Consider the following 105,484-nt stretch of genomic DNA (forward strand, 5'->3'; position numbering starts at 1 on the left):
TACTAAAGGTATTCCAATTGCTCAAAGTGTTGCCAGCTTTTTGAATATTCCTTTTGTTATTGTTAGACGTGATTCTAAAATAACGGAAGGTTCAACTATTAGTGTTAATTATGCTTCTGGTTCTTCAGATAGAATCGAGAAAATGGAATTATCAAAACGTAGTCTTGATGAAGGGTCGAGAGTTTTAGTTGTTGATGATTTTATGAAGGGTGGCGGTACTATTAATGGTATGCGCAGTCTTATTTCGGAATTTAATGCTATTTTTGTTGGAGCGACTGTTTTTGCAGAAAATATAAAAATGGATCAAGAACTTCGAGATAAAAATGTAACTTCAATTTTTAAAGTTGAAAATATTGATACAAATAACAAAATAATTAGGATCGATCCAGGGGATTACTTAACTAAAACCGATTTCAGTTATTTTGAGTAAAACCTAATTGAGCATAATGGAATAATAATGCTATTATATATAAGGATATTTGAATGACTGAAAAGGAGTTTCCGATGTCAAATCGTTATGTAATAATTCTTGCTGCCGGTAAAGGTACAAGAATGAAGTCTAAGCTTTATAAAGTTTTGCAACCAGTTGCCGGAAAAGCAATGGTCGATCATGTTTTGACGCAAGTTGAACAACTTAAGCCAGATATGATCGAAACCGTTATTGGTACTGGTGCTGAAAAAGTTGAAGATCTTTTAAAAGATCGTACTAAGTATGTTTTGCAAGAAGAACAATTAGGAACAGCTCATGCAGTTTTGCAAACTGAAAAAGATTTAGGTAATAAAAAAGGAATGACGTTAGTAGTTAGTGGTGATACACCATTATTTACAGCTGAAACTTTTGAAAACCTATTTAACTATCACGAAAAAGAAAATGCTGCAGTTACTGTTTTAACGGCTCACACTGATACACCATTTAGTTATGGAAGAATCGTTCGTGAAGCTGACGGCAGTGTTTCTAAAATCGTTGAAGAAAAAGATGCCACAGAATCAGAAAGAGAAATACAAGAAGTTAATACTGGGATTTATTGCTTTGATAACGAATTATTATTTAAGAGCTTGCACGCTGTTAAAAATAATAATGCTCAAGGTGAATATTATTTACCAGATGTAGCCTCCATCCTCAAAGAACAAGGTAAAAAAGTTGTTGCTTACCAAATGAAAGACTTTAGCGAGTCGATTGGTGTTAATGACCGTATTGCTTTGTCCCAAGCTGAAAAGCTGATGCAAAAGAGGATCAATGAAGCACACATGCGTGATGGTGTAACTTTAGTTGATCCTGATAATACCTACATTGATTATGGTGTAGAAATTGGTAATGACACAGTCGTTGAACCAAATGTAAAAATATTTGGTCAAACTAAAATCGGTTCAGATTGTTTGATCGGTTCAGGTTCTAGACTGGAAAATGCTACAATTGAAGATAACGTTAAGATCATAAGTTCAACTGTTGAAAGTGCAACTATGCATGAAGGCAGTGACATAGGTCCTAATTCTCACTTACGTCCAAAAGCTGAAATCGGAAAAGATGTTCATATTGGTAACTTTTGTGAAGTGAAGAACGCCGTGATCGGTGATCGTACTAAAGTTGGTCATCTAAGTTATGTTGGTGATGCAACATTAGGAACTGATATTAACGTAGGTTGTGGTGTTGTCTTTGTTAACTATGATGGTGTTAAGAAATGGCACAGTAATATTGGCGACCATTCATTTATTGGAAGTAATTCTAATATTGTTGCTCCAGTAGAGATGGCCGATCATTCATTTATTGCTGCTGGCTCAACTATTACTAGTGATATTCCAAAGCATGCAATGGCAATAGCAAGACAGCGTCAAACTAATAAAGAAGATTTTTGGAACAGATTACCACTATCAAATAGTGAAGAATGGAAATAAGGGTGGAAGATTAATGTCATATCAAATGAGTGATAGACCGATTAAAATTTTTGCATTGAATTCAAATAAACCGCTAGCAGAAAAAATTGCCGAGGAAGTAGGACTTCCTTTAGGTAAATCATCAGTTACACGTTTTAGTGATGGTGAAATTCAAATTAACATTGAAGAAAGTATTCGTGGTGCCGAAGTATTCTTAGTTCAATCTACTTCAGCTCCAGTAAATGATAATTTGATGGAATTACTGATCATGATCGATGCTTTGAAGCGTGCTTCAGCTCATGTTATCAATGTTGTTATTCCATATTATGGTTATGCAAGACAAGATAGAAAGTCTCGTTCACGTGAACCTATTACTGCTAAATTAGTAGCTAATATGTTGCAACGTGCCGGTGCTACAAGAGTTTTAGCACTTGATCTTCATGCTGCACAAATTCAAGGATTCTTTGATATTCCAGTTGATCATCTGATGGGTGCTCCTTTGTTGGCTGATTATTTCTTATCAAATCATCTTGAAGAAGATGCCGTAGTTGTATCACCTGACCACGGTGGTGTTACACGTGCTAGAAAACTTGCTGAATTTTTAAAGACACCAATTGCTATTATTGATAAAAGAAGACCTCGTGCCAATGTTGCTGAAGTTATGAATATTATTGGTAATGTTAAAGGCAAACGTGCCATTATTATCGACGATATGATCGATACTGCCGGTACAATTTCTCTAGCATCACAAGCTTTAATTGACGCTGGTGCTACTGAAGTTTATGCATGTTGTACACATCCGATCCTTTCAGGTCCAGCTATTGAAAGAATTGAAGCTTCACCAATCAAACAATTGATCGTTACAGATTCAATTAATCTACCAAAAGAAAAAATAATCGATAAAATGGTACAAGTTTCAGTTGGACCATTGATCGGTGATGCAATTCGTCGTATTCACGAAAATGAACCAGTTAGTCCATTATTTGATACACGTTTCAAACGTAACTAAAAAAAGAACGGATAAATTCCGTTCTTTTTTGATAAATAAAAATAAGTGAGGGAAAATGTATGGAAGAAGTTAATACTTATATTGATGATTTAAAAAATACTATCGAACAAAGAGATCCAGATCAAACTGAATTTAAAGAAGCTGCTTTTGAAGTTTTGGATGATCTTAAGCCAGTTTTAAAACGTCATCCTGAATATATTAAAAGAAATATTTTAGGTTCTTTGATCGAACCAGAGCGAATCTTTCAATTTAGAATTCCCTGGATGGCTGATGATGGTACTTTTAAAATAAATCGTGGTTTTCGTGTTCAATACAATTCGGCGATCGGACCTTATAAAGGTGGTTTAAGATTACATCCCAGTGTTAATTTAAGTATTGTAAAATTCTTAGGCTTTGAACAAATTTTTAAAAATAGTTTAACTGGACTTCCAATTGGCGGTGGCAAAGGTGGTAGTGACTTTGATCCCAAAGGGAAATCTGATGCTGAAGTTATGCGTTTTTGCCAAAGCTTTATGACAGAATTACAAAAACACATTGGACCAGATCTTGATGTTCCAGCTGGTGATATTGGTGTTGGCGGTCGTGAAATCGGCTTTCTTTATGGTCAATACAAGCGACTAAATGGATCGAAACCAGGGATATTAACTGGTAAAGGCTTGACTTACGGAGGTAGTTTAGCCAGAACCGAAGCGACTGGATTTGGGTTGATATATTATCTTAATGCTTTGTTAGAAGATCATAATGATCATTTATCAGGTAAGAGGATCAAAATCTCTGGTTCAGGAAATGTGGCAATTTATGCTTTACAACGCGCAACTGATTTTGGGGCTAAAGTTGTTACAATGTCAGATTCTGATGGATGTATTTATGATCCAAACGGAATCGACCTCAATGTCATTAAACAAATTAAAGAAGTAGAACGCGGACGTATTAGTGAATATGTAAAACGTGTAGAAACAGCAACTTATTCAATGGATTCAGTTTGGGATCTAGATGTTGATTACGATATTGCACTACCTTGCGCAACTCAAAATGAGATTAATGAAAAACAAGCTGAATTGATGAATGTAAATGGCGTTAAATATGTTGCTGAAGGTGCTAATATGCCTAGTACACCAGAAGCAATCATTGCGTATAAGAAGAGTAATATTATCTATGTTCCAGGTAAGGCTTCTAATGCCGGTGGTGTCGCTGTTTCGGCCTTAGAAATGAGTCAAAATAGTGAACGTCTATCGTGGAGCTTTGAAGAAGTAGACAATCAATTAAAAAATATCATGGAAGATATTTATGTTAAATCTTCTAAAGCAGCTAAAGATTATGATTTAGGTGATGACTATCAAGCTGGAGCTAATATTGCCGGTTTTGAAAAAGTTGCCCAGGCAATGTACCAACAAGGATTAGTTTAAAAAAGAGCGTGCCATAAGGCGGTCAGAGACTGAGCATATTCGTAGATAAGTTGAGGTCTCTGCCTTATGGCACGCGTTTCAATTTTAAAAAAATAGGTCCAGTAATCTAAAAAATCAGATTACTGGACCTATTTATTTTAATATCTTCGATTATGGTCATTTTGTTGTTGATATCTTAATAAATCACGGATCTGTTGCAAGTATTCTAGTTGAGGATCTGTTTCTTCAACATTTTCGTCAAATTTACTTCTAGAGCCATCGCGACGCATTTTGTTCATAAGTTTAACGATCATAAAGATGACAAACATAATGATCAAAAAGTTGATGATGGCATTAATGAAATCACCAATTAGAAAAGTTGCACCTAAAACTTGGAATTTCATATCAGTTAAATCAATTTGACCAATAAATAGACCGATCAATGGGTTAAGAATATAGGTAGTCAACGCTGATACTAAACTATTGAAAGCAGCACCAACGATAACACCAACAGCAAGGTCAACAACACTACCACGAGAAATGAATTCTTGAAATTCCTTAAACATGTCGCGTAATCTCCTTCATTGTTGAATAAGTACAACAACAACTTTACTATATTTTGAGGTTTTTAAAAGGGGATGTAATGATATTTTTATTTAAATGTATTTAATCGGTAATCTTTGCGATATGTTCTTTGTATGCTTTTTTAACATCTTTTAATTCGGTTAATGCCAATTTTTGATCAACTTCATCAGTCATAGCTTTTTTAGTCTCGTCATCCCAATGATAAAAGTTACTCATATATTCGATCACTGGAGCTTGGATTTCTTTTTCGTGATTTATTGCAAAAAGCATTTGACTGCTTCGACGTAATAAATAATCGATTGGATGTTCGACCATTTCTGATTTTAGTCCATATTGCAACATCGCCCAGTCAATTCTAGGCAAATTGTCTTTTTTATTTTCAACAGGCAGTAAGTTATATACTTCTTCAACATTAGAGCCGTATCTTTGAACTAATTTTTCGGCATCTTCGCGGTCTAAATCGTAATTGATAACACCTTCTTGTGCCATATTGTCATAATATGACAACCAGCCTTCGTCACCGCCAACATCACCGCCGGATAAAGTGAGATTCTTAGTTTGTTCAGGTCTATATTCATAATCGCCTTCTTGAGCTAGTTGATTAGCTACTAAGTTAACGATTTTTTCAGCCATTTTACGGTAACCAGTTAATTTTCCACCTGCAATTGAAAGTAGACCGGAGTTTGATTGGAAAATTTCATCTTTTCGAGAAATTTCAGATGGAGATTTTCCTTCTTCTTGAATCAAAGGACGAACTCCCGACCAGCCAGATTCAACATCTTCTGGTGTGAGTGTTTGTGGGAGATCAAACATTTGATTGGCAGCGGCTAAAATATAAGTTACATCTTTGACTGTGATACTTGGTTCTTTAGGATCGTCATTCCAAGTTGTATCAGTTGTACCAATATAAGTTTTACCTTCACGAGGGATGGCAAACATCATTCTATTGTCATGGAATGGTGTGTCAAAATAAATTGAGTTAGAAATAGGGAATTTTTCATGATCGAGCACTAGATGGACACCCTTAGTTAAATGAAGATGTTTACCTACGTTAGAACCATCCATTTCTCTTATTTCGTCGACCCATGGTCCACAGGAGTTAACAACTTTCTTAGCGAATATCTCACCAGTAGTTCCGGATATTAGATCTTTAAAAATAACACCACAAACTTTCTTTTGGCTATCATAAAGTAATCCAGTTACTTTAGTATAATTTGCAATTAAAGATCCTTCTTCGTTGGCTTTTTTAATGACTTCAAGAGTTAAACGGGCATCGTCTGTTCGATATTCCACGTAGACACCAGAACCCTTTAAATTCTCGCCTTTGATGAATGGTTCTCTTTGGAGCGTTTTTTTAGGGTCAAGCATATATTTACGTTCGGATGATTTAACTTGTGCTAAACGATCGTAAACATCTAATCCGATCGAAGTAGTAAACGGTCCAAATGTTCCGCCATAATAAAAGGGGAGCATCATTTTTAGTGGAGTTGTAATTTGTGGAGCATTATTATAAACAATTGCACGTTCGCTACCGACTTCATGAACTTCATTGATGGCAGCTTGTTTCAAATAACGTAGACCTCCGTGAACTAACTTGGTCGAGCGACTGGAGGTACCAGAAGCAAAATCACGCATTTCTAATAGTCCGGTACTAAGCCCGCGAGTTTGAGCATCTAAGGCTATCCCGCTACCAGTAATACCACCGCCGATTACTAATAAATCGAGTTCTTGATCTTGCATTGATTTCAAATTATCGATTCTAGTCGTGTTTGAAAATTCCTTCATAAAAAAGCTCCTCCTTAAAAATTATAATTATATTCTATTAAAATAAGCCAAAAGTTGAAAGCGTTTGAAACTGAAATTGAAATTAAACGATCATATCGTTGTGGATATGGCTTTGGAACGCATCGTAAAATCCACTGAAGATATCGTTTGAATGTTCAACAATCATTGTTTTAGGGAAATAAAAACGTTCATCGCCGGTTATTTTACCGGTTAAGGCATTTACCAAACGGCTAATAGTAGAAAGTTCGATCAGTGAGCCGTCGTCTTGCATGATTTCGATTTGGGTTTTACGTTTATTTTGACGCGGGTTATAAATATCGTAAGGTAAATCGAAACTGGTGTTTATAGCCGTATAATAATTCTTATCAAATCCGGTATTTTCAACCAATTCAGCTAATTCTGGTAATTTAGCTTTAGTTTCATGATTGTATTGTGCTGACTTGAAAGGTTTTCTACTCAAAAAACGATATGCTAAGTCTTTGAGTATTTCATCAGGATAGCTTTGCCAAAGGGTAAAGTAAGTATTCAAAATTCCATCGTCAAGTGACAAATAATCGTCGATACTAACATTTTCCGTAAAGAAGGGTACTAATAAACTTGGCATTTCAAAGCCATTCATTTGATTATGTTTATATAGATCTTTAGCGCGTTGCAATAATTTGGTTAGAACTACTTCCATACCTCTAGAGACTGGATGGAAATAAATTTGCTGATACATTTGGAAGCGGCAGAGAACGTAGTCTTCAACCGCATGCATACCGTCATTGTCAAAGGCGATACCTTTATCATAAGGACGCATAACACGAAGGATCCTTGTTAGATCAAACATCCCATACTTAGTACCAGTAAAGTAGGCGTCACGTAATAAATAGTCCATCCTGTCAGCATCAATTTGACTTGAGATCATTTGAACTACTTGCGGATTAGGGTAAGTATGATCAATAACGCTAGCTACTTTTTCGGGGAAGTCATCTGAAACTTGTCTTAGGACGTGATTGATTTCAGTTTCCTTTGAAGTGATTATTTTTTGCGTCCACATTTCATGATCGGTATTAAAAATATGCTCAAAAGTGTGGGAATAAGGTCCATGACCTAAATCATGCAGTAACGCTGCACATAGTGCCACGATACGTTCATCATCATTCCAAAGACCATCTCCAGGTTCTTTAGTAGGATAGTTTCTTTGAAAATTATCACAGATCTGGCGAGTTATTTCGTATACCCCCATGCAATGTGTGAAACGAGAATGTTCCGCCCCTTGAAAGGTAAACGATGATGTTCCTAACTGTTTAATTCGACGTAATCTTTGAAACTCTTTAGTGTTGATCAAATCTAAAATAACTTTATGCTGGACATGAATGTAGTTATGAATCGGGTCGCGAAAGACCTTTTCCCTTGGTAGCATTTGAATTTTCATTCACTTACCTCCGCTAACTTATCGTTTTTGTAAATTAAATCTTCCATGGTTTGTTGATAGGCATCAAGATATGGAGCTGACTTTTGAATTATATTGAATTGTTTTTTGTCGACAGTATATTTTTCTTCAATAGTTTTCAGAATACGTAACTTGGCATCTTCAATTGTTAGTTCTTGGTTTAATAAGGTATCTAGATTTTCCATACAATGGATATCGATTTTTGGAAAGCCGATTTTCTTATTAACCGGATAATCGCTTATTTCATAAAAATCTTTCATTAGCTGGGAACGTTTCTTTTGATCGCCGTTAATACTGATGTAGGCCATAATTGCTACACCATCACCTGAACGACGTTGAGAGATCCCGGCAATTTTTTTACCGTCTATACTTAAATCATATGTACCAGGGCAGTACGAATGTTCGATCGTACCAGTAGCAATATCTTTTGAAAAAGTCTTTTGCATTATTTGATGCATTTCTTCATAAGCTTGATCGATTGTGATATTGTTTTTATCAGGTAAAAATAACGTGAAATTTAGAATCCCATCGTCAGTTACGACACCAAGGCCCCCTGAATTACGTACATAGTAAATATAATTTTTTTCGGCTAAGCTGTTAAGTCCACCTGGAAGGTTGCTTAATCGCTGATCTTGTAATCCTAGAATTACGGTTTTGGGTGTTGTCCAAAAATGAGCGACAGGTATTTTGCTTTCGGAAACGAATCGCAAAATAGCCCCAGTATCCGCAAAAGGATTGAGCATTTCTTCATCTTTTTTGATTTGTTGGTCGTATAATAAAATTGTATTGTTCATTGACTGGATCACTTCTTCTAAATATAATTGTTATTTTAATTTTATCATGTAGAGGCGCTATATATTGGAAAATAATAGTTTAGATGTAAATGTAGAGTTAAATATGGAAATATCCCAAGCTGGAGAATTAACTCATACAAAAATTTTTGAGCCTGGGATGCTGACACGAGTGGGAAATTCAACTTATTTGCGATTCAATGAAAAACTCGATAATGACGAGCAGGCTAAAATTTTATTGAAGATCGCCGATAATGGTGAAATTCATTTAAAGCGTGTGGCAGAAAGTACCAATTTAGCTTCATTACTGTATTTTACAAACCAAGATCATAATAGCGGACACATAGAAACTGAATATGGAATTATGCCATTACAGACTTTTACGAGAGATTCTCAAGTAGAAATTCTTGATAGACCGCTTTCAGGAAAAATAAATATTGATTATGACTTGATTTACGATAATAATATAGTAGGAAATTATAAGTTTAGATTGATTTTTAAGGCGTAGCTAGATATGATTATTAGTAAGACGCTGCGAAAGGACGTGTACCGTTTGGAACTTGAAAAATTCAAGAATCAAAACAAAGAGGAACTTTCTCTAATCGAGGTAGCCTACGAAATCCTTGATAATAATAACAAAGAAGCTATGAACTTCTCTAACATTGTTAATAAAATACAAGATTACTTAGGCAAGACTGATGAACAAATTAAAGAAGGTCTTCCACAATTTTATACCGATTTGAATAATGACGGCAGTTTTCTCTCGCTTGGGGAAAATGTTTGGGGATTGCGTGAATGGTATCCATTTGACTCTGTTGATGAGGAAGTAAATCATCCTGAGGATAACGGAACTGAAAATACTCATAAGGCAGCACAAAAAGTTAATGCCTTCATGAGTGATGATGTCGAAGATGATGATGTAATTGATTACGATGATGATGGTGATCTAGAGGTAAATGATATGGATGATGACGATGACGATAGTAGCGACTCATCAAATGGTCCTGATTTATCTAAATTCACTAACTCTGACTTGTCTGTCGATGATGACAGTGATGATGAAAAAGATACTGGTCTTGATGATGGTATTGAAGGTCAATTAACAGAATTTGATAGTGACGACGCTGACGCAGATATCGACCTTGATGAGGAAGATGATGACGACGACGAAGATGATGACGATGAAAACGATGACATCTAAATTTATAGATTAAAAGTTTGACGAGTGAGTTATATAACAGTATTATATTGTTTGGGCTCTATTAGATTGTCTAATTACAAGTTCCCTGTTCAGTGTGAATAGGGGACTTTTTTATTTTTATTTAAGAAATCCCTTTCAAAAATAGCAATAGTATGTGGAGGAAAATATGACAAAATATATTTTTATTACAGGTGGAGTTGTTTCATCTCTTGGTAAAGGAATCGTTGCTGCATCCCTTGGTAGATTATTAAAGAATCGTGGACTTAAAGTAACAATGCAAAAGTTTGATCCATACATCAACGTGGATCCTGGAACTATGAGTCCATACCAACACGGTGAAGTTTATGTAACAAATGATGGTACAGAAACTGATCTTGATCTTGGACACTATGAAAGATTCATTGATAATGATCTTAATAAGTATTCAAACGTTACAACCGGAAAAATCTATTCCGAAGTAATCCGTCGCGAACGTCGTGGTGATTACAATGGTGCAACTGTACAAGTTATTCCACATATTACAGACATGATCAAACAAAAAATTATGCGTGCCGCTACTACTACTGATTCAGATGTAATTATTACTGAGGTCGGTGGTACTGTTGGTGATATTGAATCACTTCCATATCTTGAGGCATTGCGTCAAATGAAGTCAGAAGTTGGTTCAGAGAACGTCGTTTACATCCATACTTCTTTAGTTCCATATTTAAGAGCTGCTGGTGAAATGAAGACAAAGCCAACACAACATAGTGTTAAGGAATTACGTGGAATCGGAATCCAACCTAATATTTTGGTTGTTCGTACGGAACAAGAAATGCCACAAAGCATGAAAGATAAAATTGCATCATTCTGTGATGTTGATTCAGAGGCCGTTATCGAATCTCGTGATGCTGAGTCACTTTATGACATTCCTTTAAATCTTCAAGCACAAAACTTTGATGATATTGTATGCCGTTATTTGCATTTGAATACTAAAGAAGCTGACATGACAAACTGGAATAAACTAGTAAATCGTGTCCATAACTTGAAACATACTACAAAAATTACTTTGGTCGGAAAGTATACAAAGTTACAAGATGCTTATATTTCTGTTACAGAAGCACTTCGTTCGGCTGGATATGTATATAATACTGATATAGAATTAAAGAAGATTTCAGCAGATGAAATTACGGAAGATAACGTTGCTGAACTTCTAAAGGATGCTGATGGTATTTTAGTTCCCGGTGGCTTTGGTAGTCGAGGACTAGAAGGTATGATCACAACTATTAAGTATGCCCGTGAAAATGATGTTCCTTATTTTGGAATTTGTTTAGGTATGCAAATGGCAAGTATTGAATTTGCTAGAAATGTTGCCGGAATTTCTGATGCGACAACTGGTGAAGTTGATGACAATGCTGCTAATAAGATCATTGATATTATGGCTGATAAAAAAGATCTTGAAGATCGTGGCGGTACATTACGTTTGGGTGCATATCCATGTAAGTTAAAACCAGGTTCAAAGACTGCAGCAGCTTATGGTAATCAATCAGTTATCCAAGAAAGACATAGACACAGATATGAATTTAATAATGATTATCGCAAACAATTTGAAGAACTTGGACTTAGTTTCTCAGGAGTTTCACCAGACAACCGTTTGGTAGAAATTATTGAAGTTCCAGAAAACAAGTTCCATATTGCTGTGCAATATCATCCTGAATTTTTATCCAGACCAACGAAGCCAGAGGGATTATTCAAGGCATTTATTGGTGCTGCATCTGGTCTTGATGAAGAAAATATGTAGTATTAGTTTAAAATAGTTAGGGAAAAGCTTATGCAAAAACTTGTAATAAATGGTGGAAAAAAGTTATCAGGTGAAGTTACTATTGGAGGTGCTAAAAATAGTACCGTAGCACTTATTCCGGCGGCAATTTTATCAGATACTCCTGTGGTGTTGGATTCAGTACCACAAATTAGAGATGTTAAAAACTTACGTTCAATTCTCCAAGATATGAACGTTTCTTCTTCAATGGAAGATGATGTATTAAAGATTGATCCGACACAGATTCAATTTGCCGAATTGCCTAGTGGTAAGGTAAGTAGTTTGCGTGCATCATATTATTTCATGGGTGCTATGCTAGGAAGATTTGGTAAGGCGGTAGTAGGTTTTCCCGGTGGGGATGACATTGGACCTCGTCCCATTGATCAACATATCAAAGGCTTTGAAGCACTAGGGGCACATGTTGAAAATAAGCATGGTCAAATCATTATTACGAGTCCAGAAGAGGGCTTAAAGGGAGCTAAAATTTTCTTAGATATGGTTTCGGTAGGCGCAACTATTAATGTAATTCTGGCAGCTGTTAAAGCTAAAGGAACTACTGTGATAGAAAATGCAGCTAAAGAACCAGAGATTATTGATCTAGCAACCTTTTTGAATAATATGGGAGCAGTGATTCGTGGTGTTGGTACTGAAACTATCCGTATTGAGGGAGTGGATACACTACGTTCAAATAATGCTCATACAATTATTCCTGATCGAATCGAAGCAGGAACTTATTTAAGTTTGGCTGCTGCCAATGGCGGTGGTATCTTAGTTAAGAATATTATTAGTGAACATTTGGATGCTTTTATTGCTAAACTCGATGAAATGGGCGTTAATTTAGATATTGGTGAAGATAGTATCTACGTTAACGAATCACCTAATCTTAAAGCGGTCAATATTAAAACGATGCCATATCCAGGCTTTGCCACTGATTTACAACAGCCTATAACGCCGTTATTAATGCAGGCGCAAGGAGAAGCAATGGTGATCGATACCATTTATCCAAAGCGTGTTAAACATATTTCAGAATTAAATAAGATGGGCGCTAACATTACTAGTGAAGATGACTTGATCTTAGTTAGAGGCGGTGCACATTTGCAAGGTGCTGAAGTTTCAGCTGAAGAAATTCGTGCCGGTGCCTGTTTAATGATTGCTGGATTAATGGCTGAAGGAGAGACTGTTATTGACAACGCCGAAAATATCTTAAGAGGATATGATCAAGTTGTTAATAAGTTGCGAGCTTTGTCAGCTGATGTTGCATTAGTTGGGACAGATGATTTAATTTAATATTGACAAACTAATATTAAGCTGTTAAATTAATTTTTAGATTAAAACAAGAGAGGGAGTGCAGCCGTTGAGAAATTAAGTTGAAATTTTAAATTATACAAAATAAGTGTGTAATTTGACTTCGACTTTATTTCTACAACTGCGCCTTCCTGTAAGTAAGAATGGGAGAACGCTGTTTAATTAGCGTTCTTTTTTGTTGGAATGAAACTGGTCAAATGCACAAAGGGGTGCATGCAGTATGGGAACTATTCAAATAGAAAATATGAGTTATAAATATGATCAAATGGTCGACAATCTTTTTGATTCATTGAATTTACAAATAGATGAGAGTTGGAAATTAGGCCTGATCGGTCGTAACGGACGTGGTAAAACCACTTTGATGAAAATATTATTAGGTCAATTACCATATCAAGGTAAAATCGTTTCTAATTTGAACTTTTATTATTATCCACAAAAAGTTGTTAATAAAAATAAATCGACGACTGAAGTGATCAAAGAGTTAACGGATCTAGAAGAGTATGATTTTTGGAAGATCGAAGTAGAACTTGAAAAGTTAAAAGTCAAAAATGATATTTTGAGTCAAACTTTTTCAACACTTAGTCCAGGTGAGCAGACAAAAATATTATTAGCAATTTTGTTTATTGATGATTATGGCTTTCAATTGATAGATGAACCGACTAATCATTTGGATATTGATGGCAGGCAAGTAGTAGCGGATTATTTGAAAAGTAAACAAGGATTTATCGTCATCAGTCACGATAAGACTTTTTTGAATGAAGTTATTGACCACGTGATTTCCATAAATCGTCAAAACGTTGATATTTATAAGGGAAACTTTGATGTTTGGGAGCGTGAGAAAAATTTACAAGATCAATCGCAATTTGATGAAAAAAGACAGCTAAAAAAAGATATTTCCCGATTGCATGAAACAGCTGTTAAAAGGGAAAACTGGTCTAATCAATCAGAGAAACAAAAGAATAAGACAGGATTACAAAAGGTTAATCTTGATAAAGGTTTTATCACCCATAAAGCTGCTAAAATGATGAAAAAAGCCAAAACTGTTTCTAAACGTGTCGATGAAGAAATTGAAAAGAAACAATCACTGTTAAAAAATATCGAAATCGAAGAACCGATCCAGTTGAATTATCATGAATTGAATCATCCTAAAACGCTTATCAAAGTTGATAATTTGGAATTAATTCATGAAGATGTTAGAACGCCTAAAACGAGTTTCAAAGTACCAGTTGATCAAGTGGTATCTTTGATTGGTAAGAATGGTATCGGCAAGACGACGATCTTTAAACAATTATTAGGTATTGAGCAGCCATTTGAACAAACCGGTGATATTTTGATTGCTAAGGGAATCAAGATTTCTTATTTGGCACAAGAAGATCAATTAGTAGGCAATATTAGGCAGCTAGCACAGGATAAAAAAATCGATCCGGAGATGGTTTTTTCTAACTTGCGTAAATTAGGTTTTGAAAGAAATCTTTTTGAGCAGAATATTGAAAGTATGAGCCAAGGTCAGAAAAGAAAAGTCGCTTTGGCGATCAGTCTATCGCAAGAGGCCAATTTGTATTTTTGGGATGAGCCATTAAATTATTTAGATGTAATTACTCGTCAGCAAATCATTGAAGCAATAAAAAAACAGCATCCAACTATGCTGTTGATCGATCATGATAAAGACTTGATCGATGAAATATCTGATCAAAAAATAATCTTGGAAAACTAGAATTATATTGAATATTATTGCTATCCATGATAACATTAAACACCGTTAGTAAATTTAATCTCTATTTCTGCAAAAGATTTAGGGCAAAGGAGCGACATAGAATGAAAACAGGAATTCATCCAGAGTACCATCAAGTTGTCTTCATGGACTCATCAACAGGTAAGAAGTTTTTAGCTGGTTCAACTGTTAACTCAAGTGAAACAACAGATTATGAAGGTACAGAATATCCATTAATTCGTGTTGAAATTTCATCTGACTCACATCCTTTCTACACAGGTAAACAAAAGTTTGCTCAAGCAGATGGACGTATCGACCGTTTCAACAAGAAATATGGTTTGCAAAACAAATAAAAAGCCATCCTTTCTCGGGAAGGCTTTTATTTTTTAGCTTTTTTTGACTTCATATGTGAAAATACCCATCCAAAATTGATTAAAGCTAGAATACTTGTACTTATGAATACAGCCGAGTAACTTAAGATGCTGGAGATATAAGACCCTAATAAAGGTCCGCAAACATTTCCGACTGATTGAAATGATTGGTTATATCCAAAGATTCTACCTGTATATTTTGCATCGGCGTTTTTGGCTAAGATGGTCTGGACCTGTGGGAACAAACAGGCATCAGAGATACCAACTAGGAATCTTAAGATACCTAGTTGCCAAACGTTTGTAACAAACGCCTGTGGTATATAGACAATAACGGCAAAGATCAGACCACCGATCAAAATCTTGCCTGTACCTATTTTATCTCCTAAAGCACCAAACCTTGGTGCGGCGATAACATTAGCAATACCTGGCATAGCCGCGATCACCCCAGAAATAAGGGTAACTTTGTCGGAACCATTCATTAATTGCTTAACGTACAGACTGATGATCGGATTGATCGAGTTGTTTGATGTTTGGATGATCATTGTCGTAACAAACATTGCCAAAATTAAATTGGGATTCTTTAATTTATGAAAAATCTCAGTTGTACTCGCTTCTTCTTCCTTTGTAACTGGTTTAAAATCTTCTTTTATAAAGATGACTACTAGAATGAATGCTGTAAATAGTAAAGTTCCGGTAACCATAAAAGGAATTCTAAAGCCGAGATATTGTGCGATCACACCACCAGCTAACGGTCCTAACAGCGTACCGGAAATAACACCAGTATTTAAGGTTCCAAGTGCTTTTCCACTTTCGGATCTTGGTGCGGTTGAGGCAATTAAAGTGCTGGCATTACTAACGAAACCAGAGAAAACACCTTGCAGCAGTCTTAAAGCAACTAATTGCCAAGGAGCTGTTACAAAAGCTTGTAAATAAATGACGATCGACATTCCGAGCGCGGCACGGATAAGCATTAACTTACGACCTTTTCGGTCAGCAATTTTCCCCCAAATAGGAGAAGCAATTGCCATGACTAAAAAGGTAGATGAAAATGCAATTCCGTTCCAAATTACAAGTTGACTTTTTGTGAAATTGCCTAGCTGATTAATGTATAATGGCATAAAGGGTGTAATCATACTGAAGCCAATTCCTGTCATAAAAGTGCTGAACCAAAGAACCTTTAGGTTCCTTTTCCAATAGTTATTACTCTGGGGTTCATCTTTTGTTTGGGGAGTCATAATACATCAAGTCCTTTCTAAGTAATTTAGTATACTCTTTTTATATAAACAGTATTAAATATTTGTTAGAATTGGGGAATTTTTTTTCATGAAAATGAAGTTAAAAGAAGTTTATTCTGCTTTAAAATTAGACGTTGACGATATTGTTGATATTGACGTTACCGGAGTCTGCTTTGATAGTCGAGAGGCTAAAGCAGGCGACTTGTTCTTTCCATTAAAAGGTGAACGAGATGGACACGATTTTATCAACAATGCGATCGAAAATGGTGTACATGCTACAGTATGGCAAAGTGACCATGAAATTCCAAATCGTGACATCCCATATGTTGTAGTTAAGGATGTTGCTAAGGCTTTCGATACTTTAGCTAAGTATTATCTTGCTAAGGTTAACCCTAAGGTTGTAGCAGTGACTGGTAGCAATGGAAAGACGACTACTAAAGATATGATTGCTAGTGTCTTAGAGACAAGTAACAATGTTGCCAGGACCCAAAAGAGTTTTAACAATGAAATAGGTGTTCCTTATACGATTTTAAACATGCCTATCAATACGGAAGTCTTAGTAGTAGAAATGGGCATGGATCGTACTGGTCAAATTGAACATCTAAGTAGTCTTGCTAATCCTGATATTTCGGTTATCACTATGATTGGTGAAGCACATATCGAGTTCTTTGGAACTAGAGATAAAATTGCTGATGCCAAAATGGAGATAGTTTCACATTTGCAAGAAGACGGCAGATTCATATATGACGGGGATGAACCTTTACTTAGAGATCGGGCTAAGAATGTTGAACAGCGAAAGTATACTTTTGGACGTAAAGATGATGACACTCTTTATGCTACTGAAATCAATGCTGGTAAAACTTCTACAACTTTTAAAACTAATCTTTGGCCAGAGATTGAATTTACAATTCCAATGATGGGCGATTATAACGTTAATAACGCACTTGCAGCATTATTGGTTGGACTAGAATCACATATCAAACCAGAAGCAATGCAAAAGGCTCTTAAGAACCTTTATGTAACAGAAAATAGAACTGAGTGGTTGAAAGCAAGTAACGGCGCCGATATTTTGAGCGACGTTTATAATTCTAATCCAACCGCTGTGATCGAAGTTTTGAGCAACCTCAAGAATATTCCAACAAAGGGAAGAAGAATCCTTGTGCTGGGCGATATTTTGGAATTAGGCGATGCTTCTAGGGAACTACACGAATCATTGGCAGACTATATTAATTCAGACGATTTTGCCAAAGTATATTTAGTCGGCGATTATATGAAATATTTAGCCGCTAAGCTGACTGATAAATACAGTTCAGATAATTTAAAGTGGTATCAAAAAGATCAGTTAGACAAATTAACTGATGATATTAAGAAAGATTTAAACTCAAGTGACACATTATTATTGAAAGCAAGTCATGGAATCCATTTAGAAAACGTTTTACATGCGTTAATTTAAGTTTGCCATTTGAGAATGATAGAAAAACGTGATAAAGTAAACGTCTGTGATTTTATCGTGTTTTAACTTGGAGGATTTTTGTGAAATTTAACGAATTAAATTTAGATTCAAAACTATTAAGTGCTGTTGATGAAGCCGGGTTCGAAGAAACAACCCCCATCCAAGCACAAACTATTCCGCTAGTATTAGCTGGCGATGACGTGATTGGACAAGCCCAAACAGGTACCGGAAAAACTGCTGCCTTTGGACTTCCTATCTTAGATGCAGTAGATATGGCTTCAAACGACATTCAAGCCTTAATTATTTCACCTACAAGAGAATTGGCCATTCAAACTCAAGAAGAGTTATATAAATTAGGCCGTAAGAAAAAAGTTAGAGTTCAATCAGTTTATGGTGGCTCTGACATTAGAAGACAGATTCGTGCTTTAAAGAACCATCCTAACGTTCTTGTTGGAACACCAGGACGTTTACTTGATCATATTAACCGTCACACGGTTAAATTAGCTAATGTAAAAACAGTTGTGCTAGATGAAGCCGACGAAATGCTAGACATGGGATTTGTTGAAGATATTGAAAGCATTTTATCTAATGTTCCTCATGAACATCAAACACTACTATTTTCAGCTACAATGCCTAAACCTATCATGAAGATCGCTGATAAGTTCATGACTGATCCTAAAGTTGTTAAGATCAAGTCAAAGGAACTAACAGCAGATAATATCGATCAATATTTTGTTAAGTCACGTGACTTTGAAAAATTTGATTTGATGACACGTATCTTTGATGTACAAGCACCAGAACTTGCTTTGATCTTTGGTCGTACAAAACGTCGTGTTGACGAATTGACAAGAGGTTTACAAGCTCGTGGATACAATGCAGAAGGTATTCATGGTGATTTATCTCAAGATAAGAGAACTAGCGTCTTACGTAAATTTAAGGCTGGAAAATTAGACTACTTAGTAGCTACTGATGTTGCTGCTCGTGGACTTGATATTTCAGGTGTATCACATGTGTATAACTATGATATTCCTCAAGATCCAGACAGTTATGTTCACCGTATTGGACGTACTGGACGTGCCGGACATTCTGGTGTTTCTGTAACTTTTGTTACACCAAACGAAATGAGTTACTTACGTACGATCGAGAATCTTACTAAGAAACGTATGACACCACTAGCTCCACCTTCAGATACAGAAGTTCTTAAAGGTCAAATGGAGTCTGTTAAAGATGAAATTAAAGATACTTTGACAAACAACAACTTAGATCGTTTTGACGATGTTGTTAAAGAACTTCTTGGCGAGTATTCACCAGAAGATCTTGTCAAAGTGTTATTAAATGACATGATCAAGGATGCTGAAAGTGTACCAGTTAAGATTGCTCCTGAAAGACCACTTCCATCAAGAAAAGTTAGCCGTAACAAGTCAGGTCATGGCAGACGTCATCGTGGAAATGGAAACTATCGTGGTGGACGTAACGAACATCGTTCAAGAAATCGTGACGATCATCGTGGCGGCCACTCAAACCATTCAAACGGCGATAAACGTCGTAGTGGCAATGGTGGAAACAAGAAGAAACAAGGTCAATCAAAGAAATCATTTAAGATTAGAACAACAATCTAAGCTTGAAGATTTAGAATTATCATAAAATGTTTTATAATAAGTGACATGAGGGGACAAGGTAATTAATTTTACTTTGTCTTTTTTTGAGAAAAAATGATGGAGAATGATAGATGATAAAAGGATTGGGAGTAGACATTGCCGAAATTGAGCGAGTAAGAAATATTTACAGACGTTTGCCAAAATTTGCAGATAAAATTCTTACATCTGAAGAACTTGAAGCATTTAATGCCAAAAAAACTGAAAAAGCTAAAATGACCTATTTAACTGGTAGATTTTCTGCCAAGGAAGCTTTTACTAAGGCTATGGGTACAGGACTTGGTAAAATAGGATTTCATGATTTAAGCATTTTAAATTACGAATCTGGTCAGCCTTATATCAAAACAGAAATTTTTTATGGTAAAATATTCATTTCCATTTCAGATACGGACGAATTAGTGATTACGGAAGTAATTCTAGAGGAGGATAATTAATGTTACCATCAACACATAGACCTGCCTACGTTGAAGTGAGCCTAGATAATTTGAAACATAATTTACAAAGTGAGATCAAAAGTGTTCCTGAAGGGACCGCTGTATTTGCCGTTGTGAAGGCGAATGCCTATGGTCATGGCTTAGTTAGAGTGGCGAAGGCAGAAGTTGAGTATGGGGCCTCTGGGCTCTGTGTAACAACGCTAGATGAAGCTCTAGAGATACGTAACGCTGGAGTTAAAGTGCCAATTTTAGTTTTAAGTATCACACCGGTAGAACATGCCATTTTAGCTGTTAATAATGATATATCATTAACGATCGGCTCTTTAGATTGGTTAAAACAAGCAGTTAATGAAGATATTTCGAAGTTAAAGATCCATATTGGAATCGACAGTGGTATGGGCCGGATCGGATTCCGTGAGAAAGCAGACTTAGTTGAGGCTTGCAATTTTATTAAGGACAATCCGGATAGTTTTATTCCAGAAGGATTATTCACTCATTTTGCCACAGCTGATAATCCTGATGAAACATATTTCTTAAAACAGGTGAAACGATTTAAGGAAATGAAAGCAGACTTACCAATCGATTTTAAGTATGTCCACTGTGCTAACACCGCAACGGCTTTGTGGCATAAAGATCTCGCTATAAATATGGTACGTTTTGGAATCGGCTTGTATGGATTAAATCCATCAGGAACGGATATTCCAGAAGTTCCTTTTGAATTAAAGCCAGCACTAAGTTTGCATTCACAATTAGTCTTTGTTAAAAAGATCGATAAAGGTGAAAAGGTTGGCTATGGTGCTACATACACCAGTGAAAAACCAGAATGGATCGGAACAGTACCGATTGGGTATGCAGATGGTTGGCTGAGAAGGATGCAAGGCTATGATATTTTGATAAATGGTCAAAAGTGTCCAATCGTTGGCCGAATCTGTATGGATCAATTTATGGTTAAACTACCTGAAGAACTACCTGTGGGTACGAAAGTTACTTTGATAGGTAAAGATGGCGATAAAGAAATTACTGCCACAGACGCTGCTCAATATGCAGGAACGATCAATTATGAGATACTCTGCTGTTTGACAGATCGGCTACCTAGAATTTACAAATAAGAAATAAAACAAAAAGGATGAAGTCTTAGACTTCATCCTTTTTGTTTTATGAGAAAAATTCCCATAAAAATTTTTTTAGTTTGAATTGTTAACAATCCAATTTATATTCTCTGGCGGGAATGTGTGGGAATCGAACCCACCCAAGAAGCTACTAACCCCTCATACTAGTTTTGAAGACTAGAAGGAACACCAGAACCTATCCACTCCCAGAAATAATGATAGCATAAAAATATCAATATTCAACTTAGGTTTTAGAAAAAGATGTCAAGGAATAAAAAATATTCCATATGTATATAAAAATATTACATTGTGATTGATTGTGTTAACAATTGTAACCGCACATTATACTACAAAGAATTCAATTATGGTAGTGTGTCAAGTGTTTTTATTTTTTTAATAAATATACAAATTGCTATTAAAATTATGAATATTTTGTGATACTATGAACTTGCGAATGAAAACGTCAACATTTCGCTATTACATTTGGAGGGAGGTGAAATGATGGAAAAAGTCACATATTTACTAAAGCAACACGTTGGTGCACCCGATAAACCAATTGTCGAAGTTGGCCAACATGTTCTAAGAGGGGAACTTATTGCAGAGCCTAATGGCTTAGGTGCTAATATCCATAGTAGTCTAACTGGAACAGTCACAGCTATTGAAGATGACAGAATTATCTTGGATCCAGATGAGGAACAAGATATGGAAGACTACGTCAAACTTCCTGAAACTGATAATTATCTAGAAGCAATTGAAAACGCAGGTGTTGTAGGTGCTGGTGGTGCTGGATTCCCAACAGCAGTTAAACTTTCAAATAAGATTCCTGGTGGTTATTTAATCGTAAATGCCGCTGAATGCGAACCTTTATTTTGTCATAATACCGAAGTTGAAGAACGCTACCCAGAACAAATCGTCCGTGGTGTTAAATACTTACTAGAAATTACAGGTGCTAAAGTTGGTTACATTGCAATTAAGAAGATTCACCATGATGCAGTTATTGCACTTGGTAAAGCATGCAAGAATGAACCTAACATTCAAGTTAAATTCTTAACTAATATGTACCCAGCCGGTGATGAAAGAGTTATTGTTAGACAACTACTCGATATAGTTCTTAAACCAGGTGAACTACCTATTAAAGCTAATGCAATTATTCAAAACGTTGAGACAGTAAAAAGAATTGTCGAAGCTATAGAATTGAGAAAACCTGTTATTGATAAAGATATTACTGTTGACGGAAGAGTTAAGGAACATTCGACTGTATACGAAAATATTCCGATCGGATTATCAGCAAAACACTTTATCGATGCATCTGGTGGTTACATTAATCCACACGGTGATATTACTGTCGGTGGTCCATTTACTGGACACACTGGTACAGAAGAAACACCTGTTACAAAGACAACAAGTGGATTCTTAGTAGCAATGCCATACCCCGATACTCATGGCAAGAAGTTCGGTATTCTTGAGTGTGAGTGCGGTGGACAGGAACCTCGTCTTCGTGAAATAGTTGATAAAATGGGTGGAAAAGTAGTTTCGTTCCGTCGTTGTAAGAGAATGGTTTTAGTAAATGGAAGATATCGTTGTAGTCTTCCAGGAATTTGTCCTGGACAGGCTGATGCAGTCCTTGGAATGAAGAAAGAAGGAGCTGAATCAATTTTGACGGGAACATGTCAAGATTGAACAAACACCGTAACCGGTGTAGCTCCTCGTGTAGGAGTTTCAGTTTATCATTCTACAGATCACGTTTTAAGAGCAGCAGGTCATAGACTATATCGTAAACTTCCAGATGATTTTCAATCTAAGTAATTTTCAAGGGAGGTAGACAGGATATGTCTATAACTAAAGAAACAGCAATGGATCATATTAATGACCCAGCTGTCCTATGCTGTAGAGCAGAGGGCGGAATTACTATCGAAGCACCAAATTTGGAAGATCCATCATTATTTGATGATTACGTAGATTCCGGACTTCTCGAATTACCAGACGATGTATTAAAAATCGGACAAGTACTAGGCGCAACATTGAGCAAAACAACAGATGCACTTATTCCATTAACAGCTGCAAATGTTGATAATATTCAAACAATGGACGACGATTCTAGTGATGACGATGATTCATCATCTGATGATGATAGTGCAGATGCATCAGCACCTGTAGCTACTGAAAACGTAGAAACTGCAAATACAACAGTTGCACCAGCTTCTGTAGCAAGCACTTCTAATGGAACAATTAAAATTGATATCGCTGAAGGTAAAGGAATTCATCTAGAAGTTCCTATGGCATCAGCAGTATCAGCTGCACCAGCAGCTCAAAGTGAAGCTAAGTTAGCTGCCGACAGTAATGCCGCTGCAGCACCAGCTTCAGATGACTCAGCCGCATCAGACGATGATGTTGAAGCTAAAGTCGTTAGAGAGTTGGAACGTGATCATGTTAAGATCGACAAAGTAGACTTTGGCGACAAGACAGAGATCAATGGTACAACATTGACTATTAGAACACCTAAAGAATTGTGTGAAGAAGCTGTTGAAACTCAAGATATCGTTAAAGATATGACTTTAGACATCATTACACCTGACGATTATGACAAATATAGTGAAACAATCATGGATGTTCAACCTATTGCTACAAAGACTGAAGGAGAAATCGGTACAGGTGTTACACGTGTTATCGATGGAGCTGTCTTTGTATTAACAGGAACAGATGAAAACGGAGTTCAAATTGGTGAATTCGGTTCATCTGAAGGTGAAATGAGCAAGAATATTATGTGGGGTCGTCCTGGTTCACCAGATAAAGGCGATATCCTCATTAAAGCTCAAGTAACAATTGAAGCAGGACGTAACATGGAACGTGTAGGTCCTCTAGCTTCCCACAAAGCCGCTGATGTTATTACTCAAGAAATCAGAGAAGCCCTTAAGAAGGCTGATGCTAGTCTTGTAACTGACAAAGAAGAAATCAAACAAGTACGTCATCCAAGTCAAAAACGTGTTGTTATTGTTAAGGAAATCATGGGACAAGGTGCTATGCATGATAACTTGATCATGCCTATAGAACCTGTTGGTACATTAGGTGCTAAACCTAACGTTGACCTTGGTAACTTACCAATTATGCTATCACCACTTGAAGTATTAGATGGTGGTATCCACGCATTGACATGTATTGGACCTGCTTCTAAGGAAATGTCTCGTCACTACTGGCGTGAACCTATGGTTAAAGCAGCCATGGAAGACGAAGATATTGACTTAGTTGGTATTTTATTTGTTGGTTCACCACAAGCAAATACTGAGAAATTCTATGTTTCTAAGAGACTTGGAATGACTGTTGAAGCAATGAACCTTGATGGTGCTATTGTTACAACTGAAGGATTTGGTAACAACCATATTGACTTCGCATCACATATCGAACAAATCGGTCAAAGAGGCGTTCCTGTTGTTGGTATGTCATACTGTGCCGTTCAAGGTGCTCTTGTTGTTGGTAACAAGTACATGGACGCAATGGTTGATAATAACAAATCTGCTCAAGGTATTGAAAACGAAATTCTTGAGAACAACACATTATGTCAAGAAGATGCAATCAGAGCTCTAGCTATGTTGGAAACAAAGATGGCTGGCGGTAAGATTGAAAAAGCTGAACGTAAGTGGAATCCAAATGTTAAAGAAAATAACCTTAAGGTTATCGAAGAACATGACGATATCAAGATCGACAGAGCTCCAAATGAGCAATCATTGCCAAAGAGCAAGAAGAGACTTGAAATCTACGAAAAAGAATAATGAATGAAGGGTAACCGGTATGGATAATTACGATTTATTAAATTACGCATCTACAGAAAAACTTTTTGAAGGTATTATTTCTGAAGTTACAGATGCAGGTGTCATGATTGAATTGAAGGGAAGATTAGGTACTCTGAAAATACCTAAGAGAATGTTGATCTCTGAACATGAACCACAAGTTGGACATGAAGTAGGATTTTTAATGTCCTATCCCGAAGTCCTATCCGAAACCCCGAATGCAGATTACGTTAAAGCTATTGATGATTATAAAAAACATCAAATTGAGATAAAACAGCGTACTAAGGAAAGGAAGGAAGAATAATGTCCTTAAAGAAGTATGATGGCTTACAGTCAGAAATTTATGTTCCTATCACACCTCAGCCTGTTTGGGCACCTGTTACAAAAGAGCTGAAAGATATGAAGATCGGAATTGCTACGGCTGCTGGTGTTCATCTAAAGAGTGATAAAAGATTTAATCTAGCCGGTGATACAAGTTACCGTGAGATCCCTTGGGATACAAAATCAGATGACTTGATGGTATCACATGGTGGTTATGATAATAGTGATGTTAATAAAGATATTAACTGTATGTTCCCAATCGATAGATTGCGTGAACTAGCAAAAGCAGGTTTCATTAAAGGTTTAGCCCCCGTTGAATACGGATTCATGGGTGGTGGTGGTGACATCGAAGCCTTTACAGATAAAACTGGTCCAGAAATTGCTCAAAAATTAAAGGCTGAAGATGTTGACGCCGTAATTATGACTGCCGGTTGAGGAACTTGTCATAGATCTGCCGTGATCGTGCAGAGAGCAATCGAATCCGTTGGGATTCCTACAATTTTAATTGCCGCATTACCTCCAGTTGTACGTCAAAATGGTTCACCTAGAGCAACTGCTCCTCGTGTACCAATGGGTGCTAATGCCGGTGAGCCTCACAATGTTGAAATGCAAACAGGCATTGTTAAGGACACTTTGAAGCAACTTGAAATTCTTGATTCACCAGGAAAAATTGTGCCTTTACCATATGAATATATAGCTAAGGTCTAGTTTGACCATAAAAGGAGGGTATATATATTCCCTCCTTTTATTGTTAGTAAGGGGATTTTCAAATGAATAAAAATACTCTAACTATAAATGCATTTTCGATGCAAGATGTCACAATTGGACCCAAATATCATTTAACAGAGAATAGTATGCAAATACCAGACCATCCGTTATTTGACATTGATGATCGTTTGAAATCAGTGAATGTAAAACTCGTTGATCCAAAAGATTGTCATTTTAAAATCAATACGATTATGGATGTTATTCCAATTTCAACAAAAGTATTGGGTAATATTGGCTATGGTATGTCGAATACTTTAACTGGTGTCAGTGTAATTTTGACCGGTGCCGATGAAACCGGTGTGCAATTACATGAATTTGGTTCTTCAGATGGCTATCTTGATGAGAAAATTAAGTTTGACACAGATGGAACTCCTAGTTCTGATGATGTAATTATTCTTATTGATGTTATTTTAAAATCAGACTTTGAGTTCAATCGGGAAACCTGTGAAATGGTGTTTAATACTTCTGATCAATTTCTCCAACCAATTAGAGAAATTTTAAAAGTTATGAATGGCCGTGATGCCGCTGAGAGTTTTGAATATGAAGATATTAAACATCCTGGCAAACCTAAAGTTGCTATCGTTAAAGAAGTAGCTGGGCAAGGTGCCATGTACGACAATATGGTTTTTGCAAAAGAGCCGGGCGGTATTGAAAAAGGTATTTCCATTATTGATATGGATAATATGCCCATTCTACTTTCTGCGAATGAATACCGTGATGGCGCTATTCATGCCTTAGTTTAGGAGGTAATGAAATGGGTATTGGACCTTCAACAAAAGAAACAACTATGCATCATTTTCATGATCCGCTAGTTAGGGTCGTAGCAAGTGATCCTGACGTAGATTTTCAAGGCGTTATTCTGGTGGGAACACCGCAAGATAATTATTTGAAAAATCTAGTTGGTAGAAGGACTGCATTTTGGCTTGAGGCTATGCGTACTAATGGAGCTATTATTTCAGCAGATGGCTGGGGAAATTCCGATGTGGATTTCATGAATACCATGACTGAAATTGGTGACAAAGGTATTAGTATAGTTGGGCTGAAATTTATTGGTACACAAGCGGGATTTGTGGTGGAAAACGAACACACAAAATTCGTCTTAGATATTAATAAATCAAAGAGCGGAACTGAAACCGAAGTCGTTGGTGAGAATAATCTTAGTGAAAAAGACGCTCATAAGGCGTTAGGACTATTAAAGTTAAAAATGAGAAAAGATGGACAAGTTACAAAATAGGAGGGAAATATAATGCAATTTAGTAGAAGCATGACTGCAATCGACTCACATACTGCTGGAGAGGCAGCTAGAATTGTTACTGGTGGTATTCCAAAGCTTGTTGGTAACACAATCGCTGAAAAGAAACAGTATTTGATCGACAATTATGATGATATTAGAACATCACTCATGTTAGAACCTCGTGGTCATCATGAAATGTTCGGTGCTTTCTTACTTGAACCATGTAATCCAGAAGCAGACTTTGGTATCGTCTTCATGGATACTGGTGGGTACTTAAACATGTGTGGTCACAACACAATTGCTGCTGTTACAGCTATCGTTGAAACAGGAATGGTTGATGTTGAACCAGGCGCAACTGAAAAGAAGGTCGTCTTAGACACACCTGCTGGATTAGTTCATGCCGTTGCACATCTAAAAGAAGGACTACAAGTAGAGAGCGTTTCATTCCAAAACGTACCATCATTCCTATATAAGAAAGACGTTAAAGTAAATGTTCCTGATGTTGGGGAAGTTACTTTGGACATCTCATTTGGTGGAAGTTTCTTCGCAATTTTACCAGTTTCAGAAATTAACGAAAAAATCGAACCAAGTAATTCACAAAAATTAGCAGATGTAGGTATGAAGATCTTGCATGCTGTTAATGATCAAGTAGAAATTCAACATCCAACACTAGACCATATTAAGACTGTTGATTTAGTTGAAATGTATGGCGAACCAAAAGATGAAGAATCAACACTTCAAAATGTTGTTGTCTTTGGTGATGGTCAAGTTGACCGCTCACCTTGTGGTACTGGTACAAGTGCTAAGATGGCTACATTACATGCTAGAGGAAAACTTGATATTGACGAAAAATTCGTTTATGAAAGTATCCTAGAAACAAAATTCTACGGCCGTGTTGTTAAGGAAGTAGAAGAAGGCGGATTACCAGCAGTTATACCAGAAGTTACTGGTTCAGCCTGGATCACAGGATTTAATAATTTCATGTTCGACCCAACAGACCCATTATCTAAAGGTTTCGAACTGAAGTAGAGGAGGAAACGCCGTGGTTTTAGTTGTACAAATTATTTTAGCAGTAGTTTTGATCTACTTCGCTATCATCTTTTTCGCCGATTACTACAAGCACAGACATGAAAATGACGGAAATATGGTTGTGGCAGGGGTTATTGGTTTTATCACGAACTTCTTAGATACATTGGGTATCGGAAGTTATGCACCAACTACTTTGCTATTAAAAGTTACTAAATATTTGAAATCAGATAAATTAATTCCAGGTACATTGACAGTTGCCTGTACCATTCCAGTTATCACAGAGGCATTCCTATTTATTGATGCTATCAAGATGGAAGGTGCAACCTTACTTTCAATGGTTGCCGCAGCTGCTATTGGATCATTTACTGGTTCCAAGATTATGACGAAATTTAACGAAAAAATTATTAGAATTATTATGGGTATTGCATTGTTCTTAACAGCTGTTTTAATGCTTCTATCACAATTAGGCGTTATTAGTGCTTTGGGTGCTGGTAATACAGCCCTAGGTCTACACGGTGGCAAACTTGTTATTGCTGTTGTTGTTAACTTTATCTTGGGTGCACTTATGACAGCCGGTGTTGGTTTGTACGCACCATGTATGGCTTTAGTTTACATGTTAGGTATGAATCCAGCCGTTGCATTCCCAATCATGATGGCTTCATGTGCTGTGCTTATGCCAGTTGCAAGTAGAGAATTTGTTAAATCAGGAGACTACAACAGACGTGGTAGTTTAGGTATCACAATTGGCGGTATTATCGGTGTTGTAATTGCTGTAACATTCGTTAAGAGTCTTGACCTAACAGTTTTAACATGGCTTATTATTGTTGTTGTTACATATACTGGTCTATCAATGCTTTATCAAGGTATCAAACAAAAAGACGCAGCTTAGTTTTAAATTGAGGTTTTTTTTAAAATAAACGGAGGGATTTATTATGGATACAGCTGATAGATTAATTGTCTGTGGTGGATGTAATGCTAAACTTGGTCCTGGAAAATTAGAGAATATTTTACAAGATCTTCATCAAGACAAAAAACCAAATGTAATGGTTGATTTCGAAACGACAGACGATGCTGCTATTTTGAAAATAAATGATGACACTGCAATTATTCAAACAATTGATTTCTTCCCTTCAATGGTAAGTGATCCGTATTTATTCGGTCAAATTGCTGCTACTAATGCTCTTAGTGATGTTTGGGCAATGGGTGGTTCTGTAATTTCGGCCTTAAATATAGTTGGTTTCCCAGAGGAAATGAATCAATCAATTTTACACAAAATCTTAAAAGGCGGACTTGAAAAAGTAACTGAAGCTGGTGGCTTTTTAGCCGGTGGTCATTCCATCCAAGATCATCGTCCAAAGTACGGTTTATCAGTTAACGGGATCGTTTCACCTAAAAAGATTTTGAGAAATGATACTTGTAAATTAAATGATGATTTGATTTTAACTAAACCTTTGGGTGTAGGTATTATTACAACTGCATACGGAGCTGAACAAATTGGCGAAGAGGAGTTTAATGAAGCCATTAAGAGTATGACTACATTAAATAAATATGCTGCAGAAATTATTAAAGATTATCCTGTTACAGCATGTACAGATATAACAGGATTTGGATTATTAGGTCACTTAAATGAATTCTTACATGATGAATTCACAGCAGAACTAGATTCAACTAATATTCCAATTATCCCTTCCGCATATGATTGTGCCGAAGAGTTATTAGTAACTGGCGGTGGACAACGTAACCGCAACTTCTTAGATGGCAAGATAGATTTCACCTTTGATGATCCAGCACTAGAAGAGATCCTGTATGATCCCCAGACATCAGGCGGGCTCATGTTTAGTGTTGATCCTAAATATACCGATGAGATATTGGACAAATTGAACCAGTTGGAGCTTCCCAGTGCAAAAATTGGTAAGATTGTACCGAAGGGTGATTCAGAAATCGTAGTTAAATAAGGAGAGTGTAATTTTGGAAAAAATTAATGCGTTAGATAAGGTTTGTCCAGCACCAATTATTATGGCTAAGAAGGCTCTAAAAGAAACTGATGAAGTTGAAATTTTAGTAGACGATGACATGGCACCACAAAACCTTAAAAAATTGGCGGACCAAAAGAACTATGACTATGACGTTAAAAATGGTGAGAATAATCAGTTCACTGTCACATTGAAGAGAACTGCAGAATCACACGATCAAGCCGAAAGTTCTTCCCTCAATGACCAAGGCAATGCATATATTGTTGTGATCAATACAGATACAATGGGGCATGGAGACGAAACCCTCGGTAGGAATCTCCTACATGGGTTCGTATCTTCATTAACTGAACAAGATGTTCTACCAGAAAAGATCCTTTGTTATAACGGTGGTGTAAAACTACTTGTTGAAGGATCAGATTATTTAACTGACTTGAAGGCACTTGAAGAAGCCGGCGTACAAGTTATGGGTTGTGGAGCATGTCTCGATTACTTCAACTTAAAAGATAAATTAGCTGTTGGTACTGTAACCAATATGTTTAGTATTGTTGAAATGATGAGACAACAGAATCGTATTGTAAGACCAGATTAGAGGCTAAAATAAAATGGATACAAAATTTGGATTACTGACATTTTCGACTACACATCAGGCGATATCTACTAATGAACTTTTAAAGAGTAAACAAGAGTTTGAAACCAGCATAATTTCGACACCTGGTAAGATCTCGGCAGGATGTGGTATGAGCGTAAGATTCAATTATTCAGATAAAGATGCTATTTTGAAACTTTTAGCTGATGAAGATCTGCAGTTTCAAAACATCTATGTAGGAACACGTGTAGGTGTGAGAATCACTTATGAATTAGACGATTAAAAGGAGTTATCATGGAAACAATAGGTCAAGATCAAATAATTATAGCGACTGCAGGACATGTTGATCACGGTAAAACTACTTTAATCAAAGCTTTGACAGGAATTGATACTGATTCCACAGAAGCAGAAAAAAAGCGAGGCCTAACCATTAACTTGGGCTTCGCTTTTTTCGATTTACCGAATCATGAACAAGTAGGTATCGTTGATGTTCCCGGTCATGAAAGATTTTTAAAAAATATGATTGCAGGACTTAGTGGAATCGACTTAGTCCTCTTAGTTGTTGATGCTGCAGAAGGCATCATGCCGCAAACTATTGAGCATGTGGATATTATGTCTTTACTTGGAATTGATAATTATATCGTTGTTTTGAGTAAGATCAATACAGTCGATGATGAGATGAAAGAACTTGTTACCGAAGATGTAAAAGATTTCTTAGACAAGCATAATATCAAAGCTCCAATTCTTGGAGTTGATGCTATTAGTGGAACAGGAATGAAAGAATTAGTAAAGGTTATGGACGAAAAGGTCGAAAATATCAAGAAGCCAAAGATCAATGGTATTCCTAGGATCAATGTCGATCGTTCATTCTCCATTAAAGGCTTTGGTACGATTATCACTGGGACTTTACTCGAAGGTGAACTGACTAGTGATATGACTTTAGAAGCATTTCCTAGTGGCAAACAAACTAAAATAAGAAATATTCAAGTTCACGATAAAAATGTTAAAAAAGCTGAACCGGGTACTAGAACAGCCATTAATTTAACAAATCTTAAAACATCTGAGATCAGACGTGGGGATGTTTTGACATTACCTGATAACGTTAAGAAAACTTGGATGCTTGATGTGGATTATAAGATGTTGCCGGATAAGGATGCATCTATGCTTGGATTGTGGACTCGTGTTCGTGTTTATTTAGGTGCACGTGAAATAATTGCTCGTGTGGTTCCTTTAGGAATCGATCAAATAAACGCTGATACAGATAATTATCTACAACTTCGTTTGGAAGAACCGGTCGCCGTTAAAAAGGGTGACAGATACATATTAAGAACCTACTCGCCAATGGTTTTAATTGGTGGCGGAAGTGTGCTTGACCCTAATCCAGTTAAGCACCGTCGTTTCAATGAAAAAATATTGAAGCAATTATCAGTTAAGGCTTCCGGTAATCAGGAACAAATTATTTTAGATTTCCTTGATAATCAGAGTGCTTTAGGATCAAAAATTCCAGGATTAGCTGACTATTTGAATTTATCAAATGATGATGTTCAAAAAATGATCAGCACTTTGGTAGAAGAAAAAGAAGTTATCAAAATTTCTAATTTGATCGTTAAAAAATCTAAATTAGAAGAATTTGATAAAGAGATACTCGATACGCTTTGGAACTACCATAAGAAAAATCGTTTGCAAAAAGGTATGCCTAAAGAGGAATTGATCGTTAAGTTTAAGAGTACAGTCGATAACAGTAAGATCATGGAAAAAATCTTAAACAAAATGGCTGAACGAAACGAGATCAATTTATTAGGTTCATTAATTTCTGCTGGTGACTTTGAGGTTAAATATAACAAGTATCAAAAGAAAGCTCATGATGAAATTATCCAAGAGTTGGAAAAATCACCACTGATGCCGCCTAATTTTGAAGATCTAATTGGATCTGATGAGACTAAGGCCGAGGTACTAAAATCTATTGAAGGTGAAGAAGTCATTCGTTTAGGTGAGAAAAACGTTATGTTAAAATCCGCCTTTGACGCAGTTTCAAAACAAGTTGTTGATTACTTGAAAGAAAATGAAACGATGACTTTAGCTGAATTTAGAGATTTAACTGGTGCCAGTCGTAAGTACGGCATGATGATACTTGAGTATATGGATAAACTTGGTTTTACTCGCAGAAAAGAAAATATGAGAATCTTAGCAAAGAAGGGATTGTAATGATCTATTTTGATAATGGTGCAACAACTGCAATTAAACCTAAAGAAGTTGGGGAGAGTGTTTCTAAAGTTTTAACAAGCGGTCTTTATGGTAACCCTGGACGCGACTCATCTGAGTATAGTGTCAATAGCGGGGTTATCGTTAATCAAACAAGAGACAAGCTAGTTAAGCTGTTTAATGTACCTTCAAATGATCTAGTCACATTTACAACTAATGTTACAGAGAGCCTTAATACGGTCTTAAAGGGAATCCTTCGCGAAGGTGATCATGTTATTACAACTGATTATGAGCACAACTCTGTTTTGAGACCATTGGCACAATTGAAAAAGAATCGTAATGTTGACGTTGACTATGTAACTTTTGATAAAAAAACAGGACTATTGTGTGTTGAAGACTTTGAGAAATATTTGAAACCGAATACTAAAGCGGTCGTCTGCAATAATGCATCCAACGTAACTGGTTATGTCTTACCTATCAAAGAAATCAGTGCTTTTTGTCAAAGACATAATTTATTATTGATCGTTGATGCAGCCCAAACGGCTGGAGTGGAAGATATCGATATTCAGCGAGACAAGATCGATGTTCTTTGCTTTACTGGTCATAAATCATTGTATGGACCACAAGGTATTGGTGGAATTTGTTTCAGAAAGCCGATTAAAGTTGAACCGCTAAAGAGTGGTGGTACGGGAATCGACTCATTTAATACAAGTATGCCTGAATTTTTCCCAACGCGTCTTGAAGCAGGAACTATGAATGTGCCTGGAATCGCTGGACTTTCAGCGGGAATTGATTATCTTAATAAAAAAGGTATCAAAAATATTAAAAATTATATTAATGGCCTAGTTTCAAGAATTATGGAAGCCTTACAAGAATATTCAGAAATAAGAATTTATACACCAACTAATGCTGAAATTACAGGAACTGTTGGTTTTAATATCGCCGATATTGATTCTGCTGAAGTTGGTCAGTGGCTTTGGGATAATTATCAAATTGCCACAAGACCAGGCGCTCACTGTGCACCACGAGTTCATGAAAGATATGGAACAGTGGAACAAGGTATCGTGAGAATTTCTTTATCAAGTTTTAATACTGATGAAGAAGTTGACACTTTCTTAAAGGCAATCAAAGAATTTATGGATATTTATAGAAGGGGATTGTAATGGATCAAAAAAAATTATTCAGAAGCTTACCATCAGTTAATGATTTGTTGAATTCGGATAAAATTATGAGTTTGGAAGCAGCCGTCGGTGCTAATGAATTAAAAAATCTAGTTCAAGAAGTAATTGAAGATGCTCGTCAATTGATTTTGAGCGGAGATATTACTAATGCTGGCGAAGTATCTGTTGATTGTATGTATCAAGAGTTACTGGATAAATTAGATAATGATCGAGTTTTAGAATTACAGCCAGTTATTAATGCTACTGGAGTGATTTTACATACAAACCTTGGACGTGCTAAATTAGCCGAATCAGCTCGCAAGGCTATTGATGCCATTGCTAGTAATGCAACTAATTTGGAATATGATATTACCTTAGGAGAGCGTGGCGACCGTTATAAGGCAATCGGTAAGTTAGTCAGTGAATTAACTGGTGCTGATGATGCGATTGTTGTTAATAATAATGCTGCTGCGGTTATGCTTGTTTTAAGTACCTTCTTTAGCAACAAAGAAATAATCACATCTCGTGGTCAATTAGTCGAAATTGGTGGATCATTTAGAGTTCCTGATATTATAACTTCAACTGGTGGAATTTTACGCGAAGTGGGTACAACTAATAAAACTCACTTACGTGATTATGAAAATGCCATCAATGAAAATACAGGTGGATTTTTAATCGTTCATACAAGTAACTATAAAGTTATTGGTTTTACTGAAACACCTGACTCTAAAGATTTGAAGAAGTTGTCAGAAGAGTATGATCTACCGTTGATGAATGATTTAGGTAGTGGTTTGATGCTTGATTTGTCTAAGTACGGATTAGGCAAAGAACCTACTATCAGCCAAGAGTTGAAAAATTGTGATTTAGTAATGTTTTCAGGTGATAAATTACTTGGTGGACCACAGGCAGGTATAATTGCTGGCAAACAAGAATATATTGATAAATTGAAACACAATCAGCTTTTGCGGGCTTTACGTGTTGATAAAATGACTTTATCTGCTTTGACAGCTACTTTAAAGATTTATCGAGATCCAGATAAGGCCATGAAAGAGATACCTGTTTTGAACGCTTTAACAGTCAGTGAAGACAAGTTAAAAGAGCGTGCAGAAGAGTTATTGAGTTTGATCAAAGATAAAACACAATTTAATGCTGAAATAATAGCTGGCGACACGGTTGTCGGTGGCGGATCATTTCCAGATGTTAAATTGCCAACTTACTTGATCAGTCTTGAATCTGACATTCCTGTTGTTAAATTAGATAAATTATTGAAATATGCTAAGTATCCGCTTATTTCCAGAGTTCATGACGAAAGTATTTTATTTGATATTCGGACTATCGATGATCCAGAATTTGAAAAGATAATTATTGATTTAAATAGTATCAAAGCATAAAAAAAGAAGCTGATCAGTGAAAACTGGTCAGCTTCTTTTCATGTTACAATGTGTGTTTATCCAGAATTTTTCCTGAATTTAAATCGTCAATTTCTGAAACTATAAAGCTCTTTTTCTCTAAACGTGTAATAATATTTTTCAAGTCGTCGATAGTTGTTTCAGCAGGTAGTGTGAAGAGATTTCGTCTTACTACCTCATTTGTTTTAGCATCAAGGGTAATACAACCTGAAATTGAAACATATTTTGCAATGATCTTGAGCATTTTAGCTAAATCACCACGTTCACCAGTTGAACTTACAGTAAGAACATAACTGCTGACCTCAAGGTTCCAAGCATCAGATAACATGCTTAACAGGCTAGCGTGGGTTAAAATACCGTAGAATAAATTAGATTCATCTAAAACGGCGATGTAAGGTAGATCTTTGATGTTGAAAAATACTTTGAAGAATGGTGAGTCAACATTAATTGTCTTGGTGGCATTCTTCATCAGAGTTGTGACGGGAAGGGACATATCTCCTCCACGTGATTTATGACGATAGATGTGCATTTTGTAAATATTTCCCCTGAATATTTGACCACTTTCATCCAAAATAGGAACACATCTGAAACCTGATTCTTCAAGAACTTTTAAAGCCTCTTCAAGTGTTACAGTTTCTTTTACTGTAACTAACTTATCTTTTTTTAGAACTAATGACTTAACTAACATATATTCCACATCCTATCTAACTATATGAAATCAATGATACCGTATAATTTCACAAAAAAAAAGAATGCCTCAGCATTCTTTTATCAATATTAAGGATTATTGACGACCTTTAATTCCTGTTGCTTCAAAACCATCTTTAAGAATCTTTGTAAGTTCTGCAGCTGACTTCTTCATTTGTTCTGATTCTTTGTCAGTTAATGGAACTTCGATGATTTGTTTTAGACCTTTACGGTTGATGACAGCAGGTGAACCGATATAAATATCAGAAACGCCATATTGGCCAGTCATCATATTTGATAATGGAAGAACTGTGTTTTCATCACTTAGCAAGGCTTTTGAAATTCTTGCAAGTGCAGTACCAATACCGTAGAATGTAGCACCCTTAGTATTGATAATGTCATAAGCTGCGTTAACAACCTTCTTGTCAATAGCATCAAGAGTATCTTGTGTTATTTCTGGATGTTTTTCCATCCATTCAGCCATTGTTACGCCACCGATTGAAAGATGTGACCATGCAGTAAATTCTGAGTCACCATGTTCACCCATGATATATCCGTTAACTGAACGAGGGTCAATTCCTAATTCTTCACCAACGAATTTTTGTAATCTAGCAGTATCTAGTGATGTACCAGAACCAATTACACGTTCCTTAGGGAAGCCTGAAAGTTTCCAAGTAGCGTATGTCAAGATATCAACTGGGTTTGCGGCAACCAAGAAGATACCATTGAATCCAGATTCAACGATTGGGTCAACAATAGTCTTTAAGATGTTAAGATTCTTGTTAACAAGGTCAAGTCTTGTTTCACCTGGTCTTTGTGGTGCACCAGCAGTGATAACAACAAGATCGGCATCTTTAGCATCTGAGTATTCACCAGCGTGAATATTCTTAGGATATGAGAATGGAAGTGCATCGGCAAGATCCAATGCGTCACCCTTAATCTTATCTTTAGCGATATCACAGATAACTAATTCTTGTGCAATACCTTGTAGTGTCATAGCATAAGCGTATGTTGAACCTACAGCGCCGTCACCGACTAGAAGTACTTTTTGATGATTCTTTTCGTTTGTTGGAGTCGTCATATTAAATATCATCCCTTCAAAATAAATATGTTCCGCATATAATTATACAAATAAAGCATGAAAATAAACAGGGGCTTTGTAAAAAAAGTAAAAATTAACTAGTTTTAAAATGATATAATTGAAGTTCGAAATGAGGTATTAATATGAAATTAATCGTTGGTTTAGGAAATCCCGGAAAAAAATATGATCGCACAAAACACAACATGGGTTTTATGACGATTGATAAATTAATGGACGAGTATGGTCAAACTCAAACTAAAAAGGATTTTGAAGCAGAATATTGTAAATTCAAAGTTGAAGGTGAAACAGTTTTTCTAGTTAAACCATTAACATTTATGAATGAGTCTGGAAGAGCCGTTAGATTTTTAATGGGCTATTATCAAATTCAACCAGATGAAATTATGGTGATCCATGACGACCTCGATATGCCAATTGGTAAAGTACGATTACGTGCCAAGGGTTCAGCAGGCGGTCATAATGGAATTAAGAGTATAATTTCGTCCGTAGGTACAAAAGATTTTAAGCGGATCAAAATAGGAATACAGCATCCCCAAAAACAAACTGTTGTAAATTGGGTATTAACGCCTTTTTCAAAGGATAACGAACCAATAGCATTAGCAGGAATAGATAAAGCAGCTGATGCTGTTAAAGATTGGGTATCTGGGGATAGTTTTGATCAGCTGATGAATAAGTATAATTAAAGGGCAGGCAATTGTGTCTAACCCGTGTAAAAAAAAAAGACTGCTTGTAGCAGTTCACAAAAAAGGGGCCAAAATTGAACTTAATAGATTTTATTGCTAAAAAGTTAGATTTAGGGAAATTCATAAGCCAAGTTAAACCAGCAACTAAAAATATGCTGACCGGTTTGACTGGTTCTACGATTTCCCTTTTTGTGCTTGAATCATTAAAACAAACTAATAAAAAAATATTGGTTGTCGAAAATACCAATTTTCATGCTAATAAAACATATGACGATTTAAATTTACTTGCTGGAGATCAAGTTCATATTTTTCCAGTTGAAGAAGCTATTTCAACCGAAATAGCAACCAGTTCACCGGATGAATTAAGCCAGCGTTTAGATACCTTGAATTTTTTGATCAGTGATGATCCCGGAATAATCGTCACATCAGTGGCAGGTTTAGAATATGCTCTATCGGATAAAAAGTTATTTGAGGCTGCGCAATTAAAGATCGTCAAGGATCAAGAATATGATCTAGAGAATCTAAACAGCACTTTGGTTCAGATGGGTTATAACAAAGATAAATTAGTTGCCAAACCAGGCGATTTTGCCATTCGTGGTGATATTGTCGATATATATCCGTTAAATGTTGATGATCCAGTAAGAATTGATTTTTTTGGAAATCAAGTTGAGAAGATCAAGTTTTTTGATGCTGAAACTCAGCGTAGTTTAAAAGAATTTGATCAAATCCTTTTATCTCCGGCAAATGATCGAGTGATAACTGATGAACAGATTGCTGCTGGTTTGAAGAAGCTGAATAAGAGTTACGAAAAGCAATTAGAGGCCGCTGACAAAGATACTAAGGATAACTTAGAGGTAGCTTTTGGACAGATTATTGAAGAATTGTCTGAAAACATGCGTCCTGATAATTTGGGAAGCATTATTAATTATTTGATCGCCAAACCAAGTGGTTTAGTTGATTACTTAGGTGACGATGATTTAATCATTTTTAATGAATACAATCGTTTGGTCGAACAGTCTAAAGATAATTTAGCTGATAATCAATCATGGTTAGCTAGTCAATTAGAGTTTGGCAAAAGCCTGCCTGAACAGACGATTCGTCAAGAATTTATTGATGTTTTAAAAGATAACAAAAATCCACAAGTTTATTTATCGGCTTTCCAACAAGGGATGGGGCATATTCGCCTGAATCAATTGGAGAATGTTCCAGTTAGAAGTATGCAGCAATTCTTTAGCCAGATGCCGTTGCTTAAATCAGAAGTAGAGCGTTGGCAAAAACAAGATTACACGGTTTTGTTATTGATCAGTAATGAAAAAAGGATCGCAGCGATAAATAATACTTTGATCGACTTTGGAATTAAGGCTACTTTAACTGACGGAAAAGTGATCGAACATCAGACACAAATTATGAATGCTAGTTTAGGTCTAGGATTTGAGATCCCCGAAGAAAAAGTAGCAATCGTTACTGAAAAAGAATTGTTTAATAAACAACCTAAACGCAGACGCCATCAAACACTAGCAAATGCAGAAAGATTAAAGAGTTACAACGAGTTAAAACCCGGTGATTATGTTGTACACGTTAACCACGGTATTGGTAAGTTTATTGGCATGCAGACGATGGAAGTCGATGGCAAGCATCAAGACTATATTACGATCGAATATCGTGATGACGGTCGGCTGTTTATTCCAGTATCACAACTTGATATGGTTCAAAAATACGTATCGGCTGAAGGTAAATCACCGCGGGTAAATAAACTGGGCGGTAATGAGTGGCAAAAAACCAAACGAAAAGTTCAATCCAGCATTGAAGATATTGCTGATGATCTGATCGATCTATATGCCCAGCGTGAAGCTGCCAAAGGATTCGCTTTTCCAAAGGATGATGAAATGCAACATGACTTTGACAATGCTTTTCCGTATCCAGAAACGCCTGATCAATTGCGTTCTACTGATGAAATAAAGCGTGATATGGAAAAAAATCACCCTATGGATCGTTTATTAGTTGGTGATGTTGGCTTTGGTAAAACTGAAGTGGCATTAAGAGCTGCCTTTAAAGCGGTCGAAGCCGGAAAACAAGTAGTGATTTTAGTGCCAACTACTTTATTAGCACAACAACATTACGAAACAATGAAAGATCGTTTTGAAGGTTTTCCAGTCGAAATAGGGATGCTTTCAAGGTTTCAAACTCGCAAACAAAGTAAAGAAATTGTTGAACAGCTTGAGTCTGGTGAAATTGATATTGTTGTGGGAACGCATAGATTACTTTCAAAAGACGTTAAGTTTCATGATATCGGACTTTTGATCATTGATGAGGAACAGCGATTTGGTGTTAAACATAAGGAAAAAATTAAGCAGTTGAAATCAAACGTTGATGTTTTAACTTTAACCGCCACACCAATTCCTAGAACACTTAATATGTCGATGCTGGGTGTCCGTGATCTATCATTGATTGAAACGGCACCAAGCAATCGTTATCCCGTTCAAACATATGTGATGGAACAAAACTACCAAGTTATTGCCAGCGCCATTAAACGAGAAATGGAACGTGGCGGTCAGGTCTTTTACTTACACAATCGAGTGGAAGATATGGAACAAGTCGCCAATCAATTACAGGCACTAGTACCAGAAGCTAGAATTGCCACGGCCCATGGTCGCATGACAGAGACACAAATGGAAGGAATTATTTCTGACTATTTGGAAGGTGATTATGATGTTTTGGTAACGACAACAATTATCGAAACGGGTGTTGATATGCCTAATACCAATACTTTGATTGTCGAAAATGCTGATCGATATGGGTTGTCACAACTTTATCAGATCCGTGGACGTGTCGGTCGTTCCAATCGAGTTGCCTATGCTTATTTGATGTATAAGCCCAATAAGGTTTTAACCGAAGTTGGTGAACAACGTTTGGAGGCAATTAAAAACTTTACGGAGTTAGGTTCAGGATTCAAAATTGCTATGCGTGATCTGTCGATTCGTGGGGCTGGTAATTTACTAGGTAAACAGCAACATGGATTTATCGATTCGGTTGGATTTGACTTATATACACAGATGTTAAACGATGCCGTTGCCAAGAAACGTGGACATACTAAAGCTGAGAAGACTAATTCCGAAGTTAATTTGGAGTTAGAAGCTTATATTCCTAAAACTTATATTAGTGATGAACGTCAAAAAGTTGAATTGTATAAACGTATTCGCCAAATTGATTCAAAAGAGAGTTATCAAGAAGTTCGTTCAGAATTGTTGGATCGTTTTGGTAAGTATCCTGATGAAGTTCAAAACTTATTAGATATTAGTTTGATGAAAACATCGTTAGATGAATCATTAGTAAATAGCGTTGTTATGAGAAATGGTATGATCAATCTTAAGTTTTCTAAGAAGGCCAATGATTACTTAACTGGTGATCTGGTCTTCAAATTTCTAGGTAATACGAATATGAAAGCGACCGTTCACAACAATAATAATGAATTTAAAATAACTTTAGATTCAGGTAGTGTTAAAAAAGATGAATGGTTTGAACAATTTGATAATTTTGCCCAAAAGATGGGACAGGAATTTGATAAATTAAAGAAAGTTAAGACAAAAGAATGAGAAAAGAAACCTCCAGAGCCATACAGGGGACTTGGATTCTGACGATCGCCTCGTTATTTTCAGAATTATTGAGTGCGATTTATCGGATACCTTTGCAAAACATTGTTGGGGATCGGGGCTATTTCATTTATCAGCAGGTTTATCCAATTTATGGGATATTTTCTGTCTTAGCATTATCAGGATTGCCAGTTATTATTTCTAAAGTATTTGCTCAACAAAATGAAATTGAATCAAAAAGTAAACTGATGAAAAACATTTTTGCCATTTTACTAATAATCAGTGTCGCCATAACCGGATTGCTTTGGCTATCAGCACATCATTTGGCAAATTTCATGGGTGACCCTAATTTATATCATGAAGTGAGAGCTGTATCACTGACGTTTTTACTGATTCCATTTGAGGCAAGTCTTAGAGGCTATTTTCAAAGTGAATTACTCATGGAGCCAAGTGCCATCTCGCAGATTTCAGAACAATTGGTGAGGATAATTGTGATCATCGGTGCGGCAATGATGTTTGGTAAAGGTTTACTCAATGAATACCAGATGGGGACGATTGCTAATGGAGGAGCTTTTATTGGTGGATTGTTCGCTGTGATAGTATTAGCAGTTTCATTATTTGTTAAACGTCCATTTGTAAAAGATGACCAAAATGCAAACTTAACTTTTGAAAAAGGATTACCTTTAGAGATAGTTTTAATAATTATTTTTACAGGAGTAACTATCTTCTATCAATTTATAGATTCATTTTCAATGTTAAGATTATTGATGAAGTTTGGTCGACCTTTAGCAGAAGCAGAAGTCTTGAAGGGTATTTTTGATAGAGCACAACCCTTGATCCAACTAGGTATCGTTATTTCATTATCATTTGTTTCGGCAATCATGCCGCAGTTAAAGTCTGAAAAATTTGATATGAATAAACAACTCATAGGTAAAATGATGCGAGTCTGTTTATGGCTGGCTACGGCTGAAACGGCCGGACTGGTGGCATTAATGCCAGTAATAAATACCATGCTGTTTACCAATTCAGATGGATCTTTTGCTTTAGGGATATATATGATGTCGATCGTAATTGTTTCTGGGATCAACTTATTAATAGCAGTTACAAGCAGCGATAATGAAAAAAATACATCAAAACTGGTAATATTCTTACTATCTCTAGTTGCTAAAATAATATTAAATATTTTATTTGTACCTCGATTTAGTATAGTTGGAGCAGCACTAGCGACAGTTTTAAGTGAGTTAATAATCTTAATTGGGTTATTAGTAATTTATTCAAGTGATCGTGGAACTCTATTGATCGGTAGAAACTTTACTCTCAAAGTATTAGCTTCAGGATTGTTTATGGCTTTATGTATCAGAGCATTGGAGAAATTCATGACGCAGTATTTATCTTTAACGAGAATGAGCAGCGTTTTGATCAATCTAATATTAATTCCAATCGGAGTTTTGATCTATCTGTTCATGTCTAAGACGCTAAGCATTTTAGATAAATCAGAATGGAAAATTCTACCGATGGGAAAATTATTTGTAAAGATTATGAGGATTAAATAAAAATGAGATTAGATAAATTTTTAAAGGTAAGTAGAATCATCAAAAGAAGAACAGTAGCTAAGGAATTTACTGATAATGGCCGTGCAACAGTCAACGGTCGTGTTGCTAAATCATCAACTGATGTCTCGATCGGGGATGTTTTGGAAATGCATTTTGGCGAGCGGACTATGAAAGTCAGAATTCTGAATATTAAAGAAACAACTAAGAAGAGTGATTCAGACGAGATGTACGAAGAAATTGACTAATTGTTGAGATTAGATTAAAAAGCTCCGAAAACGGTTCAAATCATTCTTGAAAATTGGTATACTCAATGTATTAATTTCTAGGGGTGTAGCAACATGGAAGTGCATAAATTAGCTAATTCAAATGTTTCGGTAATAAAACCGAAACGCACAAATCCTTCAAATGATAATCGCAGAATTGACTACGTTAAAAAAATTCATAAGCGTCGATTAACAGCTATTGGAATTGCTTTTGCATTAGTAATTTGTGTGCTTGGTTTTCAAATATTCAATGCGCATCAAGCTTATTCCAAAACAGTGGGAAACATCGAAGTCAGTCAAAAAAAGTTGGATAAGCAACGAGCAACAAAGAGTGATTTGAAAGTTGAAAAAGCACAACTTAACAATAAGAGCTATCTAGAGAAATATATTCGTGAAAAGTATATGTACTCAAAACCAGGTGAACAAGTTTATAATTTGCCGGATGCAACTAATACTTTTCAAAAATAGGGAAAGGGATTTTTTTATTTAGATGACAGTTGAAGTAGGATCTAAAACAGAAGGTAAAGTTACTGGAATTACAAATTTTGGAGCATTCGTTGATTTAGGCGAAGGACAAAGCGGAATGGTACACATCAGTGAGATTGCTGACGGATATGTCAAGGATATTCATGATGTCTTAAAAGTCGGTGATACCGTAAAGGTTTTAGTTCTTAACGAAAAAGATCATAAAATTGCATTATCAATTAAGCAGGCAAGTGACAGACCAAAGCCTAAGCGTCATTTTGAAAAGAAGCCGCAACACAAACCAGTGGAAAATTTTGACGATATGATGTCTGACTTCATGAAACAAAGTGAAGAAAGAATGACAACCATTCGTAAAAATACCGAAGGTAAACGTGGTGGCCGTGGTGGTCGCAGAAGCTAAAATAAAATTAAAAACGTTTCGTTTACATTGTAGGCGAGACGTTTTTTTGTCCGAGGCGGTATATGAGAATAGAAAATGAACTAGTAGGTACGGTAAAAAAGGTCCTACAAAAATATCATTCTAAAAAAATTTTGATCGCCGTTTCTGGCGGTGTTGATTCAATGGTCCTGTTAACGATAATTAGTAAAATATTATCGAGGAATGAATTTGGAGTTGTAAATGTGGATCATGATTTACGCCCCGAAAGTGCTCAAGAAGTTAAATTTTTAAATGATTTTTGTCAGGAACATGGATTTAAATTTTATACAACTAAATGGACTGATCATCCAAAAGATGTCGGGATGGAGTCTGCCGGTCGAGAATTTCGATATAACTTTTTTGCTCAAATAATGAAACAAGATGGTTATGGCACTCTGGTTACGGCACATCATGGAAATGATTTAGCTGAAAACATTTTGATGAAGATGATCCGTTCAGGGAATATTTTTGAAGTTACAAGTCTTAAACCACAACGTAATTTTAAAGTGGGGCAACTAGTACGTCCTTTGTTAAAGTTTAGTAAAGCAGATTTAAAAGACTACGCTCAAAAAAAGGGAATTGAATACGTCCAAGATGAAACCAATTTTGAAGATATTACGATGCGCAATAGATTGAGAAATAATATTTTCCCAGAACTAGAGCAGGAAAATGGTCAGGTCCTAGCGCATTTTGGATTATTTGATCAGCAAATGAATGCTTTAATATCTTTAGCAATCAAACAATTTCAATTAATAGAGCAAAAGATGGAATTAAATAATATGTCTGGCAGCCTTTTGCCCGTGAAAGTTTTAGATCATGATCAGCAAAGTTTATTCTGGGGCAGCTTTTTTACACGGAAAGTACCGATCTCAATCAGTAATAAACAGATCAATCAAATTATTGATGTCATTGAAGGAGATCGACCTAATTCATTTGTTGATCTAGAAGATAATTGGATTTTTCAACGGCAATATGATCATTTTGAAATTAAGAAAATAGAATCATTAATTAATTTCAAAAAATTGATCGAAGTCAACCAACCAGTTACGATTAATGGGTATAATTTAGTTATAAAACGTGTGCCAGTTTCAGAAGCGGACATAGTTGTTGATAAAATACCTGAGCAAATTATGCTTAGAACAAGACGGGCGGGTGATAAATTAAATATAGGTAATAATCACCATCAAAAGTTAAGTAAAAGATTTATTAATGAAAAGGTACCAGAATATAAGCGAGATCAATCAATTATTTTATTGTTTGATAATCAAATAGTATGGGTTGAAAAAATCTATAATATAAGCGATTATTTTAAACAAGGTAATTATGGTTTTAAAATAGATTTTAGATGAGGTAAGGAAATGAATTCAGATATCGAAAAAATTCTAGTATCACAAGAAAAGATCAAGGAGACTAATGTTCGACTAGGCAAAGAATTAACTAAAGATTATGCTGATAAGAATCCTTTGTTTGTTTGTATATTGCGTGGTGCAGCCATGTTCATGATGGATCTAGTTAAGAATGTTGATATACCGATCGAGTATGACTTCATGGATGTATCTAGTTATGGTGGTGAAAATACCTCCACGACTGGTGAAGTAAGAATCCTTAAGGATTTAGATACACCATTGAGCGGACGTGATGTGGTTATCGTAGAAGATATTATTGATACTGGTTATACTTTGGATCGTTTGATCGAGTTATTCAAAACGCGTAACGCCAAGTCGATCAGCATTGTTTCCTTTTTAGATAAACCTGCTCGAAGAATTAAACATGTACACGTTGATTATGTAGGAGTACAAATACCTGATGCCTTCGTTGTAGGATATGGTATGGATTTTGATGAACATTACCGTAACTTGCCTTATGTTGGCGTTTTAAAGCCAGAGGTTTATACAACAAAATAATTAGGATAGCGGTATAATTATTATTGCGTTAATATCCACCAATGTTACAATATGTAGCGTCTAATTAATTAGGAGGAAATGTATGAAAAACAATCGAAATAGGTTAATTAATAATAGCCTGTTTTACATCTTGCTCTTTGTTGTTTTAGTGCTTGCAGCAAGTTGGTTTGCTGGCGGTCAATCCTCAGATCAATCTAAAACACTTAGCCAAGATCAATTTATTACTCAACTTAATAAAGGAAAAGTTAAGAGTTTTAAAATCGAGCCTGTCGGAGGAGCTTATCAAGTAACTGGTGAATACAAGAAAGCTCAAAAGACATCGGCTACTAAGTCAGTTTCGTTATTTAGCCGTCGACAATCGACTACAACATCAGAAGTAACGCAATTTACTTCAACAGTGTTGCCTAATAACGATACTTTAAAACGAATCAATAACGCAGCCGAGTCAAAGAATGTTAAAACGACTGCTGCTCCTAAATCACAATCCTCACAATGGATTTCGTTGATTCTAACGTTAGTTCTACCATTCCTTCTCTTCTTCTTCATTATCTTCGCTATGATGGGTCGAGGTGGACAAGGTGGTGGATCAAATCGAGTTATGAACTTTGGTAAATCTAAAGTTAAACCCGAAGATCCTAAAAAGAACAAAGTTAGATTCTCTGATGTCGCTGGTGCTGAAGAGGAAAAGCAAGAACTTGTTGAGGTTGTTGAGTTCTTAAAAGATCCAAGAAAATTCGTTTCACTTGGTGCTAGAATCCCATCAGGTGTCTTACTTGAAGGTCCTCCTGGTACTGGTAAAACCTTACTTGCTAAAGCCGTAGCTGGTGAAGCTAAGGTTCCATTCTATTCAATTTCTGGTTCAGATTTCGTTGAGATGTTTGTCGGTGTTGGTGCATCTCGTGTTCGTGATTTGTTCGAGAATGCTAAAAAAGATGCTCCCTCTATCATCTTTATTGATGAAATTGATGCTGTTGGTCGTCAACGTGGATCAGGTACCGGTGGTGGTAATGATGAACGTGAACAGACACTTAACCAATTGCTAATTGAAATGGATGGATTTACAGGTAACGAAGGGGTCATCGTTATGGCTGCTACTAACCGTTCTGATGTCCTTGATCCAGCCTTGCTTCGTCCAGGTCGTTTTGACCGTAAGATCTTGGTTGGACGTCCAGATGTTAAGGGACGTGAAGCTATCCTTAAAGTTCATGCAACTAATAAACCATTTACAGATGATGTTGATCTAAAGGTTATCGCTCAACAAACACCAGGTTTTGTTGGTGCCGACTTAGAAAACTTACTAAACGAAGCCGCCTTAGTTGCTGCTAGACGTGGTAAACAAAAGATCGATCCATCTGATATTGATGAAGCTGAAGATCGTGTTATTGCTGGACCAGCTAAAAAGAACCGTGTCATTTCTAGTAAAGAACGTCACATGGTTGCTTATCATGAGGCTGGACATGCATTGATCGGATTAGTTTTAAGTGATTCACGAGTAGTTAGAAAAGTTACAATTGTTCCTCGTGGTAAGGCTGGTGGTTATGCCATCATGCTTCCTAAGGATGATCAAAACTTAATTACTAAGAAAGAATTAACTGAACAAATCGCTGGATTGCTTGGTGGACGTACAGCTGAAGAAATTATCTTTGGTCAACAGTCATCAGGTGCTTCAAATGACTTTGAACAAGCTACACAAATTGCTCGTACAATGGTTACTGAATATGGTATGACTGATCGTTTGGGTCAAGTTCAACTTGAAAAGAATGGTCAACCATTTGGTGGCGGAAGTTACCGTGCCGAACCTTCATATTCACAAGAAACCGCTAATGCAATCGATCAAGAAGTTAAACGCTTCTTGGATGAGGGTCACGAAAGAGCTCGAGAAATCATCGAAGACCACCGTGAACAACATAAATTGATTGCTGAAGCATTGCTTAAATATGAAACACTTGATGAAAAGGAAATCTTGAGTTTGTTTAACACAGGTAAGATGCCTGCAAACGACTTAAAGGAAGAATTCCCAAGTGAAAGTGCTGCAACATTCGAACAATCTAAACGTGCTGTTGAAGCTAAAGATGCTGCTAAACAAAAATCTGATGATACTGATGAAGATACTACTGAAACAAGTAGTACTAAAGACGTTGATGACAAAGATGCCAACAATGTTGAGTTCCCTTCAGAAAAAGATAACAGTAAAACTAGTGACGATAAGCCAGATGATGACTCTACTGATCATAATGATCATGACGATAATCAAGATAAATAAAAGAAAGCGACTCGCTTGAGTCGCTTTTTTTAACGAAAAAATAGGAGAATAAAATGACAGATACATTAACTAAATCAGTTTCAAAAGACGGAAAATTTAGAACTTATGTAATAAATGCCACAGATACAATCGCTGAAGCACAAAAACGCCACGATACTTGGTCTAATTCTACTGCTGCTTTAGGTCGTACGATGATCGGTTCGATCTTAGTTGCTACTTCGACTCTTAAAGAAGATGAAGTTTTGACGACTAGATTGGTCGCTGATGGTCCTGCTGGTGCGATCGTAGTCGATGCCAATGCTAGTGGTACTGTTAAAGGCTATATTCAAAATCCTCACGTCAGTTTACCTTTAAATAAAGATCACCACATTGATGTTAAAGGTGCTGTTGGTACAAATGGAACGCTAAGTATTACTAAAGATTTGCATTTAAAGGAGCCATTTACAGGACAAGTTCCCATTGTATCTGGTGAGATCGGTGCTGACTTTACATACTATATGGCAAAATCCGAACAAATTCCTTCAGCCGTTGGTGTATCAGTTTTTGTACAACCAAATGAAACCGTGGGTGCTGCTGGAGGATTTCTAATTCAAACACTACCTGATGCTAATGATGACGATATTACTAAAATAGAAAACAATTTAAAGATCGTCCCTAATTTATCCACTTTGTTAAATGAAGGTTTAACTAATGAAGAAGTATTAAATAAGCTGATGAATGGTATCGAAATGAAAGTTTTAGATACAATGCCGATCTCATTTAAATGTGATTGTTCAAAAGAGAAATTTGCTAAATCATTAGCCACTATTTCTGAAGACGAGTTGCAAGCAATGATCGATGAAAATCATGGAGCCGAAGCCGTCTGCAAGTTCTGTAATAATAAATATCAATTTTCTGAAGCTGATTTAAAGGAAATTATTGCTGAAAAGAAGTAATCATGTTTGCCAATTAAGCTAAAAATTTGTTATTATTGCAAGTTGTAATTAAAGAATAATTTCTTAAAAGAAATTCTGTTTTAAACAGAGGTAGACAATATGGAATGGAAGATAGGAAACGTAACGATTCCTAATCAGCTTGTTGTTGCACCGATGGCGGGAATTACCAACGCTTCCTTTCGAGTCACTGCAAGAGAGTTTGGAGCTGGGCTGGTCGTTTGTGAAATGATTAGTGATCAAGGAATCAAATATCGTAACAGTAAAACGTTAGGGATGTTGTTCGTTGACCCTAAGGAGCATCCCGTTAGCATCCAAATTTTTGGTGGTAGCAAGGAATCTTTAGTTCAAGCGGCACGTTATGTTGCAGAGAATACTAGTGCTGATATTATTGACATTAATATGGGCTGTCCAGTTAAGAAGGTTACCAAAATTGGAGCTGGATCGAGCTGGTTAAAGGATCCTGATAAGCTCTATGAAGCTGTTAAGGCCGTAAATGATGCCATTGATAAACCTTTAACCGTGAAAATGAGGACCGGTTGGGATGACGATCATATTTTAGCTGTGGAAAATGCATTGGCTGCTCAAGAAGCGGGTGCAAGTGCAATCGCTATGCACGGTCGCACAAAGGCCCAGATGTATACTGGACATGCTAATTGGGATATCCTACATGAAGTGGCTCAACATTTGACAGTTCCTTTCATGGGAAATGGTGACGTTAAGACGCCGCAAGATGCCAAGTATATGTTAGACGAAGTCGGAGCTGATGCGGTTATGGTTGGACGAGCTGTACTAGGTAACTTATGGCGTTTGAATGAAATGGAACATTATTTGGAAACTGGACAGTTGTTGCCAGAACCAAGTGTTAGAGAAAAAGTTAATATAGCTAAACTTCAACTTCAACGTCTGGTAGACTTAAAAGGTGAGCATGTTGGTGTTCCGGAATTTCGTCAACAGGCAGCATATTATCTAAAGGGGATTCCCCATGCTGTCAGAACACGTGCTAAAGTAGTGAATGTTAATTCAATGCAAGAAGTGTTCGACACCTTAGATGAATTTGTTGAAAGTTACGAAAAAAGAGAAGCGAGATCTTCAAAAATTTCGTAGACAGGGGGAAAAAATTTGAGTAACGAAAATAATAAAAAGCAACCAACTAAAGAAGAAATAAAGAAAGCAAGAGTCATGAATGATCAATTACGGGTCAGACGTGATAAATTGCAAGAACTTTATGATGAAGGCGTTGATCCATTCGGTTCAAGATTTGAGAGAACTGCTTTGGCTCAAGAAATTCATGACAAGTACGGTGATGAAGACAAGGAAACTCTTGAAGAACAAGATTTACCAGTTGTTATCGCCGGTAGAATGATGACAAAGCGTGGTAAGGGTAAAGTTGGTTTTGCCGATATCCGCGATCGTTCTGGTAAGATTCAAATTTATGTTCGTAAAGATGTTGTCGGTGAAGAGAACTATCACATCTTTAAACGTTCTGATATTGGTGACCACTTAGGTATTCACGGTGAAATTATGAAGACAGATATGGGTGAATTGACAGTTAAAGCCACTCACGTCACAATGCTTTCAAAATCATTGCGTCCTTTGCCAGATAAATTCCATGGTTTAACTAATGTTGAACAAATATATCGTCAAAGATATTTGGACTTAATTGCTAACCAGGATAGTTTTGAACGTTTCAAGAAACGAACAAAGATCATTTCCGCTGTACGTGAATATTTAGACGATGAAGGCTTCATGTCAGTTGAGACACCCGTTTTGAATACACAAGCCGGTGGTGCTAGTGCCCGTCCATTTATTACGCATCACAATGCTTTGGATATGGAAATGTATCTAAGAATCGCTCTAGAATTGCCATTGAAGAGATTAATTGTTGGTGGTTTTGAACGTGTTTATGAAATTGGTCGTGCTTTCCGTAATGAAGGTTTGGACACACAACATAATCCTGAATATACTTCATTGGAAACATATGCCGCTTATTGGGATATGACAGATGTTATGAAGGAAGTCGAAGGAATGTTCCGTCACGCTGCCGATAAAGCTAATGGTTCACAAATTGTTAGCTATCAAGGTGAAGAAGTTGATTTGAGCAAGCCTTTCAAACGTATCAAGATGGTTGATGCTATCAAAGAACAAACAGGTATCGACTTTAATGTTGATATGGATCTTGAACAAGCTCGTAAATTGGCCGATGAAAAAGGTGTTCACTATGAAGAATTCTGGGGCGTTGGTCACATCATCGCTGAATTCTTTGAAGAGTTTGTTGAAGATACTTTGAAAGAACCTACATTCATTTATGAATACCCAATTGAAGTTTCCCCATTAGCTAAGAAGAGTAAAGATAATCCTAAATTTACTGATCGTTTTGAAGTTTATATTTTAGGACATGAATATGGTAATGCCTTTACTGAATTAAATGATCCAATTGATCAAAAAGCACGTTTTGAAGCTCAAGCTGCGGAACGTGAAAAAGGTAATGACGAAGCTGAACATATTGATAATGATTACGTTGAAGCCATGGAATATGGTATGCCACCAACAGGTGGACTAGGAATCGGTATTGACCGTTTGGTTATGTTACTTACTGATGCACCTTCAATTCGTGACGTCATCTTATTCCCAACAATGAAACCAGAAGATAACACCAATAATCCTGAATAAATTTAAATATGATTAATTTAAAAAAGTTAACGAAATTTCGTTGACTTTTTTTATTTGTTTTGGGTATAATAATATAGTTGTTTGTTACAAGAACACATGGAGGATTAGCTCAGCTGGGAGAGCATCTGCCTTACAAGCAGGAGGTCACAGGTTCGATCCCTGTATCCTCCATTAAACTTTTATAAGTTTAATGGGTTTATAAATTAGATCACAATTTTGCGGGTGTGGCGGAATTGGCAGACGCGCTAGATTTAGGTTCTAGTGTCCAGTGGACATGAAGGTTCAAGTCCTTTCACCCGTATTCGATATTTAAAGTATTGAATTGGTTATGCATTAAGTGTTATACTTAATGCCGACTTAGCTCAGTTGGCAGAGCATCTGTCTTGTAAACAGGGGGTCGGAGGTTCGAATCCTCTAGTCGGCATTATGCGGAAGTAGTTCAGTGGTAGAACATCACCTTGCCATGGTGGGGGTCGCGGGTTCGAATCCCGTCTTCCGCTTCATTATTAATACAGTTGATCGGGAAATAGCTCAGCTTGGTAGAGCGCTACGTTCGGGACGTAGAGGTCGCAAGTTCGAATCTTGTTTTCCCGATATAAAAGAGATCATCGCTTCTTAATTAGAAGTTGATGATCTCTTTTATTTGGGCTGATTACTAATGTGTGGAACTTAAATATGTAATAATAGTAGATAAGAAATGTAAGCAGAAGAATTTTTCTAATTAGTGTATGAGTTAAATCACTTGCATTTTTACACAACAGAATTATACTTTCTACACCAAGAAATTTATAAGTCGAGGTAGTTAAAATGGACAAAGTATTTACCGAAAGCGCAAAGAACGCACTTGTTTTGGCTCAAGAGCAGGCTAAAACATTTCATCATAATGCTGTTGGTACTGAGCATATTCTTCTAGGCTTAACGATGGAGAATGATGGTATAGCTGGTATTACTTTGAGAGATCTCGCCGTTAGCGAACGTGATGTTGAAGAAGAAATTGAACATCTAACTGGCTATGGAGATGTTTCATCTAATACCGCCAAGGGCATTTACCTACCTTATTCACCAAAAGGACAAAAGATTCTTGCTAACTCACAAGATGTTTCTGATCAATACAACACTAGTCGTATTGGAACAGAACATATTTTGTTAGCTATTTTAGACGATACTGATAATTTAGCAAATCGTATTTTGACTAATTTGGGTCTCAGCTTAACTAAGACCAAGAACTTGCTTCTTAACAAGATGGGGATGTCAAGTAAAAGCGGGCCTAGAGGCATGGCTGCTAATATGGCAGCTCGTAATAAAAAGAAACAAACTGCTGGTACACCAACACTCGATTCTTTAGCACGTGATTTAACTAAGATCGCCGCAGAAAATAAGATCGATCCTGTTATTGGACGTAAAAAAGAGGTTGAGAGAACTATTCAAATCCTCAGCCGTAGAACTAAGAACAATCCCGTTTTAGTCGGTGAACCCGGAGTTGGTAAAACTGCTATTGCAGAAGGTTTAGCTAGTTATATTGTTAAAAAAGAAGTTCCACTTGATATGCAAAATAAACGTATCATGATGTTGGATATGGGTTCTTTAGTTGCCGGTACTAAATATCGTGGTGAGTTTGAAGACCGTTTAAAGAAAATCATTGAAGAAATTTATAAAGATAAGCATGTTATTCTCTTTATCGATGAATTGCATACTTTAATCGGTGCTGGTGGTGCTGAAGGTGCTATTGATGCATCTAATATTCTTAAACCAGCCCTAGCACGGGGTGAACTTCAATTGATCGGTGCTACAACTTTAAATGAATACCAAAAGTACATCGAAAAAGATAGTGCTTTAGAGCGTCGTTTTGCCAAGATAGTTGTCGAAGAACCAACTGAAGAAGAGTCAGTTGAAATTCTCAAAGGACTACGTCCTAGATATGAGCAACATCATGGTCTACTTATTTCTGATGAGGCCATTGAAGCTGCAGTTAAACTTTCAACTCGTTATTTGACTAATCGTTTCTTACCAGATAAGGCAATTGATCTAGTCGATGAAGCTTCAGCTAAAGTAAGGATTCATAATGTATCTAAAAATAATGATCTAGATGATCTAACTGCTCAATCAATGAAACTGATCGATGATAAGAATAATGCTATCTTGGATCAGGATTTTGAAAAAGCAGCTAAGATTCGTGAGCAGGAACAAGATATTCAAGAAAAAATTTCAGAACTAAAAGAATCAAAAGAAACTGGTCATGCTAAGCAGGCAGTGGTTAAGACGAATGATATCGCTGAAATTATTGCTGAATGGACTGGGGTTCCGGTTAAACAGATCACTCGTAAAGAAAGTGAACGTCTGTTGAACCTTGAAAAAGAACTTCATAAACGTGTTATTGGTCAAAATGATGCCATAAGTGCTATCTCACGTGCCATTCGTCGAGCTAGAAGTGGCATGAAAGATCCAGATAGACCTATTGGATCATTTATGTTCTTAGGACCTACTGGTGTTGGTAAGACTGAACTTGCTAAATCAATTGCTGAAGTTATGTTTGGTTCAGAAGATAATCTGATTCGTGTTGATATGTCAGAGTATATGGAACAATACAGTACTTCAAAATTGATCGGTTCAGCTCCTGGTTACGTTGGATTTGATGACGGTGGTCAATTAACTGAAAAAGTTAGAAATGAACCTTATTCTGTTATCTTGCTTGATGAAGTTGAGAAGGCTCATCCAGATGTCTTTAATATCTTATTGCAAGTATTAGATGATGGAATTTTGACTGATGCTAAAGGTCGTAAAGTCGACTTCCGTAACACCATCATAATTATGACTTCTAACTTGGGTGCTCGTGCATTGCAAGAAGACAAGGAAGTTGGATTTGGTGCTAAGGATGTAGCCGATGACTATAAAGAAATGCAAAATCGTATCAATACAGAATTGAAGAAATTCTTTAGACCAGAATTCCTAAATCGTATTGATGAAACAATTGTCTTTAAGTCATTGAATCGTGACCAATTAAAGGCTATTGCCAAAATCATGAGTGGAAACTTGAGAAAACGTTTGGAAGATCGCAAGATTGAACTTGTCATTTCACCAGCCGCATATAGTGATCTGGTAAAAGATGGATATAATCCTGAATATGGGGCACGTCCAATGAGAAGAACGATCCAAAGAGAAATCGAAGATCCAGCCAGTGAATTGTTACTTATGAATAAAGTAACTGAAGGCGATACGATCAAAGTTGGCTCAAAACAAGGCAAGTTGACCGTAACTGTTTCTAAAGACAAAAAGAAAAATGAAAAATCACTCACACACTAATCGCTATCTATTGACAATCTAATTTCTAGGTAGTATTATCTTTTGTGAGATTCAAAGTTCAAAACGTTAGCCGCGATCTATTGTCCGTGGCCATACCGTATAGAAAAAGCAAAAGTAGGATTTAGAATTCTATTTTTGGTTTTTTTTTGCCTAAAATTAGGGTATAAAAACGTTTTCTTACAATTTGTAACGAAAATGTAATATTCGGTCAACGTTTGAACAAATTATATGTTGAGGTGAAAAATTTGACTTATCATAACGTTAATTATGGTGCACACCGTGTTCGTCGTAGTTATGCAAAGATCAAGGAAGTTCTTCCACTGCCAAATTTAATAGACATTCAAACAAATTCTTATAACTGGTTCTTAGATGAAGGACTTAAAGATATGTTTGATGACGTTATGCCTATTGATGATTTCGGTGGAAATCTTTCATTAGAGTATGTTGATTACAAACTATTAGAACCTAAGTATACAGTTGAAGAAGCAAGACAACATGATGCTAATTATTCAGCACCATTGCATGTCACATTGAAATTGACTAACCATGAAACAGGCGAGATCAAGACTCAAGATGTTTTCTTTGGCGATTTTCCAATTATGACAGAGCAAGGTACTTTTATTATTAATGGTGCCGAACGTGTTATTGTTTCTCAATTAGTACGTTCACCTGGTATTTATTACAATTCAGATACCGATAAAAATGGTCGTATTAACTTTGGAACAACTGTTATTCCTAACCGTGGTGCTTGGTTGGAATTTGAAACAGATGCTAAAGGTTTGGGTTACGTTAGAATTGATAGAACTAGAAAACTACCTATTTCTGAATTGATCAGATCATTAGGTTTTGGTGCTGATTCTGAAATTCTTGATATCTTTGGTGAAAATGATACTTTGAATTTAACACTTGAAAAAGATGTTCATAAAGATACAAGTGACTCTCGTGTTGAAGAAGCATTAAAGGATATTTATGAAAGACTTCGTCCTGGTGAACCTAAGACTGCCGATTCATCTCGTTCATTGCTATATGCTAGATTCTTCGACCCACGTAGATATGACATGGCATCTGTTGGTCGTTACAAGGTCAACAAGAAGCTTAATCTAAAAACAAGACTTTTGAATAAGACACTTGCTGAAACACTTGCTGATCCTGATACAGGTGAAGTTATCTTGGCTAAGGATACAGTTCTTGACCGTGAAGCTATGAACAAATTGAGTCCATACCTTAAACGTGAAGACTTCAAGACTGTAACTCTTCAACCATCAGATGAAGGTGTTTTGACAGATCCAGTTACAATTCAAATTATTAAAGTTTATTCAGAAGCTGATAATGAAAAAGTTGTTAATATGATCGGTAATGGTCATATTGATGCTAAATTGCGTGTTATCACACCTGCTGATATTTTGGCTGGTATCAATTACTTCTTAAATCTTAAAGAAGATATTGGTAACGTCGATGATATTGATCACTTGGGTAACCGTCGTATTCGTTCAGTTGGTGAATTACTTCAAAATCAGTTCCGTATTGGTTTATCACGTATGGAACGTGTTGTACGTGAAAGAATGTCAATTCAAGACTCAGCTACTGTTACACCACAACAATTGATCAATATTAGACCAGTTGTTGCCTCAATCAAGGAATTCTTTGGTTCATCACAATTGTCACAGTTCATGGATCAGACTAATCCGCTTGGAGAACTAGAACACAAGCGTCGTCTATCTGCTCTTGGACCTGGTGGTTTGACTCGTGATCGTGCCGGATATGAAGTTCGTGACGTTCACTATACTCACTATGGTCGTATGTGTCCTATTGAAACTCCTGAAGGTCCTAATATTGGACTTATTAATAACTTGGCTAGTTATGCCATTATTAATGAATATGGTTTCATTGAAACACCATATCGTCGTGTTTCATGGGATACACATAAGGTTACAAATAAGATCGATTATCTAACTGCTGACGAAGAAGATAATTATGTTGTTGCTCAGGCTAATACACCGCTTGATGAAGATGGTGGATTTGTTGACAACACAATTTTGGCTCGTAAAAAAGATGACAATATCGAAACTACTCCAGAAAAAGTCGATTACATGGACGTTTCTCCTAAACAAGTAGTTTCAGTTGCCACAGCATGTATTCCTTTCTTGGAAAATGATGATTCTAACCGTGCCTTGATGGGTGCTAACATGCAACGTCAAGCTGTTCCTTTGGTTAATCCACATGCACCACTTGTTGGTACAAGTATGGAATATATTGCTGCCCATGATTCTGGTGCCGCACTTATTGCTAAGAATGATGGTGTCGTTGAATACGTTGATGCTAGAAAGATTACTGTAAAACGTAATGATGACAGCACAATTGATGAATATAAAGTAACTAAGTTCCGTCGTTCAAATAATGGTAAGAGTTATAACCAAAAACCTATCGTTAGAAAAGGTGAAGAAGTTAAAGCTGGAGATATTATCGCCGATGGTCCTGCAATGGAAAATGGTGAATTAGCTCTTGGTCAAAACCCATTGATCGCCTTTATGACATGGAATATGTATAACTATGAAGATGCCATCGTTCTTTCAGAAAAATTAGTTCGTGAAGATGCTTATACTTCAATTCATATTGAAGAGTATGAATCAGAAGCACGTGATACAAAACTTGGACCTGAGGAAATCACTCGTGAGATCCCTAACGTCGGTGAAGAATCACTTAAAGATCTTGATGAATTCGGTATCATTCGTATTGGTGCTGAGGTTCGTGATGGTGATATCTTAGTTGGTAAAGTAACTCCTAAAGGTGTTACAGAATTATCAGCCGAAGAAAGATTACTACATGCTATTTTCGGTGAAAAAGCTCGTGAAGTCCGTGATACATCACTTCGTGTACCACATGGTGGTGGCGGAATAATCCAAGACGTTAAAGTCTTCACACGTGAAGCCGGAGACGAATTGGATCCCGGTGTTAATATGATGGTTCGTGTCTATATTGCCCAGAAACGTAAGATTCAAGTTGGTGATAAGATGGCCGGACGTCATGGTAACAAAGGTACTGTTTCGATCGTTGTACCTCAAGAAGATATGCCTTATATGCCAGACGGTACACCAGTTGATATTCTTTTGAATCCAATGGGTGTTCCATCTCGTATGAATATCGGACAGGTACTTGATCTTCACTTAGGTATGGCTGCTAGAAAACTTGGAATCCACGTTGCAACACCTGTTTTTGATGGTGTTCAAGATAATGAACTTTGGGACATTGTTAAAGAAGCTGATATGGATTCAGATGGTAAGTCAATACTTTATGATGGTCGTACTGGTGAACCATTTAAGAACCGTGTAGCTGTTGGTGTCATGTACTACATGAAATTAGCCCACATGGTTGATGATAAACTTCATGCTCGTTCAATCGGACCATACTCACTAGTTACTCAACAACCACTTGGTGGTAAAGCACAATTTGGTGGACAGAGATTTGGTGAAATGGAAGTTTGGGCTCTTGAAGCTTATGGTGCCGCTTATACCTTACAAGAAATTTTGACATACAAGTCAGATGATATCGTAGGTCGTGTAAAGACTTATGAGGCTATTGTTAAGGGTGAAAGTATTCCTAAACCAGGTGTTCCAGAATCATTCCGTGTTCTTGTTAAAGAGTTGCAAGCCTTAGGTCTTGATATGAAAGTTCTAGATTCTCACAGCAAAGAAATCGAACTTAGAGATATGGATGACGATGATGATACTGTAAGTATCGACGCATTATCTAAACTCGCAAAACAACAAGAAGAAAAACGTGCAGAAGAAGAAGCCAAGAAGTTGGAAGAATCACAAGATTCAACTGCTGACTCACGTACAAAATCAGAAAACTAGTCAAAATAGTGATTAGGGAGGATACCTTTTGATAGACGTTAATAAATTTGAAAGTATGCAAATAGGTTTAGCATCTCCTGACAAGATTCGTAGCTGGTCTTATGGAGAAGTTAAGAAACCTGAAACAATCAACTACCGTACTTTGAAACCAGAAAAAGATGGTCTATTCGATGAAAGAATTTTTGGACCAACTAAAGACTGGGAATGTGCCTGTGGTAAATATAAACGTATCCGCTATAAGGGTATTGTTTGTGACCGTTGTGGTGTTGAAGTTACTCGTTCAAAAGTTCGTCGTGAACGTATGGCGCACATCGAATTAGCTGCACCAGTTACACATATTTGGTACTTCAAGGGAATCCCATCACGTATGGGACTTGTTTTGGACATGAGTCCTAGAAACCTTGAAGAAGTAATTTACTTTGCTTCATATGTAGTTATTGATCCAGGTGAAACAGACCTAGAAAGAAGACAACTACTTACAGAATCAGAATATCGTAAGAAACGTGAAGAATTTGGTAACAAATTCGTTGCTAAGATGGGTGCCGAAGGTATCAGAGAACTTCTTAGCCAAGTTGATATGGAAACAGACATCAAAGAATTACGTGAAACTTTAAAGACTGCTCAAGGTCAAAAACGTACACGTGCTATTAGACGTTTGGATATTCTTAGTGCTTTTGCTAAGTCAGGTAATAAACCGGAGTGGATGGTAATGGAAGCAATTCCCGTTATCCCACCTGATTTAAGACCAATGGTTCAACTAGAAGGTGGCCGTTTTGCCACATCTGATTTGAATGATCTATATCGTCGTGTTATTAACCGTAATAATCGTTTGAAGAGATTGTTGGATCTACATGCTCCAAACATCATTGTTCAAAATGAAAAGAGAATGCTTCAAGAAGCTGTCGATGCATTGATCGATAATGGTCGTCGTGGCCGTCCTGTTACAGGACCTGGTAACCGTCCATTGAAGTCACTATCACATATGCTTAAAGGTAAGCAAGGACGTTTCCGTCAAAACTTACTTGGTAAACGTGTTGACTATTCTGGACGTTCAGTTATCGATGTTGGTCCTACATTGAAGTTCTATCAATGTGGATTGCCTCGTGAAATGGCTTTGGAATTATTCAAACCATTTGTAATGCATGAACTAGTTAAAAGAGAGATTGCTTCAAACGTTAAAAACGCTAGAAGAAAGATCGATCGTCAAGATGATGACATTTGGGATGTACTTGAAGATGTAATTAAAGAACGTCCAGTTCTACTTAACCGTGCCCCTACACTTCACAGACTTGGTATTCAAGCCTTTGAACCTGTTTTGGTTGATGGTAAGTCAATTCGTCTTCACCCACTTGCTTGTGAAGCTTATAATGCCGATTTTGATGGGGATCAGATGGCTGTCCACGTTCCTCTATCAGATGAAGCTCAAGCTGAAGCACGTATGTTGATGCTTGCTGCTCACCATATCCTTGCTCCTAAAGATGGTAAACCTATTGTTACACCATCACAGGACGTTGTTTTGGGTAACTACTACCTAACAATCGAAACAAGACATATGACTGGTGAAGGTAAGATCTTTACAGATGCTAATGAAGTACAAACTGCTCTTGTTAATGGTGATGTTCATTACCATACAAGAATTGGTTTGTCAGTTGCCTCAATGCCAAACAAGCCTTTCTCTGATGATCAAAGAGATAAGATCATGGTTACAAGTGTTGGTAAAGTTATCTTTAATGAGATTCTTCCTGAAGATTTCCCATACTTAAATGAACCAACCGATGACAATTTAGTTCATGGTGTTCCTGATAAGTACTTCTTAGATAAAGGTGAAAATATTCAAGACAAACTTGACGAAATGGACCTTGTTGATCCATTGAAGAGTGGTTATTTAAGTGATATCATTGCCCAAATCTTTAAGATATATCGTGTTCAAAGAACATCTTCATTACTTGATGATATGAAGGAATTAGGATATACAATTTGTACACTTTCTGGATTAACAGTTGGTGTTACAGATGTTCCTAACTTAACTGAAAAACCTGAAATCATCGAAAAGGCCCACAAACAAGTTGCTTCAATTTCTAAGCAATTCCGTCGTGGACTTATCACTGACGATGAACGACATGACCGTGTTATCAGTGTTTGGAATGATACAAAAGATGAAATTCAACAATTGTTGATCGATTCCTTTGATCCAACAAACCCTATTTCAATGATGTCTGATTCTGGTGCCCGTGGTAATATCTCAAACTTTACTCAGCTTGCTGGTATGCGTGGACTTATGGCTGCCCCTAATGGTGGTATGATGGAAATTCCTGTTATTTCTAACTTCCGTGAAGGACTATCCGTTTTGGAAATGTTCATGTCAACCCACGGTGCTCGTAAAGGTATGACCGATACAGCCTTGAAGACTGCTAACTCTGGTTACTTGACACGTCGTCTAGTTGATGTTGCTCAAGATGTTATCGTACGTGAAGAAGATTGTGGTACTGACCGTGGACTTCTAGTAAGTTCAATTATGGAAGGTACAGACATGATCGAACCATTGTATGACCGTCTTGTTGGACGTTATACACAAAAGACTGTTAAAGATCCTGAGACTGGTGAAGTTCTTGCTGATCGTGGTGTTCTTATGGATGAAAACCTAGCTCAAAAGATCGTTGATGCTGGTGTTAAAGAAGTAACAATTCGTTCTGCATTTACATGTGATACAAAACATGGTGTATGTAAGAAATGTTACGGTAGAAACCTTGCTACTGGTGAAGAAGTTGAAATTGGTGAAGCAGTTGGTACTGTTGCTGCTCAATCAATCGGTGAACCAGGTACACAGCTTACTATGCGTAACTTCCATACCGGTGGTGTTGCTGGTGGCGATGATATTACACAAGGACTTCCTCGTGTTCAAGAAATCGTTGAAGCTAGAAACCCTAAAGGTCTTGCAGTTATTTCTGAAGTTGACGGTACTATTACTGCCATTGATGAAAATCCTGCTGAACGTACTAAAGAGATCACTGTTGAAGGTGATATTGATACTAGATCTTATAGTGTTCCTTATACATCAAGTGTTGCGGTTGCCGAAGGTGAACATGTTGACCGTGGTGGTAAGTTAACACAAGGTTCAATTGATCCTAAGGAATTGATCAAAGTTACAAATGTTCAAACAACTGAAAACTACTTACTTGCTGAAGTTCAAAAGGTTTACCGTATGCAAGGTGTTGATATTTCTGATAAGCATTTCGAGGTTATGATCAGACAAATGCTACGTAAGATCAGAATTCTTGACCCAGGTGATACAGATGTTCTACCAGGACAATTAATGGATATTTCCCAATTTACAGATCATAACCGTGAAACATTGTTTAACGGTGGAATTCCTGCAACGGGACGTCCAGTTCTACTTGGTATTACTAAAGCCTCACTTGAAACAAATAGTTTCTTATCAGCTGCTTCATTCCAGGAAACAACAAGAGTTCTTACAGATGCTTCTATTAGAGGTAAGAATGATCCACTTCTTGGACTTAAAGAGAATGTTATCATTGGTAAACTTATTCCTGCCGGTACTGGTATGGCTAAGTACAACCATATGGAACCAAAGAAGACTGGTCCAATGGCTGAAAATTCAATCAATGGTGCATACACTATTTCTGATATTGAAGCTCAAATGAAAGCCGAAGATGCAACAAATCACGGTGAATAATTTAAAAAAGACAACCAGATGGTTGTCTTTTTTTTGTGTCCAAAATATGCTATTTTCTTATTGAAAAGGAGGAGTGACATGACTAAACGGCAACTGAAATTTCACGACCATGAATTTGAGATTGATACTTATTGGTTAGATTCTTTAGATGATCAGCCTAAACCACTTGCCATTGTTTTTCCCGGTGGTGCATACAAATTTATTGCTGGAAGAGAGGCACAGCCAATTGCTTTAAAGTTTGCTTCAGAAGGGATCCATGCGATTGTGTTTGATTATCCTTTAATATCTGAGAAACAGGCAATCTATCCTTTGGTTTTACAGGAGATAGCAACTTTATTAAATTGGGTAGGTGAACAAAGTAAAGTACATAATATTGATTTAAACAAAATTTTATTGGTTGGATTTTCGGCGGGTGCCCATGTAGTTGCTAATTACAATACGTTGATGACTAATGAAGAAACGAAAAAAGAGATTTTTAAAGATGATATAAAAGTTCAGCCTGCAGCAAATATAATTGGTTATCCGGTTATCGATCTTACTTTAGGATGGCCAAAAGAAGATTGGGCAATGAAAATTAGCGCAGATATTTTATACTGGCAGGCTCAAGAACATTTAAATAATAATTCTAAACCAACTTTTATTTGGCAAACTGTCACTGATCAAACAGTCCCAGTTATGAATTCGTTAGTCTATGCTCAGAAGATGGAACTGCTGCATATTCCTTATGAACTTCATTTGTTTGCATCCGGTGGTCATGGCTCTTCACTGGCAACTTATGTAACACAAGATGGTAATGAGGATAATGTAAATTTTGCTAACGCTAAGTGGTGGGAGCTGTGTATGAATTGGTTGAAAGTCAGAGATATTTTACCAAAAGAGTAAACATAGATATGCAGCCGCACTAATGTATGGAATAAATCTGAATTTTATTTTCTTTGTTAATGTGAAATGAATTATACAGGCTAGGCAGGCAATTAAAATTATTTTCAAGATCATATCTAATCCTAAAAGGAATGCAAGAATCGTTAAAACTTCGATATCTCCTGAGCCGATACCTTTATTCAAATGATTTAATAGAGTTAATAGTGTATAAATGATTAAAGCTGGGATAAAATGTAAGTGCTGATTGTTGATAATTATGATTGGGACAAACAGTAGGTAGTGTGTTAAATAAACATAACCAAAGAGATGATCACTAATCGCCAAAAGGGTTAGGACAGTAAAAATCGGGATAATGATTATTAAATTTTTATGTGTTAATGCTGCTACCAGCAAGAAGGTTCCACCTGCAAATTCTGTTAGTGGGTATAACCGATCAATTGGAACGGTACAATATTTGCATCTACCTTTAGTAATTAAATAACTCCAAACAGGGATCAGCTCTAACCAGGTCAATGTTCTTTGACAATTGTCGCATTTTGAACGTCTAGTTGGTTTTATATGAGGATATTCGTGAGCAATTACTGTTAAAAATGACACTAGACTTGTGCCTAAAGTAAAAATTATTAGATTAAAAGCATAATTCATCTTTTATCACCTCAAAAGAAATTACGTAAATCATCGATAAGTTGCATTGACATAGTGATTTTTAGATGATATTCTAGTAGACGTGCTTTTATTGGCAGCAAGGTAAATTGTTATATGAATATAAGCTCATAATGTACACCACTAACGTGGTTTATTATTTTTCCAAAATTGTGAACCACCTGGATGTGTGTACTTAAATTTTTAGGAGGAAACTTTTAATGCCTACAATTAATCAATTAGTTCGTAAAGGCCGCAAGTCAGTCAGTTCGAAGTCAAATTCACCTGCCTTAAACTTCGGTTACAACAGTATGAAGAAAGTTGCTACAAAGAACCCAGCTCCACAAAAACGTGGTGTTGCAACTCGTGTCGGAACAATGACACCTAAAAAGCCTAACTCAGCTTTACGTAAGTATGCCCGTGTTAGACTTTCAAACCTTATTGAAGTTACAGCATACATCCCAGGTGTTGGACATAACTTACAAGAGCATAGTGTTGTTCTTGTTCGTGGTGGCCGTGTTAAGGATTTACCTGGTGTTCGTTATCACGTTGTTCGTGGTGCTTTAGATACTGCCGGTGTTGATGGACGTATGCAAAGTCGTTCAAAATATGGTGCAAAGAAGCCCAAGAAATAATAACAATTAAGAAATAATAACGTAATAACGGAGGAATTTAATATGCGTAAAGGTAGAGCTCCAAAACGCGATGTTTTGCCAGATCCAATGTATAACTCAAAATTAGTAACTCGTTTAATTAATCACTTGATGTACGATGGTAAGAGAGGTACAGCCTCATCAATCCTATATCGTTCATTTGATATTATCAAAGATAAAACTGGTAACGAACCATTGGACGTGTTTGAAGAAGCAATGAACAATGTTATGCCAGTTCTTGAAGTTAAGGCTCGCCGTATCGGTGGTTCTAACTATCAAATCCCTATCGAAGTACGTCCAGACCGTCGTACAACACTAGGACTACGCTGGATCGTTAGCTATGCTCGTTTACGTGGTGAACACACAATGGACGAACGTCTAGCAAACGAAATTATGGATGCAGCTAATAATACAGGTGCAGCTGTTAAGAAACGTGAAGATACACATAAGATGGCCGATGCTAACCGTGCATTTGCTCATTATCGTTGGTAGAATCTAGTATATTTGAGAGGAGAAACAATTTTTAATGGCTAATAAACGTGAATTTCCATTAGAAGATACTCGTAATATTGGTATCATGGCTCATATTGATGCCGGTAAAACAACAACTACAGAACGTATTTTGTATTATACTGGTAAAATCCATAAAATTGGTGAAACACATGATGGTGCTTCACAAATGGACTGGATGGCACAAGAACAAGAACGTGGTATTACTATTACATCAGCTGCTACAACTGCTGAATGGAAGGGTAACCGTATCAATATTATTGATACCCCAGGACACGTTGACTTCACAATGGAAGTTGAACGTTCATTACGTGTTCTAGACGGTTCTATTACTGTTCTTGATGCTCAATCAGGTGTTGAACCACAAACTGAAAATGTTTGGCGTCAAGCTACAACATATGGTGTTCCAAGAATCGTTTTCGTTAACAAGATGGATAAAATCGGTGCTAACTTTGACTATTCTGTTTCAACACTTCATGACAGACTAAATGCTAATGCACATGCTGTTCAAATGCCTATCGGTGCCGAAGACAATTTCGAAGGTGTTATCGACTTGATCGAAATGAAAGCCGATCTCTACGACGAAGATGAATTAGGTACAAAGTGGGATACTGTTGATGTTCCTGATGAATATGTTGAAGAAGCAACAAAGAAGCGTACAGAGTTAGTTGAATCTGTTGCCGAAGTTGATGACGACATCATGGAAAAATATCTTGATGGTACAGAAATCACAAATGATGAATTACGTGCAGCAATCAGAAAAGCTACTATTAATTTGAAGTTCTTCCCAGTTCTTGCAGGTTCTGCTTTCAAGAATAAGGGTGTTCAAATGTTGATGGATGCTGTTGTTGATTACTTGCCTTCACCATTGGATGTACGTCCATATAATGCTACAGATCCTAAAGATGATAGCCAAGTAGAACTTATGGCTGATGATAAGAAACCATTTGCCGGATTAGCATTTAAGATTGCTACTGACCCATTCGTTGGTCGTCTAACATACATTCGTGTATATAGAGGAACATTGGAATCTGGTTCATATGTATTGAATGCATCTAAAGATAAGCGTGAACGTGTTGGTCGTTTGCTACAAATGCATTCTAACCACCGTAAGGAAATCCCAGAAGTATTCTCAGGTGATATCGCTGCTGTTATCGGTTTGAAGAATACTACTACTGGTGATTCATTAACTGATCCTGATGATCCATTGATCCTTGAATCATTGGATATTCCAGATCCAGTTATCCAAGTTTCTATCGAACCTGATTCAAAGGAAGATAGAGATAAGATGGATATCGCTATCCAAAAACTATCTGAAGAAGATCCTACTTTCCAAGCTGAAACAAATCCTGAAACTGGTGAAACACTTATCTCTGGTATGGGTGAGCTTCATTTGGATATCATGGTTGACCGTATGAAACGTGAGTTCAAGGTTGCATGTAAAGTTGGTGAGCCACAAGTTGCTTACCGTGAAACATTTACACAACAAACAAGTGCTCAAGGTAAATTCGTTCGTCAATCAGGTGGTAAAGGTCAATATGGTGACGTATGGATCGAATTTACACCTAATGAAGAAGGAAAAGGCTTCGAGTTTGAAGATGCTATTGTCGGTGGTGTTGTTCCTCGTGAATACATCCCTTCAGTTGAACAAGGTTTGAAGGAATCAATGGAAAATGGTGTTCTTGCCGGATATCCATTGATCGATGTTAAGGCTAAGTTATATGATGGTTCATATCACGAAGTCGATTCATCAGAAGCTGCCTTTAAGATTGCCGCTTCAATTGCCCTACGTAATGCTGCTAAGTCAGCTGGTGCCGTAATTCTTGAACCTATCATGAAGGTTGAAGTTGTTACACCAGAAGAATATCTTGGTGATGTTATGGGACAAATTACTGCTCGTCGTGGACGTGTTGAAGGTATGGAAGCTCGTGGTAACGCTCAACTCGTTAACTCATTCGTTCCACTTTCAGAAATGTTCGGATATGCAACAACACTTCGTTCAGCTACACAAGGCCGTGGTACTTTCACAATGGTATTTGACCATTACGAAAAAGTTCCTAAGTCAATTCAAGCTGACATTATTAAAAAGAACGGTGGAAACACTGAAGAAAATTAATAAAAAAAACAACCTGAGAAATCAGGTTGTTTTTTTGTCTCTAAAAATAGAAGTTAAATTTTCTTCTTCTATCAACAAGGTTTAATAAAATAAAGCCGATCACCATAAAAATAAGAGCTTCGATAGCGGTAAAAATAAAATCATCCGTAGTTACTTTTCCGGTCATAATTTGGGTATTAGAAGCAGCAAATACCAAAATATCCATCAGTGCGTGAATAATTACAGGTATAAAGAAACAATCGGTATATAAATAAATACTAGCCAGAAAGATCCCTAAAGAGATTGCAAAGATAACTTGAATGATCGTATTGTTTAAATTTTGACCAGCAGTTGTATTAGATAAATGAATCAGTCCAAACATTAAACTACTCAATATAACTGCATAATATAATTTAAATCGATTATTTTTGAAAATAGACAAAAGAATGGTAATAAATACAAACCGGAAAACTAACTCTTCGGCAATACCAGCTTCAAGACCACTTAAAAAGTTAGTAATCGTTAAGTTCATTTTAAAATCATATGAAGTAAAAAGATTTAAGATGTTTTCCCCAGAACCAAAAGCGTTCCAAATTACAAACCAAATGCTGAATAGACAAACAGCAATTAATACTTTAAAGTTCATTTGTCTTGAAAAGTGTATTTTAGGAAATCCATAATTCCATTCCAACATGGCGACTAAAATTATTGCCGTGAAGGTCAGCGCTCCTAGAAAAGACGAATCAGATAAGATCCGTATTATATGATTGTTTGCAACATAAGTATCCATCACCATAATATCCAATGAACTTAGACCGTTAAAAATAAATAAGAAGACACTAACGATCAATTGCATTATCCGAGTTTTAATAGCACCGATCAAGATCACAGTGTAGGGGATATACATTATTACCCCATAAAGAATTATGATGTAAATTAACCATGAGTTCCAATTGTAAATAGTTGCTTGAATTAGTAGTGAGATACTGAAAGGAATAAGGATTGCTTGAATTATTATCTGGAAAAAGCGATTGATTTTTATCAGTTTCTTCCTATTAAAATGATCATAGATGATTAATCCTAATAAATTCAGTACAACTAGAAAGAAATATCCAAATTTTCTCTGTTGTATGCCAAAACCTAAAGTAATAAAGGCATTAAGACAGATTTGAACTATGAAGACAAATTTTGAAATTGCTTTTATTTGATAGGACATTAAAACCTCCTTTTATTTCTTGATTTAATTATCGCATATTTCATTTAAAAGATATCTTAACAAAATTTTGATTTAATATTCTTATTTACCTTGAAAATGACAAAATAATCGTGTATTATTATAAAAGTGCTTATTTCCAGAAGAAGTACGCGCCTAGTGGTATTTAAATAAATATCGACGGCTTAGAAGTGAGAGGTTGCGACACACCCGGCCGCTTTGCCACGGCAGGGCTGGCGGATATTTTCACGGAGCCGGTCATCTTGAAAGAGACAAAAAGGAGGTAACCCCATGGCAAGTCAAAAAATTCGCATTCGTTTGAAGGCTTATGAACATCGTATTCTAGATCAATCAGCTGACAAAATTGTGGAAACTGCAAAAAGAACTGGAGCAACAATTTCAGGTCCAATTCCATTGCCAACAGAACGTTCACTATATACAGTGTTGAGTTCACCACATAAGCATAAGGATTCTAGAGAGCAATTCGAAATGCGTACACATAAGAGACTTATTGACATTGTTAACCCATCACCAAAGACGGTTGATTCACTTATGAAGTTGGATCTTCCATCTGGTGTGGATATTGAAATCAAATTATAATTATTTAAAATAAATTATTGGAGGTGCAAACATGGCCAGAAAAGGAATTCTTGGTAAAAAAGTCGGAATGACTCAAATTTTCACTGATAACGGCGAACTTGTTCCAGTTACAGTTATTGAAGCTGAACCAAACGTTGTTATGCAAGTTAAAACAGTGGAAACTGATGGTTATGAGGCTGTTCAATTAGGTTTGGAAGATCGTCGTGAAGTATTGACAAACAAACCTGCCAAAGGTCATGCAGAAAAGGCAAACACAACTCCTAAACATTACATTCGCGAATTCCGCGATGTTGAAATGGGAGATTATGAATTAGGTGGAGAAGTTAAGGCTGACACATTTAATTCAGGTGATATTGTCGACGTTACAGGTATTTCAAAAGGACACGGTTTCCAAGGTAACATTAAGAGATTTGGACAAGCTCGTGGACCAGAAACTCACGGTTCAAGATATCACCGTGTTCCCGGTTCAATGGGTGCCATCATTAACCGTGTTTTCAAAGGTAAGATGTTGCCAGGACGCATGGGTAATAACCGTGTTACAACACAAAATCTTGCAATTGTAAAAGTTGATGCTGAACGTAATGCAATTATGATCAAGGGTAATGTACCCGGAGCAAACAACTCATTAGTTAAAATTCAAACAGCTGTTAAAGCTAATCAAAAATAGGAAGGAGGAAATGAGTTATGACAAAAATCACAGCTTATAAAGATAGCGGTGCTGAGAACGGTACTGTAGAAGCAAATGATTCAATCTTTGGTATCGAACCAAACAACAACGTAATTACAGATGCAGTTATTATGCAACGTGCCTCATTGAGACAAGGTACACATGATGTTAAAAACCGCTCTGAAGTTCGTGGTGGTGGTAAGAAGCCATGGCGCCAAAAGGGAACTGGACGTGCTCGTCAAGGTTCTATCAGATCCCCTCAATGGGTAGGTGGTGGTGTCGTATTCGGCCCTACACCAAGATCTTATTCATATCGTCTTCCTAGAAAAGTTAGCCGTTTGGCATTGAAGTCTGTACTTTCACAAAAGGCTGCTGACGGTAACCTTATCGTTATTGACTCAATTTCATACGACAAACCAAGTACAAAGAACTTTGCACAATTGCTTAATAAAGTAGGTGCTGATAACAAGGCTCTTGTAGTTGTTGAAGATGGTAATGACAACGTTGCCCTATCAGCAAGAAACATTGACAAAGTAACTGTTGTCGCACCAGAAGGTGTAAATGTACTTGACGTTGTTAACGCCAATAAGTTAATTGTTACAAAAGCAGCACTTTCTAAGATTGAGGAGGTGCTTGGATAATGAGCGCAAGAGACGTAATTATTCGCCCAGTTATCACTGAAAGCTCAATGGACGCTATGAGCGACAAGAAATACACATTTGATGTTGCTCTTGACGCAAACAAAGTTCTTGTAAGACAAGCCATTGAAGAAATTTTCGGTGTTAAAGTTAAACAAGTAAATATCATGAATGTTTCAGGTAAGAAGAAGCGCCAAGGTCGTTATGTTGGTCTAACAGCAAAACGTCGTAAGGCTATCGTTACTCTTACAGATGATTCAGATGAAATTAAGATTTTTGATGAAGAATAAATAAGGAGGTCAAATAATGGCGATTATCAAGTATAAACCAACCACAAACGGTCGTCGTAATATGACTGGTTCTGACTTTTCAGAGATCACTAAGACAACTCCAGAAAAGACACTTTTAGAATCACAAAGCCATACAGCTGGTCGTAATTCATACGGTCATATTACAGTTCGTCATCGTGGCGGTGGTCACAAACAAAAGTACCGTGTTATTGATTTCAAACGATTAAAAGACGGTGTTAAAGCTACAGTTAAGTCAATTGAATATGATCCTAACCGTACAGCTAATATTGCATTACTACACTACTCAGATGGTGTTAAGTCATATATCTTAGCTCCTAAGGGTCTAGAAGTTGGACAAATTGTTGAATCTGGTGTTGATGCAGATATCAAACCAGGTAATGCACTTCCACTTTCAAATATTCCAGTTGGTACAATTCTTCATAACGTTGAATTAAAACCTGGTAAGGGTGGCCAATTAGGTCGTTCTGCTGGTACATCAATTCAATTGCTTGGTAGAGATGGTAAGTATTCATTACTCCGTTTACCTTCAGGTGAAGTTCGTATGATTCTTTCAACATGCCGTGCAACAGTTGGTGCTATTGGAAATGAACAACACGAATTGATCAAGATTGGTAAAGCTGGTCGTAAACGTTGGCAAGGATTCAGACCTACAGTTCGTGGTTCAGTTATGAACCCTAACGATCACCCACACGGTGGTGGTGAAGGTAAAGCTCCTATCGGTCATCCATCACCAATGTCACCATGGGGTAAGAAGACCTTGGGTAAGAAGACTCGTTCATCACATGCCAAATCTGAAAAGCTTATCGTTCGTCATAGAAAAGGTAAGTAATTATTTCATTAGAATAATATAAGGAGGACATAAGATGAGTCGTAGTTTAAAAAAAGGACCATTCGCTGATGCACATTTGATGAATAAAATCGAAGCACAAGCAGATTCTGACAAGAAGTCAGTTATCAAGACATGGTCAAGACGTTCAACAATTTTTCCTAATTTTGTAGGATACACAATCGCAGTTCATGATGGGCGTAAGCACGTTCCAGTTTACATCCAAGAAGACATGGTTGGACATAAGTTAGGCGAGTTCGTACCTACACGTACATTCCATGGTCATGGTACAGACGATAAGAAGACTAAGAAGTAATAAGAAGGGAGACTTAAAAGATGGCAGAACAAGAAATTACATCTGCAACAGCCAGAGTAAAAAATGTTCGTATTGCACCTCGCAAAGCTCGCCTTGTTATTGATTTAATAAGAGGCAAGAACGCTGCTGAGGCACTTGCAATTTTGCAATTCACACCAAGAGCAGGCTCTCCAATTATTGCTAAAGCTCTTAAGTCAGCAATTGCAAACGCAGAACATAACTTTGATTTAGATGCCCAAAACCTATTTGTTAGCGAAGCATTCGTTAATGAAGGACCAACTTTGAAGCGTTTCCGCCCAAGAGCTAAGGGTTCAGCATCACCAATCAATAAAAGAACAAGCAGTATCACAGTTGTAGTAAGTGAAAAAAATTAGTATTGGAGGTAATTTGAGTGGGTCAAAAGATTAATCCAGTTGGATTCCGTGTCGGCGTTATTCGCGATTGGGATGCAAAATGGTACGCAGAAAAAGACTTTTCAACATTTTTACATGAAGACCTTAGAATTCGTAAGTATATTGAAGATAAGCTTTCAAATGCTTCCGTATCAAGAATTGAGATCGAACGTACTGCAAAGAACGTAACCGTTTCAATTCATACCGCAAAACCAGGAATGGTTATCGGTAAGGGTGGTTCTGAAGTTGAAAAATTACGTAACGAACTAAACAAATTAGTTAACAGAAACATTCATATTAATATTATTGAAATTAAGAAACCTGATTTAGATGCAAAACTTGTTGGTGAGAACATTGCTCGTCAACTAGAAGCTCGTATTGCATTTAGACGTGCACAACGTCAAGCTGTTCAACGCTCAAGACGTGCAGGTGCTAAAGGTATTAAAGTTCAAATTTCTGGTCGTTTAAACGGTGCTGATATGGCTCGTAGAGAATGGCATACAGAAGGAACTGTTCCTCTACACACATTGCGTGCAGATATCGATTATGCTTGGGTAGAAGCTGCTACTACTTATGGTAACTTAGGTGTTAAAACTTGGATTTACCGTGGTGAGATTCTACCAGCTAAGCCAGAACATAATGATGCAAAAAACGAAGAGAAAGGAGAATAATCTATGCTAGTACCAAAACGTGTAAAACACCGTCGTGAATTCCGTGGAAAGATGCGCGGAGAAGCTAAGGGTGGTAAAAATGTTGATTTTGGTGAATATGGTTTGAGAGCACTTGACTCAAGCTGGATCTCAAATAGACAAATTGAAGCAGCCCGTGTTGCTATGACTCGTTACATGAAGCGTGGTGGTAAGGTTTGGATTAAAATCTTCCCTCATAAATCATACACCGCAAAAGGTGTTGGAGTTCGTATGGGTTCTGGTAAAGGTGCACCTGCAGGTTGGGTTGCCCCAGTAAAACGTGAGAAAATCTTGTTTGAAATAGGTGGAGTTCCTGAAGAAGTTGCTCGTGAAGCCTTGAGACTTGCATCTCACAAATTACCAGTTAGAACAAAGTTTGTAAAACGTGAGGAAGTAGGTGGCGCTGATGAAGGCTAGTGAAATCAAAGAGCTAACTGCTGCTCAATTACAAGATAAAGTTAAAGAATATAAAGAAGAACTTTTCAACTTGCGCTTCCAACAAGCTACAGGCCAATTGGAAAATACAGCTCGTTTGAATGCTGTTAGAAAAAACATTGCAAGATTAAGAACTGTTCAAAATCAAAAGAATAACGATAAATAATAAACAGGAAGGGAGATATCAAGTTGAGCGAAAAACAAGAAGACCGTAACAGCCGTAAAGTATATCAAGGACGCGTTGTTTCAGATAAGATGGATAAGACAATTGTTGTTGTTGTTGAAACATACAAGAAACATCCAGTTTATAAGAAGCGTGTTAGATATTCTAAGAAATTCTACGTTCAAGATGAAAAGAATGAAGCTAAGGTTAATGACGTTGTACGTATCATGGAAACTCGACCTTTGTCAAAGACAAAGCGCTTCCGTTTATTAGATATCGTCGAGAAAGCAGTTATTATCTAGTTTAAAACTGATGAGAGGAGGACCAAGAAGTGATTCAACAAGAAAGTCGTCTAAAAGTTGCAGATAACTCTGGAGCTCGTGAAATTCTAACTATTAAAGTTCTTGGTGGTTCAAACCGTAAGACAGCTAACATCGGAGATGTTATTGTTGCTACTGTTAAACAAGCAACACCAGGTGGCGTTGTTAAAAAGGGTGACGTCGTTAAGGCAGTTATCGTAAGAACTGTATCCGGTGCTCACCGTACAGATGGTTCTTACATCAGATTTGATGAGAATGCTGCCGTTATTATTAACGCTGATAAGACACCTAGAGGAACTCGTATTTTCGGACCTGTTGCTCGTGAATTACGTGATAATGATTTTATGAAGATCGTATCATTAGCACCAGAAGTTCTATAAAAAGATCAATATAATTCAGGAGGTGCTGAATAGTGTTTGTAAAAACTGGAGACAATGTTGTAGTTATTGCCGGTGATAGTAAAGGTACACAAGGTGTAGTTAAAAAAGCTATTCCTAGTGAAAACAAAGTTATCGTTGAAGGCGTTAATGTTGTAAAGAAACATTCAAAGCCAAGCAATACACAACCTCAAGGCGGAATCGCTGATGTTGAGAAACCTATTAGCGCAACTAACGTTAAAGTTGTAAAGAAATCAACTGATAAAGAAGATAAGTAAGAAAGGAGAAAACTAAATGGCTAATGCATTAAAAGAAATGTATGTAAAAGAAATTACACCATCAATGATGGAAAAATTCAATTACACATCTAACATGCAAACACCAAAGATTGACAAGATCGTTTTAAACATGGGTGTTGGTGATGCTATTGCTAACTCAAAGAATCTTGACGAAGCAGTAGAAGAATTAGGACTTATTTCTGGTCAAAAACCTTTGATCACAAAAGCTAAGAAGTCTATCGCCGGATTCAGATTACGTGAAGGTATGTCAATCGGTGCTAAGGTTACACTTCGTGGTGACCGTATGTATGACTTCCTTGACAAGTTAATTAATATCGCTTTGCCTCGTGTTCGTGATTTTCACGGTGTAGGTACTCGTTCATTTGATGGTCGTGGTAACTATACACTAGGTATTAAAGAACAATTGGTTTTCCCAGAAATCGATTATGATAAGGTTAACAAAATTCGTGGATTGGACATCGTTATTGTTACAACAGCAAATACTGATGAAGAATCACGTGAATTATTAACACAATTAGGAATGCCATTTTCAAAATAATAATGGAGGTCAAATTCAATGGCTAAGAAGTCTCAAATAGTACGTAATCATAGACCTGCTAAGTTCTCTTCACAAGAGTACACACGTTGCGAACGTTGTGGTCGTCCACATTCTGTATATCGTAAGTTCAAGCTTTGCCGTGTTTGCCTTCGACAATTGGCCCACAAAGGTCAAATTCCTGGCATGAGAAAAGCTAGTTGGTAAGATATTAAAAAGAGGAGGTAAAATAAATGGTCATGACAGATCCTATTGCGGATTATCTTACAAGAATCCGTAACGCAAATATGGTTAAACATGAATCTCTAGAAGTGCCTGCTTCAAACATTAAGAAGAGCATAACTGAGATTTTGAAAAATGAAGGATTTATCAAAGATTACGAAATCATTGAAGATAACAAACAAGATGTTATTCGTATTGTCTTAAAGTATGGTAAGGATCAACAACGTGTAATTACTGGCTTGAAACGTATTTCAAGACCAGGTTTGCGTAGTTATGTAGATTCAGACAACGTGCCTAAGGTCCTTAATGGATTAGGTATTGCTATCCTTTCAACATCAAAAGGTGTTGTAACTGATAAAGAAGCCCGTGCACAACGTGTTGGTGGCGAAGTTCTTGCATACGTTTGGTAAAATTTTTAAAAGATAAGGAGGTGCACGAATTTGAGTCGTATCGGTTATAAAGTAATTGAAGTCCCAGAAGGCGTAACAATTACTCAAAAAGATGAAGATATTACTGTTAAAGGCCCTAAGGGTGAATTAACAAGACATTTTGATCCAAAAATCAAGTTAACTCTTGAAGGTAACGAAGCTAAGTTCGATCGTGAAAGTGATAATGATAAAGCTCTTCACGGAACAATGCGTTCAAACCTAAACAACATGGTGCTTGGTGTAACAGAAGGTTTCGAAAAGAAGCTTGAACTTAGAGGTGTTGGTTACCGTGCACAAGTTAAAGGTGACACACTAACACTTTCAGTTGGTTACTCACATCCTGTAGTTATGGATGCACCAAAAGGTATCAAAATTGAATCACCTTCAAATACTGAAATCAATATTTCTGGTATCAGTAAACAAAAGGTTGGCCAATTTGCTGCCGTTATCCGCGACGTACGTCCCCCAGAACCATATAAGGGTAAAGGTATTCGTTATGTTGATGAATATGTTCGTCGTAAAGAAGGTAAAACTGGTAAATAGTAAATAATTAGTATGAGGTGAAAATTGTGATTTCTAAACCAGATAAAAACAAAGCACGTCAAAAGCGCCAAAAACGTGTTCGTGCCAAGATCTCTGGTACTGCTGAGCGCCCACGCTTAAATGTATTCCGTTCAAATAAAAACATTTACGCTCAAGTAATTGATGACGTAAAGGGTGTAACGCTAGCAAGTGCCTCATCTCTTGATAAAGAGGTAAGCGACGGTTCTAAAGTTGATGAAGCTGCAGCCGTTGGTGCATTAGTTGCCAAAAGAGCACAAGATGCCAAAGTCAGTGATGTTATCTTTGATCGTGGTGGATATATCTATCATGGTCGTGTACAAAGTCTCGCTGAAGCAGCTCGTGAAAATGGGCTAAAATTCTAGAAGGAGGAAACCAAATTTATGACATATATCGATCCATCTCAAATGGAATTAGAAGATCGCGTTGTCTCAATCAACCGTGTCACAAAGGTTGTTAAAGGTGGACGCCGTCTACGTTTTGCTGCTATCGTAATCGTTGGTGACAAAGATGGTCACGTTGGATTCGGAACTGGTAAAGCTCAAGAAGTTCCCGAAGCTATTCGTAAGGCTGTTGAAGATGCCAAAAAGAACTTAATTAGTGTTCCTATGGTTGGTTCAACAATTCCTCACGAAGTTATCGGTAGATTCGGTGCTGGTAGAATTATGTTGAAGCCTGCCGTTGAAGGTTCTGGTATCGCTGCTGGTGGTGCCGTTCGTGCCGTGCTTGAATTAGCCGGTGTTGGTGATATTACAAGTAAGTCACTTGGTAGAAATACACCAATTAACGTTATTCGTGCAACAATCGAAGGATTAAAAGAAATTAAAACAGCTGAAAGCGTTTCTGAGATGCGCGGAATTTCAGCCCAAGAATTGCTTAACTAAAAGAAAGGTGCGTAATTATGGCTAAACTTAAAATTACTCTTATTAGAAGTGCAGCTCACCGCCTTCCTGCTCAACGTACAATTGTTAAAGAACTAGGACTCGGAAGAGTTAATAGTTCAGTTGTTAAGCCGGACGATCCTGCAATCCGTGGTGCTGTATTAAAAATCGCTCATCTAGTTAGCGTTGAAGAAGTTAAAGATTAATAAATTTTAAAGATTAGGAGGTGCAAGAATGGAACTAAACGAACTTAAGCCAAGTGCTGGCTCAAGACACTCAAGAAAGCGTCTAGGTCGTGGTACTTCAAGTGGCCAAGGTAAAACTGCTGGTCGTGGACAAAAAGGTCAATTAGCTAGATCAGGTGGTAAAACACGTATTGGTTTTGAAGGTGGACAAATGCCATTGTTCCGTCGTATGCCAAAGCGTGGATTCAAGAATATCAATCGCAAGGAATACGCTATTGTAAACCTTAAAGATTTAAGCAAATTTAATGACGGTGCTGAAGTTAATGTTGATACATTAAAAGAAGCTGGAATTGTTAAAAAACAATTCAACGGAGTTAAGTTACTTGCTAACGGAGAAGTTAGTGCTAAATTAACAGTTAAAGTTACTAAAGTTTCTGAGGCTGCTAAAAAAGCAATTGAAGCTGCTGGTGGAACTGTAGAGGTGATCTAATGCTTAAAACTATCAGAGATGCTCTAAAGGTTAAAGAAATCCGTCAAAAGATTCTCTTTACCTTGTTGTTACTTGTTATCTATCGTTTGGGATCGCAAATCACAGTACCTGGTGTCAATGCTTCGGCAATGGACAAGGTTAGTTCTTCAGGGTTAGTTCCCCTATTGGATACTGTTACTGGTGGTGGTCTTGCAAATTATTCTATTTTCTCAATGGGTGTTTCACCATTCATCACCGCACAAATTGTTGTTCAACTTTTACAAATGGACATTGTTCCAAAATTTGTTGAGTGGAGTAAACAAGGTGAGGTTGGTCGTAGAAAACTAAATCAAGTAACGAGATATTTGACGATTGTTTTAGGTTTTGTTCAATCAATCGGAATTACTGCTGGTTTTAATCAACTTAGTGGTTTAGGACTTGTTAAATCTCCTAATATTCAGGCATTTATTACTATCGGTGTTATTTTAACCGGTGGTACAATGCTTCTTACTTGGATTGGTGAACAAATCACCGATAAAGGCTTAGGTAACGGTGTTTCAGTTATTATCTTCGCTGGTATTATTGCTAGATTCCCTAATGGAGTTTATCAAATTTACCGTGATAACGTAATCAACGCAAGCTCCGCTGACCTAGGTAAGAATATTGCATTCATGGTTGGATTGGTAATAGCTGTTCTGGTCGTTGTTCAATTTGTTACATATGTACAACAAGCTAACAGAAGAGTTCCAATTCAATACACAAGACGTGCAGCCGGAAGTGGTAGTGAAAGTTTTCTACCATTAAAGGTTAATGTTGCTGGTGTTATTCCCGTTATCTTTGCTAGTTCATTTATTGTAACTCCTCAAACAATTTTGATGGCGTTCCAAGCAAATCATAGTGAAGATAGCTGGTATCAAGTGTTAACAAATATATTCAGTATGCAGACAACAACAGGATCATTACTATACACATTGCTGATCGTGTTATTCACGTTCTTCTACGCATTTGTTCAAGTAAATCCTGAAAAACTTGCAGAAAACCTACAGAAACAAGGCGCTTATATTCCAGGTGTTTGGCCTGGTAACGAGACGATCAAGTTTATGTCCGGAATTTTGATGAGATTGTCTACTGTTGGTTCAGTATTCTTAGGATTAGTTTCACTACTTCCATTACTTGCCGCAAATATCTTCGGCTTACCTCAATCTATCGGATTGGGTGGTACAAGTCTTTTGATTATTGTTGGTGTTGCATTGGAAATGGATCGTCAATTAAGAGGTCTATTAATGAAACGTGAATACGTTGGTTTTATTAGATAATAGGAGATGTGACAATGAATATCGTATTGATGGGTTTACCCGGAGCTGGTAAAGGTACTCAAGCTGAAAAAATTGTTGAAGATTTTAATGTAGTCCATATTTCTACTGGTGATATGTTTAGACAAGCTATGGCTGATGAAACCGAAGTTGGTCTAAAAGCCAAAAGTTTTATGGATAAAGGCGAGTTGGTTCCTGACGACGTTACCGAAGCTATTGTTGAAGAGCGTTTGGCTAAAGATGACGTTCAAAAGAATGGATATATGCTTGATGGATTTCCGAGAACTCTTGAACAGGCAAATGCTTTACAGACAATTGCAAAGAATGTAAACAAACCAATAGATGCTGTCATCTATATTGATGTAAAGCCTGAGTCATTAGTAGATCGTTTATCTGGAAGATATATTTGTTCTAAATGTGGAGCAACTTATCATAAGATTTATAATCCTACAAAGGTTGAAGGAACATGTGACGTCTGTGGCGGACATGATTTCTATCAACGTGATGATGATAAACCAGAAACTGTAAAGAATAGATTAAAAGTTAATATTGAAATGAATACACCATTAATTGATTTTTATGATAAGTTAAACTTGTTATATAAGATCAATGGTGAACAAGAAATAGATGAAGTTTATAACGAAGTAAAGAAAGTTTTACAAAGTCTGTAAAACTTTTTACTTTGAATTGTTTACATAACTAAAAAATTATTGTATAATTTCGCGGTATATGCAGGCGAATTTCATCCCGATGGAGGTTAATGTCTTTGGCAAAAGAAGATGTCATTGAAGTAGAAGGTACAATTTCAGAAACATTGCCTAATGCAATGTTTAAGGTAAAACTTGAAAATGGGGCAACAGTATTGGCTCATGTGTCAGGTAAAATCCGTATGCACTATATCAGAATTTTGCCCGGTGACAAGGTTACCGTGGAATTATCCCCTTATGATTTAACCAAGGGAAGAATTACATATAGATACAGATAATAATTTATTTTAATGGAATGGAGGTTCCAACATGAAAGTAAGACCATCCGTTAAACCTATGTGTGAGCATTGTAAGGTAATCAAAAGACGTGGACGCGTCATGGTTATTTGCTCTGCAGATCCAAAACACAAACAAAGACAAGGATAATAAATATAGGAGGTGCAATTAATGGCTCGTATAGCAGGTGTAGATTTACCTCGTGATAAGAGAATCGTTATTGCCTTAACATACATTTTTGGTATTGGTAATACAACAGCTCAAAAAATACTTAAAGACGCCGGCGTTTCCGAAGACGTTCGTACAAGAGATTTAACTCCTGATCAAGAAGATAAGATTCGTGCAGAAGTTGACAAGGTACGTGTTGAAGGTGACTTACGTCGTGAAGTAAGTATGAATATCAAGAGACTACAAGAAATTGGCTCATATCGTGGTATGAGACACAGACGTGGATTGCCCGTTAGAGGTCAAAACACAAAGAATAATGCAAGAACTCGTAAGGGTAAGAAAGTATCTATTGCTGGTAAGAAGAAGTAATTATAAGATAGGAGGTTAATTCATGGCACAAAACAAAGGTCGTAAACGCCGTACTAAGAAGCATATTGAGTCCGGAGTTGCACATATCCACTCTACATTCAATAACACACTAGTTATGATCACTGATGTTAACGGAAACGCTGTTTCATGGTCATCAGCTGGTGCATTAGGATTCAAAGGAAGCCGTAAATCAACACCATTTGCCGCACAAATGGCTGGAGAAGCAGCTGCTAAAGAATCAATGGAACAAGGTATGAAAACAGTTGAAGTAGCTGTTAAAGGTCCTGGTTCAGGTCGTGAAGCTGCAATTCGTTCATTACAAGCCACAGGTTTGGAAATTACAGCTATTCGTGACGTTACACCAGTTCCTCACAATGGTTCACGTCCTCCAAAGCGTCGTCGTGTATAGAATGGTTTTGGTTTTATACCCATATGAACTAAGCTACACACATTTCGTTTTGAAAGGGGAACTAACCGAATGATCGAATTTGAAAAGCCAACTATTACTGCCGTTGAAGAAAGCAGCGATTATGGTAAATATATTATCGAACCGTTGGAAAGAGGATATGGTACAACATTAGGAAACTCTTTGCGTAGAGTTTTGCTTGCATCATTACCTGGAACAGCGGTATCAGACATTCAAATAGATGGTGTATTGCATGAATTCTCAGCCGTTGATGGTGTAATTGAAGACGTTACACAAATTGTGCTTAACGTTAAGAAGTTAAACCTCAAATCTCATGCTGAAGACAGTTTAAAAGCTGAAGTAGACATTGTCGGACCAGCAACTGTAACAGCTAAGGATATTAAAGCTGATGATGATTTGGAAATCCTTGACCCAGAACAATTTATTTGTACTGTTGCTGAGGGTGGACATTTCCATATGCAATTAACAATTAAAAATGGTCGTGGATATACTCCTGCAGAACAAAATAAAACCGACGAAACACCTATCGGTGTTTTACCAGTTGACTCAATATTTACTCCAGTAGATAAGGTTAACTACCAGGTTGAAAACACTCGTGTGGGTAAGAGAAACGACTTTGATAAGTTGACCATTGATATCTGGACAAATGGTTCAATTGGACCACGAGAAGCTATTAGTTTGTCAGCTAAGATCCTTACAGAACATTTAACAAGTTTTGTTAATCTTACTGAAGAAGCTAAGAGCGCTGATATGATGATCGAAAAAGAAGAAACACAAAAAGAGAAGAAGCTTGAAATGACAATTGAAGAATTGGACTTATCAGTTCGTTCATACAATTGTTTGAAGCGTGCTGGTATTAATACTGTGCAAGAGCTTACTGAAAAAACTGAAGCAGATATGATGCGTGTTCGTAATCTTGGACGTAAGTCATTAGTTGAAGTTAAAGAAAAGTTATCTGATCTTGGATTATCATTAAAGCAAGAAGACTAGAAGTCAAATTCAAACAGGAGGTATAGACATGGGCTACCGTAAATTAGGACGTACAAGTTCTCAAAGAAAAGCAATGTTACGCGATTTAACTACTGATTTAATCATTAATGAACGTATTGTTACAACTGAAACTCGTGCTAAGGAAATCAGTCGTACAACTGACAAAATGATTACCTTAGGTAAACGTGGCGATCTACATGCTCGTCGTTTAGCTGCTGCTTACGTTAGAAACGAAGTTGCTAATATTACAGAAGAAGATGATGCGGTTGTTGTTCAATCAGCACTTCAAAAATTGTTCAGTGATATTGCACCTCGTTATGAAGACCGTAACGGTGGATATACACGTATTTTGAAGACTGCACCTCGCCGTGGAGATGCAGCTCCAATGGTTATTATTGAACTAGTTTAATAATTAATCGTTTATTAATAAAAATCAGTCATTCTGATAAATTAGTGAGTGTTAAGATGATGGCAACTGCCAAGTCTATCTCTGAGATCCTTTGAAAAAGGGACACTAATTTGTCGAATGATTTTTTTTTACCAAAAAAGTGGTTTTTCCTATATGATAGACTTAGCATATTACAAGAGGTATTCAAGTGGAAAATATAATCTCAATAAAAGATGTCACATATACATATCCGGAATCAAAAGTTTCAGCAATCAATAAGCTTTCTTTAGATATTCATCGCAATGAATGGCTGTCTATTGTTGGTAAGAATGGAAGCGGTAAATCAACATTGGCTAAGTTGATAGATGGGTTGATAGAAAGTGAATCTGGAAGGATTATAGTTGACGGTCAAGAAGTAAATGAACAAAATATTTGGAATATTCGTTCAAAAATTGGTATCGTCTTTCAAAATCCTGATCATCAATTTGTTGGCGCTACGGTTGAAGATGACGTGGCATTTGGTTTAGAAAATCAAGGTATGCCAAGAGACGAGATGGTAAAACAAGTTGATGAGGCTTTAGCAATGGTTGATATGCAAGAGTATAAGACTCGTGACCCTCAGTCTCTGTCAGGTGGTCAAAAACAGCGTGTAGCAATTGCCGGAGTTTTAGCTACTAAACCTTCAATAATTATTATGGATGAATCCACAAGTATGCTGGATCCTAATGGACGAAGAACAGTTTTAAACCTAGTTAAACAATTACGCAAACAACAAGATATGACGATCATCTCTATTACACATGATATTGAAGAAACAGAATTATCAGAAAGAATTGTTGTTTTAAAATCAGGTGAGGTTGTACAAGAAGCTGATCCTAAGTCCATTTATAATATGGGTTCAGAATTGATAAAATACGGGCTAGAAGAACCGTTTTCAAATCAAGTGGCATCTTTACTTAGAGATGAATTAAAATTGCCTAAGGGCTATTTAAATGAAGAGGAGCTTATTCAAAACATATGGAAATTATCTTCAAAAATGTAACTCACTCATATGAAGCAAATAGTCCTTTAGAGGGACTTGGATTAGATGATGTCTCGTTAACTATTCATGATAAAAAGTTCACTGCAATCGTTGGTAAAACAGGTAGTGGTAAGTCGACCTTGGTTCGTCATATAAATGCCCTTTTAAAACCAACATCAGGCAGTATCATGGTAGGGGATCGTGAAATAACATCCGAAACTAATAATAAAAACTTGAAACCTCTTCGTAAAAATGTAGGTATGGTCTTTCAATTTCCGGAAAGTCAGTTATTTGAAGATACTGTGGAAAAAGATATCATGTTCGGTCCAATGAATTTTGGAATGTCAGAAAGTGATGCTAAAGAATCTGCTCGTAAAATGATAAAATTAGTAGGTCTGGAAGAAGATTATTTGGATAAGTCACCATTCGATTTATCTGGGGGGCAGATGAGACGAGTGGCAATTGCCGGTGTCCTCGCTAGTAATCCGGAGACTATTATACTTGATGAACCAACCGCTGGATTAGACCCAGTGGGTAGAAAAGAAATTATGGATCTATTTAAGAATCTACAAGAGCAGGGAAGAACTGTTATTTTAATCACGCATAATATGGACGATGTGGCAAATTATGCTGAGGAAATGGTAGTTATTCACGATGCCAAAGTTGTAGCTTCTGGTAAGCCAAAGGATATTTTTAATGATAATAAGTTATTAAAAAATGATATTTTAACTTTGCCTCGTAGTGCAGTTTTTGCACAGAAGCTAGCTCAAAGAGAATTTTCTTTTCCACAATTACCTATTACAATCAGTGAATTAACTACTGAAATAAAACGACAAGTTCATGGTGATTAAATGAATAAATTAATACTTGGTAGATACTTACCTGGGGATTCGATAATTTATCGACTAGATCCACGTGGTAAATTTTTAATAACATTTTATTTTATTGGAATTGTTTTTTTAGCAAATAATGTTGTGTCATACGGTTTCCTTCTATTATTTGTATTATTCTCAGTCTACATATCAAAAATTAACTTAGGATTCTTTATTAAGGGATTGCGACCGATGTTGTGGCTGATCTTATTCACAGTCTTATTGCAATTATTCTTTACTCCAAGTAATGACCCTATTTGGCATTGGGGAATCTTTACTTTATCCACCGATGGGATGAGAATAGCTTCCTATATTTTTATTCGATTTGTTCTGATCATCTTTATTTCCACACTTTTGACTTTAACAACGACGCCGATTGAAATATCTGATTCGATCGAGAGTATCCTAAAGCCATTGAAAGTAATTAAATTTCCAGTTACACAAGTGGCTTTGATGTTGTCGATTGCTTTGAGATTTGTTCCATTATTGATCGATGAAACGACAAAAATCATGGATGCCCAAAGAGCCCGTGGAGTTGATTTCGGTGAGGGTGGTCTAATGCACCGGATAAAGTCGTTTGTGCCCATTTTGATACCATTATTTGTCAGCAGTTTTTCGATTGCATATGATCTTGCTATTGCAATGGAGTCACGTGGTTATAAAGATGGTGAGGGGCGTAGTAAATATCGTGTCTTGAGTTGGTCTAGGCGTGATAATATCGCATTAGCGGTAATGATTTTAATAACAATTATTTTATTATTCATTCGGAGCTATTAAATGACAAGATATAAATTAACGATTGCCTATGATGGAACTAAATTTCATGGATTTCAAAGGCAACCTAAATTACGAACTGTACAAGGAGTCTTGGAAAAGGCTCTTTTTAAAATGACTAAGGGAAAAGAAATTGATGTTTTTGGCTCAGGTAGAACTGACGCTGGAGTTCATGCTTTTGGTCAAGTGATCCATTTTGATTATCCAGGGGAGATCCCAGCAAATAGTATGTTAAAGGCAATCAATTCGCTGATGCCTTTAGATGTAATAGTTAAAGATGCCCAAATTGTTGATAACTCATTTCATGCAAGATTTGGTGTGAAGAAAAAGACTTACCAATATCGTGTAGATTGTGGACATTATACTGATCCATTTAAAAGGTTTTACACAGGCCATTATCCATACAAATTCGATTTAAAGAGAATTGAGGAATCTATCAAGGATCTTCAAGGAACTCATGACTTTAGTAGTTTTGCGGCCTCTGGTGGAGTAATTGAAAATAAAGTTAGAACTATCTATGCTGCAACGGTAAAATTTGATAGTGTGCAAAATGAATTGATCTTTGAGTTTACTGGCAATGGATTCCTATATAATATGGTTAGGATTATGGTTGCCACTTTACTAGAAATTGGTAATGGCAGACGAGATGTTCATGATTTTATTAGACTATATGAAGCTAAGGACAGACAAGAGGCAAGAGGGACAGCACCAGCCAGCGGGCTCTATTTAAAAGAGGTATTTTACTAAAATTTATCTGTGGATAATTATTGACTTATAGTGAAATACCAAGTATTATTGTTGTTGGTATTGTTTGCCCCACGATGAGCCCCGGAAACTTATTGAGTGTCAAACAGACGAGAAACTGGAGGAAATTATGCGTACAACACCATTAGCTAAAGCAAGTGAAGTTGAACGTAAGTGGTATGTAATTGATGGTGAAGATGTCGTTTTAGGTAGACTTTCATCAGTTGTTGCTGCAATTCTTAGAGGTAAGAATAAGCCAACATACACACCTAACGTTGATACAGGTGATAATGTAATTATCATTAATGCAGATAAAGTAAAATTAACAGGTAAAAAAGCCAAGGGAAAGATTTATTATTCTCACTCAGATCATCCAGGTGGTTTGAAGAGCATTAGTGCCGGTGAAAAGAGAGCAACAAAACCTGAATTGTTTGTTGAAGACTCAATCCGCGGTATGTTACCTAAGAACAGTCTTGGTCGTAAAGAAATCATGAAGTTGCATGTATATGCTGGTTCAGATCACAAACACCAAGCACAAAATCCAGAAACATTGGATATCAACAAACTAATTTAAGGAGGAAAACATTTTGGCACAAGTATCATATGCTGGAACAGGCCGTCGTAAAGACTCAACAGCCCGTGTTCTATTAGTTCCCGGAAACGGAAAAATTACTATCAACAAACGTGATGTCAAAGATTACATTCCTTTTGACAATTTGATTGCTGATATGAAACAACCATTGGATGTTACTGAAACAGGTTCAAGCTACGACGTTATTGCTAACGTTAACGGTGGAGGCTTCTCAGGACAAGCTGGTGCAATCAGACATGGTATTGCAAGAGCACTTCTTGAAGTTGATCCAGACTTCAGACCATCTCTTAAGTCAGCTGGATTCTTAACACGTGACCCTCGTATGAAGGAACGTAAGAAGCCAGGTCTAAAGAAAGCTCGTAAAGCTTCACAATTTTCAAAACGTTAATATATTCCAGATATTACACTTTGGACACTCACCTTTTTGGTGAGTGTTTTTTTGTGTCTGGTTTAAATTTTTAAGTATTCCTTTTAGTGATGGGTGGATATTATATATAAGTATTTTACATAGTTAGGATTTTAAATTATGATAACTTTATTGATTATGAGAAGGAATTACAAATGAAAAAAATTTGGTCATTGTTTTTATTATTGAGTTTATTCTTTATATTAGGTGGATGTATACAGAATAATAAGCGCAACAGTGCTCCATCAGTAAAGATTAGTCAAAAGAAGATAAATCGACAAGATAGTCAAAAAATAATTATCACAATTAAAAATAAGAAACTAACAGCTCATTTAAACAATTCGAGTGCTGCTAAAACTTTTTCAAAAGGATTACCAAAAACATTGAGTTTCCGTGATTATCCAGGTTTACCTGAAAAGATAGCTGATCTTGGATACAAATTACCAACGGACGGCATGCCCAAAGGTCACGCTGGAACTCGTGGTAGTATTGGTTATTGGTCGCCACAAAGGCGGATCGTATTTTATTGGGGGACCGAAGATTATTACGAAGGAATTCATATTATCGGGCACTTTGATACAAATGAATACCGATCGATCATTAAAAACATGGGTAATAATGTTAACGTGAGAATAACGAGAGCAGAGTAGTCCGTTTAAAAAATTGCTTATAAGTAAACTAGATTAGGAGAAGAAAATTTATGTCTAAAGAAAGTGCAATAAGAGTAACACCTAATGATGAGTATTATATTTTTAAATTAGATAGATCAGTCATTCGAGAACATGTATATTATAAAACGCGCTATGATGTTGAGATCGCAGCTGATCTATATTATAGTAAGACGCTAGATAAAAATAAAAATAACCCTGCATTAGTTATTGGACCTCCATTTGGCGGGGTTAAGGAACAAGGACCTGGTGTTTATGCTAATCAGTTAGCACAACGCGGATTTGTTGTTATTGCTTTTGATCCAGCATACCATGGATATTCTGGTGGTATGCCACGGTATAGTGGATCACCAGATACTTATGTTGAAGATTTTTCAGCGGCAGTTGACTATTTAGGGTCGCTATCATATGTTGACCGCAAAAAAATTGGTGCCTTAGGGATATGTGCTTCAGGTGGTTTTGCATTAGCGGCAACGGCTCAAGATATGCGGATCAAGGCAGTTGCGACTAGCGTAATGTATGATATTCCGCATCTAGCTAATTTGGCAACGGGAAAAGAACGTGCAATCCAGTTGGCGACTTTAAGTGAACAACGTTGGTCCAATATTTCTGCTAAACAAGAAAATTATCCAAATCAGCCAGTAACAAAATTTCCAAAGGGTTTAGATCCAGTATCACATGAATTTTTCAGTTTCTATGGTTTTAAACGAGGCTGGCATCCAAATGCTTTGTCCAACGTTACTGACGTATCAAATTTGAGTTTTATGAACTTTGAAGCAACTTCTAGAATTAAAGAAATCAGTCCTAGACCAGTAATGTTAGTCACTAGTGAAGAAGCTCATTCGAAAGCATTTAGTGAAGAAACTTACGCTAAACTAGCTGAACCAAAAGAATTAGTTGTTGAACCACTTGGCAAACATGTTGACTTTTATGATGATTTATCAATTATTCCATTTGATAAGTTTGAAGAATTTTTCAAAAATAATCTTTAGAGGATTGTTCTTATTTGCGGTTGATCATATGCAATTACACTTTGGACACTCACCTTTTTGGTGGGTGTTTTTTGTTGATAAGTGTAAAATGATAATATAAATATATTAATTAAAAGGGGGGTTCTTTATGTGCGGACGTTACATGTTTCAACCAACTGAGAATAAGGAGATAGAAAGAATCTATCAACTAGCAAAGGCAGAAGGATATCAACCTAAAACTGGCGAAATTTTCCCAACTGATGAAACTGCAATTGTAGTGGCCGGATTACAACAAGTAAAAGTCATTGCAATGAAGTGGGGATACCCTGGTTTTAAGTCTGGTCAGTCTATTATTAATGCACGATCAGAGACCGTTACGCAAAAGCCGATGTTTGTTAGAGGATTTAAAGAACATCGTTGTGTTTATCCAACAACCGGATTTTTTGAATGGACAGCAGATAAACAACGTTATTGGTTTAATTATGGCGAAGAACCCGAAACAATGTATATAGCCGGATTTTATGACTATTTTGATGATGAACCTCATAGCTGTCTGTTAACGACTAAACCCAATGATTCTATTGTTAAAATACATGATAGAATGCCCTTGATTTTAAAGAAGGAACAAATAAAGAGTTGGTTATATGATGATAAATTCGCATTTGATTATTTAAATTCCAAGATGCCAAATCTAAATGCTGTGAATGGATTTCCACAATTTGATGAATAATGCATAAGAAAAGCCCAGTAATTTGATTACTGGACTTTTTTAGTTCACCATTTGTTCTTGTACATATTGTGCATATAATTTGTGATGACTTATCAATTCACTGTGTGTGCCGTGACCGGTTACTTTACCATGTTCGATAAAATATATCTGATCTGCATCAACAATTGTGGATAAACGGTGGGCAATTACTAAAGTTGTTCTACCAACCATTAATTGATCTAATGCACGTTGAACTTTTTCCTCTGATTGAGAGTCTAAACTTGCAGTTGCTTCATCAAGCATCAAAATTTTAGGATTACGTAAAAAGGCACGGGCAATGGCAATTCTTTGTTTTTGACCACCTGATAATTTAACACCGCGTTCTCCAATTTGAGTATTTAATTGTTCAGGAAACTCTTTAACAAATTGATCGGCAAAAGCTAAAGATAATCCATGCCATAGTTGATCATCAGTTAATTTATTTTCCAGACCATACTGCAAATTATCTCTGATACTGCCGGCAAACACCGCACTGTCTTGTGAAACGTAGCCAATTTGTGAACGCCAACTGTTTAAGTTTATATCTTTGATCTGTTGATCGCCGATAGTTATTGTCCCAAAGTCAGGGTTATAGAAACGCTCCAAAAGCGAAAAGATAGTTGATTTACCACCACCGCTTGGCCCGGCAAATGCCACAACGGTATTAGGTTTAGCCTCAAATGAGATGTTTTTTAAAATGGGATGTTCAGGATCATAGCTAAATGAAAGGTTATTAGCCTGAATGACTTTTCCTTCAACATTGATCGTTGATCCTGATTCAACTGGCTCTAATTCTGTATTTAGGATTTCTTGAACTCTTTGAGTTGATCCCATAGCTTTTTGAACTTGTGAAAAGAATGTAGCAAAGTTTGTTATTGGAGCAATAATATTAAACAAATAAAGTAGAAAGGCAACTAAAGACCCGCTAGTTAAAGTTCCAGCTTGTACTCTGACGGCACCATATCCTAATATACCAACAAAAATACCGAGCATGGCTGTCATCATAATAGGCTGCAATACTGCTTCAACTTTGGCATCTTTAACACCTAAGGTGAATATCTTGTTAATAAAATTTCCACCGGTTCTTTTTTCAAAATCTTCACCATTACTTGCTTTGATCAAACGAACTTCTGATAATTTTTCGCTAGCATCAGCATTAAAATCAGCCGTAGCTGCCTGCAATTGACGGCCTAGTTTTGAAAGGATTCGTCCGACGGGTAACAAAATAAGTACGAATATCGGAACGGCACTAAACATGATGGTTGCCATTTTCCAATCCATCCAAAATAAAATAATCATCGATCCAATAAGTTGGATACCACCAGTTATAAAATTAGGAAATTGCGATGTTACTAATTCTTTAATAACAGTCGTATCGTTTACTAAGCGAGAACTACTTTCACCAGATTTATGATCATCGAAATAACTAACAGGCAATTTTAATAAGTGATTCCAAAGTCTTTCTCGAAGAGTTTTTACCGCACTTTCTCCGACGTATCTTAGTAAAAAACCGCCGATCGTACCAAACCCTAATTGAATTACAAAAGCCAGAATCAATATCCAAAGCATCTTTCCGTCAATTTTAGCTAGATTACTTGTATCAACTAGACCTTTAGTTAATTGTGGTACGACTAGGCTGGCTCCACTAGTTACCAAACTTAGCAACATTCCTAAAATAAAAATTGCTTTTTTAGGATTAACACTGTTGATAAGTTTTAAAAAATCTTTGATCTTCATATTTCCTTTAATTTCTGGTAATTCATCAGTTACCATTGAATGATTGTGCATTATTTTACCTCAATATTAAAAAAATTCTCTTCTCATTCTAAAATTATGATCGAAGTCTTGTCTAAAGTTTCTTCCATGACCTGGCATAAAGCCACCACGTGGATTACAAAATTCATTATCTTGCATAGCCTTATGCATGATTTTTCTCATTTCATCGGGGGACATATTTTCCCAATCATCACCAAATTTTTCCATCATAGTTGCATGGACTTTTTGCATACTTCTCATTCGATCCATTGGATCTACAAAGCGGGATGACTGTTGTTTAAATTCATCACTCCAACCATCTGATATTTTTTGAAGGTAGTTACTAAATTGTTGTTTTTCTTCATCATTTAATCCAGCAAAGAAAACATCGTTGCTATCTTCGTTTTTATTTTTAACATTATCATCAGCTATTTTTCGTCCGTCTTCAGTTAAAAATACTAGTTTATTTCGTTTATCTTTTTTTGATTCTTTTCTAGATATGTAACCAGAATTTTCCAGTTTCTTAAGCAATTCTGCAATTGAACTAGGGCGAAGATCTAAAACATCTGCCAAGTAACTCTGACTTAATCCGTCCTCAAGTCGTAATATTGCTAGAACACGTTGTTGACCTGATAACCGTTGTTTATTTTGATGCATAAAATTATTACTTGCTTTGCTAATAAAATGTAGTTGTTTCATTAAGTTATTTGTTAAATCACTCATAAATAGATTCCTCTTTTCTTCAAATTAATTAGTTCGGTACCGAATCGTTATTGCAAAAACATTATAGTTCGGTACCGAATGAATTGTCAACCATTTTAGTTTAAAGTTAATAATTAGTTTGACTAAGTGTCATTTAGAAAACCTTTTCATTGACTGAATTAGTGTATTAATTATATATTTTTAATGTTATTGAGGAGGAGTTAAAAATGAAATACCATACTTGGGGAAATAAGATAAGTAAAATTATTTTGTTCTTATTTTTATTCACGCTTGGCGCACCAGTTCAAACTGTTCTGGCTGATGAAGTAGCCACCACACCAGTTGAGAATGTTAGTGATTTTACAATTGAGGACTATGAGAACAGTTCAGCGTTAGAATTAGCGGAAGCCGTTCGTAGTAAGAAGGTAACTAGTGTTCAATTAGTGAATTTTGCATATCAAGAAATTGAGAATAAGGATCAGAATTTAAATGCCATGATAACTTTGAGAAAGGATGAAGCACTAAAAGAAGCCAGTGAGATACAAGATACAGGACAACCTTTTTTAGGAGTTCCCATTCTCTTAAAGGGGTTAGGTCATACTATTAGTGGTGGAAGTAATACAAATGGTTTATATTTTGAAAAAGATGTTATTTCACATGGGACCAGTAGGATCACTAAAAGTTTTCAGAACGAAGGTTTCATTGTTATAGGTCAAACTAATTTTCCGGAAATGGGTTTAAAAAATATTACTGATTCTAAGCTTTATGGTCCTACGGGCAGTTCATGGAATCCTAAATATCAAGCTGGTGGTTCATCAGGAGGCTCTGCTACTGGAGTGGGAGCTGGATATGCACCAGTCGCTACTGGAAGTGATTCTGGAGGATCGATCAGGATTCCCGCATCTTGGAATGGGATTATTGGATTTAAACCATCACGAGCATCAATGACGTTTGATTCTAGTTCAGAAAAAAATCAAACAAGCCATTTTGCAGAAACTAAAACTATGGCAGACACAGAAAAATTATTCGATGATTTTTCTAATGGAACAGCAAATAATATCAATTTAGATCCAAAAACGATAAAAATTGCCTATACAACGGATTCTCCAGTCAATACTCCTGTGAGTAGTGATGCAAAACTGGCAGTAAGAAAAGCAGTTGAATTTTTAAGGGCACAAGGGTATCAGGTAGAAAAGGTCAAATACCCTATTGATGGGATGGAATTAATGAATGATTACGATATTATAGGTGCAGGATCTGCCGGTATAGTGGATTATTTAGCAACATCCAAATTGAAACGACATTTGGAAATTGATGATGTTGATTTATCGACTTGGGCAATGTATCAACTAGGATTGTCAATCGATAAAGATGACGTTGCAAATGCTTGGGATTCGGTTAATAAAATTGCCGAAGAAATGACTGAATTTCATCAACAATATCCAGTCTTTTTAACACCAACAACTGCCTCAACGGCTCCTAAAGTTGGCGATCCACTAATGACTAGTTCTTTAGAACAGAGAATTAAAAATATGGATGATCTTTCAAAAGAAGACAAAGAAAAGCTGGTACTAGATCAGTGGATGCCTTCCTTAAATTATTCGCCATTTACACAGATATCTAATTTAACAGGTGAACCAGCCATCAGTTTACCAACTTATGTATCTTCTTCAGGTTTACCATTAGGTATTCAGTTTAATGCTGCAAGAAATAATGATCGTTTGTTATTGCAGTTAGGTACTTTGTTTGAAGAAAATGATAAATTTAATCAAAAATATTCGAGTGAAGTTACTAATAATGGAAGTAGTACGACAAATAAACCTAAGCCTGATGTGAAGCCAGAAGAACCAGAAAAGCCTGAACAGCCGGACAGACCAGTTTCTATACCAGGTCTGCAAGTAGATGATGGATCATCGTCTACTACGATTAAAGATGATAATCAACAAGAACAAACTGTTGATAGTAATGTTTCAGAAGTTTCACCTGAAGAAAATGCACATAGATTATTACCAGATGAAACGGAAACAAATAATAAAAAGTCATCAATTTTAGTTAAAAATCAAAAAACAGAACCAAGAATTCTACCACAGACAAGTGAGGCAAAATCTGCTTTAGGGTTAACCGGAATAGCTATTATTTCAGGAATAGTTTACGTAAAATTTAAGAGAGAGTGAGTTTGAAATCGATGAACAAACAATATCAAGGGACGAATCGCTTATTACTGGGAATTGTTTTAAGTGTATTGACCTATTGGTTATTTGCTCAATCATTACTAAATATGGCTCCAGATGTTCAAACGAGTCTAAAAATCACGACTGCTTCGTTAAATATCGGAATATCTATAACTAGTTTGTTTTCAGGAATATTTATCGTCACAGCGGGGAGGTTATCGGATAGATTTGGTAGGATAAAAACTACCTATTTAGGAATAACTATAAATATAATAGGTTCTTTTGTACTTATAATTGCTAATGGATCAATACTCTTTATTGCTGGTCGTATTCTACAAGGTATTTCAGCAGCATGCATTATGCCGGCCACCATGGCTTTAATAAAAGCTTATTTCCATGACAAAAATAGACAACGAGCCCTTAGCTTTTGGTCAATTGGATCTTGGGGTGGCTCAGGATTTTGTTCATTTTTTGGCGGATATATCGATAGCAATTTTGGTTGGAGATATGTATTTGTTATCTCAATTATTGTTTCAATCATTAGTATTATGCTGATTTGGGGTACTCCGGAATCGTTAGCAGAAAATGAAAATACTAAGGCATTCGATTGGATCGGAATGTTGATGTTCATTCTGTTTACCTTGAGTTTAAATATATTGATTTCAAGCGGAATATTTCGTAACTTTATCCAAACTGGGTCACTTTTAGTAGTAATGATCCTTTGTGGTGTTTCTTTTTATAAGTTTGAAAAAAATAGAGTTGATAAATTTATTGACTTTAAATTATTCAGAGATCGAGCTTACGTAATAGCAGTTGTTTCTAATTTCTTCCTAAACGCTATGATCGGTACATTAATAGTAGTTAATTCATATGTGCAACAGTCCAGGGGCCTGTCTCCTCTAAAAACAGGTAGCTTGTCACTTAGCTATTTGATATTAGTCTTATTAATGATTCGAGTCGGTGAAAAAGTATTACAGGAATTAGGTCCTAAAAAACCCATGTTGCTAGGAGCTGCGGCATCAACTTTTGGTGTCCTATTGATGTCCTTAACAATGGTTAAAGGATCGTATCTTTTAATTGTTACCTTAGGATATGGATTGTTGGGATTAGGCTTTGGAATCTATGCCACACCTTCAACAGATACGGCAATTAGTAATGTTCCTAGTTCTGAAGTTGGTGAAGCCGCAGGAATCTATAAAATGTCTAGTGCATTAGGCGGAGCAATTGGAACGGCAATTTCTGCCAGTGTATATGCCTCTTTTAAAAATCATGATCTCGGTGCTTCGTTGGGATTATACAGTAATGTATTATTTGGTATTTTAGCGTTAACGTCGATCTTGATGTTTCTACCGAATATAACTAAAAAGTAAATATTAAATAAAGAAAATCCAGACTGAAAACGTCTGGATTTTTTCTGTAACTTTAACGAATCTTTACATAAGCTAAATTATTTATTTACATAACCCTGTTATCCTTAGTCTGTTCCTAAAAAGAAATAGAAAGTTGGTATTAGATTTATGAAAAAAGGGCGATTATTAACGGTATGTTTAGGTTTAATATTATTGCTCGTTGGAATTGTAACGGGATGCTCAAACCAAAGCACCGCTAGCTCTAACGGCAAAAGTGATAAATTAACAATTGTTTTTTATCCTAATGAGTCAGCTAAGAACTTTTCAGCTTCACGTGAGGAATTAAAGAAGCAATTACATGAAGCAACGGGTAAAAAAGTTGAAATTCAAACAACAACTGATTACAACGTTGCAATTGAGGCTATTTCTTCTGGTAAAGCTCAATTAGCATTTATGGGTGCAGATGGTTATATCCAAGCACATCATCAAAATGCCAAGGTTCAACCACTTCTTATTCAATCAGGTGAAGATGGTACAGAAAAGGGTGCAAGTTACCGTTCTTACCTAATGGTGCCTAAGGATAAGCTTAACGATTACAAGTCTGGTAATGACTTCAATATCGACAAGATCAAGGGTGAAAAGATTTCCTTCGTATCTTCAAGTTCAACATCAGGTTTTGCAGTTCCTACAGATGAGATTCAAAAACACTTCAAGTTGAAGAATAAAGATGAATTATCTGAAGGTGGAAAATTCTTTGATAAAGTTCTTTATGGTAATTCACATCCAGGTTCAGCAGTTAACTTACTAAAAGGTGACGTTGACGTAGCAGCCTTTGATGATATTGATCTAGCACCATTTATGACTGTTTCAGAAGGTAGTTACGACAAGCCAGGTTCAACATTCAAGGTTAAAGACGATGCTGATGCACCTTTCACTGACTATCGTGGTAAAGAAGTATCAAGTATTTCAGTTCTACCAGTTCAAAATGGTCCTTTAGTTGTTAATACAGAGGCAATGAGTGATAAAGATCGTAAAGCTATTGAAGATAGATTTACATCAAAAGATGTAACAGAAAATGACAAGTTATTTGGTAAAGAAGGTTCAAAAACTGCCACTTTATGGCAAAAGAAGAGCTCTAAGACAACACTTCTAAAAGTTACTGACAAGTGGTATAAACCAACACATGAATTAGTTGGTAAATAAGGGGAAGCTATGCTAGAAGTAAAGCATTTAACTAAAAGTTATCAAAAGGATAGACCAGCCTTGACGGATATTACTTTCTCAGTTGAACCTGGGAACTTCCTAGCTATTATTGGACCGTCGGGAGCAGGTAAGACGACAATTTTACGTAGTTTAAATCAACTGATAAGAGATGATCATGGACAAATTTTATTGGATGGATCAGATATTAGATCTGATAATAAAGCACAGTTACGTAAGCACAGACGTCAAATAGGAATGGTTTTTCAAAACTATAATCTAGTTGAAAGATTAACAGTTATTGAAAATGTTCTTCATGGACGCTTAGGATACAAATCAACATTTGCAGGGATGTTTGGAATCTATTCTGAAGACGAAAAAAAAGAAGCACTAGATCTTTTAGATAAAGTTGGCTTAAAAGATTTTGCACTTCAACGTTGTTCAGAGTTAAGTGGTGGTCAGAAGCAACGTGTAGGTATCGCAAGATCATTGATTCAACATCCGAAGGTAATTTTGTGTGATGAACCGATTGCATCATTAGATCCAGCTTCATCACATACCGTTATGCAACTTTTGAAAGACTTGACTGTTGAATTTAATATTATCTGTGTTGCTAATTTACATCAGATTGATTTAGCAAAGAAATATGCTGATCGTATTGTTGGTATTCGACAAGGGAAATTAGTTTTTGATGAAGAATCCGATATGCTATCAGAAGAAATTTTGGAGACTCTATATGACCAAACGACTTCAAAGGAGCTTAAATAATGTCTTCACCAATAAAATTTTTAGCTCAAAAGCATCGAAAACAAACAGCAATAATCGCTGTTATTGGAAGTATATATCTATTAAGTAGCTGGATTTTGAATTTTGATAGTTTCAGCGGTTTTACCGCTGTTCCTAGAGCTTTTAATTGGTTAGGTGTTAATTTCTTCCCCACATCAGCATCGGTAGAACTTTTACCACAAATATGGAAAAAGTTAATTGAAACGGTCGCTTTGGCCGTTTCTTCTACTGTTGTAGCAGCGATTATTGCACTATTTGTTGCTATTCTAGGTTCTAAAGCTACTGGAATTAATGGTTATGTACATGTTGTTGTACGTGGAATTGCATCCTTTTTTAGAAATATTCCACTTGTAGCCTGGGCAATGATCTTACTATTTTCATTTAAGCAAAGTGACTTTACTGGTTTTTTAGCTTTATTGTTAATGACAGTTGGATACTTGATAAGAGCTTTTATGGAAATAATTGAAGATGAAGCCAGTGAAACAATGATGGCGCTAAAGGCAACTGGAGCTAGTTATTTTCAAGTTATCTTCCAAGCGGTTTTACCACAAATTATGCCCAGTTTAATTAGTTGGGTTTTATATATGATTGAAAATAATGTTCGTGATGCTACTTTAGTTGGAATTTTAACCGGAACAGGAATTGGATTTGTTTTTGATCTGTATTTCAAAAGTTTCCGATTTGATGCAGTCGGTATGACTATCCTGGCAATTATTATTGTTGTTATCACGTTAGAAGTATTATCCAATCAGATTCGGAAGGTGATTTTATGATAACTCGTGGTGATATTCAAAATATAAGCGGCTATAAAAAGCCTCAACCACCTGAAAAGAAAATTAAACTTCGCAAATTTAATTGGTCTCGTATCATGATTTACTTAGTTATGATTATATTGGTTGCTATTACGGGATATACATTGACGCATTTAGACACTGCCAATGTAAAAATTGGCGAGGCAATGCATGGTTTAATTATGACTTTGAATCAAATTTTTTTACAACCAAGAGCTGGTAGTGATGGAATTATGCCATTACTTTCAGCGTTAGGTATCAGTCTATTATTAGCGATAATGACAACAATTATTGGAGCTATTATCGGATTCCTTTTTGCAGTCATTGCATCTAGAAATTTAACTAATGCCTATTTTGGAGCAATTATCAGAGTAATCATGGCAGTGATTAGAGCGATACCAACTATTGTGTGGGTTCTTATTTTCTCCATTGTTTGTGGCCTGGGTACCAATGCTGCAATTTTGGGACTAAGTTTCCACAGTATTGCTTATCTAACTAAAGCATACTCTGAAAGCATTGAAGAAATTGATCAAACTACTATTGAAGCTTTAAAAGTTACTGGTAGTAAATTCTGGGTAATTGTCTTCCAAGCCATTTGGCCAACGATTATTGCTTCGTTAGTATCATGGACATTTATCCGACTAGAAATTAATTTTGCAAATGCAATTGCTGTTGGTGCCGCCGCAGGTGCTGGTGGAATCGGTTATCAATTGTTTGTTGCCAGTGGTATGAGTTTTGATTTCCACGAAGTTGGATTTATCGTTTACTTGATTATTGGTGTAACAATATTATTAGAATTCATTGCTGTCAAACTAAGACAAATGTATACAACTAAGTAGTGAAAGGAAATACTATGATTAAAGCAGTAGTTTTTGATTGGGCTGGAACAACAGTAGATTACGGAAGTTTAGCTCCAGTAATTGCTTTTAAAGCAGCTTTTAGCGATGCTGGTATTGAAATAAATGATCAAGAGATCCGACGTGATATGGGTATCACTAAGTGGGATCACATTGGTAAATTGTTAAAAATGCCAGATATTTTCCAACAGTGGGAAAAAGAATATAATCGTTTACCTGATTTTCAAGATCGTCGTAGACTATATGAGGATTTTCAATCAAGTTTATTATTCTATGTTAAAGATTCAACTTCATTAAAACCAGCAACATTGGATGCCTTTAATTATCTTAAAGATCAAGGTATTAGAGTGGCAACCACAACAGGTTATACCCCTGAAATGATGCAATTGGTTAAAGATAGTGCTTTTAAGTTAGGTTACCAGCCAGAACTTGTTTTGACATCAGATGATGTCGATGGCGATGGTCGTCCTTCACCACGAATGATCCAAAAGATTATGAATGAGTTCGGATTAAGTGATCCTAAAGAACTTGTTAAAATTGGGGATACCATTGTGGATATTGAAGAAGGTAAAAATGCCGGAGTCAATACAATTGGAATTGTTGAAGGCAGTAGTTTAATGGGACTTTCAGAGAAGGAATTCAATTCATTATTTGATGAAGAAAAAGAGAGTATTCGTCAAAGAGTAGTAAATGAGTTTGCAAAAGTTAACGCTGATATTATTATTAATAATCTATCCGAATTACCCGATGCAATTAAATTTTTAAATCAATCAGAGGAAAAGATAGCTAATGGAAAATGAAAATAAATATTTATTACTTACTCCAGGCCCTTTGACCACTAGTTCAACCGTAAAGAGAGCTATGGAATTTGATTATTGTACATGGGATGATGATTATAAAGGTATAACCCAAACTATTAGAAGATCATTGCTTGATATAGCACAAGTAAGTTCAAAGAAATACACTTCAGTTTTAATGCAAGGAAGTGGAACTTATGGTGTTGAGTCAGTAATAAGTTCAGTTATACCTGACGATGGTACTTTAATGATTGCTATGAATGGAGCTTATGGTGAGAGAATAGGACAAATGGCAGATGTATATGGGATAGATCATGTTGATTTGATAATTGATGAACAACAACCTATCACTCTCGATTCTGTTAAGCAAATGTTAAAACGTTATCCAGAAATTACTCATTTTGCTATGATCCACTGTGAAACTACAACTGGTATTTTGAATCCAATTGAAGAAATTATTCCATGGATGCATGAACAGGGAATAATCACAATTGTTGATGCAATGAGCAGTTTTGGCGGTATTCCAATTGCTGTGGAAGAATTAAAAATTGATTACTTAATTAGTAGTACTAATAAATGCATTCAAGGTGTTCCGGGTTTTTCATTCATTATTGCTAATGAGGAAAAATTAAAGGAAACGGCTGGTATTGCAAGAACATTATCATTAGATTTATATAGTCAATATGATGAGATGGAAGCTAACCATGGGAAATGGAGATATACTTCTCCGACTCATGTAGTACATGCCTTTGCACAAGCTCTGATTGAACTTAGAGTTGAAGGTGGGGTTGAAAAGAGATTTGAACGCTACCAAGATAATCAGAAAAAGCTTTCAGATGGTATGAAAAAGTTGGGTTTTATGCCACTAATTGATTCAAAATGGCAATCACCAATCATCACATCTTTCAAATATCCTGATGATAATTTTGATTTTGATGAATTTTATATTAAATTAAAAGAATCAGGATTCGTGATTTATCCAGGTAAACTTTCTGAAGTTCCAACCTTTAGAATTGGAAATATTGGAGAGGTTTACTCTGAAGATATCGTTAGACTTTTAAAAGTTATTGAAGGATTAAATCAAAAAATTTCGTAAGAAAAAAAAGCTGCAACTCAAATTTGAGTTGTAGCTTTTTTTTGCTTAAAGTCCTTTTTTAATTCTATCTGCTAAAGTATTGAATTCCTTTGATTTTTCCAACCATTCTTTATTATCTGGGCTGGAACCAACTCGCTTATCTTCGTTCAAACTAGCAATTTTATTCATATCATCGTTATTTAATTCAAAATCAAAAATATCAATGTTTTGTTGAATTCTGTTTTGGTGGATTGATTTTGGAATAATCACCTCACCACGTTGAATATGCCAACGAAGAACAACTTGTGCTGCTGATTTATTATACTTAGAAGCAATTTCTTTTACCAAATCATTATCAAGAACACTATTCTTTCCACCGCCTAGTGGACTCCATGCTTCATGAACAATATTTTCTTTTGCCAAGAATTCGTGCATTTCATTTTGTTGCATGAATGGATGAGTTTCTATTTGATCAATCATTGGTTTGATAGTTGCAGTTTCCATCAAATGTTTAATTTGATAATCTTGAAAGTTTGATACACCAATAGCTTTAATTTTGCCATCTTTGTATAAATCTTCCATTGCGCGCCAAGTTTCTTCATATCCAGGTGCTGGCCAATGGATTAATAGTAGATCTAGATAATCTAATTTAAGTTTATCCAATGATCTTTGAAACTGTGCCATTGTGTCATCGTAAGTTCTAATATCATTCCAAATCTTAGTTGTTACAAATAACTTAGAACGATCAATACCAGAAGCGATAATTCCTTTACCAACGGCTTCTTCATTGCCATAAAAACTAGCAGTATCAATATGTCTGTAACCAGCTTCGATAGCCCACTTTACACTATTGATCACTTCATTATCATCACTAATTTGGAATACTCCCAAGCCCACTTGAGGTATTTCCACGCCATTAGCTAATTTAATATCTGGAATACTCATATCTATAGTTCCCCCTCGTAATTTATAAAAGCAATTCCCATTATAATGAAATCGCCTTCAAAAAAGCTAGTCTTTTTAGAATAATCCTCCGGCTAAATTATTTAAGTTAGGTTTATCGACTGCAACAATTAACTGCTCATTAACAAAAGCCTCTAATCCGAGATTGCTCATTTCACGACCATATCCGGAGTTCTTGACACCGCCAAATGGTAATTCAGGCAATGTGTACATAAAGGTATTAACAAATTCCATTCCAGTTTCAACTTGGCTGGCGACTTTGACACCGTGCTCTTTACTTCCAGAGAAAGTAATACCACCAAGTCCGTAATTAGAATCATTAGCAAGGTCAATAGCTTCTTGGTCACCATGTACTTTATAGATATGTGCTACGGGTCCAAACATTTCTTCTGAATATGCGGGATTGTTTTTATCAATATCAGTTAAGATCGTTGCGGGGAAGAATTGTCCTGGTAAATCGATAGGTTCATTTCCAAAGGCAACTTTAGCTCCAGAAGCAATGGCTGTATCAACTTGCTTTTGTAATTTATCTTTGGCTCTTTTAGATGACATTGGTGCCAATGTTGTTTCGGGATCCATTGGATCACCAGGTTTGAGGGTGGCAAATTGATCACTTAGACGTTTAACGAATTCATCATATAAATTGTCTGACACAATGAAACGTTTTGAAGATGTACATACTTGACCAGCATTATAGATACGGACATTACGTGCAACTTTCATAACTTCATTTAGATCAGCGTCATCAAGAATAATGAAAGCATCGGTTCCACCCAATTCCATAGTATTTTTCTTGAGATTTTGTCCAGCAGCGGCTGCGACAGATTTTCCTCCACGTTCAGAACCAGTTAAAGCAACACCTTGGACTCTAGGATCAGCGATTATATCTGAAACTTGATCATATGATAAGAATAAGTTTTTGAGACTTCCTTTTGGAGCACCAGCCTGTTCAACTATTTTTTCAAATGAAACGGCTGATCCAGGCGTATTAGAAGCATGTTTTAAGATCATAGGATTTCCAACCATAAAGTTAGGTGCAAATACACGCATGATTTGGTAGTAAGGGAAGTTCCATGGCTCTACCATCATGATTACACCAGTTGAATGTTTTTCGACCCAGGCATCACCAGCTCCGGATTTTATCTTAGTAGGTTCAAGTAATTCTTCAGAATGATCGGCAAAGTAGTCAGCTATTAGCGCACATAATTCAACTTCACCAACTGCCTCCTTAAATAATTTACCCATATCCTCAACAATAATTTTACCTAATTCATTTTCGTTTTCTCGTAAAAGATCTGCAATTTTGTGTAATACAGCAGATCGGCTAGCAACTGGTTCATTACGCCATTTCTTATATAAAGCATGTCCTGTCGTTAATGTAGATTCAATATCCTCAGATGTTGCATTTGGATATGTTTTTAAAACTTCATTAGTGTATGGATTTATTGTTTGATAAGCCATTGTAATTCCTCCAGTTTCTTTTTTTGACACTTTAAAAACGTTTACATCCATAATTTTACCTGTTAGTGGGTACTTCAAGTCAAGTAATACAACTTGTATAAAATTGAGCAAGATCAAATTATTTTAATTTGTGAAATTAGCTATTAAATACCATATGTATTAGGTATAACCTAATCACAATATTAATTGAGTAGATACTATTTCAAAATTGGTACGTATTAATAAGTGGCGTATATGCTGATATGGCAAGGTTATTAGTTAAATTACAATTTTCGGAAACGCTTGCAACCACATAAAATTGTGTTACTATATAAATATAATTTGATATAGAGAAAGCCGGTTTCTTTATTGGAAATTATCAAAAACATATTTTTTTGTAAATAGATGTGAAGCAATTCACGAGGGAGGCATTTTTATGCAAATCAAAAAAGGCATCGAAAAAATACCTGGTGGTATGATGGTCGTTCCATTATTTCTTGGAACACTAACAAATACACTTTGGCCAGGGGTGGACAAATTTTATCCAGGTTTTACAGGGAATTTCTTAGTAGGTACTTCAGTAATCTTGTTCATGTTCTTCTTTAGTGTTGGAACAACAATCGATTTGAAGTCTACAGGTTATATTGCTAAAAAAGGTTTATCGCTACTTATTGTAAAGGTATTATTAGCCGGATTATTAGGTGTAATTATTAATCATTTCTTGCCAAGACATGGTGTTACGACCGGATTATTCGCCGGATTCTCAGTTTTGGCAGTTATTGCTTCATTTAATGAAACTAACGGTGGTTTGTACATGGCTTTGATGACAACACTTAACCGTGACGAAGATGCTGCTGGATTCCCATTCATCAGTATTGAATCAGGACCATTTATGACAATGGTTACAATGGGTGTTGCCGGAATTGCTCAATTCCCATGGCAAGCATTAGTTTCAACTTTGATTCCATTTGCTATTGGTATTACATTAGGTTCACTAGATCATTCATTTAGAAAAATGTTTAAACCAGTTGTTCCTGCAATGGTTCCATTCTTCGCATTTACACTTGGTTACAGCTTGAACTTCGGTATGATCTTCAAGTCAGGATTCATGGGTATTTTCATGGGTGTTATCGTTGTTCTTGTTTCAGGTTCAGTATTGGCACTTGTTGACCGTTTCTTCACAGGTTCAGATGGTGTTGCCGGATGGGCTGCATCTTCAACAGCTGGGGCTGCCGTTGCCGTTCCATATGCAATTGCTGAAACAAATCCAAGTTTTGCTTCAACCGCTGCATCAGCTACAGCTATTGTTGCTACAAGTGTTTTGGTTACATCAATCTTGACACCTATCGTAACAATGTACATGGAAAAACGTGCTCGTAGAAGAGGATTGCCAATTGTTCCTAAGAAGTACGAAGGTAAGTTTGCAGAATCAATTATGGCTAAAAAAGAAGAAGAAGAGATTAAAGCCAAAGATGAAGCTAAGTTAGCTGCTAAAGGAGATTAGTTATGGAAGACAAACAAACACTAAATCCAAAAGAATTTGCTTATCACTTTGTTGACTCAATACCTGTTGAAAATAATAAGGAGCATTTTGAAGCAAACGCTAAAAATAAATTGGTTGCTTATTTAACAGCATATTATTTAGCTGAAAAGTTCAATAGTATGGAAGACGATATTTTAGAATCAGCACGCGACAAAAAAGTTGAAGATATGAGCTTATCAGAACTTATGCAAAAGGTTTCAGAATTATCTTATTTCTAAAATAAAATTTGGGGGAATTTCAAATGTCATTTTCAATGAAAACAAATTATACACACAGTCCTAAGGATATCGAACACTATTCAACAGATGAATT

The 105,484-nt window shown here is 36.4% G+C and carries 108 protein-coding genes and 6 tRNA genes (1 of these 114 cut by a window edge); 100 read left to right on the forward strand and 14 right to left on the reverse strand.

What is annotated here, in order from left to right:
• From purR to gdhA, 4 genes are all read left to right on the forward strand, one after another.
• Window positions 1-430, forward strand: partial view of a pur operon repressor gene (gene purR / locus EKM77_RS06670; protein WP_125593286.1) — the 3' portion only. Its footprint begins 413 nt before the window's first position; only the last 430 of its 843 coding nucleotides appear in the window; its start codon lies beyond the left edge, outside the window; its stop codon occupies window positions 428-430.
• 74 nt (window positions 431-504) lie between these two features.
• The gene (glmU, locus tag EKM77_RS06675; RefSeq protein WP_125593287.1) at window positions 505-1,893 is read left to right on the forward strand and encodes a bifunctional UDP-N-acetylglucosamine diphosphorylase/glucosamine-1-phosphate N-acetyltransferase GlmU; all 1,389 of its coding nucleotides are present in this window, start codon (window positions 505-507) and stop codon (window positions 1,891-1,893) included.
• Between the two features lie 13 nt (window positions 1,894-1,906).
• Entirely contained in the window at window positions 1,907-2,881 is a 975-nt protein-coding gene (locus EKM77_RS06680; protein ID WP_125593288.1) for a ribose-phosphate diphosphokinase, read from the forward strand.
• Between the two features lie 59 nt (window positions 2,882-2,940).
• On the forward strand, window positions 2,941-4,287 hold the full coding sequence (gene gdhA, locus EKM77_RS06685) for an NADP-specific glutamate dehydrogenase (protein ID WP_125593289.1): 1,347 nt from the start codon (window positions 2,941-2,943) through the stop codon (window positions 4,285-4,287).
• Between the two features lie 137 nt (window positions 4,288-4,424).
• On the opposite strand, the gene mscL is transcribed toward gdhA, so the two are convergent.
• From mscL to EKM77_RS06705, 4 genes are all read right to left on the reverse strand, one after another.
• Window positions 4,425-4,832 (reverse strand): large conductance mechanosensitive channel protein MscL, encoded by a 408-nt coding sequence (gene mscL, locus EKM77_RS06690; protein WP_125593290.1) that lies wholly within the window; start codon window positions 4,830-4,832, stop codon window positions 4,425-4,427.
• A gap of 100 nt (window positions 4,833-4,932) precedes the next feature.
• A complete protein-coding gene (locus tag EKM77_RS06695) occupies window positions 4,933-6,636 on the reverse strand; it encodes a glycerol-3-phosphate dehydrogenase/oxidase (RefSeq protein WP_125593291.1) in 1,704 nt (567 codons plus the stop codon).
• Between the two features lie 82 nt (window positions 6,637-6,718).
• The gene (locus EKM77_RS06700) at window positions 6,719-8,053 is read right to left on the reverse strand and encodes an HD domain-containing protein (protein ID WP_225425201.1); all 1,335 of its coding nucleotides are present in this window, start codon (window positions 8,051-8,053) and stop codon (window positions 6,719-6,721) included.
• Window positions 8,050-8,865 carry a lipoate--protein ligase family protein gene (locus EKM77_RS06705; protein ID WP_125593292.1) on the reverse strand — a complete coding sequence of 272 codons (816 nt, stop codon included), beginning with the start codon at window positions 8,863-8,865 and terminating at the stop codon, window positions 8,050-8,052. Before EKM77_RS06705 ends, EKM77_RS06700 begins: the two co-directional genes overlap by 4 nt.
• A 64-nt stretch (window positions 8,866-8,929) precedes the next feature.
• Between EKM77_RS06705 and EKM77_RS06710 the strand changes: the two genes are divergently transcribed.
• The 6 genes from EKM77_RS06710 (at window position 8,930) to EKM77_RS06735 (ending at window position 15,230) form a co-directional block, all read left to right on the forward strand.
• A complete protein-coding gene (locus EKM77_RS06710; protein ID WP_125593293.1) occupies window positions 8,930-9,370 on the forward strand; it encodes a DUF1934 domain-containing protein in 441 nt (146 codons plus the stop codon).
• A gap of 45 nt (window positions 9,371-9,415) precedes the next feature.
• Window positions 9,416-10,063, forward strand: coding sequence for a DNA-directed RNA polymerase subunit delta (gene rpoE / locus EKM77_RS06715; RefSeq protein ID WP_125593294.1), 648 nt, complete (start codon window positions 9,416-9,418; stop codon window positions 10,061-10,063).
• Window positions 10,064-10,229: 166 nt separating this feature from the next.
• Window positions 10,230-11,843, forward strand: a complete 1,614-nt coding sequence (locus tag EKM77_RS06720; RefSeq protein WP_125593295.1) for a CTP synthase — start codon at window positions 10,230-10,232, stop codon at window positions 11,841-11,843.
• A gap of 30 nt (window positions 11,844-11,873) precedes the next feature.
• Complete coding sequence (locus tag EKM77_RS06725; protein ID WP_125593296.1) at window positions 11,874-13,148, forward strand: UDP-N-acetylglucosamine 1-carboxyvinyltransferase; 1,275 nt, start codon at window positions 11,874-11,876, stop codon at window positions 13,146-13,148.
• Window positions 13,149-13,386: 238 nt separating this feature from the next.
• Window positions 13,387-14,880 carry a ribosomal protection-like ABC-F family protein gene (gene abc-f / locus EKM77_RS06730; protein ID WP_125593297.1) on the forward strand — a complete coding sequence of 498 codons (1,494 nt, stop codon included), beginning with the start codon at window positions 13,387-13,389 and terminating at the stop codon, window positions 14,878-14,880.
• Between the two features lie 101 nt (window positions 14,881-14,981).
• On the forward strand, window positions 14,982-15,230 hold the full coding sequence (locus EKM77_RS06735) for a type B 50S ribosomal protein L31 (RefSeq protein ID WP_057764770.1): 249 nt from the start codon (window positions 14,982-14,984) through the stop codon (window positions 15,228-15,230).
• 26 nt (window positions 15,231-15,256) lie between these two features.
• Here EKM77_RS06735 and EKM77_RS06740 read toward each other — a convergent pair whose 3' ends face one another.
• Window positions 15,257-16,483: a multidrug efflux MFS transporter gene (locus EKM77_RS06740; RefSeq protein WP_125593298.1), complete on the reverse strand. Its 1,227-nt coding sequence runs from the start codon at window positions 16,481-16,483 to the stop codon at window positions 15,257-15,259.
• A gap of 88 nt (window positions 16,484-16,571) precedes the next feature.
• Between EKM77_RS06740 and EKM77_RS06745 the strand changes: the two genes are divergently transcribed.
• From EKM77_RS06745 to alr, 4 genes are all read left to right on the forward strand, one after another.
• Window positions 16,572-17,936, forward strand: coding sequence for a UDP-N-acetylmuramoyl-tripeptide--D-alanyl-D-alanine ligase (locus tag EKM77_RS06745; RefSeq protein WP_125593299.1), 1,365 nt, complete (start codon window positions 16,572-16,574; stop codon window positions 17,934-17,936).
• A gap of 80 nt (window positions 17,937-18,016) precedes the next feature.
• On the forward strand, window positions 18,017-19,555 hold the full coding sequence (locus EKM77_RS06750; protein ID WP_125593300.1) for a DEAD/DEAH box helicase: 1,539 nt from the start codon (window positions 18,017-18,019) through the stop codon (window positions 19,553-19,555).
• A gap of 110 nt (window positions 19,556-19,665) precedes the next feature.
• Window positions 19,666-20,025 (forward strand): holo-ACP synthase, encoded by a 360-nt coding sequence (acpS, locus tag EKM77_RS06755; RefSeq protein ID WP_125593301.1) that lies wholly within the window; start codon window positions 19,666-19,668, stop codon window positions 20,023-20,025.
• Window positions 20,025-21,134 (forward strand): alanine racemase, encoded by a 1,110-nt coding sequence (gene alr, locus EKM77_RS06760; RefSeq protein ID WP_125593302.1) that lies wholly within the window; start codon window positions 20,025-20,027, stop codon window positions 21,132-21,134. Before acpS ends, alr begins: the two co-directional genes overlap by 1 nt.
• 111 nt (window positions 21,135-21,245) lie before the next feature.
• Here the strand turns inward: alr and EKM77_RS10960 are convergent.
• Window positions 21,246-21,342: transfer RNA gene (locus tag EKM77_RS10960), tRNA-Sec, on the reverse strand.
• A 293-nt stretch (window positions 21,343-21,635) separates the two neighbouring features.
• Here EKM77_RS10960 and prdC point away from each other — a divergent pair.
• From prdC to selA, 14 genes are all read left to right on the forward strand, one after another.
• On the forward strand, window positions 21,636-22,940 hold the full coding sequence (prdC, locus tag EKM77_RS06765) for a proline reductase-associated electron transfer protein PrdC (RefSeq protein ID WP_263852897.1): 1,305 nt from the start codon (window positions 21,636-21,638) through the stop codon (window positions 22,938-22,940).
• A gap of 23 nt (window positions 22,941-22,963) precedes the next feature.
• Window positions 22,964-24,901: a D-proline reductase (dithiol) proprotein PrdA gene (gene prdA / locus EKM77_RS06770; protein ID WP_125593303.1), complete on the forward strand. Its 1,938-nt coding sequence runs from the start codon at window positions 22,964-22,966 to the stop codon at window positions 24,899-24,901.
• Window positions 24,902-24,920: 19 nt separating this feature from the next.
• Window positions 24,921-25,223 carry a CBO2463/CBO2479 domain-containing protein gene (locus tag EKM77_RS06775; protein WP_125593304.1) on the forward strand — a complete coding sequence of 101 codons (303 nt, stop codon included), beginning with the start codon at window positions 24,921-24,923 and terminating at the stop codon, window positions 25,221-25,223.
• Window positions 25,223-25,948, forward strand: a complete 726-nt coding sequence (gene prdB / locus EKM77_RS11150) for a D-proline reductase (dithiol) protein PrdB (RefSeq protein WP_125593305.1) — start codon at window positions 25,223-25,225, stop codon at window positions 25,946-25,948. Before EKM77_RS06775 ends, prdB begins: the two co-directional genes overlap by 1 nt.
• Window positions 25,949-26,010: 62 nt before the next feature.
• Window positions 26,011-26,751: a proline reductase cluster protein PrdD gene (prdD, locus tag EKM77_RS11155; RefSeq protein WP_125593306.1), complete on the forward strand. Its 741-nt coding sequence runs from the start codon at window positions 26,011-26,013 to the stop codon at window positions 26,749-26,751.
• An 11-nt stretch (window positions 26,752-26,762) separates the two neighbouring features.
• Window positions 26,763-27,242, forward strand: a complete 480-nt coding sequence (locus tag EKM77_RS11160; protein ID WP_125593307.1) for a glycine/sarcosine/betaine reductase component B subunit — start codon at window positions 26,763-26,765, stop codon at window positions 27,240-27,242.
• Window positions 27,243-27,254: 12 nt separating this feature from the next.
• Window positions 27,255-28,271: a proline racemase family protein gene (locus tag EKM77_RS06795; RefSeq protein ID WP_125593308.1), complete on the forward strand. Its 1,017-nt coding sequence runs from the start codon at window positions 27,255-27,257 to the stop codon at window positions 28,269-28,271.
• Window positions 28,272-28,284: 13 nt separating this feature from the next.
• The gene (locus tag EKM77_RS06800; RefSeq protein ID WP_125593309.1) at window positions 28,285-29,160 is read left to right on the forward strand and encodes a TSUP family transporter; all 876 of its coding nucleotides are present in this window, start codon (window positions 28,285-28,287) and stop codon (window positions 29,158-29,160) included.
• A 43-nt stretch (window positions 29,161-29,203) separates the two neighbouring features.
• A complete protein-coding gene (gene selD / locus EKM77_RS06805; protein ID WP_125593310.1) occupies window positions 29,204-30,226 on the forward strand; it encodes a selenide, water dikinase SelD in 1,023 nt (340 codons plus the stop codon).
• A 13-nt stretch (window positions 30,227-30,239) separates the two neighbouring features.
• A complete protein-coding gene (gene yedF / locus EKM77_RS06810) occupies window positions 30,240-30,833 on the forward strand; it encodes a sulfurtransferase-like selenium metabolism protein YedF (protein WP_125593311.1) in 594 nt (197 codons plus the stop codon).
• Window positions 30,834-30,846: 13 nt separating this feature from the next.
• A complete protein-coding gene (locus EKM77_RS06815) occupies window positions 30,847-31,113 on the forward strand; it encodes a DUF3343 domain-containing protein (RefSeq protein WP_125593312.1) in 267 nt (88 codons plus the stop codon).
• Between the two features lie 11 nt (window positions 31,114-31,124).
• Window positions 31,125-33,035, forward strand: coding sequence for a selenocysteine-specific translation elongation factor (gene selB / locus EKM77_RS06820; protein WP_125593313.1), 1,911 nt, complete (start codon window positions 31,125-31,127; stop codon window positions 33,033-33,035).
• Entirely contained in the window at window positions 33,035-34,195 is a 1,161-nt protein-coding gene (locus EKM77_RS06825) for an aminotransferase class V-fold PLP-dependent enzyme (RefSeq protein WP_125593314.1), read from the forward strand. The genes selB and EKM77_RS06825 overlap by 1 nt, the downstream gene beginning before the upstream one ends.
• The gene (gene selA, locus EKM77_RS06830; RefSeq protein ID WP_125593315.1) at window positions 34,195-35,583 is read left to right on the forward strand and encodes an L-seryl-tRNA(Sec) selenium transferase; all 1,389 of its coding nucleotides are present in this window, start codon (window positions 34,195-34,197) and stop codon (window positions 35,581-35,583) included. The genes EKM77_RS06825 and selA overlap by 1 nt, the downstream gene beginning before the upstream one ends.
• Before the next feature lie 43 nt (window positions 35,584-35,626).
• On the opposite strand, the gene cbpA is transcribed toward selA, so the two are convergent.
• The gene (gene cbpA / locus EKM77_RS06835; RefSeq protein WP_125593316.1) at window positions 35,627-36,289 is read right to left on the reverse strand and encodes a cyclic di-AMP binding protein CbpA; all 663 of its coding nucleotides are present in this window, start codon (window positions 36,287-36,289) and stop codon (window positions 35,627-35,629) included.
• Between the two features lie 96 nt (window positions 36,290-36,385).
• Entirely contained in the window at window positions 36,386-37,369 is a 984-nt protein-coding gene (locus EKM77_RS06840; RefSeq protein ID WP_125593317.1) for an L-lactate dehydrogenase, read from the reverse strand.
• Window positions 37,370-37,512: 143 nt separating this feature from the next.
• Between EKM77_RS06840 and pth the strand changes: the two genes are divergently transcribed.
• The 21 genes from pth to EKM77_RS06945 all read left to right on the forward strand — a co-directional run bounded on the left by pth (window position 37,513) and on the right by EKM77_RS06945 (window position 63,882).
• Window positions 37,513-38,070: an aminoacyl-tRNA hydrolase gene (gene pth / locus EKM77_RS06845; RefSeq protein WP_125593318.1), complete on the forward strand. Its 558-nt coding sequence runs from the start codon at window positions 37,513-37,515 to the stop codon at window positions 38,068-38,070.
• 74 nt (window positions 38,071-38,144) lie between these two features.
• Entirely contained in the window at window positions 38,145-41,663 is a 3,519-nt protein-coding gene (gene mfd / locus EKM77_RS06850) for a transcription-repair coupling factor (protein ID WP_125593319.1), read from the forward strand.
• The gene (locus EKM77_RS06855; RefSeq protein ID WP_125593320.1) at window positions 41,660-43,213 is read left to right on the forward strand and encodes a putative polysaccharide biosynthesis protein; all 1,554 of its coding nucleotides are present in this window, start codon (window positions 41,660-41,662) and stop codon (window positions 43,211-43,213) included. The genes mfd and EKM77_RS06855 overlap by 4 nt, the downstream gene beginning before the upstream one ends.
• A gap of 2 nt (window positions 43,214-43,215) precedes the next feature.
• Window positions 43,216-43,458, forward strand: a complete 243-nt coding sequence (locus tag EKM77_RS06860) for an RNA-binding S4 domain-containing protein (RefSeq protein ID WP_125593321.1) — start codon at window positions 43,216-43,218, stop codon at window positions 43,456-43,458.
• 93 nt (window positions 43,459-43,551) lie between these two features.
• Window positions 43,552-43,944, forward strand: coding sequence for an FtsB family cell division protein (locus EKM77_RS06865; RefSeq protein WP_125593322.1), 393 nt, complete (start codon window positions 43,552-43,554; stop codon window positions 43,942-43,944).
• Window positions 43,945-43,966: 22 nt separating this feature from the next.
• Window positions 43,967-44,362 carry a S1 domain-containing RNA-binding protein gene (locus tag EKM77_RS06870; protein WP_125593323.1) on the forward strand — a complete coding sequence of 132 codons (396 nt, stop codon included), beginning with the start codon at window positions 43,967-43,969 and terminating at the stop codon, window positions 44,360-44,362.
• A gap of 62 nt (window positions 44,363-44,424) precedes the next feature.
• Window positions 44,425-45,729 (forward strand): tRNA lysidine(34) synthetase TilS, encoded by a 1,305-nt coding sequence (tilS, locus tag EKM77_RS06875; protein ID WP_125593324.1) that lies wholly within the window; start codon window positions 44,425-44,427, stop codon window positions 45,727-45,729.
• Between the two features lie 9 nt (window positions 45,730-45,738).
• Window positions 45,739-46,284 carry a hypoxanthine phosphoribosyltransferase gene (gene hpt / locus EKM77_RS06880; protein ID WP_125593325.1) on the forward strand — a complete coding sequence of 182 codons (546 nt, stop codon included), beginning with the start codon at window positions 45,739-45,741 and terminating at the stop codon, window positions 46,282-46,284.
• 82 nt (window positions 46,285-46,366) lie between these two features.
• Window positions 46,367-48,547: an ATP-dependent zinc metalloprotease FtsH gene (gene ftsH / locus EKM77_RS06885; protein WP_125593326.1), complete on the forward strand. Its 2,181-nt coding sequence runs from the start codon at window positions 46,367-46,369 to the stop codon at window positions 48,545-48,547.
• 53 nt (window positions 48,548-48,600) lie between these two features.
• Window positions 48,601-49,482, forward strand: a complete 882-nt coding sequence (hslO, locus tag EKM77_RS06890) for an Hsp33 family molecular chaperone HslO (RefSeq protein ID WP_125593327.1) — start codon at window positions 48,601-48,603, stop codon at window positions 49,480-49,482.
• Between the two features lie 99 nt (window positions 49,483-49,581).
• Window positions 49,582-50,586, forward strand: coding sequence for a tRNA dihydrouridine synthase DusB (dusB, locus tag EKM77_RS06895; protein WP_125593328.1), 1,005 nt, complete (start codon window positions 49,582-49,584; stop codon window positions 50,584-50,586).
• A 75-nt stretch (window positions 50,587-50,661) separates the two neighbouring features.
• Window positions 50,662-52,152, forward strand: coding sequence for a lysine--tRNA ligase (lysS, locus tag EKM77_RS06900; RefSeq protein WP_191987449.1), 1,491 nt, complete (start codon window positions 50,662-50,664; stop codon window positions 52,150-52,152).
• Window positions 52,153-52,250: 98 nt separating this feature from the next.
• Window positions 52,251-52,323: transfer RNA gene (locus EKM77_RS06905), tRNA-Val, on the forward strand.
• A gap of 47 nt (window positions 52,324-52,370) precedes the next feature.
• A tRNA-Leu gene (locus tag EKM77_RS06910) sits at window positions 52,371-52,453 on the forward strand.
• Between the two features lie 50 nt (window positions 52,454-52,503).
• Window positions 52,504-52,576 (forward strand) — tRNA-Thr (locus tag EKM77_RS06915).
• A 4-nt stretch (window positions 52,577-52,580) separates the two neighbouring features.
• Window positions 52,581-52,652 (forward strand) — tRNA-Gly (locus tag EKM77_RS06920).
• 20 nt (window positions 52,653-52,672) lie between these two features.
• Window positions 52,673-52,746, forward strand: a tRNA-Pro gene (locus EKM77_RS06925).
• A gap of 213 nt (window positions 52,747-52,959) precedes the next feature.
• Window positions 52,960-55,452, forward strand: a complete 2,493-nt coding sequence (locus EKM77_RS06930; protein WP_125593329.1) for an ATP-dependent Clp protease ATP-binding subunit — start codon at window positions 52,960-52,962, stop codon at window positions 55,450-55,452.
• Window positions 55,453-55,697: 245 nt separating this feature from the next.
• The gene (rpoB, locus tag EKM77_RS06935; RefSeq protein WP_125593387.1) at window positions 55,698-59,306 is read left to right on the forward strand and encodes a DNA-directed RNA polymerase subunit beta; all 3,609 of its coding nucleotides are present in this window, start codon (window positions 55,698-55,700) and stop codon (window positions 59,304-59,306) included.
• A gap of 28 nt (window positions 59,307-59,334) precedes the next feature.
• Window positions 59,335-63,000, forward strand: coding sequence for a DNA-directed RNA polymerase subunit beta' (gene rpoC / locus EKM77_RS06940; protein WP_125593330.1), 3,666 nt, complete (start codon window positions 59,335-59,337; stop codon window positions 62,998-63,000).
• A 78-nt stretch (window positions 63,001-63,078) separates the two neighbouring features.
• Entirely contained in the window at window positions 63,079-63,882 is an 804-nt protein-coding gene (locus EKM77_RS06945) for an alpha/beta hydrolase (RefSeq protein WP_125593331.1), read from the forward strand.
• Here EKM77_RS06945 and EKM77_RS06950 read toward each other — a convergent pair.
• Complete coding sequence (locus EKM77_RS06950; RefSeq protein WP_125593332.1) at window positions 63,868-64,527, reverse strand: prepilin peptidase; 660 nt, start codon at window positions 64,525-64,527, stop codon at window positions 63,868-63,870. The genes EKM77_RS06945 and EKM77_RS06950 overlap by 15 nt on opposite strands.
• Before the next feature lie 218 nt (window positions 64,528-64,745).
• On the opposite strand from EKM77_RS06950, the gene rpsL reads away from it, so the two are divergent.
• Genes rpsL through fusA form a run of 3 tightly spaced genes read left to right on the forward strand, consistent with a single transcriptional unit; the run spans window position 64,746 to window position 67,803 of the window.
• Window positions 64,746-65,159 carry a 30S ribosomal protein S12 gene (gene rpsL, locus EKM77_RS06955; RefSeq protein WP_125593333.1) on the forward strand — a complete coding sequence of 138 codons (414 nt, stop codon included), beginning with the start codon at window positions 64,746-64,748 and terminating at the stop codon, window positions 65,157-65,159.
• Window positions 65,160-65,201: 42 nt separating this feature from the next.
• A complete protein-coding gene (rpsG, locus tag EKM77_RS06960; protein WP_057766372.1) occupies window positions 65,202-65,669 on the forward strand; it encodes a 30S ribosomal protein S7 in 468 nt (155 codons plus the stop codon).
• 34 nt (window positions 65,670-65,703) lie between these two features.
• Window positions 65,704-67,803 (forward strand): elongation factor G, encoded by a 2,100-nt coding sequence (fusA, locus tag EKM77_RS06965; RefSeq protein ID WP_125593334.1) that lies wholly within the window; start codon window positions 65,704-65,706, stop codon window positions 67,801-67,803.
• 40 nt (window positions 67,804-67,843) lie between these two features.
• Here the strand turns inward: fusA and EKM77_RS06970 are convergent, their stop codons facing one another.
• A complete protein-coding gene (locus EKM77_RS06970) occupies window positions 67,844-68,998 on the reverse strand; it encodes a CPBP family intramembrane glutamic endopeptidase (protein ID WP_125593335.1) in 1,155 nt (384 codons plus the stop codon).
• A 288-nt stretch (window positions 68,999-69,286) separates the two neighbouring features.
• Here EKM77_RS06970 and rpsJ point away from each other — a divergent pair, with 288 nt between their 5' ends.
• From rpsJ to EKM77_RS07160, 38 genes are all read left to right on the forward strand, one after another.
• Entirely contained in the window at window positions 69,287-69,595 is a 309-nt protein-coding gene (gene rpsJ / locus EKM77_RS06975) for a 30S ribosomal protein S10 (protein WP_125593336.1), read from the forward strand.
• Window positions 69,596-69,626: 31 nt separating this feature from the next.
• Window positions 69,627-70,262 (forward strand): 50S ribosomal protein L3, encoded by a 636-nt coding sequence (gene rplC / locus EKM77_RS06980; protein WP_125593337.1) that lies wholly within the window; start codon window positions 69,627-69,629, stop codon window positions 70,260-70,262.
• Window positions 70,263-70,279: 17 nt separating this feature from the next.
• On the forward strand, window positions 70,280-70,903 hold the full coding sequence (rplD, locus tag EKM77_RS06985) for a 50S ribosomal protein L4 (protein ID WP_125593338.1): 624 nt from the start codon (window positions 70,280-70,282) through the stop codon (window positions 70,901-70,903).
• The gene (gene rplW, locus EKM77_RS06990; RefSeq protein WP_125593339.1) at window positions 70,903-71,190 is read left to right on the forward strand and encodes a 50S ribosomal protein L23; all 288 of its coding nucleotides are present in this window, start codon (window positions 70,903-70,905) and stop codon (window positions 71,188-71,190) included. Before rplD ends, rplW begins: the two co-directional genes overlap by 1 nt.
• Before the next feature lie 16 nt (window positions 71,191-71,206).
• Complete coding sequence (gene rplB / locus EKM77_RS06995) at window positions 71,207-72,040, forward strand: 50S ribosomal protein L2 (protein WP_125593340.1); 834 nt, start codon at window positions 71,207-71,209, stop codon at window positions 72,038-72,040.
• A 34-nt stretch (window positions 72,041-72,074) separates the two neighbouring features.
• On the forward strand, window positions 72,075-72,353 hold the full coding sequence (gene rpsS / locus EKM77_RS07000) for a 30S ribosomal protein S19 (RefSeq protein ID WP_125593341.1): 279 nt from the start codon (window positions 72,075-72,077) through the stop codon (window positions 72,351-72,353).
• Between the two features lie 20 nt (window positions 72,354-72,373).
• A complete protein-coding gene (gene rplV / locus EKM77_RS07005) occupies window positions 72,374-72,727 on the forward strand; it encodes a 50S ribosomal protein L22 (protein WP_057766355.1) in 354 nt (117 codons plus the stop codon).
• 17 nt (window positions 72,728-72,744) lie between these two features.
• Window positions 72,745-73,416, forward strand: coding sequence for a 30S ribosomal protein S3 (gene rpsC, locus EKM77_RS07010; protein ID WP_125593342.1), 672 nt, complete (start codon window positions 72,745-72,747; stop codon window positions 73,414-73,416).
• A gap of 3 nt (window positions 73,417-73,419) precedes the next feature.
• Window positions 73,420-73,851 carry a 50S ribosomal protein L16 gene (gene rplP / locus EKM77_RS07015; RefSeq protein ID WP_125593343.1) on the forward strand — a complete coding sequence of 144 codons (432 nt, stop codon included), beginning with the start codon at window positions 73,420-73,422 and terminating at the stop codon, window positions 73,849-73,851.
• Window positions 73,841-74,035: a 50S ribosomal protein L29 gene (rpmC, locus tag EKM77_RS07020; RefSeq protein WP_057766349.1), complete on the forward strand. Its 195-nt coding sequence runs from the start codon at window positions 73,841-73,843 to the stop codon at window positions 74,033-74,035. The genes rplP and rpmC overlap by 11 nt, the downstream gene beginning before the upstream one ends.
• 23 nt (window positions 74,036-74,058) lie before the next feature.
• A complete protein-coding gene (rpsQ, locus tag EKM77_RS07025) occupies window positions 74,059-74,334 on the forward strand; it encodes a 30S ribosomal protein S17 (protein WP_125593344.1) in 276 nt (91 codons plus the stop codon).
• A 29-nt stretch (window positions 74,335-74,363) separates the two neighbouring features.
• Complete coding sequence (rplN, locus tag EKM77_RS07030; RefSeq protein WP_057766345.1) at window positions 74,364-74,732, forward strand: 50S ribosomal protein L14; 369 nt, start codon at window positions 74,364-74,366, stop codon at window positions 74,730-74,732.
• A 32-nt stretch (window positions 74,733-74,764) separates the two neighbouring features.
• Window positions 74,765-75,007 (forward strand): 50S ribosomal protein L24, encoded by a 243-nt coding sequence (gene rplX, locus EKM77_RS07035; protein WP_125593345.1) that lies wholly within the window; start codon window positions 74,765-74,767, stop codon window positions 75,005-75,007.
• Window positions 75,008-75,023: 16 nt separating this feature from the next.
• Window positions 75,024-75,566 carry a 50S ribosomal protein L5 gene (gene rplE / locus EKM77_RS07040; RefSeq protein WP_125593346.1) on the forward strand — a complete coding sequence of 181 codons (543 nt, stop codon included), beginning with the start codon at window positions 75,024-75,026 and terminating at the stop codon, window positions 75,564-75,566.
• 18 nt (window positions 75,567-75,584) lie between these two features.
• Window positions 75,585-75,770, forward strand: a complete 186-nt coding sequence (locus tag EKM77_RS07045) for a type Z 30S ribosomal protein S14 (RefSeq protein ID WP_125593347.1) — start codon at window positions 75,585-75,587, stop codon at window positions 75,768-75,770.
• 26 nt (window positions 75,771-75,796) lie between these two features.
• Window positions 75,797-76,195, forward strand: coding sequence for a 30S ribosomal protein S8 (gene rpsH, locus EKM77_RS07050; protein ID WP_125593348.1), 399 nt, complete (start codon window positions 75,797-75,799; stop codon window positions 76,193-76,195).
• A gap of 30 nt (window positions 76,196-76,225) precedes the next feature.
• Window positions 76,226-76,756: a 50S ribosomal protein L6 gene (gene rplF / locus EKM77_RS07055; protein WP_125593349.1), complete on the forward strand. Its 531-nt coding sequence runs from the start codon at window positions 76,226-76,228 to the stop codon at window positions 76,754-76,756.
• Window positions 76,757-76,773: 17 nt separating this feature from the next.
• On the forward strand, window positions 76,774-77,139 hold the full coding sequence (rplR, locus tag EKM77_RS07060) for a 50S ribosomal protein L18 (protein WP_318530708.1): 366 nt from the start codon (window positions 76,774-76,776) through the stop codon (window positions 77,137-77,139).
• Between the two features lie 18 nt (window positions 77,140-77,157).
• A complete protein-coding gene (gene rpsE, locus EKM77_RS07065; protein WP_125593351.1) occupies window positions 77,158-77,658 on the forward strand; it encodes a 30S ribosomal protein S5 in 501 nt (166 codons plus the stop codon).
• A 17-nt stretch (window positions 77,659-77,675) separates the two neighbouring features.
• Window positions 77,676-77,861 carry a 50S ribosomal protein L30 gene (gene rpmD / locus EKM77_RS07070; RefSeq protein ID WP_057766328.1) on the forward strand — a complete coding sequence of 62 codons (186 nt, stop codon included), beginning with the start codon at window positions 77,676-77,678 and terminating at the stop codon, window positions 77,859-77,861.
• 28 nt (window positions 77,862-77,889) lie between these two features.
• On the forward strand, window positions 77,890-78,330 hold the full coding sequence (rplO, locus tag EKM77_RS07075) for a 50S ribosomal protein L15 (protein WP_057766326.1): 441 nt from the start codon (window positions 77,890-77,892) through the stop codon (window positions 78,328-78,330).
• On the forward strand, window positions 78,330-79,625 hold the full coding sequence (secY, locus tag EKM77_RS07080; RefSeq protein ID WP_125593352.1) for a preprotein translocase subunit SecY: 1,296 nt from the start codon (window positions 78,330-78,332) through the stop codon (window positions 79,623-79,625). Before rplO ends, secY begins: the two co-directional genes overlap by 1 nt.
• A 14-nt stretch (window positions 79,626-79,639) precedes the next feature.
• Entirely contained in the window at window positions 79,640-80,293 is a 654-nt protein-coding gene (locus EKM77_RS07085; RefSeq protein WP_125593353.1) for an adenylate kinase, read from the forward strand.
• A gap of 95 nt (window positions 80,294-80,388) precedes the next feature.
• Window positions 80,389-80,607 (forward strand): translation initiation factor IF-1, encoded by a 219-nt coding sequence (gene infA, locus EKM77_RS07090; protein WP_010018544.1) that lies wholly within the window; start codon window positions 80,389-80,391, stop codon window positions 80,605-80,607.
• Window positions 80,608-80,638: 31 nt separating this feature from the next.
• Window positions 80,639-80,755 carry a 50S ribosomal protein L36 gene (rpmJ, locus tag EKM77_RS07095; protein WP_010018546.1) on the forward strand — a complete coding sequence of 39 codons (117 nt, stop codon included), beginning with the start codon at window positions 80,639-80,641 and terminating at the stop codon, window positions 80,753-80,755.
• A gap of 21 nt (window positions 80,756-80,776) precedes the next feature.
• Window positions 80,777-81,142 carry a 30S ribosomal protein S13 gene (rpsM, locus tag EKM77_RS07100; protein WP_125593354.1) on the forward strand — a complete coding sequence of 122 codons (366 nt, stop codon included), beginning with the start codon at window positions 80,777-80,779 and terminating at the stop codon, window positions 81,140-81,142.
• Window positions 81,143-81,164: 22 nt separating this feature from the next.
• Entirely contained in the window at window positions 81,165-81,551 is a 387-nt protein-coding gene (gene rpsK / locus EKM77_RS07105) for a 30S ribosomal protein S11 (protein WP_057766319.1), read from the forward strand.
• Window positions 81,552-81,620: 69 nt separating this feature from the next.
• Window positions 81,621-82,559, forward strand: coding sequence for a DNA-directed RNA polymerase subunit alpha (locus EKM77_RS07110; protein ID WP_125593355.1), 939 nt, complete (start codon window positions 81,621-81,623; stop codon window positions 82,557-82,559).
• Window positions 82,560-82,587: 28 nt separating this feature from the next.
• The gene (gene rplQ, locus EKM77_RS07115) at window positions 82,588-82,968 is read left to right on the forward strand and encodes a 50S ribosomal protein L17 (RefSeq protein ID WP_125593356.1); all 381 of its coding nucleotides are present in this window, start codon (window positions 82,588-82,590) and stop codon (window positions 82,966-82,968) included.
• 187 nt (window positions 82,969-83,155) lie between these two features.
• Window positions 83,156-83,989 carry an energy-coupling factor transporter ATPase gene (locus EKM77_RS07120; RefSeq protein WP_164507733.1) on the forward strand — a complete coding sequence of 278 codons (834 nt, stop codon included), beginning with the start codon at window positions 83,156-83,158 and terminating at the stop codon, window positions 83,987-83,989.
• A complete protein-coding gene (locus EKM77_RS07125) occupies window positions 83,965-84,819 on the forward strand; it encodes an energy-coupling factor ABC transporter ATP-binding protein (protein ID WP_125593357.1) in 855 nt (284 codons plus the stop codon). Before EKM77_RS07120 ends, EKM77_RS07125 begins: the two co-directional genes overlap by 25 nt.
• The gene (locus EKM77_RS07130; protein ID WP_125593358.1) at window positions 84,820-85,617 is read left to right on the forward strand and encodes an energy-coupling factor transporter transmembrane component T family protein; all 798 of its coding nucleotides are present in this window, start codon (window positions 84,820-84,822) and stop codon (window positions 85,615-85,617) included. It begins immediately after the preceding gene.
• A complete protein-coding gene (gene truA / locus EKM77_RS07135) occupies window positions 85,618-86,361 on the forward strand; it encodes a tRNA pseudouridine(38-40) synthase TruA (RefSeq protein WP_125593359.1) in 744 nt (247 codons plus the stop codon).
• Window positions 86,362-86,488: 127 nt separating this feature from the next.
• The gene (rplM, locus tag EKM77_RS07140) at window positions 86,489-86,932 is read left to right on the forward strand and encodes a 50S ribosomal protein L13 (RefSeq protein WP_125593360.1); all 444 of its coding nucleotides are present in this window, start codon (window positions 86,489-86,491) and stop codon (window positions 86,930-86,932) included.
• A gap of 13 nt (window positions 86,933-86,945) precedes the next feature.
• Entirely contained in the window at window positions 86,946-87,338 is a 393-nt protein-coding gene (gene rpsI, locus EKM77_RS07145) for a 30S ribosomal protein S9 (protein WP_191987447.1), read from the forward strand.
• A gap of 173 nt (window positions 87,339-87,511) precedes the next feature.
• Window positions 87,512-88,006, forward strand: a complete 495-nt coding sequence (locus tag EKM77_RS07150; protein WP_125593362.1) for a cyclophilin-like fold protein — start codon at window positions 87,512-87,514, stop codon at window positions 88,004-88,006.
• A gap of 50 nt (window positions 88,007-88,056) precedes the next feature.
• Window positions 88,057-89,016, forward strand: a complete 960-nt coding sequence (locus EKM77_RS07155) for an alpha/beta hydrolase (protein ID WP_125593363.1) — start codon at window positions 88,057-88,059, stop codon at window positions 89,014-89,016.
• A 127-nt stretch (window positions 89,017-89,143) separates the two neighbouring features.
• Window positions 89,144-89,725 (forward strand): SOS response-associated peptidase, encoded by a 582-nt coding sequence (locus EKM77_RS07160; RefSeq protein WP_125593364.1) that lies wholly within the window; start codon window positions 89,144-89,146, stop codon window positions 89,723-89,725.
• A gap of 39 nt (window positions 89,726-89,764) precedes the next feature.
• Here the strand turns inward: EKM77_RS07160 and EKM77_RS07165 are convergent, their stop codons facing one another.
• Entirely contained in the window at window positions 89,765-91,531 is a 1,767-nt protein-coding gene (locus EKM77_RS07165) for an ABC transporter ATP-binding protein (protein WP_125593365.1), read from the reverse strand.
• Window positions 91,532-91,546: 15 nt separating this feature from the next.
• The gene (locus tag EKM77_RS07170) at window positions 91,547-92,221 is read right to left on the reverse strand and encodes a MarR family winged helix-turn-helix transcriptional regulator (RefSeq protein ID WP_125593366.1); all 675 of its coding nucleotides are present in this window, start codon (window positions 92,219-92,221) and stop codon (window positions 91,547-91,549) included.
• 206 nt (window positions 92,222-92,427) lie between these two features.
• Here EKM77_RS07170 and EKM77_RS07175 point away from each other — a divergent pair, with 206 nt between their 5' ends.
• From EKM77_RS07175 to phnW, 8 genes are all read left to right on the forward strand, one after another.
• Window positions 92,428-94,374 (forward strand): amidase family protein, encoded by a 1,947-nt coding sequence (locus tag EKM77_RS07175; protein ID WP_125593367.1) that lies wholly within the window; start codon window positions 92,428-92,430, stop codon window positions 94,372-94,374.
• A 2-nt stretch (window positions 94,375-94,376) separates the two neighbouring features.
• A complete protein-coding gene (locus tag EKM77_RS07180) occupies window positions 94,377-95,741 on the forward strand; it encodes an MFS transporter (RefSeq protein WP_377728904.1) in 1,365 nt (454 codons plus the stop codon).
• Between the two features lie 147 nt (window positions 95,742-95,888).
• Window positions 95,889-96,923: a phosphate/phosphite/phosphonate ABC transporter substrate-binding protein gene (locus tag EKM77_RS07185; protein WP_125593369.1), complete on the forward strand. Its 1,035-nt coding sequence runs from the start codon at window positions 95,889-95,891 to the stop codon at window positions 96,921-96,923.
• 9 nt (window positions 96,924-96,932) lie between these two features.
• Window positions 96,933-97,688: a phosphonate ABC transporter ATP-binding protein gene (gene phnC, locus EKM77_RS07190; RefSeq protein ID WP_125593370.1), complete on the forward strand. Its 756-nt coding sequence runs from the start codon at window positions 96,933-96,935 to the stop codon at window positions 97,686-97,688.
• A complete protein-coding gene (gene phnE / locus EKM77_RS07195) occupies window positions 97,688-98,479 on the forward strand; it encodes a phosphonate ABC transporter, permease protein PhnE (RefSeq protein ID WP_125593371.1) in 792 nt (263 codons plus the stop codon). The genes phnC and phnE overlap by 1 nt, the downstream gene beginning before the upstream one ends.
• On the forward strand, window positions 98,476-99,336 hold the full coding sequence (locus EKM77_RS07200; RefSeq protein WP_125593372.1) for a PhnE/PtxC family ABC transporter permease: 861 nt from the start codon (window positions 98,476-98,478) through the stop codon (window positions 99,334-99,336). The genes phnE and EKM77_RS07200 overlap by 4 nt, the downstream gene beginning before the upstream one ends.
• A gap of 14 nt (window positions 99,337-99,350) precedes the next feature.
• The gene (gene phnX / locus EKM77_RS07205; protein ID WP_125593373.1) at window positions 99,351-100,154 is read left to right on the forward strand and encodes a phosphonoacetaldehyde hydrolase; all 804 of its coding nucleotides are present in this window, start codon (window positions 99,351-99,353) and stop codon (window positions 100,152-100,154) included.
• Entirely contained in the window at window positions 100,144-101,247 is a 1,104-nt protein-coding gene (gene phnW, locus EKM77_RS07210) for a 2-aminoethylphosphonate--pyruvate transaminase (RefSeq protein ID WP_125593374.1), read from the forward strand. The genes phnX and phnW overlap by 11 nt, the downstream gene beginning before the upstream one ends.
• Before the next feature lie 45 nt (window positions 101,248-101,292).
• On the opposite strand, the gene EKM77_RS07215 is transcribed toward phnW, so the two are convergent.
• Both EKM77_RS07215 and EKM77_RS07220 read right to left on the reverse strand, forming a co-directional pair.
• Complete coding sequence (locus EKM77_RS07215; RefSeq protein ID WP_125593375.1) at window positions 101,293-102,177, reverse strand: aldo/keto reductase; 885 nt, start codon at window positions 102,175-102,177, stop codon at window positions 101,293-101,295.
• A gap of 69 nt (window positions 102,178-102,246) precedes the next feature.
• Window positions 102,247-103,650, reverse strand: coding sequence for an NAD-dependent succinate-semialdehyde dehydrogenase (locus EKM77_RS07220; protein WP_125593376.1), 1,404 nt, complete (start codon window positions 103,648-103,650; stop codon window positions 102,247-102,249).
• 415 nt (window positions 103,651-104,065) lie between these two features.
• Here EKM77_RS07220 and EKM77_RS07225 point away from each other — a divergent pair, with 415 nt between their 5' ends.
• Window positions 104,066-105,133, forward strand: a complete 1,068-nt coding sequence (locus tag EKM77_RS07225) for a 2-keto-3-deoxygluconate permease (protein ID WP_125593377.1) — start codon at window positions 104,066-104,068, stop codon at window positions 105,131-105,133.
• Window positions 105,134-105,135: 2 nt separating this feature from the next.
• Window positions 105,136-105,390 (forward strand): hypothetical protein, encoded by a 255-nt coding sequence (locus tag EKM77_RS07230; protein ID WP_125593378.1) that lies wholly within the window; start codon window positions 105,136-105,138, stop codon window positions 105,388-105,390.
• The last annotated feature ends 94 nt before the right edge of the window (window positions 105,391-105,484 follow it).

Origin of the sequence: Companilactobacillus baiquanensis (assembly GCF_003946605.1) — a bacterium.
GTDB lineage: Bacteria > Bacillota > Bacilli > Lactobacillales > Lactobacillaceae > Companilactobacillus > Companilactobacillus baiquanensis.

Excerpts from the sequence above, each read along its gene's own strand:
- glmU (WP_125593287.1), top strand. The coding sequence starts at position 505 with ATGTCAAATCGTTATGTAATAATTCTTGCTGCCGGTAAAGGTACAAGA.
- EKM77_RS06680 (WP_125593288.1), top strand. The coding sequence starts at position 1,907 with ATGTCATATCAAATGAGTGATAGACCGATTAAAATTTTTGCATTGAAT.
- gdhA (WP_125593289.1), top strand. The coding sequence starts at position 2,941 with ATGGAAGAAGTTAATACTTATATTGATGATTTAAAAAATACTATCGAA.
- mscL (WP_125593290.1), bottom strand. The coding sequence starts at position 4,832 with ATGTTTAAGGAATTTCAAGAATTCATTTCTCGTGGTAGTGTTGTTGAC.
- EKM77_RS06695 (WP_125593291.1), bottom strand. The coding sequence starts at position 6,636 with ATGAAGGAATTTTCAAACACGACTAGAATCGATAATTTGAAATCAATG.
- EKM77_RS06700 (WP_225425201.1), bottom strand. The coding sequence starts at position 8,053 with ATGAAAATTCAAATGCTACCAAGGGAAAAGGTCTTTCGCGACCCGATT.
- EKM77_RS06705 (WP_125593292.1), bottom strand. The coding sequence starts at position 8,865 with ATGAACAATACAATTTTATTATACGACCAACAAATCAAAAAAGATGAA.
- EKM77_RS06720 (WP_125593295.1), top strand. The coding sequence starts at position 10,230 with ATGACAAAATATATTTTTATTACAGGTGGAGTTGTTTCATCTCTTGGT.
- EKM77_RS06725 (WP_125593296.1), top strand. The coding sequence starts at position 11,874 with ATGCAAAAACTTGTAATAAATGGTGGAAAAAAGTTATCAGGTGAAGTT.
- abc-f (WP_125593297.1), top strand. The coding sequence starts at position 13,387 with ATGGGAACTATTCAAATAGAAAATATGAGTTATAAATATGATCAAATG.
- EKM77_RS06735 (WP_057764770.1), top strand. The coding sequence starts at position 14,982 with ATGAAAACAGGAATTCATCCAGAGTACCATCAAGTTGTCTTCATGGAC.
- EKM77_RS06740 (WP_125593298.1), bottom strand. The coding sequence starts at position 16,483 with ATGACTCCCCAAACAAAAGATGAACCCCAGAGTAATAACTATTGGAAA.
- EKM77_RS06745 (WP_125593299.1), top strand. The coding sequence starts at position 16,572 with ATGAAAATGAAGTTAAAAGAAGTTTATTCTGCTTTAAAATTAGACGTT.
- acpS (WP_125593301.1), top strand. The coding sequence starts at position 19,666 with ATGATAAAAGGATTGGGAGTAGACATTGCCGAAATTGAGCGAGTAAGA.
- alr (WP_125593302.1), top strand. The coding sequence starts at position 20,025 with ATGTTACCATCAACACATAGACCTGCCTACGTTGAAGTGAGCCTAGAT.
- prdA (WP_125593303.1), top strand. The coding sequence starts at position 22,964 with ATGTCTATAACTAAAGAAACAGCAATGGATCATATTAATGACCCAGCT.
- EKM77_RS06775 (WP_125593304.1), top strand. The coding sequence starts at position 24,921 with ATGGATAATTACGATTTATTAAATTACGCATCTACAGAAAAACTTTTT.
- prdD (WP_125593306.1), top strand. The coding sequence starts at position 26,011 with ATGAATAAAAATACTCTAACTATAAATGCATTTTCGATGCAAGATGTC.
- EKM77_RS11160 (WP_125593307.1), top strand. The coding sequence starts at position 26,763 with ATGGGTATTGGACCTTCAACAAAAGAAACAACTATGCATCATTTTCAT.
- EKM77_RS06795 (WP_125593308.1), top strand. The coding sequence starts at position 27,255 with ATGCAATTTAGTAGAAGCATGACTGCAATCGACTCACATACTGCTGGA.
- selD (WP_125593310.1), top strand. The coding sequence starts at position 29,204 with ATGGATACAGCTGATAGATTAATTGTCTGTGGTGGATGTAATGCTAAA.
- EKM77_RS06815 (WP_125593312.1), top strand. The coding sequence starts at position 30,847 with ATGGATACAAAATTTGGATTACTGACATTTTCGACTACACATCAGGCG.
- selB (WP_125593313.1), top strand. The coding sequence starts at position 31,125 with ATGGAAACAATAGGTCAAGATCAAATAATTATAGCGACTGCAGGACAT.
- EKM77_RS06825 (WP_125593314.1), top strand. The coding sequence starts at position 33,035 with ATGATCTATTTTGATAATGGTGCAACAACTGCAATTAAACCTAAAGAA.
- selA (WP_125593315.1), top strand. The coding sequence starts at position 34,195 with ATGGATCAAAAAAAATTATTCAGAAGCTTACCATCAGTTAATGATTTG.
- cbpA (WP_125593316.1), bottom strand. The coding sequence starts at position 36,289 with ATGTTAGTTAAGTCATTAGTTCTAAAAAAAGATAAGTTAGTTACAGTA.
- EKM77_RS06840 (WP_125593317.1), bottom strand. The coding sequence starts at position 37,369 with ATGACGACTCCAACAAACGAAAAGAATCATCAAAAAGTACTTCTAGTC.
- pth (WP_125593318.1), top strand. The coding sequence starts at position 37,513 with ATGAAATTAATCGTTGGTTTAGGAAATCCCGGAAAAAAATATGATCGC.
- EKM77_RS06855 (WP_125593320.1), top strand. The coding sequence starts at position 41,660 with ATGAGAAAAGAAACCTCCAGAGCCATACAGGGGACTTGGATTCTGACG.
- EKM77_RS06860 (WP_125593321.1), top strand. The coding sequence starts at position 43,216 with ATGAGATTAGATAAATTTTTAAAGGTAAGTAGAATCATCAAAAGAAGA.
- EKM77_RS06865 (WP_125593322.1), top strand. The coding sequence starts at position 43,552 with ATGGAAGTGCATAAATTAGCTAATTCAAATGTTTCGGTAATAAAACCG.
- EKM77_RS06870 (WP_125593323.1), top strand. The coding sequence starts at position 43,967 with ATGACAGTTGAAGTAGGATCTAAAACAGAAGGTAAAGTTACTGGAATT.
- tilS (WP_125593324.1), top strand. The coding sequence starts at position 44,425 with ATGAGAATAGAAAATGAACTAGTAGGTACGGTAAAAAAGGTCCTACAA.
- hpt (WP_125593325.1), top strand. The coding sequence starts at position 45,739 with ATGAATTCAGATATCGAAAAAATTCTAGTATCACAAGAAAAGATCAAG.
- ftsH (WP_125593326.1), top strand. The coding sequence starts at position 46,367 with ATGAAAAACAATCGAAATAGGTTAATTAATAATAGCCTGTTTTACATC.
- hslO (WP_125593327.1), top strand. The coding sequence starts at position 48,601 with ATGACAGATACATTAACTAAATCAGTTTCAAAAGACGGAAAATTTAGA.
- dusB (WP_125593328.1), top strand. The coding sequence starts at position 49,582 with ATGGAATGGAAGATAGGAAACGTAACGATTCCTAATCAGCTTGTTGTT.
- lysS (WP_191987449.1), top strand. The coding sequence starts at position 50,662 with ATGAATGATCAATTACGGGTCAGACGTGATAAATTGCAAGAACTTTAT.
- EKM77_RS06930 (WP_125593329.1), top strand. The coding sequence starts at position 52,960 with ATGGACAAAGTATTTACCGAAAGCGCAAAGAACGCACTTGTTTTGGCT.
- EKM77_RS06945 (WP_125593331.1), top strand. The coding sequence starts at position 63,079 with ATGACTAAACGGCAACTGAAATTTCACGACCATGAATTTGAGATTGAT.
- EKM77_RS06950 (WP_125593332.1), bottom strand. The coding sequence starts at position 64,527 with ATGAATTATGCTTTTAATCTAATAATTTTTACTTTAGGCACAAGTCTA.
- rpsL (WP_125593333.1), top strand. The coding sequence starts at position 64,746 with ATGCCTACAATTAATCAATTAGTTCGTAAAGGCCGCAAGTCAGTCAGT.
- rpsG (WP_057766372.1), top strand. The coding sequence starts at position 65,202 with ATGCGTAAAGGTAGAGCTCCAAAACGCGATGTTTTGCCAGATCCAATG.
- fusA (WP_125593334.1), top strand. The coding sequence starts at position 65,704 with ATGGCTAATAAACGTGAATTTCCATTAGAAGATACTCGTAATATTGGT.
- EKM77_RS06970 (WP_125593335.1), bottom strand. The coding sequence starts at position 68,998 with ATGTCCTATCAAATAAAAGCAATTTCAAAATTTGTCTTCATAGTTCAA.
- rpsJ (WP_125593336.1), top strand. The coding sequence starts at position 69,287 with ATGGCAAGTCAAAAAATTCGCATTCGTTTGAAGGCTTATGAACATCGT.
- rplC (WP_125593337.1), top strand. The coding sequence starts at position 69,627 with ATGGCCAGAAAAGGAATTCTTGGTAAAAAAGTCGGAATGACTCAAATT.
- rplD (WP_125593338.1), top strand. The coding sequence starts at position 70,280 with ATGACAAAAATCACAGCTTATAAAGATAGCGGTGCTGAGAACGGTACT.
- rplW (WP_125593339.1), top strand. The coding sequence starts at position 70,903 with ATGAGCGCAAGAGACGTAATTATTCGCCCAGTTATCACTGAAAGCTCA.
- rplB (WP_125593340.1), top strand. The coding sequence starts at position 71,207 with ATGGCGATTATCAAGTATAAACCAACCACAAACGGTCGTCGTAATATG.
- rpsS (WP_125593341.1), top strand. The coding sequence starts at position 72,075 with ATGAGTCGTAGTTTAAAAAAAGGACCATTCGCTGATGCACATTTGATG.
- rplV (WP_057766355.1), top strand. The coding sequence starts at position 72,374 with ATGGCAGAACAAGAAATTACATCTGCAACAGCCAGAGTAAAAAATGTT.
- rplP (WP_125593343.1), top strand. The coding sequence starts at position 73,420 with ATGCTAGTACCAAAACGTGTAAAACACCGTCGTGAATTCCGTGGAAAG.
- rpmC (WP_057766349.1), top strand. The coding sequence starts at position 73,841 with ATGAAGGCTAGTGAAATCAAAGAGCTAACTGCTGCTCAATTACAAGAT.
- rplE (WP_125593346.1), top strand. The coding sequence starts at position 75,024 with ATGGCTAATGCATTAAAAGAAATGTATGTAAAAGAAATTACACCATCA.
- EKM77_RS07045 (WP_125593347.1), top strand. The coding sequence starts at position 75,585 with ATGGCTAAGAAGTCTCAAATAGTACGTAATCATAGACCTGCTAAGTTC.
- rpsH (WP_125593348.1), top strand. The coding sequence starts at position 75,797 with ATGGTCATGACAGATCCTATTGCGGATTATCTTACAAGAATCCGTAAC.
- rpsE (WP_125593351.1), top strand. The coding sequence starts at position 77,158 with ATGACATATATCGATCCATCTCAAATGGAATTAGAAGATCGCGTTGTC.
- rpmD (WP_057766328.1), top strand. The coding sequence starts at position 77,676 with ATGGCTAAACTTAAAATTACTCTTATTAGAAGTGCAGCTCACCGCCTT.
- rplO (WP_057766326.1), top strand. The coding sequence starts at position 77,890 with ATGGAACTAAACGAACTTAAGCCAAGTGCTGGCTCAAGACACTCAAGA.
- secY (WP_125593352.1), top strand. The coding sequence starts at position 78,330 with ATGCTTAAAACTATCAGAGATGCTCTAAAGGTTAAAGAAATCCGTCAA.
- EKM77_RS07085 (WP_125593353.1), top strand. The coding sequence starts at position 79,640 with ATGAATATCGTATTGATGGGTTTACCCGGAGCTGGTAAAGGTACTCAA.
- rpmJ (WP_010018546.1), top strand. The coding sequence starts at position 80,639 with ATGAAAGTAAGACCATCCGTTAAACCTATGTGTGAGCATTGTAAGGTA.
- rpsM (WP_125593354.1), top strand. The coding sequence starts at position 80,777 with ATGGCTCGTATAGCAGGTGTAGATTTACCTCGTGATAAGAGAATCGTT.
- rpsK (WP_057766319.1), top strand. The coding sequence starts at position 81,165 with ATGGCACAAAACAAAGGTCGTAAACGCCGTACTAAGAAGCATATTGAG.
- EKM77_RS07110 (WP_125593355.1), top strand. The coding sequence starts at position 81,621 with ATGATCGAATTTGAAAAGCCAACTATTACTGCCGTTGAAGAAAGCAGC.
- rplQ (WP_125593356.1), top strand. The coding sequence starts at position 82,588 with ATGGGCTACCGTAAATTAGGACGTACAAGTTCTCAAAGAAAAGCAATG.
- EKM77_RS07125 (WP_125593357.1), top strand. The coding sequence starts at position 83,965 with ATGGAAATTATCTTCAAAAATGTAACTCACTCATATGAAGCAAATAGT.
- EKM77_RS07130 (WP_125593358.1), top strand. The coding sequence starts at position 84,820 with ATGAATAAATTAATACTTGGTAGATACTTACCTGGGGATTCGATAATT.
- truA (WP_125593359.1), top strand. The coding sequence starts at position 85,618 with ATGACAAGATATAAATTAACGATTGCCTATGATGGAACTAAATTTCAT.
- rplM (WP_125593360.1), top strand. The coding sequence starts at position 86,489 with ATGCGTACAACACCATTAGCTAAAGCAAGTGAAGTTGAACGTAAGTGG.
- EKM77_RS07150 (WP_125593362.1), top strand. The coding sequence starts at position 87,512 with ATGAAAAAAATTTGGTCATTGTTTTTATTATTGAGTTTATTCTTTATA.
- EKM77_RS07155 (WP_125593363.1), top strand. The coding sequence starts at position 88,057 with ATGTCTAAAGAAAGTGCAATAAGAGTAACACCTAATGATGAGTATTAT.
- EKM77_RS07160 (WP_125593364.1), top strand. The coding sequence starts at position 89,144 with ATGTGCGGACGTTACATGTTTCAACCAACTGAGAATAAGGAGATAGAA.
- EKM77_RS07165 (WP_125593365.1), bottom strand. The coding sequence starts at position 91,531 with ATGCACAATCATTCAATGGTAACTGATGAATTACCAGAAATTAAAGGA.
- EKM77_RS07170 (WP_125593366.1), bottom strand. The coding sequence starts at position 92,221 with ATGAGTGATTTAACAAATAACTTAATGAAACAACTACATTTTATTAGC.
- EKM77_RS07175 (WP_125593367.1), top strand. The coding sequence starts at position 92,428 with ATGAAATACCATACTTGGGGAAATAAGATAAGTAAAATTATTTTGTTC.
- EKM77_RS07185 (WP_125593369.1), top strand. The coding sequence starts at position 95,889 with ATGAAAAAAGGGCGATTATTAACGGTATGTTTAGGTTTAATATTATTG.
- phnC (WP_125593370.1), top strand. The coding sequence starts at position 96,933 with ATGCTAGAAGTAAAGCATTTAACTAAAAGTTATCAAAAGGATAGACCA.
- phnE (WP_125593371.1), top strand. The coding sequence starts at position 97,688 with ATGTCTTCACCAATAAAATTTTTAGCTCAAAAGCATCGAAAACAAACA.
- EKM77_RS07200 (WP_125593372.1), top strand. The coding sequence starts at position 98,476 with ATGATAACTCGTGGTGATATTCAAAATATAAGCGGCTATAAAAAGCCT.
- phnX (WP_125593373.1), top strand. The coding sequence starts at position 99,351 with ATGATTAAAGCAGTAGTTTTTGATTGGGCTGGAACAACAGTAGATTAC.
- phnW (WP_125593374.1), top strand. The coding sequence starts at position 100,144 with ATGGAAAATGAAAATAAATATTTATTACTTACTCCAGGCCCTTTGACC.
- EKM77_RS07220 (WP_125593376.1), bottom strand. The coding sequence starts at position 103,650 with ATGGCTTATCAAACAATAAATCCATACACTAATGAAGTTTTAAAAACA.
- EKM77_RS07225 (WP_125593377.1), top strand. The coding sequence starts at position 104,066 with ATGCAAATCAAAAAAGGCATCGAAAAAATACCTGGTGGTATGATGGTC.
- EKM77_RS07230 (WP_125593378.1), top strand. The coding sequence starts at position 105,136 with ATGGAAGACAAACAAACACTAAATCCAAAAGAATTTGCTTATCACTTT.